Here is a 92,677-nt window from a genome sequence, read left to right as displayed (position 1 = left end):
GCTGGTGCGGAGCCGTCGCCGATGCGGACGATGATTTCGCCGACATCGACGGTGTCGTCTTCCTGGAAAAGGATCTCTACGATGGTGCCGGCTACTGGGGAAGGCACCTCGGTGTCGACCTTGTCGGTGGAGACCTCGAGGAGTGGCTCGTCGACAGCGACGGTGTCGCCGACGGACTTGAGCCAGCGGGTAATGGTGCCTTCAGTGACGGATTCGCCTAGTTCAGGCATCTTCACGTCGGTGGTGTCACCGGAACCTGCAGCAGGAGCAGCCTCCGCAACGGTGGCATTTTCTTCCTTGGTTTCAGCTTCCTTGGTTTCGGCCTCGGAAGGGGTCTCCTGCTTCTCGGCTGGCTTGGCTGCTGGTGCGGAGCCGTCGCCGATGCGGACGATGATTTCGCCGACATCGACGGTGTCGTCTTCCTGGAAAAGGATCTCTACGATGGTGCCGGCTACTGGGGAAGGCACCTCGGTGTCGACCTTGTCGGTGGAGACCTCGAGGAGTGGCTCGTCGACAGCGACGGTGTCGCCGACGGACTTGAGCCAGCGGGTAATGGTGCCTTCAGTGACGGATTCGCCTAGTTCAGGCATCTTCACGTCGGTGGTGTCACCGGAACCTGCAGCAGGAGCAGCTTCCTCGGCTGGGGCTGCTTCCTGTGCTGGCGCAGCTTCTTCGGCGGGCGCGGCATCGGAAGGTCCGGCGGCTTCGCCTTCCTCGCCGATTTCAGCGATGACTTCGCCGACATCGACGGTGTCATCCTCTTCAAACAGGACCTTCGTCAGTACACCGGACGCAGGTGCTGGGATCTCGGTGTCGACCTTGTCCGTGGACACCTCCAACAAAGGCTCATCAGCGGTGACGGTGTCGCCAACCTGCTTCAGCCAGCGGGTAATCGTACCCTCGGTTACTGACTCACCGAGCTCGGGCATCTCGACAGAAAACGCCATTGTGTAGGACTCCTCAAACAATTGGGTCTATAGAACGATGTTGATACCTAGTAGAGTACCGGTTCCCGTTGTGGAGTGTGGCGTATAGGTGGTGGTCTTTGGCAATTAGCTGCACGGAGACTGGCGGATCGTGGCTGTTTCGGGGGATAGCTAGGAAAAACCATCCTCGACTACTGCTTCCCACGGGGCTGTCGTGGCAGTCGAGGATGGCGATTCAGCGCGATCCACACTCTTAGGAGGCAAGCTCCTGGAGCACAGCAACAATGGTTCGCACAGGCGCGCCCGTGCCTCGAGTTGGGATGTAGCCGTAGGCGCCTGCCGTATTGTAAGCCGGTCCGGCGATGTCCAGGTGAACCCACTGCACATCTTCAGGTACGAACTGGGATAGGAAGTAGCCAGCTTGCATCATTCCGCCGAAGCGGGTTTTGCCGATGTTACGTAAGTCGGCAACATCGGATTTCATTTCATCTGCGAGCTCCTCAATCAGAGGCATCGCCCAAGCTGGTTCACCGACCTCTCGGCCCAGTTCAGCGACGCGATCGCGGAATTGCTCTGTTCCCATCACACCGGTGGTGCGGGCACCGAGGGCGACGAGTTGAGCGCCAGTGAGCGTGGCCATGTCCATGAGGTAGTCTGGTTTGTCCTCAGCGGCGCGCGCCATCGCGTCGGCAAGCACGAGGCGACCTTCCGCATCGGTGTTGAGGATTTCGGAGGTCTTTCCGCCGTAATGGGTGACTACATCGCCGGGGCGGTAGGATTCGCCGTCGGGCATGTTTTCCGCCATCGGAATGGTGGCAGTGACATTGACCTTAATACCCAGCCGGGCAGCGGCGATCGTCGCTGCGATTGCGGCCGCAGAACCGCCCATGTCTGAGATCATGTCGTCCATCTTCGCGCCTGGTTTCAGGGAGATTCCGCCGGTGTCAAAGGTGATTCCCTTACCCACGAGCGCGACGGTTGGAGCAGACTTTTTAGCCTCGTAGCGCAGTCGTAGCAGCCTAGGTTTACGTGCCGAGCCATTGCCGACGGCCAGAATTCCGCCAAACTTGTTCTTGGCCAGGTCCTTTTCGTTGAGAATCTCGGCTGCAATCCCCAAATCAGCGGCCATGCCCGCAATGATGTCTGCGTAGGCCTGTGGGTAAAGATGCGAGGAAGCGGTGTTGACCAAGTCCCGGGCCAGTGCCACAGATTCAACAAGGATTACCGCGTCCTTGAACTCGGCCTTCTTGTCGGAGATGAAAACAAGCTCGCCAACCGGTGCGGCGCTTTTATCCTGTTTGCTGGTTTTCTGGCCACGGAAAGAATAAGCGCCGAGGGCGGAGCCAATAACGGCGTCGGCAAGCCCAAACGTGCCGAGCGTCGAGGCAACCTTGCCGAAGCCCTTGAGCGCCCGGCTTGCCACGCCCGCGCATCGACGCAGCTGTTCCGCATCGAAGTCCTCCGAGTCCCCAAGTCCCACGGTGACGATCACTGGAACCGAATCATCCAGGCCGGTGAGCTTGGTGATCTCCTGCGATTTGCCGCTCGCCCCGAGAGCCGTTAGTGCCTCGAGGATTGCTACCTCGGTCTTTTCCTTGAACACGCCAGTGGCTGCGATCTCAGCTCCTGACTCACCACTAAAAATCGGGATCAGAACCGCCTCGGTCTTCTTTGGCAGTTTGGCGGAAATGCTCAGCTTAGGCATGGCGCCCGTGGCGGGTAATGAGAGCTGCTTTGGCATGTGAGGTGTCTCCTTCATTCGCGCGAATTAAACCATTCCTCCACACAGTACGTGATGCCCCAAAAGTGGTGACTGGGAGCGCAACAGATTAAAAAATGCGATGTACGTCTCAAAGTTGCGTTAAGTTGGTTCCATGAGCCCTTTGAACTTTGAGATCACAAAGAATCCGAACCCAACCCCGCAGGAAAAAATCGACGAAGTTCTGGCGAACCCAGGCTTCGGTAAGACCTTCACCGACCACATGGTGACGATCGACTGGAACGAATCTGAAGGCTGGCACAATGCTGCCGTGCTCCCTTATGGTTCGCTGCCGATGGACCCGGCGACCACAGTGTTCCACTACGGCCAGGCCATCTTCGAGGGCCTGAAGGCGTACCGCCAGCCAAACGGCGAAATTGCGACCTTCCGGCCCGAAGCTAACGCCAAGCGTATGCAGGACTCGGCACGCAGACTGGCGATGCCAGAACTGCCCGTCGCGGACTTCCTCGAGGCGATCCGACTGCTCGTGGACGCAGACCAAGCGTGGGTGCCAGCAGCAGGCGGTGAAGAAGCCCTCTACTTGCGCCCGTTTATGATCTCCACCGAAGTCAGCCTGGGTGTCCACCCAGCAGGCGCATACAAGTTCATCGTTATCGCGTCCCCAGCGGGTGCTTACTTCTCCGGCGGAATCAAGCCCGTCAGTGTGTGGCTCTGTGAGGACTACGTCCGTGCTGCCCCAGGCGGCACCGGTGCCGCCAAGTTTGCCGGCAACTATGCAGCCTCTCTGCTGGCGCAGGCACAAGCCCAAGAAAAGGGGTGTGACCAGGTGGTGTGGCTGGATGCTATCGAGCACTCCTACATTGAAGAAATGGGAGGCATGAACTTGGGGTTCATTTATCGCGATGGCGAAGAGGTCACCCTAGTGACTCCGCAGTTGAGCGGCTCGTTGTTGCCCGGCATCACCCGTGATTCCCTGCTGCAGGTGGCGCAGGATCTTGGTATGCGAACTGAAGAGAAGCTGATCTCCACCGAGGAATGGCGAGCAGATGCCACCTCGGGTGCTATGTCTGAGGCTTTTGCATGTGGCACTGCAGCGGTGATCACTCCGGTGGGCACCGTGCGTTCTACCTCGGGTGACTTCACCGTGAACAATGCGGAGACTGGCGAGCTGACTATGAAGCTGCGCGAGACTTTGACCGGCATTCAGCGCGGCACTGTCGAGGACCGGCACGGCTGGTTGCACACTTTGGTCACTGCCTAAAAGGTCAAGGCCAGCGTTACGACGGCGATTGCGACGGCTACCTCGATAGCGGCTCCAATGCAATCGCCGTTGAGGCCTTGAAACCGGCGGTTACAGTGGCGCAGCAGTATATGCGCTCCTAGCGCTGCAGTGAGCACAGCTAATGTTGGCCCCAGCAGAATGTGGCGACTAATCAGCCACATCGCGAGGGTGCCGAGCGTAGCTAGGCCGAAGAGCCATCCTGCGATCCAGCCCGTGCGTACAGTGCCGATGATGAGACTGCCGAAACCTGTGCTGGAAAACGGCTGATAGGCGCAATGGCAGCCAATCAGGCTCGCGGCCCGTCCGATTGCTGGCACTATGGCACTCAGCAGTGCGCCGCGCGTGCCATATATGGAGAAGATTGCGGAAAGTCCCGCGAGCTGCGTTAGCAGCGTGAGCAGCACTGCCCCCATCCCCAGGGCCCCGGTGTAGCGGTCGCCGAGGATTTCCTGTGCGCGTTCTGGCGGAGCATAGGAACCCAGCGCATCTCCGACATCAGCAAGCCCGTCGATATGCATCATGCGGGAGCCGAGCTCCCAACCAACTATTGTGAGCGCGGCTATGAGCAGTGCAGGAGCGGAAAAACTCAAGGCAATGGCAGTTGGAACTGCCACGGCACTGCCGAGGGCGAGGCCAGCTACAGGAATCGCAGCCATGGCGCGGGCGCCGGTGGTGCGATCAAAGGTCTGCGCGCCCCGGGCAGGGAAGATCGTCAACCAGCTCAGCGCCGTGCCAATGCCCTCCACTAGCGCATTGCCATGGTTGCCGTCGCCGGAGTGCCCCGCCTTGCCTGACATGGCTAGTGCGCTTCAGATACGCCGGCAGCAGCAAAGGTGGCCATATTTGCCATGATGTCAGCGGCGGCTTTGACTAGCGGCAGCGCCGTCATCGCGCCCGAACCTTCACCCAAACGCATGTTGTATTCCAGCAGCGGCTCTAGCTCAAGGTTCTGCAAGGCAAACTTGTGGGCCGGTTCGGCAGACTGGTGACCCGCCAGCCACCAGTTGCGGGCTCCAGGTGCGAGCCTCGTGGCCCAGAGTGCCGCTGAAGTAACCACCACACCATCTAGGATCACCGGTGTACGCCGAATCGAGGCTTGGGCGAGGAACCCAGCCATCGCGGCAAGATCGGGGGAGGAGATAGCTTGCAACACCCGGATCGGATCGTTGCGGAAGTTTCGCACCCGGAACATAGCGTCACGAACAACGGATACCTTCCGCTTCCACCCCTCGTCATCGATACCGGTACCGCGGCCGACAACAGCCACAGGTTCGCTGCGAGTGGCCACACCGATCAGCGCAGCTGCCGGGGTGGTGTTGCCGATGCCGAGATCGCCTGCCATGAGCAGGTCAGCGCCACCATCGACCTCCTGGTCGGCGATCTGCTTGCCGATCTGCAATGCTCGAATCACCTGCTCCGCGGTCATCGCATCTTCTAAGTGGATTGCGCCGCAAGAACGGGAAACGCGTTCTTCACCCCAGGCCTCGTGATCCAAGGAAATATCGGCGACGCGGACGCTTGCCCCGGCAGATTCCGCCAGCACAGAAATCGCCGCGCCCCCAGCGCGGATGTTTGCGGCCATTTGCAGAGAAACTTCCGAAGGGAAGGCAGAGACACCATGCTGCGCCACCCCGTGGTCGCCGGCGAACACAACAATGCGAGCCCGATTGATCGGGCGGGGTGGTACCTGCCCCTGGCAAGCGGAGAGGAACACCCCGATCTCCTCAAGTCGCCCCAAGGAACCAACTGGTTTGGTCAGCTGCGTCTGAAACTCCGTGGCTTCCTCCCGGGCCTGTGCGCTCGGCGTTTGCACGCGGTCAAAGATTTCAGCAGGTACCATGAGGTCTCCTTCAGAGGGATTCGTTAAGAGTCAGATTTCAAGGTTAGCGGGATACCAGCTACCACGAGCACTACTTTGTCAGCCAATTCGGCAACACGGGCGTTCAGTCGCCCCAACTCATCCCGGAAGAGTCGGCCAGCTGCGGTTTCCGGGATCACACCGAGACCAACCTCCGGGGTAACGACCACGACGTTGTTTTGTGTTTCCGTGAGTACGCCAAGGAGCTTGTCGACGTCCGGAGTCACTGTCCCTCGTGGCAATTCCCATGCCGTGGCCGCATCAATTCGGTGTGTGAGCCAGGTGCCGAGGTCGTCGATAAGCACATGCTCATGCCCAGCCTGGAGCGCCTGGCAAAGCTCCAGCTCATCCTCGGTGACCCAGTGCGCCGGACGGCGATCCTGGTGTTCCTTGATCCGCGCCGCGAAGTCAGTATCGCCAGGATAGGGGCGCGCGGTTGCGATATAACACACCTGCGCGTCGGTGGGGAAGAGCGCCTCTGCCCATGCGGACTTGCCGCTGCGTGCCCCACCGAGAACTAGCGTCAACATGGGCTAAACGCTTTGTCCGACGTCCACTCGCGGCTTTGGAGTACGCAGTTTGCGGAGCTGGGAGGCTCGAGAACAGGCATAAAAGCCGAGGCCGAGGCCGTGCTCGGAAGAATCGGGGAACTTTTGGCGGACGGCCTTGTTTACACGGATGCCGGTGATGATGCCTTCGATGAAGAAGATGGTTATTATGACCATTGACACCATTGAGGCGCCCGCCGCGATTTCCGGGTAGGACTGGCCAATGAACAGGATCACCAACAAAACCAGGGCGACAGGCATCACGAGTTGCATGAAGAAGCGCCGCGAATCGACCCAATCGCGTACAAAACCGCGCACTGCTCCCTGATCTCGAGGCTGCAGGTACTTCTCATCGCCGCGATCCATGGCTGCTTGGATCCGCCTGGACTCAGCTGAACGCTCTTCGCGTTGCTTGCGCTTGTAGTCTTTCCACTCTGCCTTGGTCATTGACTCCTTGAGCGCCTTTTCATGGGCTTTGCGCTCTTGGGGTGTCTGAATCTTGGTAGAGCCACCACGACGGACACCGCGCGCCCGCTCGACCTCGTCGCGCTTTGGGGTCGGTCGCCCCTTCTTCGGGGTGTAGCCCTTAGGTAGGTTGTTTTCCGCAGAATCATTCGGTGTAGTCACGCCATAAGAGTACCGCGAGAGCACTGGCAACAAGGAAACTGGGTGAAATGGAAACAAAGTAGCACCGGCCGACGTTGAATACACTAAGAGCCACAGCGCCAGCTCTACCTCAGCATTACCTCAATGATGCCCAAAACAGAGTACGGTAGTGGCACAGAGTACGAGATCTTCAAGGAGAAGCAATATGACTGCCCCAGAAACCAGCACCGGTGTCATCCTCACCGACGCAGCTGCAGTTAAGGCAAAAGCCCTACTTGAGCAGGAAGGGCGCGAGGACCTAGCTCTGCGCATCGCTGTTCAGCCCGGCGGCTGCGCTGGCCTGCGCTACCAGCTCTACTTCGATGACCGTGAGCTCGACGGTGACAAAACCGATGTCATCGGTGGCGTCCGACTCGTGGTGGACAAGATGAGCGCACCGTACCTTTCTGGCGCTCGCATTGACTTCGCCGACACGATCGAAGCTCAGGGCTTCACCATCGACAACCCGAATGCGTCGGGCTCCTGCGCTTGTGGTGATTCCTTCAACTAATAGGAATCGCTAAATCCCCCTAGCCAGCTGAGCGGTTATCTTCAACTCCGCGCGGCTGGCTAGGGGGATTCGCCGTTTCTAGAGATGGATCGGGTAGTCCTTTTCTTCGATCTGTGGATCGATGCGGCGCTCCATGAAAATACCGTGCCAGATCATGAAGGCAAGGACAGTCCAAAGGCGACGGGAATGGTCGGATACGCCTGCGCGATGCTCATTCAGCATCTCGAGCACAGCCTTCTTGTTAAAGATGTGCTCCGTTTGGGACTCATTGATGGTGTCCTGGGCCCACCCGAAGAGTTCATCACCAGCGAGCCAGTGACGCATGGGCACCGGGAAGCCGAGCTTCTTGCGGTGCAGCACATGATCCGGCACGATACCCTCCATCGCACGGCGTAGGGCGTACTTGGTGGTGCCGTGGGAGATCTTCATGTCATAAGGAATAGACTCCGCGACGTCAAAGACCACCTTGTCTAGGAAAGGCACGCGCAACTCGAGGGAGTTCGCCATGGTGATCTTGTCCGCCTTGACCAGAATGTCACCGCGCATCCAGGTGAACAGATCCAAGTGCTGCATGCGGGCCACCGGGTCCATGTCTCGAGATTTGGCGTAGATCGGGGCAGTAACGTCCTTGTGGTCCCACTCTTCGCGAGCCCAGGGGAGAACCCGCTGCAGCTGCTCAAAGTTGAAGGAGCGGGCATTGCCGTAGTAGCGCTCTTCCATGGTCATGGAGCCACGCTGCAACAGGGATTTGCCCTTGATGCCGTCGGGAAGCGAGTTGCCCAACATACCAAGGCCACGACGTAGCGGTGCCGGGACCTTTTCGAAAGGAGCTAAGGACAGCGGCTCTTTGTAAATCGTGTAGCCGCCGAAGAGCTCATCGGCCCCCTCGCCAGAGAGAACCACCTTCACATGCTTGCGGGCCTCGGCGGCAACGAAGTACAGCGGAACTAAGGAAGGATCGGCCACAGGGTCATCGAGGTACCACATGATCTTGGGAACTGCGGCGGCGTATTCCTCAGGGGAGACCACCTTGACGATGTGCTCGGCGTCGATAGCCGCGGCGGACTCGGCTGCAACATCGACCTCGGAGTAGCCCTCGCGTTCAAAACCAGTGGTGAAGGTTAACAGGTTCGGATTGTGACGCTTGGCGAGCGCGGCGATGGCCGTGGAATCGATGCCGCCGGAGAGGAAAGAGCCGACGGTAACATCAGCACGCATATGCTTCTCGACGGAATCCTCGAGCGCCTTAGCGATCCGGTCGAACAAATCTTGCTCATTGCTTACAGGGCGTGTTTCAAACTTCGGCTCAAAATAGCGTTGTGCCTCAACCTCGCCACCAGGCTTAACGACGGCGAAACAACCGGATTCGAGGCGTCGAATGTCTGCATGTAGCGATTCAGGTTCTGGCACGTACTGCAAATCCACGTAGTGCTCAATCGCGCGCTTGTCTAGATCGTTGCTTAAACCGATAGCTTGTGCCATGTCTAGAATGCACTTCTTTTCGGAAGCGAATACGGTACCGGCAGCGGTCGAAGTAAAGTACAGCGGCTTGATGCCAAACTGGTCACGCGCTAGGAAGAGTCGCTTTTCCTGACTGTCCCAAATTGCAATCCCGAACATGCCACGCAGGTGTTTAACTACGTCGGTGCCCCAGTGATGGAAGCCTACGACGATTGGTTCGCCGTCACCCTCAGTGTTGAAGGTATAACCCAACTCTTGCAGCTCGGCGCGGAGCTCAACATAGTTGTAGATCTCACCGTTAAAGGTCATTGCGTAGCGATCCGGCTGGTTTTCCGGACCCCATTGCAGTGGCTGGTGAGAGTGCGCGATGTCAATGATCGAAAGTCGGTTGAAGCCGAAGACTGCGTCATTGTCATGCCACGTGCCAGCGTCGTCGGGTCCACGGTGTCGCATGCATGGGAGAGCATGGCGGATCGCGCCGTCGAATTCCTGCGCGTTGCTGTGAGCGGTCAGCATGCCGAGAAGGCCACACATACGTCTACTTAACCCTTTCGATTCTGAATCTATGTGCTGTCTAAAGTGAAAGGACAGCTATCAACACTGCAACTGTACGGGCTTGCGCCAGAAAACGGGCAGCAGCGCTGCGGTGGAATGCGTCAGTTTTACACTAACGTCTTGATATCAACCATAAGTAAGCCCCCGTTGAGGGCGGGAAAGTCTGTGAGTTAGGTTACAAATGTGATGAGTTGTACCTGCAAAATGGCCCGAAATTGCAGCACTCCTCTCTCTTGAAAGCCTGGTAGTAGCTAATGCGGTTAACCCCACGGCGCCTATCGGCATGGAATTCCCTGCAAAGTGCGATATTCTGCACAGTTAGGAATGGGAACTTAGTGTCCTTTGGTTTGTGTGGAACAGGAAGGTAGACACACGTGAAACAGCGAAACAAGCGCGGCTTTCACCGTAAAGCGCTGCTCACCGGCGTAATTGGCGCGGGAAGCCTCGCACTTGCTGGTTGTGATGTAGCGCCGCCAGAAAACGGTCTCTTTGATGCCCTGCGCATGGGTTGGCCGAAAGGTATTACCCCGGAAGCAACTGCAATGGGTAACTTCTGGGTCTGGACTTGGGTGACTGCCTGGATCATCGGCATCATTATGTGGGCTCTGATGCTCTACTCGATCCCAGCATTCTCCGCGAAGCGGGCTAAGAAGGCTGGTAAGGATGAATTCCCTAAGCAGTTGCAGTACAACGTGCCGTTGGAACTGGTCCTGACCATCATGCCGATCCTCATCGTCATGGCCCTGTTCTTCTTCACTGTTCAGACTCAGGACAAGGTCACAGCCCTGGACAAGGAGCCAGAGGTCACCGTGGATGTGACGGCTTACCAGTGGAACTGGAAGTTCGGTTACTCCAAGGTTTCCCCAGCCTTCTCTCCAACCGGAGCTGAATATGTGGGCACAGATCAGGCCCGTCAAGACCAGGCTGAAGCCTCTGAGATCGACGAGGCTTACATGGAGGAGCACGGCATTGGCGGCCCGATTCACGGCAAGTCCAAGTCGGATGTGTCCTACTTGCACTTCAACCAGATCGAAACTCTGGGTACTACCGATGAAGTTCCAGTATTGGTTCTCCCATCCCAGACCCCAATCGAGTTCAACTTGGCATCCGCTGACGTTGCGCACTCCTTCTGGGTTCCTGAGTTCTTGTTTAAGCGCGATGCTTACCCACACCCAGAGATGAACAAGTCCCAGCGTTCCTTCCAGGTTGAAAAGATTGAAGAAGAAGGCGCCTTTGTCGGTCGTTGTGCCGAGATGTGTGGTACCTACCATGCAATGATGAACTTTGAGATCCGCGTCGTTTCGGCCGACAAGTTCAAGCAGTACATGGAATTCCGTAACCAGAACCCTAAGGCGCCTAACTCTGAAGCGCTGAAGGCTATCGGCGAGGCTCCATATGCGACCTCCACCGCTCCATTCGTCTCCGGTCGTCTGGACAGTCGTAATGCAGACAACGCTGTCGAACTCAATGAAACAGCAAAGTAAGGGAGCTGACTAAAAATGAAGTCTTCCGCAAAGATCATGTACGGTCTGGCCGCATTTCTGGTTGTGGTCACCATTGTTTACATCGTTTCAACCATGCACGTTTCGGATGCCGGTAACTTGCAGGGCATGGAGTGGGCTGGCGGCACGGGCCTAGTGCTGGCTACTGGGCTATGCCTCATGCTGGGTGGTTACTTCCACTTCACCGAGCGTCGTCTCGACGTGCTTCCTGAGGACTGGGAGCAAGCAGAAGTTGAGGATGGCACCGGTATGCTCGGCTTCTTCAGCCCTGGCTCCGTCTGGCCAGCTGTGATGTCCGGCGCGATCGCTGTGCTTGGCTTCGGCATCGTGTATATGCACTACTGGCTGATCGCCTTCGGCGCCGTACTGCTGATCTGGTCCGGCACCATGCTGAACCTCCAGTACGGCATCCCAAAGGAAAAGCACTAAGCTAGTCATTCCTATAGCAGCAGGCTCGCCATTTCGGTGAGCCTGCTGCTGTTTTGTATGGCGTTAGGGCTTGCTTGTCGACGTCCATGGCCTGCGCAGACCCTCAGGGATTACATGATGGCCCGGACCCAGGCTGTGGGGTGGGGGTCAACCCAAAGTTGTAATTTTCGGATAAAGTTCCCGCAGTAAATGTGACATGAATCTCCGCAATACATTGGTGAATCCTGTGAAAGTTGCCGATGGTTCGGATAAAATTAATAGACGGCCTGCCGCTTGGGGGAGTGGTGCGGATAATACTTCAACTGACCTGCACAAACGCTTGAGTCGGAAAAATTCTGGGATAGTTCCCATGGGGGTAGAAAAAATTCCCCCGAAAAATGATGATGATACGGCCTGCGACTTTCGGTGGATTTCCCCTGTGTAGCGGGGGGTTCAAAGTGACTTAGGCGACGATTACCGGCATACTAGAACGCGTGACGAGCGCAGTAGGAAATACAGGTATGGCAGCACCACAGCGTGTTGTGGCATTGAACCGACCAAACATGGTCAGTGTCGGCACGGTTGTGTTCCTGTCTCAGGAATTAATGTTCTTTGCTGGTCTTTTCGCGATGTACTTTGTATCTCGCGCTAACGGCCAGGGAGAAGCGTGGGACTGGGGTACTGGACACCTCAATGTTCCTTACGCATTGACTATCACCGTCATTCTGGTGTCGTCTTCTTTTACGGCACAGGCTGGCGTCTTCGCAGCGGAGCGAGGTGACGTCTTTAAGCTTCGCCTTTGGTACGCAGTAACCATTCTCTTGGGTTCCGTGTTCCTTCTCGGCCAGGCTTATGAGTACTACCACCTCGTGGAGCATGGTTTGACCATCCAGAGTTCTGTGTATGGTTCAGCCTTCTTCATTACGACTGGCTTCCACGCCGCACACGTGCTTGCAGGTGTGCTGGCATTCGTCGTCGTGATGCTTCGTATCGCGAAGTCTAAATTCACCCCGGCTCAGGCGACCGCGGCAATGGCAGTGTCCTATTACTGGCACTTCGTTGACGTTGTCTGGATCGGCCTCTTTATCACCATTTACTTCATTCAGTAGGCCGTAGCGGCCGAAGCGTTTGGACTCACCTAAAGTGCTTCATTCGGCCTACAGCCCTTCACTTTCCGAATACGAGTTTTAAGGGAAATGATGGAAACCAACCCACAGCAGCAGGAGATCGTTGCAGACGCAACGAGCACTGCTAAGAAGGCCAAGAGCCGTCGAAAGGTACGTCGGACTGTTGCCGGCGCCGCGGCGCTCACATTCGGCCTTACCAGCGCAGGCCTCCTCGCCTCCGCATTCACCCCGGACGCACAGGTTGTCACGGCCGATGTCGATGAGAAGGCTCTCGTTGCCGAGGGCAAGGATCTCTACGACGTCGCTTGTGTCACCTGCCACGGTGTCAACCTTCAGGGCGTTGAAGGCCGCGGCCCATCGCTCATCGGCGTCGGTGAAGGCGCAGTGTACTTCCAGGTGCACTCGGGCCGTATGCCTATGCTTCGTAACGAAGCACAAGCAGCCCGTAAGAACCCTCGCTACAACGAGCACCAGACTCTCGCTATCGCTGCCTATGTCAACGCCAATGGCGGTGGCCCAGAGATCGTGAAGAATGAAGACGGCTCAGTAGCTATGGAGTCTCTTCGTGGCAAGAACTTCGACGGTCAGATCGACCCGGCAGACGTTGCTCGTGGTTCCGAACTGTTCCGTTTGAACTGCGCCTCATGCCACAACTTCACTGGCAAGGGCGGTGCCCTCTCCTCCGGTAAGTACGCTCCTTACCTCGACCCTGCCAACGAGCAGGAGATCTACCAGGCAATGCTCACCGGTCCACAGAACATGCCTAAGTTCTCCGACCGTCAGCTGACTGAGGACGAGAAGAAGGACATCATCGCCTACATCAAGAATGCTAAAGAAACCCCAAGCCCGGGTGGCTACGCCCTCGGCGGCATTGGTCCAGTTGCTGAAGGCATGCTGATGTGGCTCGTCGGTATCGCGACTCTGATCGCGGCTGCACTGTGGATTGGATCTCGCTCATGAGTAATAACGAAGCAAAGAAGTACACCGCCAAGGAATTGAGCGGCATGAGCAATGAAGAACTTGCTCGTCTTGGTACCGAGTTGGACGATGTCACGGTTGCGTTCCGTAAGGAGCGTTTCCCAGATGCCAACGATCCCGCTGAGAAGCGCGCAGAGCGCGCGGTCACCATTTGGTTTGCTCTCGGGGCTGTGTTTGCACTGGCCTTCATGGCCGTCTACATTTTCTGGCCTTGGGAGTACAAGGGTCACGGTGAAGAAGGTCTGGGTTGGTACAGCCTCTACACACCACTGCTCGGCGCTACGATGGGCCTGTCCATCCTGAGCCTGGCCTTTGGCTTGACCCTGTACCAGAAGAAGTTCGTTCCGGAAGAGATCTCCGTGCAACGTCGCCACGACGGCCCTTCTGCGGAAGTGGATCGTCAAACCCTGGTTGCGCTGCTCAACGATTCTTGGGATACATCCACTCTTGGTCGCCGCAAGGTGCTGAAGGGAATCGCTGGTACGGCAGCCGCTCTGGCTGGCCTGACTATCATCTTCCCGCTCGGTGGAATGATCAAGAACCCATGGAAGCCAAAGGAAGGCCCACTGGACTACAACGGTGACGGCACCCTGTGGACTTCCGGGTGGACTAAGGCTAATGAAGGCGCCAAGGTCTACCTCGGCCGAGACACCTCCGCAATTGCAGAAAAGCATGGTGAGCACTACAGCACCACTGGTGTTACCCGCCTGGTACGCATGCGCCCAGAGGATCTATCTGCTGCCGCAATGGAGACCGTCTTCCCGCTCTACGAAGAAGATGTCAACGACGGCGATAACTACGACCCAATGCTGGACGTGTACGAGATGCACATGCACTCCATTCACGGCCCACGCAACGCAGTTATGCTGATCCGTCTACGCAGCGCCGATGCTGAGCGTGTGATCGAGCGCGAAAACCAGGAAGATTTCCACTACGGCGATTACTACGCGTACTCCAAGATATGTACGCACATTGGTTGCCCGACTTCCCTTTATGAAGCACAGACCAACCGTATTCTTTGCCCTTGCCACCAGTCGCAGTTCGACGCGCTGCGTCATGGCAAGCCACTGTTCGGTCCGGCGGCTCGTGCACTGCCACAGCTGCCAATCACCGTGGACGAAGAGGGCTACCTCGTCGCTGCAGGCAACTTTGTTGAGCCTGTCGGCCCTGCATTCTGGGAGCGTAAGTCATGAGCAACAAGCTAGCTGAAATCGGTAATAACGTTGATTCTCGGTACACCATCTCCGGGATGGTTCGTACCCAGATCAACAAGGTATTCCCAACCCACTGGTCCTTCATGCTGGGTGAGGTAGCGCTATACAGCTTCATCATTCTGCTGTTGACCGGTGTCTACCTGACCCTGTTCTTCGATCCATCGATCACCAAGGTGATCTACGACGGCGCATACGCTCCGCTCAACGGCGTCGAAATGTCTCGTGCCTACGAGACCGCCCTGAACCTCTCCTTCGAGGTCCGTGGCGGCCTCTTCATCCGCCAGATGCACCACTGGGCTGCACTGATGTTCGCAGTGTCCATCATGGTTCACATGATGCGTATCTTCTTCACCGGTGCTTTCCGACGCCCACGTGAAGCGAACTGGATCATCGGCTGCATCCTGCTTATTCTCTCGGTCGCTGAAGGCTTCATGGGTTACTCCCTGCCTGATGACCTGCTTTCTGGTGTCGGCCTGCGAATCATGTCTGCCATCGTGGTATCCCTGCCTATTATCGGTACCTGGATGCACTGGGCAGTCTTCGGCGGTGACTTCCCATCGGAAATCATGCTTGACCGTTTCTACATCATGCACGTGCTGTTGATCCCGGGCATTATCCTGGCGCTGATCGCGGCTCACCTCGCAATCGTGTGGTACCAAAAGCACACCCAGTTCCCTGGACCTGGCCGTGCGGAGAACAACGTCGTCGGTGTTCGAATCCTGCCAGTGTTCGCAGTGAAGTCTGTAGCCTACGGTCTGTTTACTTTCGGTGTTCTTGCACTGATGGCCGGTGTCACCACCATTAACGCCATTTGGAACCTCGGCCCTTACAACCCGGCACAGGTCTCCGCTGGTTCCCAGCCTGATATCTACATGCTGTGGACTGACGGCGCGGCCCGTGTCATGCCAGCGTGGGAGCTCTACCTCGGTAACTACACCATCCCTGCAGTGTTCTGGGTAGCTATCATGCTCGGCATTCTGGTGGTGCTGCTGTTCGCCTACCCATGGATCGAGAAGAAGATCACCGGCGACGATGCTCACCACAACCTGTTGCAGCGTCCGCGCGACGTTCCTGTGCGTACGGCTATCGGCGCGATGGCTCTCATGTTCTACTTCCTGCTGACTCTGTCTGGCGGTAACGACCTGTTCGCCTACCACTTCCAGATTTCGCTGAATGCGATGACGTGGGTCGGTCGTATCGGCTTGATCATCCTGCCTCCGATCACCTACTTCCTGACCTACCGCATCTGCTTGGGTCTGCAGCGTTCTGACCGCGAAGTCCTGGAGCACGGTATCGAAACCGGCGTCATCCACCAGCTGTCCAACGGTGCCTTCATTGAGGTGCACCAGCCACTGGGCCCAGTGGACGAACATGGTCATCCAGTGCCATTGCCTTACGCTGGCGCGAAGGTGCCTAAGCAGATGAATGAACTCGGATTCGCTGATTCCTTGAGCCATGGCTCTGCATTCAAGTCTGATGACGCGGATCTCGTAGCACTTAAGAACAAGCGTGCTCACGAGAACCATGAAGAAGAAGCTCGTATGTTTGAGGAGCTTCAGAAGCGCACCCGCGCTGAAGACGAGGAGAATGGCCGCTAACGGCCACCCTGACTGCGCAACTTAGAGTGCTGGCGTCTTTACCCCGAAAGTTGGGGTAGAGGCGCCAGTTCTTTTTTGCCCTATTTTTAGACCCACCAATGGCAGCAACTTGGGGTCGATGATGTGACCCAAATTCGCATGGATTAAGATCGGTTGCGGTTGTGACTGCTGGTGTGGCTGTGACTCACAGGATTGCAGTGTGACTAAGGCCACAGTGTTAATTTTTAAGGCTACGGAACTGGTGGTTTCGTGGCCCTAAGTGCTCTAATTTCAGGTTTGCAACTTTAGTATTTGCCCAGCGCATGCCTATTGTTCGACAGGTTTACTTAAAGTGGTAGCTTTCTGCTGATGGCGAGTCTGTAGTAGTTCCACTGTTTGTAACAAGCTTGTAACGGCCTGTGAGGCCGGTGCGTCGTTGGACATCCGTCGTTGCAATTTCGTAATCTTGTCGAGACATTACGGGACGCGCCAAATGTCATTTGGGCGATACCTGGAATACAACCGAAATAATGCCTAATCGGGCGTTGTGGAACTGGAATAATTTTCAGTCCGCTACATCCGAGTCGGGGAACCACCTTTTATCTGGGGTGTACTCGCCGCGAGAGTCCTTAATGGGGGATCGAGTGGGGAGGGGAAGCTTCCGTTTCCTAATCCGTCAGCTAACCCGGCCGGCTCACTGGAAGATTTGGAGAATATTCATGGGTAAGCACACCCGTTCGAACGTGACCATCGCTAAGCGCACCGCAGCATCCGCGGTAGCTGTTGGCGCCGCTGTATCCCTCGCGCAGCCTGCAAACGCTGTTCCGGTAGCAGTACCAAACACCGGAATGACCGTCGAGGTTCCTGGCCTTGAAAACGTTCCAAACCTGGCCAATGTGCCAGGTGCTGATCAGTGGGTTCCTGCGCTGCAGAACCAGGGGCAGACCGTGAGCTACGCTTCCGTGAACGAAGCAGCCGCAGCCGTCGCTGCACCGCAGTCAAACAATGGCCAGGCTATTGTTGACGCCGCTCGCTCCAAGATCGGCTCCCCATACGTTTACGGCGCCGCTGGCCCAAGCGCTTTTGACTGCTCTGGTCTTACCTCCTGGGCTTACAGCCAGGTCGGTAAGTCCATCCCTCGTACCTCCTACGCACAGGCCGCAGAAGGTACCCCAGTTTCTCGTGACCAGCTGCAGGCAGGCGACATCGTTGCGTTCTACGATGGTGCTTCCCACGTTGGCATCTACTCCGGAAATGGCACCGTTATTCACGCTCTCAACGAAGGCACCCCTTTGTCTGAGTCTCCATTGGACTACATGCCGTACCACTCCGCAGTGCGCTTCTAGTTTTTGCATTGACTCCTTTGCCCAGCCCGGCTATTCGGGCTGGGCAATCGTCGTTTTGGGACAAATCGCGCAACGGATGTGCTATTGGTTATTGCGCCGTTAATGACGTATTCTGAGAAGCAATTCGCACGCGCAAGACTCTCTGGTTCTCCCGTGCCTCCTTGTTACTGAAAAGGTCATTTCACCTGTGAAAACTTCGTCGATTCGCGGAGTGGTACTTGCTTCGCTAATTGCAGGATCCTCTGCACTACTTCCATTGGCGGCCCCAGTAGCATTTGCTGATCCAGCCGTCTCCACCGCACCGAGCGTTCCCGAAGCTAATGACATGGATAGCTTGGTGAAGGCGCTAGACGCTGCCTCTGAGCAAGTCTCCACAAAGAGCGAGGAATTCAAGCAGCTGCAGGCCGATGTTGATGCCAAAGAACACCGTCTTGGTGAACTGCGGGCACAATCAAAGACTGCGACGGCAGCTGCGGAACAAGCGCGGCAGGAAGAATTGCTGGCAAAGGGAGTAGTGGACGAGCTGGCGGCCACTAAATACCGTGGCGCTTTGATTGATCCAATCACCACCGTCATCAATTCGGATGGCCCGCAGAATGCTATTGACCGTTCCGCTTACATCTCCTCTTATCTTCGGCGTGCACAAGCCGCGTTGGATGAACAGCGTGCAAAATCGGCAGAAGCCGGAAGGCTTCATGGCGAAGCCGCACGGCTAGAGGCAGAAGCCGAGTTCCAAGTGAGCGATTTGAACCATAAGAAGTCCGAACTGGAGGCGCAGGACAAGGAGCTCCGGGGTCGCATTGCGGAGATTGAGAAGCGGATCAACGAGCTCAATCCGGCAGAGCGTGCCGCGTGGGAGCGTAAGAATGGCCCCGTCAAGCACAGTCTCGCTGGGATCACCTCGACTAACGCTGAGGGGATGAAAGCCCTCGAGGTAGCAATGACGAAGATCGGCGCTCCCTATGGTTGGGGTGCAGCTGGCCCGGATACCTTCGATTGCTCGGGCCTAGTGGTCTGGTCCTACGCACAACAGGGCAAGTCTTTGCCGCGTACTTCTCAAGCTCAAATGGCTGGCGGCGCGCCTGTTGACCGGGCTGCGCTGCAGCCTGGCGACGTCGTTGGTTTCTATCCCGGTGCCACACATGTGGGCATCTACGCGGGAGATGGAAAGATTGTCCACGCATCTGATTACGGCATCCCGCTGCAGGTTGTGAACATGGATTCCATGCCGTTTTATGGAGCGCGTCGCTATTAGGACTTACATCCGATGAAGGTTCTCCTGGTGACTAATGATTTCCCGCCCACCATAGGCGGGATTCAGTCTTATGTCCGCGATTTCCTCGCCACGCTCGATCCCCGAGATGTGATTGTTTTCGCCTCTACTCAGGACGCACTTGCCGCTGCGGCATGGGATGCGGAGAGTCCCTATACGGTGGTGCGGTGGCCACATCGAGTGATGCTGCCGACTCCTGCCACTGCACGGGAAATGGCACGACTCATTCGCGAACATGAAGTGGATACTATCTGGTTTGGCGCTGCTGCCCCCTTGGCTCTCATGGCTGGGCAGGCACGTGCCGCGGGAGCACGAAAGATCGTCGCTTCCACTCATGGACATGAAGTCGGTTGGTCGATGCTCCCGGTGGCGCGCCAGTGCCTAGGTGTGATCGGCCAACGCTGTGATGTGGTGACATACATTTCGGAATACACCCGGCGTCGATTAGCGCGGCCCTTTGGACGCGGCACCCGGTTTGCGCACCTGCCTTCGGGGGTCGCAGCGGACGCGTTTCTCAGTCCCGCCCCAGAGGCCTTAGCTGCTTTCCGGCAGCGCTGGGGCCTTGAATCCGGGCCAGTGGTCAGCTGCATCTCGCGGCTCGTCCCGCGCAAAGGACAAGACGCCTTGATTAAAGTGTGGCCCAAGATTCGTGAACGTTTTCCCGCAGCGCAACTATTGATCGTTGGGGACGGCAGCTATTGCACCCGGCTGAAGAAAATGGCTGGGAATGGCGTGGTGTTTACCGGACGAGTCTCGGATGAGGAACGCTTGTGCGCTCTAGCTATTAGTGACGTATTCGCGATGCCAGCCCGGACGCGAGGCTGGGGGTTGGACGTTGAGGGCCTTGGCATCGTTTATCTTGAGGCACAGGCCGCACGATGCGCAGTTATCGCCGGGAATTCCGGTGGCGCCCCGGAGACCGTCACCCCTGAGAGCGGCCGAGTCATTGACGGCCGAAACCTAGCAAGCCTAGAGCACGAACTGCTGACACTGCTTTCAGATGGGACCTTGAGGGCAGCCATGGGGGAGGCCGGTCTGCGAAACGTTCGGGAGAATTGGACGTGGGAGCAGCTGGGCGCGCGTTTCCAGGAAGTGTTACGTCCTTAACACCCACGCTATACTTAACGGGTTTGCTTGGTATGGCAAGGGAAGAGGGAGGTGGCTGCAGTGTCTGAGCAACTCGATCACGTCACGTTAGGGTTTGACATCGGCGGTACCAACCTGCGGGCCGCCGCCGTTACTGCGGATGGCACGATCGTCGAACGTATGCAGCTGAAGTCTTACGGGACTGAGCGCAGCATGGAAGACTCGATCGTTCATATGAGCATGGATTTCATCGAGCGGTACCACGTGCTTGGAATAGGAATCGCAGTAGCTGGTTTCCTCACCGCAGGGCGCGAAAGGGTGCGCTTCGCCCCCCATCTGCCGTGGCGCGATGCGCCATTGCAAGAACGACTAGCTGCCCGGCTTCCTGTGCCCGTTGCGTTGGAACATGACGCAAACTCCGCAGCGATAGCGGAGGCGGCCTACGGCGCAGCGCGCGATGCTGAGACCTGGGTGCTGGTCAGCGTTGGCACCGGCATTGGGGCTGCGCTGGTTCACCGCGGTGAAATATATCGCGGGGCATTTGGCACCGCTCCGGAGCTTGGGCATCTTCCGGTGGTTCCCGACGGCCGAGAATGCCCATGTGGCAAGCGTGGCTGCCTGGAGCGATACTGCTCGGGGACAGCGCTCGCTGCTACGGCCATCGAGCTAAGCGCACAGCACGGCTCCTCAGACCAAGCGTGGACCGGGGAATCTGTGATTGCGGCAGCGCGCACTGAAGACCCCATAGCGCTGGCCGCAATGGCTGATTTCACCCACTGGCTCGGGGTTACTCTCGCCATGACTAGCGATATCTTCGATCCCGAACTGATTGTCCTCGGGGGTGGTGTGTCTGCGGATGGTGATGTATTCCTGCCCACGGCCGTCGAGAAGGCGCAGCGGGAGATCGTCGGAGCCGGTCACCGGCCTTTTCCTGAGGTGAAGCTGGCGCAGTTGGGTAACGATGCCGGCATCATCGGTGCGGCCCGAATGGCAAGGATTGCAGCAGACACAGGGCGCACAATGGGCAAAGCTGGCACAGCCCAAGGTAAGGTTGGAAAAGTTCAGTAATTCAAGGCCGAGGTGGAGAGTCGAGATGCGCAACAAGTGGTACTGGCTGTTTAAGAACGTCTTTGTTGGCCCGTTCTTGCGCGTCTACAACCGTCCGACCATTATTGGTGCGGAAAACATCCCAGCAACGGGCGGGGCATTACTGGTGTCGAACCACCAGGCAGTGATGGATTCTTTCTACCTGCCGCTACTGTGCCCAAGGCAAATTACGTTTCCGGCTAAGAAGGAATACTTCACCGGAACCGGTGTGAAGGGGAAACTGCAGCGTTGGTTCTTTACCAGCGTCGGCCAGATTCCTATCGACCGCAGCTCGGGTGACGCCGCGCAGTCAGCTATGGATGCAGGTGAGGCCGTTATCAAGCGTGGCGACGTCCTTTGCATCTACCCGGAAGGAACTCGCTCCCCAGATGGACGCCTATACCGTGGCAAGACGGGAATGGCGCGTATTGCCATGGCCACCAAGGCCCCGATCATTCCAGTGGCGATGCTCGGAACCCGAAAGGCAAACCCCATCGGCTCGTGGATACCGCGACCAACGCGGGTAGGCATTGTCATTGGTGCCCCGATAGATCCAATGCAGTTCGCCGCGGAACGCGGATTGGATGCGAACGAATACAGCACGCAGCGCGAACTCACCGATCATGTGATGCACGTCTTGGCGGAGCTTTCGGGCCAGACCTATGTCGACGTTTATGCAGCTGACGTGAAGAAATCCTTGGAAGCTGGCAGGGGATATCCGCCAGCAGCCATGCCCGGAGCGTAGTTTCTAAGTTTGGCCCCGCACTTTACTTTGGGTTAACCTAGGAAAACCCTGGAGAATCCTATGGGATTCCAGTTTTCTAGTAGTTAATCGCAACAAGTAAGGCAATATGGCGGCGCAGGTTGAGAAAGAATACCTGGATTGGCCCGACGCAGCTCGGGGACTTTCAATCCTCGGTGTGTTGTTTCTGCACGCGACCCTAGTAGTGCCCAATGGGCTTGAAAGCTGGCCCGCCAAAGTAAATGCCTTTCTGGACCCGATGCGGATGCCACTGTTCTTTGTAGTCAGTGGCTTCTTGGCTGCCAAGGTTTTGCACTTCACGCTGGCGGAACTGCTGTTTAAACGCGTGTGGTTCATCCTCATCCCTTACGCAATTTGGGCGCCCGTCGAGCTGTGGCTGAAGTACGTGGAATGGCACAAGTTTCTTGCCGATCCCGAGCCCACCTGGGACATTGTCTTTAAGACTGTCCTGGAAGGATCCACCTTGATGTGGTTCTTGTATTGCCTGGTGGTGGTGACCATAATTGCCTGGGCTACACGCGCGCTAGCTACCCCGTGGGTGTTTGTCCTCAGTGTGCTTCCGCTTTGCGCCTTGTTGATAGAGGAACGCCCAGTAATCGTCAATCATGTGGCGTTGTACCTACCGATCTTCCTGATTGGTGTCCGCTGCAAACCGGCCATTTCATATTTCACGAAGAACGCGTTCCACCCGCTAGCCCTCGCGCTTACGGCGCTCACCTACGCGGGCTCACGCAAACTCGACCTACTGTGGATCCACCAGTGGTCCGTAGACTTTGTCGGTTGGCCACTGTGGTCTGACCACGTGCTGGGATTCTATGAGGCGGAACTGCTGGTGAAACTGCCCGTGCGAGTTCTGACGCTGCCAGCGGCGCTGCTGCTCGCCGTGGCTATTGCAAAGTTGCCTGCAGTATTTCCTGTGTTGCGGTTTTTCGGGCGTAACACTCTGGTGCTGTACATCGGGCACGGCTTCGGGCTGACCCTGTTGTTCTGCTTCCCGTTCCTGTTCCGGGGCCTACCCTTCGAAATCGGTGCCCAAAACCCCTTGCACAACGCCACAGTGTGGGTATGGATGTGCGTAGTCTTCAGCTTGGTCGGTGGGGCAGCCTTCCACCTCATTTCCAAGATCCCCGTTCTGGGGTGGTCAGTAAAGCCGCCGGCGGTCTACGAGCAGCTGCTAGCAATACTGGGGCAACAGTCCGAGCCTGCACACCGCCGACTATTGTTGAGGTAGAACCGACGCTCAACTAGAAAGCCTCTGCGTGCGCTATTTTTATGACACCGAATTCATCGAGGACGGCCAGACTATCGAGCTGGTCTCCATCGCAATAGTGGCTGAGGATGGCCGCGAGTACTACGCCGTCTCCACGGAATTCGACGCATCCAAGGCCAATGCCTGGGTAGCGGCGAATGTCCTTGCGCAACTACCCAATCCGAGCGATCCGGCGTGGAAGTCCGAGGAACGCATTCGGCAAGAGGTATATGAGTTCTTGACGTCGACAGGCACCCAGCCCCAATTGTGGGCGTGGGTCGGCGCCTATGACCACGTGTTGCTTGCCCAACTATGGGGCGACATGGCGGGTTTGCCACGGGCCATTCCGCGCTACACCCGGGAGCTCAAGCAGTATTGGGAAATGGCCGGTTATCCAAAGCTGCCGCCGATTCCGCAGGGCAATCACGATGCGCTGGTAGATGCACGCCACAACCTAGCTAAGTTCCAGGTGTGTATGCAGGCGCTGCCTATCGACGCCAAGAACTGCGTCAACTAGTTCGCTCCGCCCATCTAGCGTGGTAGTTTGTGGAGTGTGAGTTGGACTGTTGATATCCCTGTAAACGAGCTACCAAGCCTCCCACCATTGCCGCCCGGAATGGAGGAGCGCTTCCGTGACGTTATCGCGCGTGACGCGCATCAGCAGCCGACCTGGGATGAAGGGCAATCAGCCGCGGTGCGCCGCATCCTAGAGACTGTGCCGCCGATCGTGGTGCCACAGGAAATCCGCAACCTGAAGAAGCAGCTGGCTGACGTCGCCTTGGGCAAGGCTTTCCTGCTGCAGGGTGGAGACTGCGCCGAGACCTTCGAGAGCAACACTGAGCAGCACATCCGAGCTAACGTTAAGACTCTGCTGCAGATGGCAGTAGTGCTGACTTACGGTGCCTCGACTCCGGTAGTCAAAATGGCCCGTATTGCAGGTCAGTACGCCAAGCCGCGCTCTTCTGACCTCGACGCTACGGGCTTGCCGAATTATCGCGGTGACATCGTCAACGGGGTGGAGGCTACCCCGGAGGCGCGTCGCCACGACCCGGCCCGCATGATCCGTGCATACGCTAACTCTTCGGCCGCGATGAACTTGGTGCGTGCGCTCACCAGCTCTGGTACCGCTGATTTGCGCAGTCTCCACGAGTGGAACCGCGAGTTCGTGCAGAATTCTCCTGCCGGTGCGCGTTATGAAGCGCTGGCCCGGGAGATCGAGGCTGGTCTGCGATTCATGGATGCCTGTGGAGTGGATGACCCTGGTCTGCGCGCCGCCGATATCTTTGCCTCCCATGAGGCTCTCCTGGTGGACTACGAGCGCGCGATGCTGCGCCTGGATGAGAACCAGGAAGAACTCTGGGACGTGTCCGCACACCAGCTTTGGATCGGGGAGCGTACCCGTGGCATTGATGATTTCCACGTCAATTTCGCTGCGCTGATCGCGAACCCCGTAGGCATCAAGATCGGCCCTTCCATCACACCGGAGGAAGCTGTGGCATACGTGGCAAAGCTCGATCCGAATAATGAACCTGGCCGGGTAACCATCGTGGCACGCATGGGTCATGACAAGATTCGTGAGGTTCTTCCCGGCATCGTCCAGGCTGTAGAGAATGCTGGGCACAAGGTCATTTGGCAGTCGGACCCGATGCACGGCAATACCTACACCTCCTCCAATGGCTACAAAACGCGGCACTTTGACAAGGTCATCGATGAGGTGCAGGGCTTCTTTGAAGTGCACCGCGCGTTGGGCACCCACCCCGGTGGTATTCATATCGAATTGACCGGTGAGAACGTCACCGAGTGCTTGGGTGGTGCAGAGGACATCACTGATGTTGATCTGCCGGGGCGGTATGAGTCGGCGTGTGATCCGCGTTTGAACACTCAGCAATCCCTGGAGCTGGCGTTCCTGGTGGCGGAGATGCTGCGTAACCAGCGTCGTTAGCCCAAAATTAGCTGTTTCGGCGCCTCTGGAAGGATTGATCCCAGAGGCGCCTTTTGCTTGGGTACTAAACCGGCGCGACCTTCGGGAAAAGTCGCAGCGTGACCACAAAATACGCCAGGCAAAGCACCGCGAAGCTGGCCACCACAATGGACTCCAGCCACGGTAGTGGTGCCGCAAGCGGGAACACAAAGATCAGCAGGAAGAACGTCAAGGCAGCAAGCACCTTAAACACGTCCTGCCGTACGCCGACTGCAGCTGCAGATTTGATCGCGAGCAGTGCGAGTACCGGCAACCACGTCCAGTGATGCGTCCAGCTAATTGGGCTGACCAGCAGACCAATCGCCGCAATGAATACCAGGCTCAGCACAGGCTGGCCACAGCGGTGTGCCCGGTAGGCGGCCCATACCCCCAAGGCGAGGCTGACTACTAGGGCGAGGTACCACACTGCATCCGGCGCCCCCAGGCGGAGCAGATCACCCTTGAGAGCGGCGTTGTAGATGTAGGCGGGATTGCCGACGCGGTTCGGGTCGACGAGAGCTTCGGTGAAATAGGTCCAGGTATCCCGTGGTTTCCATACCGCCATCCCGAGCGTTGCCGCAGCGCCGCCAGCCAGCATTCCCAGCAAACCACGGAAGTCGCGGCGTACTAAGAACCACAACAGGAAAATTCCTGGGGTGACCTTGATCGCTGCGGCGATGCCAATCAGCACTCCGCGCGGGAGCCATGCTGGGCGTTTATCAAAAGCGTCCGCCAGGATCAGCGTCATCAGGAAGATGTTGATCTGGCCGAAGCTGAGGGTGTTGAAGGTGGGGTGTGCGCACAGGAAGAGCGCAGTGACAACAGCAGTGGGCACCGGTAATGCGAGCCAGCGCGCAATCGCCCACAGGCAGGCCAGGCAGGCGCACAGATAAAGCGTGACGACGACCGGAAATGGGAGCCAGGCGAAAGTACTGAAGAGGAATGCCGCGAAAGGGGGATAGGTGAAGGGGAGCCCGTTACCAGACTCGCCAAAGGACGCAGCGTAGAGCGGCAACCCGCGGAGAAAAGTCATTCCGCCATGGGCATACACCTGCAGGTCAATTGCGCCGCGTAGGCGCACGCCGCTGGGACTGACAACGATTCGGCTGAACAGGGCAATGACGATGATTGTTGCCCACGCAATGGGTGCGGCGTACTTGGTTTTCATTCTTTAGATAGTTGTCAGTTCTATACTCGTGCGCGGCTCGACTTTGCTTCCAGCTCGAGGGCTCTGCCGGATTACTCTGTCGCCCGAGCGGTTAACAGAAACACCCAGACCCTGGGCGCCGAGGATGGCGGTTGCTTCTTGCACCGTCTTTCCTGTCACAGATGCTACCTTGATTTTTGATGCGACTGTAACTTTTAGCTCCGCAGAAGCAGGATCTACCAGATCGCCTGCCTTTCGCGATACCCCCACGATCTCATTGGGGACGTCGCCAGCCGCATTAGAGCGCTCCACGGTGACGATGAATCCGGCCGCTGCTAGCTCTGACTGCACCTTATCCAGCGAGGTTCCTTCTAAGTCCGGAACCTGCAGCGCATTGGAGACCTTCAGATCCACAGCGGAGCCTTTGGCAAGCTTCGAGGACGCGCCCGGACTACTGGAAATCACGTGCCCCTGGGCATGCTGTGGGGAGTAGTCCTCGGAAATAGACCCAACGTGTAAACCCGCTTGTTCCAGCATCGCACGCGCAGTGTCGAGTTCACGCCCAGCGACGTCTGGGACCGGGATTGGGGCGGCCCCTTTGCTCAGGGAAGCGGTGATCGTGGAACCGGTTCGCACGCTCACCCCAGCCGCAGGAGAAACCTGGGCGATTGCGCCGACCGGAACCGACTCAGAATAAACATCGTCGCCGATCTCCAACTTCAGAGTGCGTTCCTCTACGCTGCGCCGATATTCGGCGATATCACCGCCGATTGGCAACGCTGGCACCGTGGGCTGACCTTGTGAGATGAGTACCGTTACCTGATCAGATCGCGGCACTCGTTGCCCAAAAGGGGGTTCAGTGCCCACCGCCTTTCCTACCGGAACATCATCCGAATAGGAATCCGCTATGACGGGATCAAAACCGGCCTCGGATACTGCTGCGACTGCTGCGGCCTGCTCCATGCCGAGGATCTGCGGAATCTCGCCATAGCGACCCGAGCCGAACCACCATCCGCCTACGGCCACAGCTGAAATCAGCAGCGCAACCACCAGTAGCCACGCAATGAGCTTGATCGGGGAACGGTTACTTACCGGCTGAGATTCTTCAAAAGCGATATCTGGCGGCTGCTGGTCCCTCATCTCCAGGCCACGGGGCGGTAGTGGTGTTGGCAGGGGAGCGCGTTCCATTGGGGTGGCCGCGACGGGAAATGCCGCGGTTTCCGGGGCAACTGGTTCCGGCTCCTGATACGGCGGCAAGATGCTGGTTGAGTGGGCAGTGTCCGGAGCCAGGGGCTGCGCAGCGGGCAGCGGGGAGACAATCTCTGTGGCGCGCGAGGCCGCCGTATCGGTGGGAACTGGCACCTTGAAAGAAGGTAACTCCAGTTCAGTCGCAACGTCTTCGAGCGCTGCGAGGAAGTCGGCGGCCGTCGCGAAGCGCTCGGCAGGGCTGCGGTGAGTGGCGGCGACGACTAACTCGTCGAATAGCGATGGCACGCCGTCGATGCGCGAGCTCGGGAGTGGGACGTCCTGGTTCAGGCGTCGCATCGCGTGGGCGAGCTGGGTATCGCCATCAAATGGGGTGGTGCCGGTGAGCAACTCGAACAGGAGCACCCCGGCCGAATAGACATCTGAGGCGGGCCCAATCTGCGCTCCGCTGACCTGTTCAGGGGAAAGATAGGAGACTGTGCCAACGATGCTGTCGGAGGTGCGATCCGAAGAAGAAACCGCCCGGACTAGGCCGAAATCGGCAAGCTTAACGCGGTGATCGGAATTGATCAGGACGTTGTCCGGCTTAATATCTCGGTGGACGAGTCCCTTTTGGTGCGCCGCAGTCAGACCCGTCAACACGCCCCGCATCACTTGGGTTGCGGCATGAGGAGGCATCGGACCCCGCTCGGCCAGCAGCTCGCGCAACGTGCCGCCAGTGATGAGCTCCATGACGAGGAAAGCGTGGTCACCGGTGGAGTTGAAGTCATAGACATTCACCAGATTCGGGTGGTTGAGCTGCGCCATTGACTTTGCTTCACGTTCGAAACGGCTCCGGAAGACAGGATCGTCCAAGTAGCGCTCGTCCATCACCTTCGCGGCGACGGGCCGGCTCAGCCTCATATCAACGCAGCGATAGACCGTAGACATGCCGCCTTTGGCAATCTGCGTTTCTACCCGATAGCGCCCATCGAGGATGTCACCGACCATTACATTGCTCATGGGGAATAGTATGGCCCACCGAACTGCGAGAACGCTAGGCGACCCGGGTAGACTGTGTGCTTGTGAGTTCTATTCCTTCTGCACACGACGTACTTTCCGCCGATGAACCCTTGTTGACGATTCCCGAATTTGCGGATCGTATGGGTGTGGTGGTGACCCGAGTTTTCCACCTGTTGCGTGAGCGCCAGCTCATCGCAGTTAACCGTGATGGCGTCAAATACTTGCCGGAGCGCTTCCTTGCCGAGGACGGCCACCTGGTGAAATTTGTCCCCGGTGTAATCGCGCTCCTCAGCGATGGCGGCTACACCGACGAAGAAATCATCGGCTACTTGTTTACTGACGATGATTCGCTACCCGGACGCCCGGTGGATGCGCTGCACGGTCACCTCGCTCGGGAAGTGATGCGGCGCGCGCAGTCGATGGCCATTTAGGCCGACCGCTGGGCTGCTTCCTCACCGAAAACAAATTGGGTTAGCAGCCAAGCGCCAACAACGACTCCCGCCATCCAGGTGATGTTATACAACATGTGATTGCCGCTGCCTGTGAAGGATGCGGCAATCACCACGGAGAGCATTGTGGTGAGCCGACGCACCTTAACCGGCTGTGGAAACGTCCCGACTAGGTTGAGCAAGCTGGTGTAGTACCAGGGCAGGGTTACCGCGTTGAAAACCACGGCCACAGCATAGGCAGCGACGATGCCCATGACAGCCCGCACGCGGTTCTTGCGGAATATCCACCAGACAGTTACCAAACCAACCAGCATCAGCACCTGGCTGATCGGGCGGGTAAATACGAGGAAGTTGTTGTAATCAATGTCCTCGTTGATTAGCTGTCCGATGGGCGTGAGCACGCCGGCGACGAAAGACGGCAGCGCCAGCGGATTGATCACCTTAGAGTTGCCGGAGATCTGCGAAATCCAGCCCCAAGAAGCGCCGGAGGCCCAGGTAACTGCGCCGACCACCGCTACTGTCAGGGCGGTCATCCACACGCCACTGAGGACGAATGCCAGACAACGTTGCGCGATGCTCGGCTCGGCGCTCGTGCGATGCGCGAACTTGCGCATGGCCATCCACACCATAAACGGCAATGCGAACACCGCGGTTGCTTTCAGTGACACCGAAATGGCCACCAGTACTACCGCGGGAACGAAGCGGTCTCGGATCGCACACAGCACGCCGACGCTCACCAACCCCACCATGAGGGACTCATTGTGCATGCCGCCGATGAGATGGAAAATCATCACCGGGTTAGCCACACCGAGCCACAACGCCCAGCGCGGATCGGCCCCCAGCTCGGTAGCGATGCGTGGTACGGACCAGGCGATCATCAGGAAGCCACAGATCGAGACCACCTTGTAAAGAACTACGCCCAGGGTGACGTTGTCGCCCACTATCGAGGTGATAATCTCGCCGATCCACAAGTGCAGCGGGCCATAAGGGGTGGTGGTATTGCGCCAGTCATGGCTAACTTCCAGCAGCATGGGGCCGGGATTGATGGCTGCGCCTTGGGTATAGGGGTCGAAGCCGTCGCGAAGCATTGCGCCCTGCATCAGATACGAGTACACGTCGCGGGACAAAATCGGGGCTGCAAAGGTCAGCGGCGCGATCCACCAGATCAAGACCCGTCGCAGTGAGCCTGCGGTGATGGCGGCCGGCTCCAGGCGGAGGCGTCGTCCCAGGACCACCCAAGCGGCGATCATCCCCAGCATGCCGACCCACAGTAGGGCGTTGCTCAGGGCAGCGCCGTGCCCATACGCAAACAGTGAAAGCCCGAGGTGTTCGAGCACTCCACCACGATTGCGGATCGCGCCCGCCCCAAACGAGGCGATAGTGATCAAGCAGGCGGAAAGAAGCCCCAACCAGGGGGTACGCAAAAAGGAAGTCACGCTAGACCTGTCGCTTCGTGGCTCGGATCGCCAATTCGCGCAGCTTCAGGCGCACTTCTTCAGACAGCTCGGTGCCTTCGAGGTGCTGCAACCCAGTCTCCGTCAGTTCTGCGATTCGCTTTTCGACGACATCGTCCGCGCCCAACTCAGCAATGATTCTTGCCAATGCAGCGAGTTGCTGCGGGTCATCGGTGGCCCCAATGCCGGTGCGCAGCGCAGTGGCATGGGCCGGCGCATCGGCATCCGCGCGACGCAGCGCCTCCGCTAGCAGCACTGTGCGCTTTCCTTCCCGAAGGTCATCGCCAGCAGGCTTGCCGGTGATGTTGGGATCTCCAAAGACTCCTAGGAGGTCATCGCGAAGTTGGAACGCGATGCCGATGTCATGGCCGAAGGCGCGGTAGGCGTCGACAAGCGGGGCAGGAGCATCTGCGAGTGCAGCGCCGATATGGAGCGGGCGCTCGATGGTGTACGCGGCGGTTTTGAAGCGGTTGACCTTTTCCGCGATGTCCGCGCGCTCATTGGCGGAACTCTCGGCGGTGATATCGAGGATCTGGCCCGCGATGACCTCGGTTTTCATAGCGCTCCACGGGGCGCGGACCCGGCGCAATGCGGCATCGGACAGTCCCGAACGCTGCAGCATTTCCTCGGCCCAGGACAGTGCAAGGTCTCCGATGAGGATCGCGACCCCGGTGCCGAAGTCTGCGGCATCTCCGACCCACCCGCTGATGTTGTGATTGGCCTCCACCCTGCGGTGCACGGTGGGGGAGCCACGACGCGTATCTGAGGCATCAATGATGTCATCGTGAATGAGCGCGCAGGCCTGAATGAACTCTAGCGCCGACACCGCCCGCAGCACTGCCATCGGGTCTTCCTCGACATGTCCGCCTGCGCCCTGATAACCCGCCCAGGCGAACATCGGACGCATGCGTTTGCCGCCACCCATCACCATGTCTTCCAGCAGCGACACTGCATCGAGGACCACCGCGTCGATCTCCGCGACAACGGCCCGCTGCGAATTGAAAAACTCCGCGAGGCACTCATTGACCGCCGCCGGAATGTTCTCCAGCGTCAGGTCTTGGGAATCGAAAGTAGTCACAGCACTTCCCTCACTTGTAGTTGGCCGAGCACCCTACTTTTGCGGAAACCCCGCAAACAGCACTTCTATAACAATAAGATACCTAGCCATGGCAGAACCACGACATACCCCTATTTCCACGCTGCTAGCCGAGCCAAACGATGCGCGCGTCAAATTCTCCGTGGAATTCATGCCGCCGAGAGACGACGCCGCGGAAATGCGCCTGTGGAACGCAGCCACTGCTTTTCAGCGACTTGGGGTTAGCTTTGCCTCAGTCACCTACGGAGCAGGTGGTTCCACCCGTGACCGCACCTTCAGAGTAGCCAAGCGCCTCGCGGCGATGCCATTGCCGACACTCGTGCACCTCACCCTCGTCGAGCACTCTGTTGCCGAGCTAACCGAAATCCTCTCCGCCTACGCTCAAGCAGGACTGACGAATCTGCTCGCGCTCCGCGGCGACCCCCCAGGCGACCCCCTCGGCGAATGGCGCAAGGATCCGGCCGGACTCGAATACACCAGGGAGCTCATCGAGCACGTGCGCAAGACCCCGGCATCCGCCGACTTCGACATCGGCATCGCAGCATTTCCCGAGGGACATCACCGGGCTGCGAACCTCGAGGCCGATACTTCCTACACGCTGGAAAAGCTGCGCGCCGGGGCGAATTATGCGATCACCCAAGTATTCTTCGACGCAGAGCACTTCTTAAGCCTGCGGGATCGCCTGATTGCTGCCGATCCCGAACAAGGCACAAAGCCACTCGTACCGGGAATCATGCCCATCACCAGTCTGCGTTCAGTTGAGAAACAGATCGAGCTTTCTGGAGCCACGTTGCCGTCTGCGGTGGCAGTCCGCCTCAACAAAGCTGCAGCTAGCGGCCCAGCGGCAGTTCGCGAAGAGGGGATTGCGCTGTCTACCGAGATGGCGGAAAAACTCATTGCTGAAGGCGTCCCTGACCTGCACTTCATGACAATGAACTTTGCAAAAGCAACGCACGAGGTACTACACAACCTTGGGATGGCCCCAGCGTGGCAGCCGGCTGGCTAGTTGGGATGTTGGGTTGCCGGTGCTTTTGGATCGGGTGGTTTTTCCGAATTCCGACTTTCATGATCCGACTTTCGCTTGTCGGCATTGGGAAATCTGCAGGTCGCCGATGGGTGGTTTAGTTCCGCGTCGAAACATGGAAGTCGGATTTCGGCGGCTGGTGCTATGTGGGTTGGTTCTCGCGGAGTGGTAGTGGTGCCGCGAGTATCTCAAATCCGCGGGCTTCGGGTTCTGGTGGTTTTTCCGAATTCCGGCTTTCATGATCCGACTTTTGCTTGTCGGCGTTGGGAAATCTGCAGGTCGCCGATGGGTGGTTTAGTTCCGGGTCGAAACATGGAAGTCGGATTTCGGCGGCTGGTGCTATGTGGGTTGGTTTTCGCGGAGTGGTAGTGGTGCCGCGAGTATCGCAAACTCGCGGGCATCGCCGCTGAAGATGAAGTTTCGCAGGATGTCCTCAAAGCCAAATTTTCGGTAGAGACCGAAGGCGCCGTTGCGTTCCTCGGCCACTTCCGGCGTTGACAGCATCACACACGGATGCCGGTTTTCTGCGAGCAGCTCTCGCAGTAGACCGGTACCGATTCCTCTTCCTTGTTCGCCGGGGCGGACGTGGATCTCGGAGAGTTCGAAGTAGTTGATGAGTTTCCGGCGATGGAGGTCATGTTTGCCGGTGGTGATGAGGCCGTTTTGTACCTGTAGGTGCCACCAGTTCATGGGATTACCGGAATGCCCATGGGCGATACCGAGTAACTGTTCTTCGTCGTATGCGACCACGGCTACGAAACCGGCATTGGAGGCGTGTTGCCGCCATGACTGAATCCACGTAGCTCGCAAGTTGTCGTCGTAGTTCATGGCGTCCATGTACAGGTCGACGAGTTGCGGAACATGGTGGGCAAACTCGATGCGGTCGAGTCGGCGGATTTTTACAGGCACATGACTATCGAAGCATGATTGTTGGCTCAGAGTTGGAAAACCGTTGTTTTTGTTGATGGCTCGGGCGTAGAATATGGGGTGTAAGCAGGTGTTTTATCTGCCGATTAGAAAGTATGTTCTAAATTGGAGATGGTGGTGTCCGGCTTGACTTTTAAGGTGTGGGTAATAGCAGCGTAGAACAAGTATTAGGACGTGGTTCGCATGGCAACGGTGGTATCGGCGACAACGAGGTCAATCTCTAAGTATTACGGTAAGCAGGCTGGATTTATTAGCCGTGCTTCGGTGTTAATTAGAGATGCTCTTGAGGCATATCAAGCCGGAGACTATGCGAGCGCTCTGGAATTTGCGTACCAGGCTGCGTTGCGCACTGCTGGGGCGTGTGTCGCTGGATCTGCTGTTGCTAATCGACGCCGTCGACCTTCTAGCGCCTGGGCGCAGCTAGAGCTGGTTGATTCGCGGGGTGGAGAATGGGCGGCGATTTTTAAGCCTTATTCCCGGATGCGGTCGCGGGCAATTAATGGGCTTGAGACAGAGGTGGAGCCTCAAATGGTGGCGGGGCTTCTTGAACTAGTTGAGCAGTTTCTGGATGAAGTTGAGGGAGGCGTGTTTGCTGGGGCAATCGCGGCTTAAGGAACTGTGCAGTTTTTTCTAGCGCAGGGAACTTTCCCGATAGGGTGGACGTTAAGGGGAGTATAAGGGCGTAGGTGTGGAATCGTTGCCCGTGGTCGATTGGAGGAAACAGTGTCGCTATCTGAACAAGAGTTGCGTGCACTTCGGGAAATCGAACAGTCTCTCTTGGCTGAAGATCCCAAATTTGGTGCCACGGTATCTAGTGTTGCTGGGGAATCGCGTTTCGAGTTCTCCCTGAAGGGCGTAGCCATTTTCGTGCTCGGTCTCGTGTTTCTCATCGGCGGAATCGCCCTGAGTCAAGAAACCTTGTGGTTCGTAGGGCTTAGTACGGTCGGCTTCTTAACTATGCTTGGCTCTGGAATTTGGATGCTGCGAAGTAATGATAGGGTCGTGCCTCTATCGCGCCCCCAGAGTGTCCGCCAACGTAAACCGAGTAACGGCTCTGGGTTTACCGGCCGCATGGACGAGCGTTTCCGTAGTCGCTTTGAAGAAGGTCAGTAAGAGCTAGAACGAAAACTCCCTGAGGATCAATGTGTTGGATGATCCCAGGGAGTTTTTCTATGCCCAAACGGGGCGTCTATAGCCATCTTGACTCCTTCTTTCCGCCTTGGAAGTGGCCGGCTTTCTCAAAATAGGGAAACTTCCCCCACTTTGCCCCACTCTGCATTCCTGTTGGTGGGAAAATGCTAATGATGTGGGGAAATGTCATGGGATCGCCGCGTAGCCCGCAGCGCCATTTTGTTGCCAATGTTACTGATGTGGCCAATGTGATTTTTGCATCAAAAAGTTACCAAATTTCTTCAAGTGCATTAAAGTGCTTTCACCTGCATTTATATTTGTGAAGGCATTGGTGGTGGGGTGTTAGGGGTTGTGAGTGGGGGAAAGTGGGGTATTGTGGGTTTCGGTGGTTGGGGTAGGTGACTCTTGAATCGGTACCCAACGAGGATGGAATCAACTCGCCAGCAGCCAAAGAAGTTCAACTCCCGAACTTGTTCAAAGCTTGAAGGAAGGTGGGTCCGGGAATGTTCCTAGGTACCTACACCCCAAAGCTCGATGACAAGGGGCGACTGACACTGCCCGCAAAGTTCCGCGAGGAGCTCGCAGGTGGATTGATGGTCACCAAAGGGCAAGATCACAGCCTTGCGATCTACCCGAAGGCGGAATTCGAGGAACGTGCCCGCAAAGCGGCCATGGTCTCTCGTACGAACCCAGAAGCACGCGCATTCATTCGAAACCTCGCTGCGAGTGCTGACGAGCAACGGCCGGACTCCCAGGGGCGAATCACCTTGGCGGCCACGCATCGGCAGTACGCAGGGTTGACCAAAGAATGTGTCGTGATCGGTTCGGTGGACTTCTTGGAAATCTGGGATGCCGAAAGCTGGTCCAACTACCAGGCAGAAACTGAAGACTCCTTCTCCTCCGCGGAGGGCGAGATCTTGGGTGGCTTGCTATAGGGCAGAAAGCTCGCGCCATGCGGTGCGTGTATGGACTCTGCTTGGAGGTCGAAGCTCTGGTGTACTTCCCCGACATCAGATCGATCCCTCCGAGTAGGGCCCTATACGTATCGGGGCTGTGAACAACGAAGCGTAACCCAAGCAACTACGGCAAAAGGGAGGTGGCCACAGGATGGAAAATTTCGATATTGAGGCTCATCACGGCCACGTCCCAGTGATGCGCGATCGCATGGCAGATTTGTTGCGGCCGGGCGTCGAGAAGCTTGGTGCGAACGCGGTGATTGTTGATGGCACGCTTGGTGCCGGCGGGCATACGGAGCATTTCCTGCGTACATTCCCGCAGGCCAAGGTGATCGGCATTGATCGTGACCCCCTCGCGCTGGACGGTGCGCGTGAACGGTTAGCACCCTTCGAGGGCCGCTTCGTGGGAGTGCAGACGCGTTTCGACGGCCTCGAGGACGCCATCTCGAACGAAGCCGGAGCAATTTTCGATACCGCTCGCACACACGGCATCGCCGGGGCCTTGTTTGATCTCGGGGTGTCTTCCATGCAGCTCGATCAACCGGAGCGTGGCTTTGCCTACAAAGTGGACGCGCCGCTGGATATGCGAATGGACCCGACCAAGGGCATCACGGCTGCCGACGTCCTGAACACCTACTCCCATGGCGAGCTGGCGCATGTGCTTAAGGCATATGGCGACGAGCGCTTCGCAGGAAAAATTGCTTCCGCGGTGCTCCGGGAACGCGAGAAGGAGCCGTTTAGTACGTCGGCCCGACTTGTGGAGTTGCTCTATGCGACGATTCCTGCGGCAACCCGGCGCACAGGTGGACATCCCGCCAAGCGCACCTTCCAGGCGCTGCGGGTAGAGGTCAACGCTGAGCTGGATGCTCTGGCGAATGTCATCCCCATGATCTGCGAACGCCTGGCATTGGGTGGGCGAGTGGTGTTCATGAGCTACCAGTCGTTGGAAGACAAAATCGTGAAGAAGCAGCTGGCTGAGCTGAGTAAGTCGAAAACCCCGCCGGGGTTGCCGATGGATTTGCCGGGCACTGCGCCCCAGTTCGCACTCGTTACGCGAGGTGCGGAGACGGCTACCGAAGCAGAAATCAACGAAAACCCACGTTCCGCACCGGTCCGCGTGCGGGCGGTCGAACGCATTGCGCACACTGACGGAGGAGAATTCTAATGAGTGTCATCACCCCGCCACGTACCCCGAAGCGCGGACAGCAGCACCGCAATCCGCAGGCCCCAGTGCGTAGTCAGCGCGCGGCAACTGCGCTCCTTGATCGCCCACAAACTCCGTCCCGGTTGCAGCCAACCCCAACGCGTCGTTTCCAGCGTCGACTTGGTTCACAGCAGGTGGTATCGGTTCGCGGGCGCCGTGTTGTGGTCGAAAAGGCCAATCCGCATCGCACGAACCTTGCCATCGGAATCGTAGTACTGATCATGTTTGCGATTGCAGCGGCGATGCTGCTCTCGGGCAAGTCCACCGAGCAGGCCTTTCACCTCCAGGAACTCAACGCGCAGGAACAGCAGTTGGACAACCAGCTGGAAACCCTCAACCGCGATGTGGAGGCCACTCGTGCTGCCGCAGAAGTTGCACGTGTAGCAGCTGACCACGAGATGGTCGTGGCCGAGCAACCGGGAATCCTTGCCGTGGAAAAAGATGGCGCAATTACGGAGCAGCGTCCCAGTGATCCAGCAGCTGTTCGTCCTATTATTGATGTCAACGGTGCGCAGAGTCGCCCACAGCAGGCGTCCAGCAATCCGAATGAAATCAAGGCCGTAACGGAGAACATTCAACCGATTCCGCAAAACGGTGCCACGGTGCCAGGTGTAGCACCATATGCACCACGTGCTCGCGGCGCTGGAACCAGCGGGATGGAGTAAGGAGCTAGATGACCCCGCCCCGCAAAGGCCGGTCACATTCGCGTCCCTCCTCCCCATCGGGGAGGGGATATTCGTCTCGCGACTTGTCTTCAGACCGATTTGACGCTGATGCCCGCCGCGACAGCGCAGCTCCAACATGGGATGACGATTATGGGCGTCGAGAAGCGCCGGGCCCTTCCATGCGGCTGGGCGCCGCCGATGGCACCAACAAGCGTGACCCTAACCGCAGGCTCAAGTTTGCCCGCGGCGTTGCCGTCGTCGTAGCAGGCCTGCTCGTGGCGCGCCTCGGCTGGGTACAGATCGTGTGGGGCCCAGAGTTTCAGGCCAAAGCGGAGGAACAGCGCACCCGCGTGTACGTTGACCCTGCTCGTCGCGGCGCAATCACCGATCATGAGGGCAATCTGCTGGCGTACACCATGCAGGCACGGTCCCTGACGGTCTCACCAGATCGACTCCGCGATGAGATCAAAGAACGCGCTCGACAGCGGCTTGCTACCGAAGGGCAATTGTCCGCGATTCCCGAGGAGCAACTCGACGGCGTACTGGAACAAAAGCTCGATGAGGAAATTGAGCGGATGGCTACCGAGATCCCGAAGATCATTTCGGAATCCGGAGGCTCCACAAACAAAGTTAACGGCGATGACATTAAGCGGAAGATCCGCGCGGACAGCCACTACGAGGTTTTGGTTCGCAACGTGGATCCCGATGTTGCCGCAGACATCGCCCAGAAGTTCAAAGGCGTGGCTGCGGACCACCAAGACATCCGGCAGTACCCGAATGGGGCAGTCGGAGAAAACGTGGTCGGCAAGATCTCCATGGACGGCGAAGGCCAGTTCGGGCTCGAAGCAAGCTCAGATGCGATGCTTGCTGGGCTCGATGGACGGTTGACGCAGGATGTGTCCGCGGATGGCCAATCCATCCCAGGTACCTCCCGCGATCACATTCCGGCTACGGACGGCGCGGAAGTCGAGCTTACCCTCGACCTGGACTTGCAGACTTATGTGCAGCAGCAGGTGGAACAAGCCAAGGTGAATTCCAAGGCTAAGGAAGCTTCAGCCGTGGTGCTGGATGTGAAAACCGGCCAAGTTCTGGCGATGGCTAACTCGGACACCATAGACCCGAACGGGGACATCGAAAAGCAGGTTGAAAAGGGCCGGAGTTTTGACAACCCGGCTGTCACGCACCCATTCGAGCCGGGCTCCGTGGCTAAGATCATCACGGCTGCCGCAGCGATTGAGGGCGGCGTGACCACACCGGACGAGGTACTCACCGTTCCCGGCTCCATCCACATGTCTGGTGTGACGGTCCGCGATGCCTGGGAGCACGGCGACGCACAGTACACCACCACAGGAATCTTTGGTAAGTCCTCCAACGTTGGCACCCTGATGCTGGCCGAACGGGTTGGTGAGGATCGCTATGCGGAGTATCTGGAGAAGTTTGGGCTCGGACGTGTCACTGGCGTCGAGCTGCCTAGCGAATCTGAGGGACTAGTTCCGGACCGCTCCCAATGGTCCGGCGGTACTTTCGCTAACTTGCCGATCGGCCAGGGCATGTCCATGACCCTGTTGCAAATGACTAGCATCTACCAAACGATGGCTAACGGTGGCGAGCGTATCGAGCCACGCATCGTTAAGAAGATCACCAATCCAGATGGCACGGTGCAGCAACAGCCAGAGCCGGCGCGCACTCGCGTAGTCAGTGAAAACACCGCCAAGGTGGTCACAGACATGTTCCGTTCTGTCACCCAGAAGGATCCCACCGGAGTGCAAATGGGCACCGGCCCAGGTGCAGCTATCGACGGCTACCAGGTCTCCGGCAAAACTGGTACCGCCCAGAAGGTAGATCCCGTCACCCAGTCCTATTCCAATAGCAAGTATTGGATCACTTTCGCTGGCATTGCCCCGGCTGATGACCCGCGCTTCGTGGTTGGCATCATGCTGGATGAGCCGGAACGTGGCGTGCATAGCGACGGCGGACAAAGCGCAGCTCCGTTGTTCCACGACATCGGATCCTGGCTACTCAACCGCGACAACGTGCCGCTTTCCCGGCCAGCCGAGGGCCAGCTCATTCTGCAGGCGCACTGACAGACTCAATAATTAGATACAGAACAAAAACAATAAGGAGAATGAGGAACGTGACTGTCACAATTAATGAAGTGCTCGCACTGAGCGGCGGGCGCCTCAACGGCGGCGACGTGGCTGATCTCGTCTTCGACCACATCACGCTGAACTCCAGTGAGCTTAAAGCCGGCTCCCTGTTCGCAGCGCTGCCGGGACTGCACGCCCATGGAGCTAAGTATGCTGCCGGCACTCCGGCTGCTGCGATCCTCACCGACGAAGACGGTCTAAAAATTCTGCAAGATAGTGGAGAGACCCGGCCCGTCATTAGCGTGGCAGATGTGCGGTCGATACTCGGTCCGGTGAGCGCGGCGGTCTACGGGCACCCCTCGGAGGACATGACTGTTCTCGGCGTGACGGGAACTTCCGGAAAGACCACCACTACTTATCTCTTGGAAGCCGGGCTGATGGCGCTGGGACATAAGGTCGGCATTATCGGTACTACGGGAACCCGAATTAACGGTGTCGCAGTGCCCTCGAAGCTGACTACTCCCGAGGCTCCCAAGCTGCAGGAACTCTTCGCCATGATGCTTTCCGAAGGGTGCACGCATGTGGTGATGGAAGTGTCCAGCCATGCGATCTCCCTGGGCCGAATCACCGGCACTAAGTTCGCCGTAGGTGGTTTTACAAATCTTTCTCAAGACCACCTAGACTTCCACAACACAATGGAAGAATATTTCGAGGCGAAAGCTGGCTTTTTCCGCGCTGGTTCTCCTGCGCGCGCTGAGCGAGCGGTCATCATGGTCGATGATGAGTGGGGTGCCCGGATGGTCGAGGTCGCCGGTGAAGCCGTCACCGTGAGCTCCCAGGGGGGAGCGGCAGATGTGTGTGCTGGCGACGTAGTTACTAGCCCAGCTGGAATCCAGGAATTCACCGTCTCCTGCGCAGGTCGCGATCATCAGGTACAGCTTGCGCTGCCGGGGCAGTTCAACGTGGCCAATGCAACGCTCGCGATTGCTATTGCCCATCAGGTCGAGTCTGACATTGCAGCTTTCATCGCTGGTATTGCCGAGGTCGGTGTGCCGGGTCGCATGGAGCGGATAGATGAGGGCCAGAACTTCCTCGCAGTCGTGGACTACGCCCATAAGCCAGCTGCTGTCAGTGCTGTGCTCGAGAGCGTTAAGACGCAAGTGCAGGGACGAGTTGCAGTGGTACTCGGTGCCGGCGGCGACAGAGACGCCACCAAGCGGCCCATTATGGGTTCTGCTGCGGTAGGCATTGCAGACTATGTGGTGGTCACGGATGACAATCCACGCTCGGAAGATCCCGCCACTATTCGCGCCGCTGTCCTGGAGGGCGCACATAACGCACTGGCCACGGCAGCACATAACCCGAGCGTCATCGAAATCGGCGATCGGGGAGAGGCTATTATTGCCGCTGTCGAGTGGGCACAAGAAGGCGATGCGATTATCGTTGCCGGTAAAGGGCATGAAAATGGTCAGTTGGTGGGAGAGGTTAACCATCCATTCGATGACCGAGAGCATGTGCGTGAGGCGCTTCGAGCTCGCGCGGAACGAAACGGGAGCTAAGAAATGATCAACCTCACCCTCGCACAGATCGCTGATGCGGTCGGAGGGACCCTCAGCGGCGGCGCCGACCAAGCTACCCAAGTGACTTCAAGCGTGGAATTCGATTCGCGCAAACTGCAGCCCGGCTCCTTGTTCGTAGCGCTGCCAGGCCAGCGGGTAGATGGTCATGACTTTGCTGAACAGGCAATCCAGGCAGGCGCAGTAGCCGTATTAGCCGCCCGGGATGTTGGAGTGCCGGCAATCGTCGTTCCTAGCACTGAGGTTCCCACCTCGAATGCGGATGCCTTTGCCATGGCTGGGGAAAAAGCCGAAGCTATGGCAGCCGTACTGGCCGCTCTCGGCCGGCTGGCCCGGTTCGTGATCGAGCGCTGCGCAGCGGACAGTGGCTTGACGGTTGTCGGTGTGACAGGATCTGCTGGCAAGACGTCTACGAAAGACCTGATGGCTACTGTGCTCGGCAACGCTGGCGCAACGGTGGCGCCCCCTGGATCTTTCAATAATGAAATCGGGCACCCCTACACTGCACTGCGCTGCGATGAAGAAACGCGATTCTTGGTAGCGGAAATGTCTGCCCGCGGTATCGGCCACATTGCTCGCTTGGCGGAGATCGCTCCGCCTCGCATCGGCGTGGTTTTGAATGTAGGAACCGCCCACTTGGGTGAGTTCGGCAGTCGGGAAAACATCGCCCAGGCTAAGGGAGAGCTCATCGAGTCTTTGCCGGCTGATGGCCTGGCTGTGTTGAATGCGGACGATAGCTTTGTCAAAGCGATGGCACGGCGGACGTCGGCACGCGTGGTGTACACCTCGGTCCGCGAGCCTGCGGACTATTACGCTACCGACATCCGCCTGGATGAAGTCGCACGAGCGAGCTTCAACCTCCACGTCGCAGGAACAACGCAAGCGTATCCGGTAAGCCTGCAAGTCTTTGGTGAGCACCAGGTGTCTAACGCACTAGCGGCTGCGGCCGTTGGTATCGCAGCCGGGCTGAGCGCTCAGCAGGTGGCCGCGGCGCTGTCATCGCACCACACTGCTTCTGCGAACCGCATGGATGTACAGACCCGCGCGGATGGCGTGACCATCATCAACGATTCCTACAACGCCAACCCAGACTCGATGCGGGCTGGGATCGCGGCGCTTTCCTACACCGCGCATGGGCGTAACGACGTCCACAGCTGGGCAATCTTAGGGCAAATGGGTGAGCTCGGGGACAACGCCATCACCGAACACGAAGCGTTGGCTGAGGTCTTGGTGAAGATGCAGGTAGACCGGCTTGTTGTTGTTGGCGGTGACGTCAACAGCCATGCCTTAGCCACTTCGGCAGAGCAACGGGGTATAACTACCATGACCGTCGATTCTGCCGACGCCGCAATCAACGTTGTGGACCGCGAGCTGAGACCAGGGGATGTTGTCCTGGTTAAGGCCTCAAATTCCGCCAGATTGTGGCGCGTTGCAGAGGGATTGTTGGGACAAAGTGCAGCCGATCAGCTTGCTAAGAATAGCGGCGCAGCGAACTAGTCGCTCGCGCAAAGATGAGGATAAGTAGACTATTGTGACTCAGATCATTATTAGCGGAGCAGTGAGCTTTCTCGTTGCCATTTTCATGACTCCGTTGTTGATCCGCTATTTCAGCGCCGAGGGCTTGGGGCAAGAAATCCGGGAAGACGGGCCACGTTCGCATATGCGCAAGCGCGGCACCCCAACCATGGGTGGCATCGCCATCCTGAGCGGCATCGTCTTGGCATATCTGGCTGCGAACTTTTATGCGTTAGCTACCGGCATGCAAGCATTCACCGCCACCGGTTTGTTGGTGCTCTCCCTGATGCTGGCATTGGGAGGATTGGGTTTTGCTGATGACTACATCAAACTCGCGATGGGGCGAAACCTGGGCCTGAACAAGAAAGCGAAGCTCATCGGCCAGTTGGCCGTATCCCTGCTTTTTGGCTATGCCATCTTGCAATTCCCAGACGACCATGGGCTTACCCCGGGGTCCAGCCACCTGTCTTTCCTGCGTGATATTGACACCTTCGATATCGCTTTGGGTGGCGGAATCTTGGGCACCATCGTGTTCCTGCTTTTCATCTATGTGCTGATTTCCGCTTGGTCCAACGCAGTGAACCTCACTGATGGCCTTGATGGTTTGGCCGCTGGAACCACCGCGATGGTGATGGGGTCTTACACCATCATCACGTTCTGGCAGTTCCGGAACTCTTGTGATGTCACCGTGGAGCCAGGGTGCTTCGCAGTGCGGGATCCGCTCGACTTGGCCGTACTGTCCGCTGCTGGACTTGGCGCGTGTGCCGGTTTCCTGTGGTGGAATGCCGCACCAGCCAAGATCTTCATGGGTGATACCGGTTCCTTGGCACTGGGCGGTCTGGTAGCAGGCCTGTCTGTGGCCTCCCGCACGGAGTTGCTCATGGTGATCATCGGTGCACTCTTCGTCATTGAGGCAGCCTCGGTGGTTATCCAGGTAGCGGTGTTCCGTACGCGCGGTACGCGCTTCTTCCGAATGGCGCCGTTCCACCATCACTTTGAAAACGGCGGCTGGGCCGAAACGACCGTCGTTATCCGTTTCTGGTTGCTGACCGCGATGGCTTGCATGGCAGGCCTGGCGATCTTCTACAGCGACTGGCTGTCTGCGGCAGGAGTCTAACCCATGACCACTTTCCAGCTTCCTCCAGATCTCAGCGGTGAAGTCTTGGTTGCCGGCGCCGGTGTTTCCGGCGTGGGCTGTGCCCGGATGCTGGTTCAGCTGGGTGTGAACGTTAGCGTCGCCGATGACAATGAAACCGCCCGGCTGCGCATTGCAGAGGCGCTGGGGGTGTCCCACCTCAGCGTTGCTGATGTGAGGACGCGGCTGCATGATTTTTCCATGATCGTCACTTCGCCAGGGTGGAACCCGCGGACCCCGCTGCTGGTAGCTGCTGGCGAGGCGAACATCCCGGTGATCGGCGATGTTGAGCTAGCGTGGCGCTTAGATCAAGCAGGGGCATTCGGGGAGCCACATACCTGGGTTGCTATTACCGGGACCAACGGGAAAACCACTACGACTGCGATGACCACTGCGATGCTGCAGGCAGGTGGTATCAAAGCTGCGTCCGTCGGCAATATTGGCGTCGCCATCGGAGATGCTCTACAAGCCACCGATCGTATCGACGTCTTGGTTGCGGAACTTTCCAGTTTTCAACTCCACTGGTCTGACACGCTGCGTCCGGCCGTCGGGTGCCTGTTGAATATTGCCGACGACCATATTGATTGGCATGGATCTTTCCTCGAGTACGCGGCCGCGAAAGCTAAAGTCTTGCTCTCTGAAGTTGCCATTTTTGGCGCGGATGATGCGGCGGTCCTGGAACAGGTCGCGCTTCTGAGGGCTTCGCGGCAGCTTGCCGACGTCCGCACTGTCGGATTCACCTTGGCCGAGCCCGAGACAGAACAGCTCGGTGTTGCAGCAGACAAGCTGGTGGATTGTGCTTTCAGCTCCCGTGAGGTTTTGGCCCCTGCCACAGAGATCTCTCCTGCAGGTCCTGCCGGGCAACTCGACGCCTTGGCAGCAGCCGGTATCGCTCGGGCGCTCGGCGTGTCCGGAGAGGCTATCGCACAGGCACTGGCCGGTTTTGAGGTATCTGGGCATCGTGGTCAAGTGGTCCATGAGATGGCGGGAGTTACCTTCATCGACAACTCGAAGGCGACCAATCCGCACGCCGCGGACACCGCGATGCGTGGGCTGGAGAGCATTGTGTGGGTAGCTGGCGGACAACTCAAAGACGCTGATGTCAGCGAATTGGTGACCAAGCATGCGGCTCGCATCAAGCATGCGGTGCTGCTGGGCGTCGATAGGCGAGTGCTTGCCGACGCCCTCACTGCCGTCCGCCCAGACTTATCGATCACGCTGATCGATACCGCGGAGCCCGCAGCAGCGATGGAGCAAGCAGTAGCAGCCGCGGCCACGGTGATGGCTGCCGGCGATGCTGTGTTACTAGCGCCAGCGGCTGCCTCACTGGACATGTACAGCGGAATGGGGCAACGCGGAGACATGTTCGCCGCCGCAGCCCAAGCCTTGAGCAAGCCAAGCGAGAAGGAGTGAGCCCATGACCGCGACGAACGTGAACCCCCGCCAGGGCCTATGGCAGAAGATCACAGGCATCGTGGCGGACTTGAATGCCCGGCCCTTGGCCAACTACACCATGATCATGATCTCCGTAGCTTTCCTTACGGGGCTGGGAGTGATCATGGTGTTCAGCTCTTCTATGACCTGGTCGGTTGTCGATGGTAGCTCGGTGTGGGATACCGCGATCCGCCAGGTTCTCATGGTCATTATTGGTTTGTTCGTCATGTGGGCGGCTATGCGTATCAAGCCTGCTTCCGTGCGTCGGATAGCGCCGTGGTTGATGCTCATCGCAGTCATTTTGTTGGTCGCAGTGCTCATTCCAGGCATCGGTACCGGTCGCGAGGAAGTGGGATCGCAGTCCTGGATCGTGCTGGGGCCGTTGCGCTTGCAGCCCTCCGAGTTCGCCAAGGTAGCGATCGCGATTTGGGGTGCGGCGTTCCTCGGAGTTCCGGATGAACAAGTCTCTGCGAACCGGCGATTCATGCTGTTTACCGGTGTAGCTGCACTCATGGTGTTGCTCATCGCCGCTGAGGGCGATGCTGGTATGGCGTTGACCTTCTTCATGATGGTGGGCATCGTAGTGTTTTTCGCTGGCATCGACTGGCGTTACCTAGTTGCCGCAGGCGGATTGGCAGCGCTCGGCGCCGTCGCCCTGATGATGGGAGGCGGTTTCCGTTCCCAGCGTTTCACCGTGTACTTCGATGCCTTGTTCGGGCGTTTTGAAGATACCCATTCCAATTCTTTCCAGTCTTACCAAGGCTTTCTCTCCCTAGCGGACGGGTCAGCGTTTGGTGTTGGTCTGGGGCAGTCGCGCGCAAAATGGTTCTACTTGCCGGAAGCGAAGAACGACTTCATTTTCGCGATTATCGGTGAGGAAATCGGGCTGTGGGGCGGCGCGCTGGTCATCCTGGCGTTTCTGCTGCTCGGTTTCTATGGCATCCGTTGCGCGATGAACTCCCACAACAAATTCATGAGCCTGCTGGCAGCCTCGCTGACGGCCAGCGTGGTGGCGCAGGCATTCATTAACATTTCTTATGTAATTGGGCTCGTCCCGGTCACCGGCATTCAGCTGCCGATGCTTTCTGCCGGAGGTACTTCGGCGATCATCACCCTCGGTTCCATGGGGTTGCTAGCGAGCTGTGCACGCCACGAGCCGGAAGCGATTTCGGCGATGCAAAACTATGGTCGGCCGTTGGTGGATCAGCTGTTGCGTCTGAAGGAGCCGAAAATCCGGGATGTGGAAATCGGTGCGGGAGATAGTTCCACTCGGGCTAAGAGCAAAGAAGCTCCGCGCCGGGAACCGGTGACGCGTCGAGTCAGTGATCGTGACCTCGAGCCACGTGGAGTGCGCGGTGGTAGCGTCGACTCCAGAAGCGAACAACGCAGGCAAAGTCGGCGTCAGGAGACCCGCACTCAGCGTGGCGATGGGGTGCGGCAGGCACCGCTCCGACAGGAGGGTTCGCGAGTGGCACAGCCTAAGAATCAGCAGCGCCCTGTTCGGAAGAGGAAAGGATAGCTATGGCCAAGTCAGGATTGTCAGTAGTTGTTGCCGGCGGTGGCACCGCCGGTCATATTGAGCCTGCGCTTGCCGTCGCAGACGCACTCGTCACCGAGCATGATGCCAGGGTGGTCACCCTGGGTACTGCTAAAGGCCTCGAGCGTGAGCTTGTCCCTGCGCGTGGCTTCCAGCTGGAGCTTATTGACCCAGTGCCCGTGCCACGTAAACCTGGTATCGCCCTGGTCAAACTGCCGTTCCGCGTGCTGCGTGCGGTAAAGCAAACCCGGGAGATCCTGCGCCAAGCCGAAGCCGACGTAGTGGTGGGATTCGGCGGCTATGTTTCCGCACCTGCCTACCTGGCGGCCAAGCTAAACAAGATTCCTTTTGTCATCCACGAGGCCAATGCTCGTGCAGGTCTGGCTAACAAGCTCGGTGTCTGGCTGGGAGGTACCGGCCTGAATGCGGTAGCTAACTCTGGCATGAAGGGCAAGGTAGTCGGTGTGCCGATCCAAGCCTCCCTCACAGAGAAAGCCTCCTGGGAAAAGCGCGCAGCCGGATTCGCGAAGTGGGGGCTTGACTCCAGCAAGAAGACTTTGCTTGTCACTGGCGGTTCGCAGGGTGCACGTTCAATCAACCAGGCGCTGCTGACGGCTGCTCCAGAAATCGTTGCGGCCGGATTCCAGATCCTCCATGCTTATGGCAAAAAGAACAGTGCCCCGGAGAGCTTCCCGGGTTACGTCCCGGTGCCATATATCGACACGATGGATTTGGCCTACGCTGTGGCTGACCTCGTGGTCAGTCGTGCTGGTGCGATGACCGTGGCTGAGGTTACCGCGGCGGAAATCCCGGCTTTGTATGTGCCTCTGCCACACGGCAACGGTGAGCAGGCGCTCAACGCGATGCCGGTGGTGGAGGCTGGGGGAGCGCAGCTTATCGACGACGCTGAGCTCACCGGCGAGAAGCTGGCGGAAAGCGTCATCGCGTTGCTTCGCGACGACGATCTTCGCTCTCACATGATCCGCGCTGCGCAATCCACCGGATTTGGGCAGGCAGCAACAGAAGTGGCAGGCATCGTTGCTGATGTTGCTGCTAACAAAAAGTAGTTATCACTCTTAGTTAGATTGGATTCTCAAGCACCGTGAACGCCCCCATTGACCTTTCTCGAGTCCACCTCATCGGCATCGGTGGCGCTGGCATGTCCGGTTTGGCCCGTATCCTATTGGATCGCGGGATGACGGTTACCGGATCCGATGCCAAGGATTCCCGAATCATTTTGGCTCTTACTTCGGCGGGGGCCAAGGTTGCGATTGGCCACGCTGCCGAGAACCTTGAGCTTTCGGGTGAGCTGCCGACGGTGGTGGTGACGTCCTTTGCGGCGATTCCGCAGGATAACCCTGAGTTAGCAGGTGCGCGGGAGGCCGGAATTCCGGTAATTCGGCGTTCTGATCTGCTGGCAGAGCTCATGACTGGGTACAAGCAAGTATTGCTGGCCGGCACGCACGGCAAAACCTCCACTACCTCGATGACCGTCGTCGCAATGCAGGCGGCAGGCCTGGATCCTAGCTTTGCTATCGGTGGCCAGCTCAGCAAGGCGGGCACCAACGCGCATCATGGCACCGGAGATGCCTTTGTGGCAGAAGCCGACGAGTCGGATGCGTCGCTGCTGCGCTATGAGCCCTATGTTGCCGTAGTGACCAACATCGAGCCAGATCACTTGGACTTCTTTAAGACCCACGAGGCCTACTTCCAGGTATTTGATGACTTTGCAGATCGCATTCCCGCTGGCGGAACCTTAGTTGCCTGTCTCAATGATCCCCACGCCGCCGCGCTGGCTGTGCGGACGATGCAGCGGGGCATCGCAGTGCTCGGCTATGGCACGAGCGAGGCTGTCGCGAACTATCCCGAGGTGCCGGTGGGGGTGGAGATCACCAACCTAGCGGCCACTGACTTTGGATCCGCAGTGCGAATGCGTGTGGCGGGCCAGGATCTGGACGTTGATCTGCATATTCCGGGTGCGCATATGGCACTTAATGCGGCGGCCGCTTTGATATCTGGGATCCTGGTCGGGGGCGATGCCGAAAAGCTCGCCGCTGGGCTGACGGAATTTACCGGAGTGCGTCGTCGCTTCGAGCACCGCGGCACCATTACTGCGGGTGAGTTTGCCGGAGTCCGCGTGTTTGATGATTATGCTCATCACCCCACTGAGGTTGCTGCAGTGTTGGAGGCTTCCCAGCAGAAGGTAGCTGCGGAGGGCGCTGGGCGCGTGCTGGTGGCGTTCCAGCCACACCTCTACTCGCGCACCATCGAGTTCGCGGAAGAATTTGCCGCCGCACTTTCCTTGGCGGATGAGGTTGTGGTGCTGGACATTTATGGTGCTCGAGAGCAGCCAGTAGCAGGTGTGAGCGGTCAGCTCATCGCAGAAAAGGTGACCAAGCCGGTGCATTATGTGCCGGAGTTTGATCGGGTTGCCACGGTAGTACGTGAGATTGCGCGCCCGGATGATTTGATCTTGACTATGGGGGCCGGGAGCGTGACTATGGCGGCGCAAGCGATCCTGAATGAGCTGGCCTAGATGAAGAAGTCCCGCAAGTTGGGCCTGGGAATTGGCCTTGGAGTGATCTTGGTGGCGGCGCTTGCCGTCGTCGCAGCGCTGTTTCTGCCTTTGTTTCAAGTGGCAAAGATTGAGGTGAGCGGCAACAGTCACACCGCAGTAGAGGAAATCGACGCCGCGAGCAGCGTTGCCCTTGGCACGCCATTGATTCGGGTAAACACCACTACTGCGGCTCACAATGTGGCGCAGCTGCCCTGGATTGCCAAGGTGTCCGTCGATCGGGCGATGCCGGACACCGTCAAGGTGACAGTGGAGGAGCGTCAGGCGCTGATGTTTGCGCGTCGCAGTGACGGGGAGCATCTTTTCGACGCAACGGGTCGGCCTTTCGTTATTGAGACGCCGCCACTGGGCTGTACGGAAGTAACCGGCACCAAAGAGGATGACCCGGTGTTGTTTGCTGACGTCGCCACGGCGATCACCGCCTTGGACCCGGGGGCGCGCGAGAAACTAGAACGCGTGGACGCTCCGAACCGCTTCGAACTTCGCCTGCATTTTGCAGGTGGCAAGGAAGTCTACTGGGGCTCCACCGAGCAGGCGCATGACAAAGCTAAGGCAACCTCTACGGTGATTCAGCGGGAGGGCGCGCGCTGGAATGTCAGCGCGCCAGGGATGGTCACCGTCCTTCCCTGATCGGGAAGAAAGAGCACGTCAAAACCCTAAACCTCTAGTTGAGGGTACCGACACGCCAAGAGAAATGTCCCCACATTTTTGGCGAGTTTCTTAGAAGATGGAAAGCACAAACGCTTAAGGTCGGCTTAGCCCGGCGCGAAAGCATTTAAACCACACAACTCTGGCGCGAGCATCCGGAAACTTCGAAAGGCGAGACGAGAAGCACATGACCTCTCCGAACAATTACTTGGCCGTTATAAAGGTCGTCGGTGTCGGCGGCGGTGGCGTTAACGCTGTCAATCGCATGATTGAAGAAGGTCTGAAGGGTGTCGAGTTCATCGCCATCAATACTGACTCTCAGGCGCTGATGTTCTCCGACGCAGACGTGAAGCTAGACATTGGGCGCGAAGCCACTCGTGGCCTGGGCGCTGGCGCAAACCCTGAGGTCGGTCGGGCATCTGCCGAGGACCACAAGTCTGAAATTGAAGAGACCCTCAAGGGTGCTGACATGGTGTTCGTCACCGCAGGTGAAGGCGGCGGCACTGGTACTGGCGCTGCCCCGGTAGTGGCGAACATTGCTAAGAAGCAGGGCGCGCTGACTGTTGGTGTGGTTACCCGGCCGTTCAAGTTCGAGGGACAGCGTCGCACCAAGCAGGCTGTCGAGGGCATCGATGCGCTCCGCGAGGTGTGTGACACTCTCATCGTGATCCCGAATGATCGCTTGCTGCAGCTCGGCGATTCCTCGCTGTCCATGATGGATGCGTTCCGCTCTGCCGATGAGGTGCTCTACAACGGCGTTCAGGGTATTACCTCCCTGATCACCACCCCGGGCATGATCAACGTCGACTTTGCGGACGTACGCTCCGTGATGGCTGATGCTGGCTCCGCTCTCATGGGCATCGGCTCTGCACGCGGCGAGAACCGCGCGCTTACCGCTGCCGAGCAGGCAATCAACTCGCCACTGCTCGAATCCACGATGCAAGGTGCCAAGGGTGTGCTGTTGTCCTTCGCTGGTGGCTCCGATTTGGGTCTCCTCGAAGTTAACCAGGCCGCTGAAATGGTCCAGCAGCAGGCCGACCCTGAGGTCAACCTGATCTTCGGCACCATCATCGACGATAACCTCGGCGACGAAGTTCGAGTGACTGTTGTCGCAGCCGGATTTGACGGCACCGCTAACAACACCGCGAACGTCAACGCTGCGGCAGGCGCACAGCAGCCACAGGCAGCCGCTACTCCGGCACCTGCAGCAGGTTCTACCTTGTTCAATGAGGCTCCTGCCGAGCAGCAGTCCGCGGCCGAGTCTTCCCGGGAAGAGTCCGATTACGACCGTCGTGCAGATGCCGCCCGGCATCGTCTCGAAGGGGAGCGCGGTGGCATGTTCACCGATTCCCGCGATCGCGACTACCGCCGGGATGAGCGTCGGGATTCCCGCGACTACCGCAGGGATGACCGCCGGGATGAGCGTCGGGATGACTTCGGCGATGATGACCTAGGAGTCCCAAGCTTCTTGCGCTAGTACCATAGGGCGCATGGCCCTTTCTGAAGATTTCCGCCCCGTCCGCAAGGTTTTCACCAACCGTGCGGGCGGGGTTTCTGCGTCCCCTTATGAGTCCTTTAACCTTGGCGATCATGTTGGTGATAACCCAGCTGATGTCGCCGCCAACCGCGCGCGGCTGGCCCGTGTGTTGGAGCTGCCGCAGGAACGACTGGTGTGGATGGAGCAGATTCACTCCAACAACGTCACGGTAGTAACAGGACCATCCGCGGATCCGGTCGAGGCGAGCGATGCCGTGGTGACGATGCAGCGCGAATTGGCCCTGGTGGTTCTAACTGCTGACTGTGTGCCGCTGTTGCTTTCCGACGACCATGCCGGCGTCATCGCAGCAGTGCATGCGGGTCGCATGGGGGCGCGCAACGGGATCGTGTTGAAAACGCTGGCTGCGATGCATGACCTTGGAGCGCAGCCACAGCGCATCCATGCGTTGATGGGCGCAGCTGCCTCCGGGAAGAACTACGAGGTTCCCAAAGCTATGGCGGATGACGTTGAGACCAAGTTGCCGGGGAGTCGGGTTCGCACGGCTAAGGGAACTTGGGGCATTGATGTGCGTGCCGGCCTGGTGCGCCAATTGCTGTCCCAAGGGGTGACGGCTATCGACGCCGATCCGCGCTGCACCATCGCGGACGAGAGCTTCTTTTCTTATCGAAGGGAAGGCACTACGGGGCGGCAAGCGGGTGTCATCTGGTTGCCTGCGTTATGAGTCGCGCGGCGGAGTTAGCGGCCAATCTGGCTGCAGTGCGGGAAAGAATTGCCATTGCGGAGGCTGCAGTTGGGCGAACCTCCGGGGAAGTGCAACTATTGCCGGTGACTAAGTTTCATCCGGCGAGTGATCTAGCTGAATTGATCCGCCTTGGAGTCAGCGATGTTGCGGAGAACCGGGAGCAAGAAGCCCGGGAAAAGGCAGCTAGTTGTCCTGCGGCTCGGATTCACATGGTGGGCCAAATCCAGACGAAGAAGGCCAATTCTGTTGCCAGGTGGGCTGCGTGTGTGCATTCAGTGGATTCCCTGAAATTGGTACAGGCTTTGGACCGTGCGATGGGGCTTGCAATCGAGCGCGGGGATCGTCAAAGCGAACCGTTGCCCTGTTTTATTCAGCTCAGTTTGGATGGGGATGTTACGCGTGGGGGAATTGAGGTTGAGGGCGTCGAAAAGCTGGCTGCGGCGATGGAAGAATCGTCCCATTTGAGGCTGTCGGGAGTGATGTGTGTGCCACCGAAAGGCTGGGACCCTGCCGAGGCGTTTTTGCAGGCAGCGGCGGTGCGGTCGCGGCTGGAAGGTGCTTTCGGAAGGTCGATGGAATTCTCCGCTGGAATGTCTGGGGATTTGGAAACAGCAATTTCTTGTGGATCGACAATCGTGCGTGTCGGAACGGCGATTTTAGGCACGCGCCAGTTACGGTAAAAACCACAAACGCTGCACATCACGAAACCATCACCGCAAAGGAAAAACACATGTCGAGTGTTCGCAAGTTCAAGGAATTTTTCGGTCTGGCACCTTTCGAGGGCGAGGACGAGGCGTACTACGCCGATGAGCATCAGTTCGCTACCCCTGCCTACAGTGCAGAAGCAACCGCGCGTGCCTACGAGCCAGCTCCGCGCGCCTACGCCGCTAGCATCGTGCGCGTTGTTCTGGAATCCTTCGATGATGCTGCCGAGATCGGCGAACCATTCCGCGACGGCGACGCTGTTGTTTTTGACATGGTGGGAATCCCACAAGCCGATGCGCGGCGCATCGTTGATTTTGCGGCTGGTCTGTGCTTCGCACTGCGTGGCCGGATGGAGCAGCTGGACAAGCGCATCTTCGCTATCGTTCCTGAGAACGCTTCCGTGACCAACTACGAGCTCGATCGGGCAGCGCGTCTGCGCTAGGCGCTTTTCGACGCCTTTGATGACGTCGCTGTGCAGCGACCTATCTTCACCTAACCCCAGTCTGAAAAGGCTGGGGTTTTGCCATTGGTGGTTGTGTTAATCTAATGCGATTGAACAGTGTTTAATTCTGCAAAGGAACCCCTATGCCACAACCTCTCGATGTGTTGATAATCGGCGCCGGCATTTCAGGAATCGCACTCGGTTGTGAGTTAGCGAAGCTTCCCGGTTTGGATTTTAAAATCCTGGACAAGAGAGAACGAGTCGGAGGGACCTGGGATATTTTCACCTACCCAGGCGTACGCAGCGACAGTGAAATGGACTCCTATTGCTTCTCCTTCGAGCCATGGCGGGGGAGCCGGCCCTTGGGTAAGGGGGCGGAGATCCGCAACTACCTCGAGCAGACAGCGCGAAAGCATGGCTTGCTCGAACGAATCGATTTCGGGGTCCGTGCCACCCGCGCGACTTGGTCCTCCGCAAGCAGCACGTGGACGGTCCATAGTGACCGAGGGGCCTACGAGGCCCGCTTTCTGCACGTGGCAGCAGGCTATTTCAACCAGGAACACGGCTATATTCCGGACTTTCCCGGCCGGGAAACATTCCGCGGACGCATCGTTGAGCCACAGCGATGGCCAGCGGATCTGGCCTGGCAAGGCAAAGACATCGTGGTCATCGGTTCTGGAGCTACCGCCGCCACACTAGTACCCGAGTTGGCGCAGGCGGCTAACGTGACCATGCTGCAGCGCACGCCAAGTCACATGGCGCCACTGCCGAACCACCAGCCTTTTGATGCGCTGAACACTAGCGCGCGGGTGCGGCGGGCCCGCGCGATACTGGGCAACCAACTGATCATTCGCGCAGCTCAGCATTTTCCCGCCCTGACAGCTAAGGCTCTGAGCTTGCTCCGCGCCCGACTCCTCCCGGAACCGCTGCGTCACCACTTCGAGCCGGACTATCCGGTGTGGGAGCAGCGAGTGTGCCGCATCCCAGATGGTGACCTCTTCCGTATGTTGGCCGCGGGAAACGCACAGATTCTCACTGACACCGTGGCACAGTTCACCCCGAGTGGAATTCTTACGGGATCCGGGGTGGATGTGCCCGCTGACATCATCGTGCTAGCTACTGGCCTGCAGCTCCAGGCGCTCGGCGGCTTGACATTGGAGGTGGATGGGACGGCGGTGGACGTCGGCACGCGGGCAGCCTACCGTGGCACCCTGCTTGCGGACGTACCTAACCTCACCTTCACCCTGGGATACGTCAATGAATCCTTCACCCTCCGTGCTGAACTCGTGGCGGCCTATGTACGCCGCCTCGTGGCGCATATGCGGGCAGGCCGTCTTCCGGTAGTCCGGGCTAGTGGCCAGCCGCGGGGTAAGCGCAAGCGGATCATTGACCTGAATGCAGGTTATGTCCAGCGCGGCATCGCTGCCTTTCCCTATGTCACCGACCAAGAACCTTGGGCGCTGCACAATGACCATTTCCAGGAAATGCGCGCTTTTGGTAGCGATGAATTCTCTGGTCTGGACTTCGGCTTTCAGCGACTCGGCACCCAGCAGCTGCGGGCCCGGATCTACGGTCCGGCAGACGGGCATCCCATCGTATTAATTCACGGAATCGGACGCAGCCTAGAGGACTTTGATCAGCTGGATGTTCCAGGCGCGCGACTCATTGCGCTCGACCTGCCCGGGTTCGGGGACACTGCGGCACTAGCCAATCCCACGATGTCGGGGGTAACCGCGGCGGTGTGGGATGCCATCGATAGCCTCCAACTGCCAGGGAAAATCACCCTAGTGGGGAACTCTTTAGGCGGCGCGATCGCCATGCGGATGAGTATCCAACGTCCGGATAGTGTGGAAAGGGTAGTGCTGATCGCGCCCAGCGGCTTCAGTGAAGAAATCACCTCCTCCGTGGCACTGGCGGCGGGCAAAGCTGGGCCCGCGCTGCTGGAGATCATGGGTGGGCCGATGCTCCGGAAAGTGGAAGAGACAGTAGTGGCGGATAGCTCGCTAGTAGGCGAGTATCGCCTGCGCATTGGGCGTCATAACGCGCGACGACCTGACCACGTCCGCACCTTCATCGCCCTGTCCCGCGAGCTGGTTGCCGTCCCAGCACAGCAGCGGACGGGCGTGGCAGCATCATTTGCAGCACTCAACCTGCCCGTGGACCTAGTGTGGGGCAGTGCGGATGCTGTGCTTGAAATCGGACAGCTCGCACAAGCCCGGGCACTTTTGCCGCAGGCCAGCGTGCATGAATTCCCAGGAGTGGGGCACATTGTCCAGCTGGAGCGCGCGTCCGAAGTATCTCAGCTCCTGCAAATGCGCTAGTGTCGTGCACGTGAATAGCATTACCGCGATCTTGGCGATGATCCTGCAGATCTACTTGTATCTGCTGATCATCCGAATCATCATCGAAATGATCCAGTCATTTTCCCGGCAGTTCCGTCCGCCGCGCTGGTTTGCACTCATCGCCGAGCCAGTGTTCATTGTGACGGATCCGCCGGTAAAGGCTTTGCGACGTCTCATTCCGCCAATTCGCACGGGTGGTGTGGCGCTTGACGTGTCGATCCTGGTGCTATTCATCGGACTGCAGTTGCTGATCGCAGTGTTGCACATGATCTAAAACTCGCATTAGATTGCCGGGCACGGGCGATTTAAAGTGAGTTTCTGCGATGAAAATGATAAATTCAAACTGCGTTTTGCTGTTGCGGTAGATTAAGTACTTTCCGGCATTAGTCGGGGAATCGCTACCGTGGCTTAAGAAAAGTAACTAAACTGTAAAGAAATTTGCTGTGGGGACTTCCTGCAGCGTGCCTCCAATTCCAGTTGGGGGCTGCAAATTATCGCGAAGGGAACGGTCAATGCCGCTGACTCCAGCTGACGTGCACAATGTCGCTTTTAGCAAGCCTCCAATTGGCAAGCGTGGCTACAACGAGGACGAAGTTGATCAGTTCCTCGATCTCGTCGAAGACACTCTTGCACAGCTGCAGGAAGAAAACGACGATCTCCGAACCAAGGTAGAAGGGTTCGAGAAGGATGGCGGCAAGGCCCCATCCGTCGCACCTGCTACCAAGGATGTCGACGTAGCTGCCATCGAGAAGAAGGCAGCGGCTGAGGCCGAGGCCAAGATTCGTGCGGAATACGAAAAGAAGCTCAACGAAGCACAAGCAGCTACCAAGTCCGCACAGGATCAGGTCAAGAAGGCACAAGACGAGGCTAAGAAGGCGCAGAGCGAAGCACAGGCAGCCCGCGCTGAAGCTGAGAACGCCAAGAAGTCTTCCGCTAACAAGTCTGCTGCTCCAGCCGCTGCTGCTGCAGTTGCCGGTGCAGGCGTTGGCGCAGCTGCAGGCGGCGCCGCAGCTGGTGCTGATACCCACATGCAGGCAGCCCGCATCCTCGGCCTGGCACAGGAGATGTCTGATCGTCTCACCAGCGAAGCCCGCGAAGAGTCCAAGTCCATGCTGGACGAGGCACGCGCCGCCGCTGAGAAGACCATCAACGATGCGAACTCCGCTTCCGCTGCGACCCTGGCCGAGTCCCGTTCACAGGCTGACAAGATCATCGCCGATGCAACTCAGCGTTCCAACGCAATGCTCGCCGACGCTACCGCTAAGTCCCAGGCCCAGATCAAGCAGGCTGAGGACAAGGCTAATGCGCTGCAGGCCGACGCAGAGCGCAAGCACACTGAGACCATGGCAACGGTCAAGCAGCAGCAGAACGCCCTGGAAGGCCGTATCTCCGAGCTGCGCACCTTCGAACGCGAGTACCGCACTCGCATGAAGACGCTGCTTGAGACTCAGCTGGAAGAGCTGGTCTCCCGTGGCCCAGCCGCACCGAATGGTGGCGCTGAGAACCAGTAATTGCAGCCTCATCTCCCTCTTGCTCTAGACTTAGCTCTTGGCGCAAGAGGGGGATCTTGCGTTTTACTACCGTGTTTCTTGGAAGGCACCATGACTCTGACCACTTTGATTCTCGCCCTCGCTGCATTTGCTGCTTTTGTTGCTGGCGTTGTCACCGGGGACGTGCTGTGGTACATGCTCGTGATTATCCTGACCATCACTGGGTTGATCCTGTGGGTGATGGACTTGCGTTCTAGGAAGCGCTAACTTTCAGCGATCAGTTATACTGAGCCAAACAAGCAAAGATCCGGCCATCACCGGGGAGCTTTCCGGAAGAACGGCCTCACAGGGGCCCAGTAGAACCGGACGGGTGGGACCGTGAGATACCTTTTCGGCCAATAAAGTGGGTCCGTTGCAAATGTGTAGCTGGCCAAGCAGGGTGGTACCGCGTCCACATCGGGCGTCCCCGCGGCAGAAGATGAACTTAGCTGCTAGGAGCCACTTTATGAACAACACGGGCCGCGTTTACCCCCGCGAAGACCTATCAGGCGGAACCAATCAGTTCCCACAGATGGAACAGCAGGTTCTTGATTTCTGGGCCAAGGATAAGACTTTCCAGGCCTCGCTAGACAATCGCGATGGGGCTGGGGAGTACGTCTTCTACGACGGCCCACCGTTCGCTAACGGACTGCCACACTATGGGCACTTGCTCACCGGCTACGTAAAAGACATCATCCCGCGTTACCAAACCATGCGCGGCAAGAAGGTCGCACGCGTCTTCGGCTGGGATTGCCACGGCCTACCAGCGGAGCTGGAAGCTGAAAAGCAGCTCGGCATCAAGACCGGTGAGATCGAAGGCATGGGTCTGGCCAAGTTCAATGACTACTGTGCTACCTCGGTGCTGAAGTACACGGAGGAGTGGAAAGAGTACGTCACCCGTCAGGCACGCTGGGTGGACTTTGAAAACGGCTACAAGACCATGGATACGGACTTCATGGAGTCCGTCATGTGGGCGTTCAAGGAGCTTTATGACAAGGGCCTGATTTACCAAGGCTTCCGGGTCCTGCCTTATTCCTGGGCGGAGCAGACCCCACTGTCGAACCAGGAGACCCGCCTGGATGACTCTTACAAGATGCGCCAGGATCCAACTCTCACGGTCACCTTCCCAATCACCGCTAAGGTTGCCGGTTCCGCGGCTCCGGATGCGCTGATCGGTACGAGTGTCCTGGCTTGGACCACCACGCCGTGGACCTTGCCTTCTAACCTTGCGTTGGCAGTTCACCCAGAGGTGACTTATGCGGTCGTTGAGGTAGGGGAGGACGGTCTCGCAGAGTTCCGCGGTCAGCGACTGCTGCTTGCCGAGGCTCTCATCGGTGCACACGAGAAGGAACTGGGCACCGAACACACCGTGGTTGCTACCTACCAGGGCGCCGAATTGGAAGGCCTGAGTTACCAGCCACTCTTCGAATTCTTCCTGGACCAGCCGAACGCTTTCCAGATCATCGTCGCTGACTATGTCACTACCGAGGACGGCACCGGCATCGTCCACCAGGCCCCCGCCTTTGGTGAGGACGATATGTTTGCCTGCGCCGAATACGGCATCGAGCCGGTCATCCCGGTCGGCATGGATGGAAAATTCACCTCCCTGGCGGCTCCTTACCAAGGCCAGCTCATCTTCGATGCGAACAAGCAGATCATCAAGGACCTCAAGGCCGCTGGGCGCGTGCTGCGTCAGGCAACCATCGAACACTCCTACCCGCATTCCTGGCGTTCTGGCGAGCCACTGATCTACATGGCGCTGCCGTCCTGGTTCGTCGCCGTCACCAAGTTCCGTGATCGCATGGTGGAGCTGAACAAGGAGGGCATCGAGTGGATGCCGGAGCATATCCGCGAGGGCCAATTTGGTAAGTGGCTGGAAGGTGCCCGCGACTGGAACATCTCCCGTAACCGCTACTGGGGCTCACCGATCCCAGTGTGGATGTCCGATGATGAGAACTACCCACGCGTAGATGTCTATGGATCCCTGGACGAGCTGGAGCGCGATTTTGGCGTGCGCCCGCAGTCCCTGCACCGCCCATACATCGACGAACTGACCCGCCCGAACCCAGACGATCCGACAGGCAAGTCCATGATGCGCCGCGTCCCAGAGGTTCTGGACTGCTGGTTCGAATCTGGCTCCATGCCGTTCGCCCAGAAGCACTACCCGTTTGAGAACAAGGACTGGTTTGATACCCACGCGCCAGCTGACTTCATCGTGGAGTACTCCGGCCAGACCCGTGGCTGGTTCTACACCATGCACGTGCTCTCCACCGCGCTGTTCGACCGTCCTGCCTACTCCAAGGTGGTTGCCCACGGCATCGTGCTTGGCGACGACGGATTGAAGATGTCCAAGTCCAAGGGCAACTATCCGAACGTCAACGAGGTGTTCGATCGGGACGGCTCCGACGCAATGCGTTGGTTCCTGATGGCCTCGCCAATCCTGCGCGGCGGCAATCTAATTGTCACGGAGCAGGGCATCCGTGAGGGCGTGCGCCAGGCCCTGCTACCGATGTGGAATGCGTACAGCTTCCTGCAGCTCTACGCCTCCAAGCCGGCAACGTGGCGGGTGGATTCCGACGACGTGCTGGATCGCTACATTCTGGCCAAGACATACGACCTTGTCGCTGGAGTCCAGGCTTGCTTGGACGGCACTGATATCGCGAGCGCCTGCGACCAGGTACGTGTGTTCTGTGATGTGCTGACCAACTGGTACGTGCGCCGCTCCCGCGACCGTTTCTGGGCTGGCGATGAAGCCTACCCGGCTGCCTTCGATACCCTCTACACGGTGCTGGAGACGCTGACTCGGGTAGCTGCTCCGCTGCTGCCGATGGCTACGGAAGTCATCTACAAGGGGCTGACCGGGGATCGTTCTGTACATCTCACGGACTTCCCGAATCCGGCGGACTACCCAGCTGATGCCGATCTCGTCGAAGCGATGGACGGCGTTCGTAGCGTGTGTTCCGCAGCGTCTTCTGTGCGTAAGGCCAACAAGCTGCGTAACCGCTTGCCGTTGCCGGCGTTGACCGTGGCTATGCCGGGCTCGGATCGACTCGCGGATTTTGCTGCCATCATTCGCGATGAAGTTAACGTGAAGGATGTCCAGCTGTCCGATGACGTTGACTCCGTGGGCCGCTTTGAGGTCGTCGTTAATGCCAAGGCCGCCGGGCCCCGCCTGGGCAAAGACGTGCAGCGTGTGATCAAGGCCGTTAAGGCCGGTGACTACACCCGCTCCGGCAACGTCGTGCTTGCCGACGGTATCGAGTTGCATGAGGGGGAGTTCACCGAGCGTCTTGTCGCCGCGAACCCGGAGTCCACCGCGCAGGTCGACGGTTTCGGCGGTTTGGTTTCCCTAGACATGACTGTCACAGAGGAACTGGAAGCTGAGGGCTGGGCTGCTGACCTCATCCGTGGTTTGCAGGATGCCCGCAAGGCGGCGGACTTTGACGTCACCGACCGGATTTCCGTAGTTCTCAGTGTGCCGGCAGAGAAGCTGGAATGGGCGCAGCGTCATGCTGAGCACATTGCTGCCGAGGTGTTGGCGACTTCCTTCGAAGTCGGTACCGACGCTGTCGAGGGCACTGAGGTGCTCAAGGGTGTGACCGCCAGCGTGGCAAAGGCTTAACGCTCTATCCAATAAAGCAGTGACGGGGCCCGCGAGCCCCGTCACTGCTTTATTATGCTGCTGGTTCTGACATTCTTCGCAGCTTGAGGCCAACTCGTGCGAAGTAGATGCCGAATAGGACTTCGATCGTCAGGGATGGCCCCCACGCCAAGATTTCGAAGAACGTATACCAGCGACGGCTGAGGTTGGCGCAGGAGTAACAAAGCCAGAACGCGCCATCGAGTGCGATTCCGTAGGCAAGCCAGCGCGGAAACAGCGGGTGATGGTAGAGGCAATATGCGCACGGAAGTAACGCAATGGCGAAAACAAATTGAGCTATGAGGAAGGCGGTCTCGAAACCATCGAAGTTTGGGACACGCTGAATGAGCTCCGACACACCGTAGAGCTGAATCATGCCCGAGACGCAGGCGATTCCGAAAGTCATGAGCTTCGGGGTGCGAAGGTATGTCGGCATGGTGCCTAGATAGGCGATGAGGACACCGAAAAAGCACAAAATGCCGCCGAAACGAGTAAGCGCCAGCGCTATAGAAGTGGACCAATTCGCATCCGCGATAGCAACCAAAGTTAGATAGCCCGCCCATCCAGCAGCTGTGATGAGCATGGCTAGGCCTTGATCGCGTAGGTCGAAAATGGTCCCTAGATCTCGATCTGCCACACCTTCTCCGTACTGCCGAACTGGTCTGTTGTCAGACAAACAAGTTTATCAAATCATTACAATGGTCGAATGATTTTGTATGTAAATCCTTAAAAAGGTGTGGTTTGTGATCGATCTGCAATAAATATCGAGCCTTTCATGAAAAAGCACTACCCGCTCGCTAAATTGCGAACCGGGTAGTGCATAGCGCCTTAAGCGTTAAGCGAAGGCTTCGTCGATAAGCGCAGCCTGCTCAAGCTGGTGCACCTTATTGATGCCCGTCGAGGTGGAGGACTGTGCTCGGCGGGAGACCCGCTTCAGCTTCGGCATATCAGGAAGCAGTTCTGGCAGGTTGAGTGCATAGAACGGCCATGGGCCCTGGTTAGCAGGCTCATCCTGGCAGAAGCGGACTTCCTCCAGGTTCGGGAACATCGCGAAGATTTCACGCAGTCGGTTATGCGGTATCGGATGCAGCTGCTCGAGGCGAACAACGGCAACGTCCTCGCGGCCGTCCTTCTTCTTGCGCTTCTCGAGGTCGTAGTACAGCTTGCCGGAAACCAGCAGCACCTTCTTGATCTTCGCGGCATCGCCGATCACGTTGCCGAGGGCATCCTGGATCGCCGGATCGTTGATCACGGAGCGGAACTTCTTGACCTCGGTGAACTCCTCAACGGAGGAAGCTGCAGCCTTCATGCGCAGCATGGACTTCGGAGTGAAGACCACCAGTGGGCGCTTCAGCTCACCCAGCGCGTGGCGACGCAGCAGGTGGAAGTAGTTAGCTGGGGACGTCGGCTGAGCCACCGTCATGGAGCCCTCAGCACACAGCTGCAGGTAGCGCTCGATGCGGGCAGAAGAGTGGTCCGGCCCCTGGCCCTCGTAGCCGTGCGGCAGGAGCAGGATGACGCTGGACTCTTGGCCCCACTTGGCTTCACCAGAAGAGATGTACTCATCGATGATGGTTTGTGCACCGTTGGCGAAGTCACCGAACTGTGCCTCCCAAGCTACAACGGCATCCGGGTTACCCACGGAGTAGCCATATTCGAAGCCCATGGCGGCGTACTCGGTCAGTGCCGAGTTGTAGATCATGAATTTGCCACCGTTGCCCTTAGCCTGTGCCAGCTCATGAATCGGGCTGTACTCGGCTGCGGTCTCCGGATCAATCATGACGGCGTGACGCTGGGTGAAGGTACCGCGGCGCACGTCTTCGCCTGCCAAGCGCACAACCTTGCCGGAGTTCGCGAGAGAGGAAAAGGCGATGAGCTCGGCCCAGCCCCAGTCGATGCCGCCTTCGAGGGCAGACTTGGCGCGCTTTTCTGCGATCGGTGCGACGCGAGAGTGCGCCTTGAAGCCGGCTGGGATGTTGTGCCAAGCGCCACCGATTTCGGCGAGGTCGGCTGCGGAGATAGCCGTCTCCAGGCCGTGCGGCAGCTTCTGGGATCCAGTGATCCCTTCCTGCTGGCCTAGCGGATCCTTTTCGGCGCCCTTGACCTCGTTGAAGACGGATTCCATCTGATCGTGGAAATCGCGTGCTACAGCCTCGGCCTCTGCATCGGAGAGGTCACCACGGCCAAGGAGCGAGTCGGCGTACTGTGCGCGCACGCCGGGCTTCTCGTCGATGACGTCGTACATCTTTGGCTGGGTCATCGATGGGTCGTCGGCCTCGTTGTGGCCACGGCGACGGTAGCAGATGAGGTCGATGAAGACGTCCTTGCCAAAGCGGCGGCGGTATTCGGTAGCCAGCTGGCCTACCCATACGACGGCCTCAGGGTCGTCACCGTTGACGTGGAAGACCGGGCAGCCATAAGCCTTAGCCAGGTCAGTGGCGTAGTGGCTGGAGCGTCCGGAGTCTGGGGTAGTGGTGAAGCCGATTTGGTTGTTCACCACGATGTGGATGGTGCCGCCCACGGTGTAGCCGCGCAGCTGGGAAAGGTTGATGGTCTCGGGAACGATGCCGAGTCCGGCGAATGCTGCGTCGCCGTGGAGCAAGATTGGCACGACGGTGTAGCCGTCTGGGCCCTTGTCCAAAATGTCCTGCTTGGCGCGGGCGATGCCCTCCATGACCGGGTTAACGGCCTCGAGGTGGGATGGATTCGCGGTTAGAGTGACCTTGATTTCGCCATCGCCGAACATCTGGATGTGCTTGCCCTCGGCGCCGAGGTGGTACTTCACGTCGCCGGAAGCGCCAGCGGTATCGATGGACATATTGCCCTCGAACTCGTTGAAGATCTGGCCGAATGGCTTGCCGACGATGTTGGCGAGCACATTCAGACGACCACGGTGTGGCATGCCGATGACAACTTCGTCGAGGCCCTGGCCGGCAGCGGTATCGATGGAAGCATCCATCAGCGGGATCAGGGACTCGGCACCCTCGAGGGAGAAGCGCTTCTGGCCGACGAACTTGGTCTGCAGGAAGTTCTCAAATGCTTCAGCGGCATTGAGCTTCTGCAGGATGTACTTCTGCTCAGCGCGGGTCGGCTTAGGCATACCGGCTTCGAGACGATCCTGCAGCCAAAGGCGCTCATCGCGGTCAAAGATGTGGGTGTACTCGGAGCCGACCTTCAGCGTGTAGGCAGCGCGCAGGGTCTTCAAAACCTCGCGCAGCGTCATGGTCTCGCGGCCCGCAAAACCGCCGACATGGAAGGTACGATCCAGATCCCACAGCGTCAGGCCGTGGTTCTCAATGTCGAGGTCGCGCAGGTCTGGGATCGGCAAGCCGTCCTGGACATACTGCAGCGGGTTGGTGTCTGCGATGAGGTGGCCACGAGAGCGGTATGCCTCAATGAGCTGCATGACGCGGGTGTTCTTGTCCACGCCGGTGTTCGGTACATCCTGTGCCCAGCGCATTGGGGTGTAAGGCACGTGCATGGTCTGGAAGATGTGATCCCAGAACAGGTCGTCGATAAGCAGCTGCGACATGGTGCGCAGGAACTCGCCGGACTCGGCACCCTGGATGACGCGGTGGTCATAGGTGGAGGTGATGGTGACGAGCTTACCGACGCCCAGTTCCGCCAGCCGATCCTCAGAGGCGCCCTGGAACTCAGCTGGGTAATCCATCGAGCCCACACCGATGATGGTGCCCTGGCCCTTGGTCAGGCGTGGCACGGAGTGGCGGGTGCCGATGCCGCCTGGGTTAGTCAGGGAGATGGTGATACCGGAGTAATCATCCATCGTGAGCTTGTTCTCACGGCCACGCTTGACTACGTCTTCGTATGCTGCGAGGAACTCGGAGAAGCTCATCTTCTCGCATTCCTTGATGGCTGCGACAACGAGGGCGCGGGAGCCGTCCTTCTGTGGCAGGTCAATGGCTAGGCCAAGATTGATGTGCTCCGGCACGATCAGGGTTGGCTTGCCGTCAACAACATCGTAGGAGTTGTTCATGTCTGGGTGGGCCATGATGGCCTTGACCAGGGCGTAGCCGATGATGTGCGTGAAGGAAATCTTGCCGCCAATGGTGCGCTTCAGATGGTCATTGACCATGGAGCGGTTTTCGAACATGAGGCGGGCTGGCATATCGCGAACCGACGTTGCGGTTGGAATCTCCAGAGAGATGTCCATGTTCTTGGCGATGGCCTTGTAAATGCCCTTCAGGGCAGTCTGGGAACCGCCAGGCAGTTCACCAGCGCGATTCAGCGGGGAAGCAGCCTTCTTCTGCTCAGCAGCCTTCTTGAGTGCTGCCGCAGAAGAACTAGAGGCGGGGCCTGCGCTCCGCGGCGTCTTAGCTGGAGCCTTCTTAGCAGATTCAGCGGCCGCCTTAGCAGGTGGCTCAGCTGCTGCCGGCGCGGACACCTCAGGGGCGGAAGAGGTTGCTGTGGCGGCCGGTTGTGCTGGGGTAGTAGGAGCGGATGCGGGCGCAGCCTTGGGAGCGCCCTGCTTCTCAAAAAGTTCCCGCCATTCGGCGTCCACGGACTGTGGATCCTTGCTGAATTGCTGGAACATCTCGTCAACCAGCCACTGGTTCTGGCCGAAGTTACTAGCGCTGCTCACGGCAGGGTCTCGCCTCATTTCCGTTGTAAATATTTACGTCAGTAGTCAACTGTAGTAGTTCCATACAGGCTAACGTGTTTCAGCCCATAAAGTCACACAGATTTCCGGGGAGTCGCTGCGCATCTCGCAGTTACCCCAATTTTGGTGGTGCTAGTGCGCCCGCCACATGTCCGCGTAGCGACCATTGCGCGCTAAGAGTTCATCGTGGGAACCATCCTCAATGATACGCCCGCCGTCGATCAGCACAATGCGATCAGCACGAGCCGCGGTGGCTAACCGGTGCGCCACGATGACAGAGGTGCGGGTGGAAGTCACCCGGTCGGAAGCGCTCAGAATAGTGGCCTCGGTTGCGGGATCAAGTGTTGCAGTCGCCTCATCGAGCAGCATGATGTCTGGCTCGCACATTTCGGCGCGTGCCAGCGCAATGAGCTGGCGTTGACCGGAGGAAAGGCCACGGCCGCGCTCGCCGACGGGATGATTGAAGCCACCGGGGATCGCCGAGATCGCGGTGAGTGCGCCCACACGGCGGGCGGCCGCTGTGATGTCCTCCGGAGTTGCTGTGGGCCGTCCGTAGGCGATGTTCTCGGCGACGGTGCCGCTGAAAAGATGCGCCTCCTGCGGAACCAAGCCGATCGTCCGACGCCAGTCGCGGAGCGGGAACGTGCGGATGTCGGTGCCTGCTGCGCTGACTACACCCGCCTGGGGGTCATAAAACCTAGCGAGGAGCTTGATCGTGGTTGATTTCCCGGCACCCGTGGCGCCGACGAGAGCGACGGTACTGCCCGGTTGAATCGCTAGGTCGAAATGCGAGGTGACTGCCGGGAGTTCGGGGCCGTAGGCGAAGGCAACATCGGACAGCGCGAGCTCGCCGGTGGCGGCCACAGCGGCGCCAGGTGCGGTGCCACTATCGACGACCGAAGCCGAGGTTCCCAGCAGCTCCGAGATTCTTCGCAGGCCGACTGCGGCCTGTTGGTAGCCGTCGAAAAGCTGCGAAAGCTGCTGAATCGGCCCGAAAAGCAGTCCCATGTACATCACGAACGCCACCAATACGCCAGGGGAGAGCTCACCGCGCTGGACTTGGAGGGCCCCGAATCCGAGGACCGCAGCTGAGGTGAGCTCGCTGAGAGCATTGATACCGGGGAAGTACAGTGCCACTGCGGTCTGGGAGGAGACGCGGATGCGACGGTAGCGTTCTGCTTCCTGCTCGAATGCGAGTAAGGAGGCTTCTTCCATGCCGTGCATCTGCGCGATGCGCAACCCCGAGATGCTCTCCTGGAACATGGCGTTGACTGTGCTGATTTGTTCGCGCGCTGCCGTGTACAGCCGGGAGGAAATACGGCGGAATATGGCGGTGGCCACGACCAAGATCGGGATCGCTGCGAGCGCTAGCAGCGCAAGCGATAAATCGGTGGCCAGCAGCATCGCGGAAATTCCGAGCAGCGTTGCCAGCGAGACAATTGCTTGCGCCACGCCGGTCTGCAAGAAGGAAGAGAGGGCATCAACGTCTGTGGTCATGCGGGTCATGATCTTCCCGGACATGGTGCGTTCGAAGTAGTCCAGGCTCAGCCGGTTCAAATGCGCGTAGGTGCGCAGTCGGAGTCCGAAGAGTAGCCGTTCGCCGGTGCGGGCGGTGAGGACAGTGTGCACCATCGCTGTGATCCAGCTGATGAGAACGACGGCGGTACCCAGGATCGCGATGATCCATAACGTGTCGCGGTCTTGCTGCAGCACGCCATTATCGATGGCGAAGCGAACCAGCGAAGGGAACGCTAGGTCGGTGGCCACTCCGATGAGCAGACACAGCATTACCGCGAGGATCAGCCAGCGCACCTGCCGAAACAGCGGCAACAGCCGGAAAGGGGCGGTAGTGGATCGGGCGAAATGGGCGTCCACCTTGGGTTGCTCAGTGGCCGGTGGCAGCGCGGCCACTTGAGCCATGAGCTCCGGGGTGGCAGGCATTGCTGCTGCCATGCCCATGCCGCCGCCGCGGCCTCCACCCCGGCCACCAGGTCCAGCGACGGCGGAGGCCGCAGCGCGAACTGTCGCGGAGTTCATCCCGGCCGGGCCATGCGCTGAATACTCTGGCCAAAGCTCTTCCCAGGTGGGATCGTGGGTGCCGTCGTCGAAAGGCAAGCCGGTAGCGTCCTCCGGTTGGAAGTCCAGGTCCATGAGGTGGGCAAAGCGCTGCTGCGTCCGCATCTGCGCTAGCGTGCCGACGGCCGTAGCGTGGCCATTCTCAATCAGCGCCACACGATCAGCAAGGTCCAGGGTGGATTGGCGGTGTGCCACGGCAAGGATTGTGACATCGGAGAACTCTGTGCGAAGTGCCTCGTAGATGCGGGCTTCGGTGGTGGCGTCGATAGCGGAGGTGGCATCGTCAAGAACCAGGATGCGGGGGCGGGCCAGCAAGGCACGGGCCAACGCGATGCGTTGACGCTGGCCACCAGAAAGCGTCAGGCCGCGTTCGCCGACCACTTCTTCATAACCATTGCTCAAGTTGCTGATGAAGTCATGCGCTTGGGCAGCTGTAGCCGCCGCGTGGACCTGCGCATCGGTGTAGTTCCCACCCATGGTGATGTTGCTGCGGATGGAGGCACTAAACAGGAAGGCTTCATCAAAGACGCAGATGAGGCAGCGGCGCAGCTCATGGTCGCTGACATCGCGGGTATTGATGCGCGTGCCGCTCGGGGTGAGCAACTCGATTGTTCCGGCGGCAGGCTGGTAGAACTTGCCCAGTAGCTGCACCGCCATGGTCTTTCCGGCACCGGGTGGGCCGACTAAAGCCAAGGTCTCACCTGGCTGGACGCTAAGACTGAGGTCGCTGAGGATAGTGCGGTCCTGGTCGTGAAAATCAACGCCGGTCAGTGCGATGCCTAAGGGGCCATCCGGGATCGGCGTGGGCACGGCGGGATCGCTATGCTCCGGTGCCAGGTCAAGCACCTCAAAGACACGAGTCACCGAAGAACGCGCCATGTTGATACGCAGCACCATGCCAGAGAGCATTCGGGCCACGCCCGTCAATGAGGACAGGTACGCGGAGAAAGCCACAAAGGTGCCAATGGTGATGTGGCCGGACATGGCGAGCCAGCCACCAAGCGCAATGTTTGCGACCAAGGCCAATTGCGGCAACTGGTCTACCAGCGGCTGGAATTTTGCGTTCAGCCGGGCCGAACGCATCCGGGTTGCGTAGACCTTGCGGCTGCTTTCTTCGATGGCGTCGATCTCACGCTGTTCCTGTGCGAAGGCCTTCACCACTCGGATGCCGGTCACCGTTTCCTCAACGTGGGTCGCGAGGTCGGCCGCGGCCTGCTGGGCAGCCCAGGTAGCAGCGAACATTGGCTTACGAGAGTACAGCGCGCCGAAGAAAACCAGGGGAAGGGAGGCGAGGGCGACCAAGGCCAGCAGCGGTGACATCGCCAGCATGACGACGACGGTAAAGACCAACTTGAGTAGGTGCCCCACCGCGAGGGGAAACATCGCGACCAAGCCCTGGACCATGTTGATATCGGAGATCGAACGGCTGACAATCTGCCCCACTCGGATCCGGTCCTGCCCCGGGCCGTCCAGCTTATGCAGCGTCTCAAGCAGGCGGACTCGGATGCGGTGCTGGGTATTGATGGAGAGCAGGCCGGCGGTATAGCGGCGGCCAAACTGGGCGAAAAAGCGCGCCAGGGCGACGGCGATGAGCACCACGATGATGGCGGTCAGTTCAGAGTATTGGGGTAATAAGGAAGCGGCAGGGCCACCATGGGCCTGGCCGGTGGCGACGTCGACTGCGTCGCGGGTAAGCAGTGGTATCGACAGCTCCATGGTGACCACGGCGATGGTGGCGAAGGTCGCCACAGTGGTGGTCTTCGGATACGAGGCGATGATGCGCCACAGATCCCACATGCGCTGGTTGTTTTTCGCACTGCTGGGTGAGTTCACTATCGTGGATGAGTCCTTTGCATTGATGTTCAGTTGTGAGAAAGAGATTGACTCCGGCCGTGCAGTCACGCAGGGCCGGAGGTTAGCTAGGTGCCCCAAATCGTTGGGGCGGCTTCAGAGGTGGAGCCCTAAGCTCGTACTGGTTGTTTGCTTACTTGCCGAACTTGGGCAGGCTCCACTTACGGGGATTAATCTTGGCGAGAATGCCTTGTTCCGGAGCCGGCTGCATCGGCAGTGGCTCGGTGAACTGCGCCGGGATCGGCCCCATGGATTCGCGGGTGTTTTGGATAACCTGATCTGCCAGCTTACGGTTGGCGATGGTACCCACCACGAGTCCAATACCCAGTGGCATGATCTTGCCGATCCACATGGTGCGCAGCCTCTTGGCAAAGCGATTGCGCACCATCTTCATCAGCTGGGTGTTAATGGTGTTCAGGCCCGGCATGCTGATGCGGTTGATCTTGTTCGCGACGGAGGCGTTCTGGAGCTCCTTGTTCTTGACGTCGCCCAGCAGGGCATCAACTACCGCGGTGCCCGGCGCGCCCAGGACCACAGCCAAGATCAACGCGCGACGACGCTCAGCATCGCGCACTTCCACGCCCCGCAGCAACGCAGAGGCTGTAGAGTACAGCGCCGCAGCATTGAGGAAGACGAGGGACTCTGCGCCCACAGCAGCAGCGCCGGTGATGAAGCCAACGCCGGGGAAGGCTGCAGCAAGACCAGCAGCGCCACCAGAGCCGGTAGCCAAACGCTTGAAGTGTTTATCCATGTCCGCCTGGATCTGCGCTGGGGTGGCATTCGGATTGTTACTGCGGAGCCACTTGACGTAGTTTTCCACGACGGAGGTCTGGAGACGCACAGCGTTATCCAGGCCGCCGATCAGCATACGTCCGGTAACGCCGGCGTTGTCTTCGAGTGCTGCGGAGTCAGAGCCAAGAGCGTCGGTGATGGTGTTTTTAGCCATTGTGTTGCAACCTTTCTTTTGTCATCCTGACGCTAAAGGTGGCCAGGATTGGTTCAACATCAATTCTGCTGCGAATATTCCTCCGCCGCCATCACTTGCTCGATTGTTGGGGTTACACCGGTGTAAAGAGCGAACTGTTCCGCTGCTTGGAGAGCCACCACTTCGCCACCGGTGATCTTCGGGACGCCGAGGCGCTCGGCAGCCTGGATGAGCGGTGTTTGTACTGGATACGCCACTACATCGAACACCATCTTGGCCCGGGAAATCTCCTCGTCGGAGAAGGCCTGCAGGTCCTGGGCATCCCCATACATTCCGATCGGGGTGACGTTTACTAACAATTCCGCATCGGCGGGCACCTCGCCGGAGAAATCCCACCCATAGCGGCTCGCGAGTGCGCTGCCAGTGACGTGGTTTCGGGCCACCACAGTGCCCGTCATGCCGTGGTCAGCAAGCGCTGCGACGACGGCGTTGGCCATGCCGCCCGAGCCCTTGATCGCCACTCTGAGGGTGCTTGGCACTTGGTGGGCCTGCAGGAGCTGCGCAACGGCGATGTAGTCCGTGTTGTAGCCCTTCAGATGCCCGTCGGTGTTCACGATGGTGTTCACAGACTCGATGCGCTCCGCGGAGGGATCCAGCTCGTCGATGAGCGCGATGACGTCGCTCTTGTAGGGCATGGAGACGCCTGCGCCGCGGATGCCGAGGCCGCGCATGCCCGCGATGGCGGCCACGATGTCAGTGGGGGCCACCGCCTTGTAGAGGTAGTTGAGTCCGAGCTCGGCGTACAGCCAATTGTGAAAGCGCACCCCATGATTTGAGGGGCGGGCGGCGAGAGAAATACACAAAGTGGTGTCGCGATCGACGATATTAACCATAATGACAAGGGTAGTAGTGATCGAGGTTTCGGAGGAAGTTGTGTCCCTGTCATGGTCCGCACTCGTGGCGGAGTACCCGCGTTTCGAGCAGTTCGTGTTCGGCGAGGGGCAGCCCGTGACCGGCACCGAATGGGTCGCCGAGTCGGTGCGCGCCGGGGCGGATCAATTTCGGATGCCTAGCGAGAAATCCCTCGCCCAGCTGTGGCTGTACAGCTTCTGCAACGCCGTGGTGACGCCCGCAGTCTTCCTGATGGTGGAGTTTGAAGAGCTGCCATCCTTGGACTTCGCCTCTGGATCCCTGTCTGCCAATGGCTTTTGGGGCAGCTTTTCTACCGCTAGCTTGGCGTCCTCCCAGGAGGAGTCGGGCGCGTCTTTGGCGCGCTCCATCGCCCCGCTTATCGACGCCCTGAGTGCCGAATTCGGGGTGCGGCCAGCCCCGCTCTGGGCGATCGTTGCCGATGGGTTACGCCAGTCCGCGTTGGAGGCGGGTAATGCTTCCTTTGATCCGGCGGCTGGGGTTCGGGTGGCCGCGGCGCTGAGCACTGGGTTTGCTGCGGCTGCGCCGGGGGAGGTGCCGGCGGTGGAGTATCAGGCAATTGTGGACGGGGCCTTTCTTCCTGTGGAATCGGCTGAGGATGTCACTGATGAGATGTATGTGCTGGCGCGCCGGACCTCCTGCTGCATGGTCTACCGATCGCCGGGGTCGGGGTTGTGTACCTCCTGCCCGAAGCAGGATGCCACCACCCGAGATCGTGCTTTGATGACGCTGGCTGAGTACTCCTAGCTGCGTGTGGAAGCGAGAGGCCGGGATTGCGACTAGGCTGATGCGAGTTGGATCCTTTGTATGCCAGCGACCGGCCCAGATGATGTTTCGGAAGGAACGTGTCACGTTATGAGCTTTTTTGAAGATATTGCTGCTGCGCTAGATGCGGAGGGCATTGAGTCTCGAGTCAACGACGACACCATGTTCGTCCCGATCACCGCGGAACTAGAAATCCAATTCGTTGAGATTGACCCCATCTTGCCGGCCGCAAATGTCTATGTGGCCGCCGCCGACGTGGACGAAGACGATGAAGATTTTGAAGCCGTCTTGGTCTCTGTGGTGTTCTCCGTTGAGGATGCCCTGACCACGGTGAATCGACATGTAGCCACGGATCAAGTGGTGACGCTACTTAGCGATCTACTGCTCGGCACCGACGAGCGCATCACTGATCTGGAGTTCTACCAGAGCACAGATGACCCGAACCTGGTGATCGCAGACGTGGCCGAAAACTCTGAGGTCCGGGTGCTAGTGGATGTGCACGAAGACGTGCCGACCGCTTTCGTTGCATTCGTCTCGGTGGATGCCACCTACGAGGACATGATCGATGAAGCCATCAGCGAAGTCTGGGAGGCCGACGATGACATCGACATTTCCGATGAAGACCGCGCCCGACTCTTCGAAGACATTCAAGAGGACGTAGCAACCCAGGTCAGCGAGATCCTCGACCTCGGCAGCTTCACCGACTTCGATCGCCTCTTTGATGTGCTCTCCTTGGCTGCTGACCAGGCCGATGACTGGGAAGCACAGCTGACCGCCTTCGACGAAGACGAGTTTGAACCCGAGGTGTATGACATCTTCGCCGATGAGCTTGCTGAGGAAGATGACCTAGAAGACCTCGACGATGAGGACGAAGACGAGGATGGCTTCGAAGACCTGGATGAGGACGAGCCTGAGGTGAAGTCCTAGTTATTCTTCCAAACTGCGGCCGAGCACGTCGTAGACGGCTTCTCGAGAGGAGATCGTGGCGCTGCTGTTCGCTGTTGGGATGACTTCCGCTAAGGTCTCCAGCACCAGTTGATAGGGCACACGTGAAGTGTGTTCGAGTTCTTTCTGAAAGGTGCCGTCCATAGACGGGATGAGGACGCTGAGATCGGCAAGGTTCTCGAGTGGCGAGGACACAAATGAGGTCACTCCGATGACAGTTGCGCCGGACTTCTGCGCAGCGCGCGCAGATTCCAATGATAGGTGGTTAGCTCCTGAGCCTGATATCACCACGCAGGCGTTCTGTGCACCGAGCAGACTAGCGGCGATTTGTTCTGTGAGGGAGTCTGCGATGAACTCAGCGGGGCGTGCTCTTCCGCTGAGTCGGCCGGCAAAGTCCTGGGCAAGCGAAGCGGATAAGCCGTTGCCGACGACGAGCACACGGGGAGACTGCGCTAGCGTTGCTGCCACGCGGTCGAGGGCGTCCGATTCAATGAGATCTGTGAGTCGCGAAAGGTGCCGCGTGAATTCTGTTATCCGGTTTTGGAGGCTTCCCAATACGCCACCAAGGGCGGCCGTACTTTGCGGCGCTGGGCGAGTGGCAACCTCTAGGGTCATTGCCACCCGCAGTTGTTGGTAGCCATCGTATCCGAGTTTTTGAGCTGTTCGAATAACTGTTGTTCTACCAACTTGCGCTCGAGCGGCTAGTTCGTTTGCAGTGGCTTCCACGGCCCAAACCATGTCTTGGCTGAGTAACTCGGCCACGCGCTGCTCTGTGGGCTGCATTTGCTTCAGCATTGAGGCAATTCGAGTGGAGGGTGCGGCGTTTTTAGTGTCCATTGTTACCTAAAGGATTGGGAAACGAGCTTGCCTCTAATGTAGCCAGATGCTGCGTCGATGAGCATCGTTATGACGATGACCACGATGAGGAGGACTCCAACCACATCCCACTGCCGGTATTGGGTGTAGCCCGTGAGCATGTCACCAATACCACCGACTCCGATGAGTCCTAGTACTGCGGAGGTACGCACGTTGATTTCAAAGCGATACAGCGCCAGAGAATAAAGCTCGGGGGAGATAGTAGGCCATAGTCCCCAACGGATAGTTTCTAACAGACCACCGCCAGCAGCTTGGACGGCCTCGGCCGCACCAAAAGGAGCATTCTCTACTGCCTCATAAGTCCACTTAGCGTGGGTTCCAATACCGCCAATCGCTAAAGCGAGTGCTCCGGTAAAGGGCGTGAGACCGGTGACGGTGAGGATGATGATGGCGATGATCACCTCCGGGATAGCGCGTATCACCGCGAAAGTCGCGCGGAGAGGCATTCGAACCCAAGCGGGGGAGACTGTATTTGCTGCTGGGATGCCTAACAGTGTGGACAAGATTACGCCTAAGACTGCTCCGGCCCATGCCATCGATACAGAGCGCCACGTCTGATGGAGCGCTTCACTGAGTTTCGACCAGTCTGGGTTTTGGAACATCAGGCGCATGTAGTGCACGAAGTTGATGGGCAGGTCTTTCAGGTCGCCTGGGTTAATGTTCACACTTTTGATTGCGGCAAAGATGATACACAAGACTGCGCCCCAGGTGAAGTAGTACAAAATACTGCGGATGCGGATGGGGAGCGCGGACATCATCGAAGCCTCTTTCGCAGATTGACCGACACGACTTCAAGCACCAGGACGATGAGCAGTAGCTCAAGGATGATGGCTGCCAATGCGTCGTACCGGTAATAGCCGCGAACTTCATCGATTACTAACCCGATGCCGCCAGCCCCTACCAAGCCGAGAATGGCGGAAATGCGGACATTGAGTTCCAATGCGTAGATCATCTGGCTGGTGAATGAGGCGAGCATTTGTGGGAGTACGGTTACTCGGTTGATTTGAGTCTGGGTAGCACCGGCTGCGTGTCCTGCTTCGATGTAACTGTTGTCGGCGGATTCGATTGATTCGGACACCAGCTTGACCACGATCCCGACGTCGAAAAGCACGAGGCTGATCACACCCGGTAGGGTGCCGACGCCGACCATCGCCACCAAAATGGTTGCATATACGAGGTTGGGAATGGAACGGATGATGTTGAGCAGCGACCGTACTACGGTGCGTGTGATGGCGTGTGGATTAGTGGGTTTTGCGGCCCACAGCGTCAGGGGCAGCGCGCACAGGGCTGACAGCGCGGCGCCAGTCACCGCCATCGCTAGCGTTTCGACGAGTGGTTGTCCGGTTCGGGGCAGAATGGACCAATCAGGGCGCAGCATTTTGCCGAGGCGTTCTGCACCGTTTGACCAGTTGCGGAGGATGGAATCGATGTCTATTTCCACGCCGCCGAGGGCTGGGGTGCAGGAGAGGATAGTTATGGTCACTACCGCGCAGGTAGCCAGTGCTGGGCGTAACCATACCGTTGTGCGCGGCGGCAGCTGAACTGGAGAGGTCATTCAATGCTCCCTAAACTCTCGTCAGGCTGAATCTTTCGCCCGTAGATCTCTTCAAAGTTGGCGAGAGTTGAGCCAGCTGCTGGTCCGTCGAAAACGACTTTTCCTTTCCGCAGACCAATAATCCGAGTGGTGTACTGCTGGGCAAGGTCTATGAGGTGCAAGTTCACCAGGATCGTTATGCCCTGCTGTTGATTGATTCTTTGCAAGTCAGCCATGACAGCATGAGCGGTGGGCGGGTCAAGTGAGGCTACCGGCTCGTCCGCGAGGATAAGGGATGGCTGTTGCGCTAGGGTACGGGCGATAGCAACTCGCTGCTTTTGGCCTCCGGAAAGTGCGCCGGCCTTCTTCCAAGTCTGATCAAGGATGCCGACCTTGTTCAATGCATCAGCGATGATCGCTTTGTCTTCCCGTGAAGATATGCCGAGTATTGACTTCCACGTGGGCGTGTGCGCAAGCCGGCCGACGCGAACATTCTGGAACACCGTTGCACGATCTGCCAGGTTGAATCCTTGGAAGATCATTCCGATGTGTCCACGGATTTTGCGCAGCTGGCGGCCTTTGGCTGCGGTGATGTCGTAGGGGCCGACCTGGATCACACCGGATGTGGGCGTGACCAGACCGTTGATGGTCCGGATTAGGGTTGATTTTCCAGATCCGGACAGTCCAATGACTGCGACCATTTCTCCCGGGTTGATCGTGAGAGAGACGTCGTCAAGCCCAAGCGTGCCATTGGGATACCGTACGGAAAGGTTACTCAGAGTGATCGGCCAGGCTTCCGTGGGACGAGTCGCAGTCATTGGGGCCTTCTTCGTAATTGCTAGGGATGGTTATTTTTTGAAGCGGTCGTTGACCTTGCGTGCCATGTCGATCGCGGCGGGGTCGGCAGGAACCCAGTCATTGATATCGAAGATGGATTTCATGGTGTCTGGGTCGACTGTGGAGTATCCATCCATGATCTCGGTGATTTCTGTGCGCATATCTTCTGGAAGTTCGTCAGAGACAACGACACCGCCGTTGGGGTACATATCGGTGTATCCAAACACCACCAGCTTTTCCCCAAGATCTGGTACTTCATCCTTTTTCACTGTGCTGCGGGCATCCCAGAAGGAGAAGCCGACTTCGGCGTCGCCGTTGTACACCGCCATTACGGAGGCATCATTGGAAGTAACGGGGACCTTCTTGAGTTCGTCGGCTTTTACTCCCTGAGACTCCAACGCCATTACTGGCAATTGGTAGCCTGCAGGGGAGGTAGCGCCGAGGAAAGCTACGGGGGTGTCTTTGTCGATTTTCTTCAGCGCTTCAAGTCCCTTAGGGCCTTGTCCTTTGTTGTCTTCCGGAGTGGCTGTGCCATTGCAGTAGAGGTATTCTTCCCCGTTGGAGTATTTTGCCTTAACCGGCTTGTCAGCACAGTATTTGTCCGGATTGTTGGTGATAAATTGGCCTGCGTAGGTGGAAGCTCCAAACCGGACATCTTGAAGTATCGCGTGAGCGTCATACATGTCTTCTGCGGCAGCAAGCTGCGCCGCAGAGGCGATGGCGATGTGAGCTTGGCCGGAACCGATGGCTTCGACTGCGGCCTGGTAGTCCTTGGTCACCACACCGTTTACCTTGACTCCCAGTTTCTCGCTGAGGTGATCAGTCAGTGGTTTGGCGGTGGTTACTAAGTCATTGACCTTCTCGTTTGGAATGAGCGCCAAGGTGATTTCTTCCGGACGCTCGTTGCCTCCCGGTTGATCAGAGGAGCTGCAGGCGGTGATAGCGAAAGCAGAAATAGCTGCGATGGTGGCTGCGGTGACAATTCGACGCATGGTTGTTTTACCTTTCAGGATGGTGCTTCAGTGATGGTGCGCAGGAGCGGGACGAGTTCTGCGGGGTGTGAAACGGTCCACGTTGGTTGGCAGTCTGGTGTTTGGATGAAACGGTTCTTTATCAGGATCGTGCGTCCGCCGTGCTTGGCGACGGGGGCTAGATCGAACTCCCAAATGTCTCCGATGCTGATGATGTCTTTTCCTGCGAGATCACCGTTGAGTAAATCCTCAAGGCCTTGAGGTTTGCCAAGGTTGTTGATGACACGATCAAAGGCATCACCAAGTTTGAGGACATCCAAAGCTGCCGCAATTCCGGTGACAGGCGAGTTCGTGGCGAGGATCTTCTGTGCTCGAGTTTCTTGCAAGAAGTTGGCAAGGCCAGGTACTGGTTTGATGCCCGTGGAGGAAAGTGTGGATCTGGAAGCGAGATAAGCAGACTGACAGACTGGTTCGGGGATATGCAATTGCGTGGCAATGCTTTTGACAAGGGCATAACCATCCCGAGGTGCAGCAGTGTCTGGGTAATCAGATTGAACTTCTGCTTGCTCGAGGGTGGCGGTTGTTTCCGTTAGTACTGCAGACATGCCCGTGGCGTTGGCGAGAGCGGTCGCATACTCAATGACTGGGCCATCACCTTGGGAGACGGTGCCATCGAAGTCAAAGAGGAGAACTAGGTTCTGCGAGGAGTCAACGCTGCTGGACATGATGTCCAAGCTATTCCATTAATATGGACTAAAGATCCACTTGTTTCAAACAGTTGGTTAACTGTTGGGAAAAAGTCGGTGCCTGCTGGGGGTTTGGGTGTTTGGCTATGCCGATCGCCCGAGTGTGGTTTTGCCTCTTTGATCGCACTTTGTGCGGCTTGCCTCCAGAACTTCTTGGCATTATTTGTGTGGTGTTTTGGCAGGGTGGCTGGCTGTAAATAGCGAACCGACATCTCGGGCCGTTGTGGACGGTCGGGATATCGGGTGTAAAACGTGGGGCCGTTGTTACTGGCCGTCGTGGATGGTGATGGCGTAGCCGTCGGGATCGCGGAAAGTGAAATGAAGGCCGAAGGGGCTTTCGCTTGGACTGGTCAAAACTTGGACCCCGGCTTTTGTTAGACGATCGTGGAGTTCGCGTGTGTTGCTGACTCGAATCCACACTGCGATGCCTAGGCCGACAGGGCCCGCGCTTAGGTCGGTGTGTGGCAGCGGGGTGCGAAGTGTCATGGGGATTGGCTCGGTGAAATAGACAATGGCATCTGGTCGGGTTTGGCCACGGGTGAGGCCAAGGTGCCTTTCATAGAAGGTGGCGGAGCGTTCAAGATCGCTAACTTGGAGACCGATAAAGTCTGGGCCGAAAGTACTCAAAATTCCTCCTCAGGAATAGATGTCAATATCTTGACAGTGAGCATATGTCATTATGTTGACATGGGTCAATTGGAGCAATTGGAAGGGCGCATCGGCTACGTCCTTAAACAAGTGGATGTGTTGCTGCGAGCTGAAATGGAGAATGTGCTGCGACCTTTAGACTTAACCGTCGCTCAGTACGCTTGCTTGGAGGTGCTGGATGAGAGAGGGGCACAGTCAAGTGCTGAACTGGCCCGAGCATCCTTCGTCTCGCGACAATCGATGAATGTGATGCTCAAGACCATGGAAAAGCATGGTTGGGTGCAAGCGGTGGATGTGACAGGTGGGGGTCGGGTCCGCCCCTTTCAAATCACCCCTCAAGGAGAGGTTGGCCTTGCACCTGCGCGGGAAGCCGTGTTGGAGGTAGAGGAGAGGATGGTTGCGGGTCTAAGTGGGAAGGAACAATCGGTCCTCCTGCGATTGCTTTCTGTATGCATGAAAAGATTGGACGTTTAAGCCTTGCGCTGGTTTGTGTGGTGCGCTTGATTGCTAGGGATTAGATGAAGCGCATTTTTTGCGCACAAAATTTTGGCAAGAAAGTATCCGTGTTCAGCTTCTTTCCCGGTCAAAACCCTTTTTTGGAGCATCGCGTGGGTGTAAGTGCGGGGGGGATTAGCTTTATATTTTGAGTCGAGAAATGCTCTCTGCATTAATCTAAAGGAGCACTATTCAGTGCGTTGTCATGCGACTGGCAGGGAGCCTCAATGTCTATGCAATTCCCAGTAGAAAATGGTGAATCATCCACTGGCGCCAAAGGTGCAGGATGTGTGAAATGGGGAGCTGTACTGGGTTCTTCCTTTATGCTGATGATCGGCATGGTGGCTGCGTGTGGCCCCGACACCGTGGAAAAAGAAGTGCCAGGAGCAACTGAGACGGTCACTGTTACGGTCACTGAAACACGGCAAGCTACTCCTATGCCTTCCTCTAGCCAAGCGACACCTGCGTCTACTTCCGGTGCGAAGAAGTCGAGTTCGGTTCCCGCAGGTGCTGAAGCGTCAAATTCGGCTGTAGACAGGCCTGCTCCGGAGCCTCAAAACCAACCACAAGGTTTTATGGCGCCAATGCCTGAGAGAGAGGCCCCGGCTGTGCCTGCACCTGCCCCAGCAGCAGTAGCGCCTGCTGCACCAGCACCTGCACCGGCGCCTCCCGCGCCAGCGGAATCGCCGAGTGGAAATACAGTACATCCAGGTTCATTTTGTTCGGGAGGTAGTGGAGTGTCCAAGACTGGAAAACCAATGGTTTGTGCTCCGGCTTCGGATGGAAAAATGCGTTGGCAATCGGCTTAGCTTTGTGATTCAAAAGTGGGGCAGCTCCTAGCTGTGGTATCAGGGACTGGTGCACATTGAAGTGCCAGTCCCTGTCCTGTGTCATGTTCGAGATCGGGATGGCTGCAGGCGGTAGCAGCCTGCGTTTGGCTGAGGTTTGGTTTGGTACCTTAGGTTGTCGCGCCATCGAGTATGGCGGTGCAACAAGGTTCGTATTAGGGGCTATGAAAATGCGAAAGGTTTACCAACGGCTATGGATGCTGTGGTTTTCGATGTTGATGGCACGATCTGCTTTAATGGCACGTCCGTGTCTCCTGAGATTGTCACAGCATTGCGAAGTCTAAGAGAGCAAGTCAGGGTAGTGTTTGCGTCTGCTCGCCCTATCCGCGATTTGCTCCCGGTGCTGCCCGAGGATCTTCACGACTGTGCTTTGATCGGAGGCAATGGCGCTTTTCTGCGAGACGGTGGGCAGTTGACGGTGCTTGGTATTGCGCGGGAAGAACGGCAGGCTCTGGACGCAATCATCGAGGAACATGGCTTGAGGGTGCTTGTCGACGGCGATTGGGACTATTCCTTTAGTGGCGACAGCTCCCACCGCATCTTCCGGCAATTGGATGCCGGAAGGCTAGCTAAGAATGTAGCGCGCGATCAGATTGCGACCTACTCCAAAGTAGTTTTGTTTACTGAGGACTCCGCCGTTATTGAAGAGTTGGGGAGAACCTCGCTGAGTTTCACGGTTCACCCTGACGAGAGCATTATTGACATCGCTCCCGCTGGGATTACGAAGCATGACGCGATCGGCAGACTTGGTATTGCTGATCGAAGGTATGTCGCATTTGGCAATGACGCAAACGATGTGCTCATGCTTGAACGGGCGGGAGTGAGCTATTGCGTGGGCAACCATGACGCACTTGATTTCGCTGATCATCATCTTGCTGTGGAGGATGTTGCGCACGCAATTCAGCGCCTTGCGATATCGCTGGCTGGGTAATGTTCAGTGCGAGCATCCCCAACCTTTGTATTCGACAATCCTTAAGCAGCTGACTTCTCCGTCTTAAATAGTGATGATGGGGAAGCGATGGGCGTGAAATGTTGGTCTACGATCCAGTAATAGGTTGGGGCACCCAGCCCAGAGAGTTCGTGGATGGAATACGTGCCGGCATCGGGAAGGATTGCACGCAGCCAGGCTTCTGCTTCGCCGTGTTCTAGTACCCGTCCATCGGTGGCAGTGAGGCGCAGCATCAGCATGTAGGCGGGAGTCCGTGATTCGCCGTAGCCGCGGATTCGGGCGCGGGCTAGGTGTCCGACGCGGCGCCGGGTGATGGTGACATTGATAGGGGAGAGTCCGAACTGGGGAGGCATGCGAAGTGTTGGGGGGCGCCAAGCAGCGGTCTCGCGGGCGAGCGAACGGGGATGTTTGATAGTCATCTCGATGAGGTCAAGGCTATCTGCGCACCGGGACCGAATGGTGCTGGTAGCTGCGGCGATGTCGATGGGCAAGTGGGTTGTGTTGTTTAGGCTTTTCATGGCTCTGACTCTAGAGGTGGAGGCGGACATGTTATCCACCAGTATAGAACAGGCGTTCGAAATGTGCTCAGTCGGAGGGGAAGGGCTAGCCTATAGGGTGCAATGTCAACAAAAAGCACAGATAAAATCCCCTATGAGATCTGGGTCCTGGTCAGCGGTGCCTTCGTCATCGCTCTTGGCTTCGGCATAATTGCGCCGATCTTGCCCCAATTTGCCCGTAGCTTTGATGTTTCCGTCGCTGCCGCCAGCGCAGTCGTTTCGGTGTTCGCGCTTTCGCGGCTGCTCTTTGCGCCGTCCTCAGGCAGGGCCGTCGATAAGCTCGGTAGCCGGCGGGTCTACATGCTGGGGCTAGTGATTGTGGCGGTGACCAGCGGCAGCATCGCTTTTGCTCAGGAGTTTTGGCACATCATTGTGCTGCGGCTGCTCGGCGGGGTTGGTTCTACGATGTTCACCGTGTCCGCGATGGGCTTTATTGTGCAGCATTCTCCGCCAAACATTCGCGGCAAGGCGTCTTCGGCTTATGCTTCGGCGTTCCTGATCGGTAATGTGCTCGGTCCGGTGCTAGGAGCGCTGGTGGAACCACTGGGTATGCGCGTCCCATTTCTGATTTACGGAGTGGCGCTGCTGGTGGTCACAGGATTCGTCGGCACGATGCTGCGCCCGCAGCCAGATGCTGTGGAAACCGTCAAGGTGACGATCCCTGCGATGCAGGTCAACGAGGTGATCGGCAATCCGTCCTACCAGGCAGTGTTGCTATCGGGCTTTGCTAACGGCTGGGTCAACTTTGGCGTCCGCGTGGCGATCCTCCCACTCTTTGCCGCCTCGATCTTCCACAAAGGCGGCGCGATCGCGGGTCTCGCGATGGCCGCGTTCGCCCTCGGCAGCGCAATCTCCATCCAATTCTCCGGACGCCTAGCCGACAGCAACGGCCGCAAACCGTTGATCGTCGCCGGGCTGTTGGTGAACCTGGTGTTCACCGGCGTACTGGGCTTTGCGACGACCTCAGCCATGGTCATCGGTTTCAGTTTCCTCGCCGGCATCGGAGGTGGACTACTCAACCCGGCGCAGCAGGCAACCCTCGCCGACCTGATCGGCAACGAACGCTCCGGTGGCAAAGTCCTTGCAAACTTCCAGATGGCGCAAGACTTCGGCGCCATCACCGGCCCGATCCTGGTGGGCATGCTTGCCGACGTCTATGGCTACTCTACGGCGTTCCTGGCTTGCTCCGGGGTCGCATTGATCTCCGCTCTGGTGTGGATCTTCCATGGGAAAGAGACGTTGGGGCTGGTAGGGAAGCGAATAGAGAAGGTCTAGATCTTCGAGTCGAGGTAGTCGAAAAGACTGCGTTCCACTTCGCTTGCCAAATTGAGATCCATGCTGACGACATCCAGTTCCGCACCATCATTACCTGGCATCTTTTGCTGGACCTCATTGGATGCACGCGCAGTACCCAGATAGAAGAAGTCGGTGCCTTCTGCGTCGTCCTTCTTGACAAAGACGTGGAGGTCTACCTCGTTAGAAACAATCGAGGCGACTTCGGCGCTGGCCAATGTCCTGCGGCTTCGTGTGAACCAGTGCAGGACGTTTGGGCTCTCGAAGGCATCTTCGTAGCTGACACTGGCTTCAACATCTGCGTCCTTGTGGTAGGTCACAAAGATCGGACACGTAGACGTGACTTTGTCTACTTTGTATCCGTAGATGGTGCTTTCGTTGTTGTTTTGCCAATTGAGCAGCCGGCACACATCCCTCCGCGAGTAGCGCTGACCGACGACCATTTCGCCTCGCCAAGAGTGCTGTTCGCGTGCCATAAAAAGCCCGGTCTCGATGATATCGAGCACTGCGTTTCGAAAGCTCTCATCTGCAAGTTCAGCGGAAAACTCGCTGCTGAGAGTTATCTCTCCCTTTTCAACTTGAATGATCGGATTTCCTCCGTACTTGGACCTTTGCGGGTCGGTGAGAAATTCAAAACCCAAGATTCTCAGAGCCGAAGTAACAATTTGCTCAGTTGCTGAAGTTTGCTCGGATTCGAAAAGCCGAGAAATGTCGCAGAGAGTTGCTTTCGGAGTGTCCAGCAGATGCTTGATAAGTAGCAACTCATGTGGACGCTTGCCGTTAAGAATTTCTGTGGAGAGAAACACCAAGAACTTTTCTTGCGGCTCAGTGGGGGCGGATTCACTGAGTTTTAAGGAATTGAGGAGTCTCCAATAGCTACCGTATTTGGTTGAAATTAGAACCGGGTCGACAGTGTTGAATCGAGCGAAATCGAAGAGCCGAGGCAGCTTGTTTAAGCGATCTTTGAGCAGCAAAATGTCCTGCTTAAGCTCGAACTTTCCACCGATGCGTGCCTTTGCCAAAGAGGCCAAGATTCGTTGCTGGGCAATTGCATCGAAATTGACGCTCGAAACACCGGCGATAGTTTTGTTCTTATTCTCGATCAGATCCTGACGGATTTTGTCCTTTTGGCGTGATCGATTGCCATAAAGTGCAATCGGGATCAGGTAGTTGTTGGAGTAGTTTCCAATGAAGTCAATGACTCGCAGGTGGTCTTTGCCTGCGCACTTGCGTAAGCCGCGCCCCAATTGCTGAGTGAAAATGATGCTTGACTGAGTCGCCCGTAACATGACGATCTGGTTGATCGAGGGGACATCAATACCTTCGTTGAAGATGTCGACAGTCAGAATGTAGTCCAATTGACCGGACTCCAGTTCGGCCACGGCTTGTTCTCGCTCAGACATAGAATTTTCACCGGTAAGCGATTTCGTGCGCAAAGGTCTTCCAAACAAGGAATGGCGGTTTAATAGTGCTGAAAGCTCTTTTGCTTCGTCTTTACGACTACAGAATATGAGGCCACGTGCGTTACCTGGATGACCGTAGTCTGCGATCTTTTCTAGTACATAGTTCACGCGTTCTTCGGCGACCAGGTACCGCAAATCCGAGGTATCAGTGACGGTTTCGTTGCGCTCATTGACAAAGTCCGTAACGCCGAAGTAGTGAAAAGGCACGAGCATGTCTTCTTCAAGTGCCGCTTGCAAACGGATTTCATAGGGCACGTTGTAATCGAAGAGCTCGAAAACATTGAAACCATCGGTTCTTTCTGGAGTCGCCGTTAGTCCCAGCAGGAAATCTGGTGTGAAATGATCAATTAACCGCTGATAGGACTCAGCGCCTGAGCGATGGACCTCGTCGATCACGATGTAATCAAACTCAGCTGGCGGGATTTGAGATAGATTTTCTGGTCGAGACAGCGATTGAATAGAAGCGAAGACGAAGCGACAGTCTATTTCACGCCTGGCCCCAACGAATTTGCCAAAGTACTCGCGCGGAAGTTCCAACACCTTTTGAAACTCAGAAATAGCCTTGTCTAGGATTTGTTCGCGGTGGACCACGAATAACATCTTTTTCGGGTTTGCGTTTCTTACCGCGAGCGCTGCCAGTATCGTTTTGCCGGTGCCCGTTGCAGAAACGACGACCGCTCGACGCTCTCCAGCTGCTCTAAGTTCGTCGATTGCCTCCAATGCTTGCTCCTGCATTGCATTGGGTTCGATCCTGGTTTCGGGAGACCACTTCGAGTCATCGACGATTGTTTGAACTTGGACCCGGGGACGGCGAGTACGTTCATACTCATCGACCCAATCGGTGGAAAGCGGCACGGAGCTAGCCAGCTGTCGGTTGATGGCGTCAGCAATTTGATATGAAATATCGCCATCTTGATGCGCGGAAAACTTTAGGTTCCACTCCTGGTTCACCACTAAGGCTGTATCGGTGAGGTTGGAACTGCCGACGATTGCGGTGACAAAGGGAGAGCGTTCAAATACGTAGCCTTTGGCATGGAAACCGCTACCAGGCTCATCGTAAATATGAACTTCAACATTATCGAGCAACAAGAGCTCACGAAACACATTCGGATGATTGAAATCCAAATATCGAGAGGTCACAATAGTGCCGCGCCCGGGAAAATCAAGCAATGCTTGTTTTAGCAGAGCAAGCCCTGACGAGGAAATGAACGCGATAGAGAACCTAAAATTTTGTGCGGTTCTTAGTTCCTCCCGGATAGCTGCCAACATCGTTTTTGAATTCTCATTAGCAATGAGGTGAGGTTCGAAGTGTTGTGGGGAGGTCAAATCGGCGTTGATAAAGCCGAATTTGGTATCGAGTTCAAGGGCGGACAGCCGCGAGTCCATTTCTTAGCTTTCGGACATAATGATGTCGACGGCCGGAATGTCAGCAGGGGCCCAAGTTAGCTCTTTCATTTCGGACCTATTGACCCACCGAATTTCTTCATGTTCGGTCAACGATGGCTCATCTCCAACGAGGGTGCAATAGAAAGTAGTCAACACGATGACTGCGAAATCATACTCATGCTCAGTAGTGGTCACTTTGTCGCCGACCGTGATGTTGCAATTGAGTTCTTCTCGGAGCTCGCGGGCAAGCGACTGTTCCGGGGTTTCCCCGACTTCAATCTTGCCGCCCGGGAATTCCCAGAAGCCGCCTAGGCTCATTTGTGGTCCGCGCTTAGCCGCCAATATCGTGTCGTCGCGGACGATGACTGCCCCGGTGACTTCAATACGCTTCTTCACTAAATGCTCCTTATCCTGCAACTTTTACTGCTAAAGGTTAGCACGCGTGTGAGGCCGGCCTCGGTCTAAAAACACGGCTTTTGCTCGTCGCCGAGCGGAGCGGCATTTGAGAGTAGTGAAGAATTTGCGCACTTGGTTCGATCTGGCCGAGCTCACTGTGGGACTGCTGGCTCAGCGTCTGAATGGGCGGGGAATGAACCCTAAAGGGGTAATTGCGAGTGCCCCCATTAGCAGGATTAGCATTTGCATTGATGATTGAAGGTAAATGCCACATACCCCCAGGGTAGGGGGGATTCTTGACACTTTTTGGGTTGTTGAGCGCCGCTTGGACCGTAGGTAAAACGTTCCCTAGTCAAAAGTGTCATGTTATAAACAATCGCATGTGATTTGAGACACATGAAAGTGTGGGGCTGGTCACGAGGAAAGCCCTGATTTGGCGAACTACCACCCAAGGAGAAGTCTTTGTCCACTGCAATCAAAGCGCCTGAGCGCCCGAAGATGACTGCCAGCGACTGGCAGTCACCCAAACACCGTCGTTCCGTACTAGGCGTCGTGACCATCATGTTCCTGGCAATGATCTTCGACGGTTATGACATCGTCGTCTACGGAGCAGTATTGCCCACCTTGATGGCGGAACCGCACCACCTCGGCCAGATGAGTGCTGCTGTCGGTGGCAGTCTAGGCTCCTACACCATGATCGGCATCATGTTCGGCGCACTTGGTGCCGGCGCGATTGGTGACCGCATTGGACGACGTCGCATGATGCTGGTCGCTACAGTGTGGTTTTCTATCGGGATGGCGGCAGGATCATTCGCCCAGACCATCGCATTCTTTGGAGCGACACGATTCTTCACGGGCTTGGCGCTTGGTGTGATCACCGCAGGAGGCGGCGCAGTCATTGCCGAGTTTGCACCGCCAGCCCGCAAGAACATGTACAACGCTATCGGTTATGTGGGCATTCCTATCGGCGGCGTTGTAGCCTCTCTGTCTGCCATCTGGTTCCAAGACCTTATTGGCTGGCGTGGCCTGTTCCTTATTGGCGCAAGCCCGATCCTGTTTTTGTTCCCGATGGCTCTAGTAATGCTTCCGGAATCTCCGCGTTGGCTGACGGCCATGGGGCGCCGCGATGAAGCCAACGCGATCTGCGAAAAGTTCGACTTTCCTAAATCCCAATTCGTTGCGGAAAAGGTGGTCCTTGAGGAAACTCACTCAGGTGAAGTGGTGAAGAAGGAAAAGATTGGCTTCGGGGCGATCTTCTCTGGCAAGTATTTACTTCCCACTGTCTTGATCGGCATCATGAGTTTCATGGCCATCATGGCTACATACGGCCTCAATACTTGGCTGCCGCAAATCATGAAGGCCAATGGTATGTCCGCTAGCGGTTCCCTCTATACCTTGGTTGCGCTGAATTTTGGTGCTGCTGTTGGTGCACTCGCAACCTCTAAAGTCGCTGACATGATTGGGCCGAAGCCGGTCATCGTCTTCACCTTCGCCACCGCCGCGCTCTGTATGTTTGCCATGCCATATCTGACGGTGCCGGCTGTAATGTATTCCGCAGTCGCGCTCACCGGAATGGGCTGTACCGGCACCCAAATTTTGATCTACGGCATGACCTCGAATTATTACCCCACCCAGGCTCGCCAAGCTTCCATGTCTTGGTCCTCTGGATTTGGTCGACTTGGTGGCATCGCAGGCCCAGCTCTGGGCGGGATTCTCATCACGATGGGGCTCGGCGCGTCAGATGCCTTCATGGTGTTTGCAGTGGCAACCGTCATCGGCGCAATCTGTACCCTGATGTTCCCAGCACGGCGCAAGACTTAGCCGGCGTCGAAAAGCTCCCGCTTAGAGGAATTTTCAAGCGGTGGCTTCAAGTGAAAAATTAGCACCCACGACCAGGAGGAGTTGTTCCTGCGGTCGTGGGTGTTTGTTCAAGCTAGGGGAGGGCTGGCTATTCAGCCGGGGCGCTCTGGCTCTTGGAAGCCCCGGTGACAAAGTACAGCACCGTCATAACCAGAGTGAATGCCACGCCCACGATGAGTGCGGAATGGAAATCTGGCTGCCAGGCCATGATGCCGAAGGTGAAGATAATGAACGCGATGGCGAAGTACTGGCCGTATGGCCACAGTGGAACTGGGAACTTCAGCGCAGCTTGCTCGGTGGCAGACATGTGGCGTCGAGAAGCAACCTGCGCCAGCAGGATCATCAGCCATACAAAGACGGTGGCAAAGGTGGCCAGGGCGGCGACCGTCTCGAAGACCGATTCCGGCAAGAAGTAGTTCAGCGCCACACCGATGACGAGGACGATGAGCAGGGCAATGGTGGTCATGACGGGCACGCCACGCTTGGTCGTCGCCATGAACTTCGGGGCGTGGTTGGTGCGTGCCATGCCGGTGATCACGCGGCCGGCACCGAAGAGATCCGAGTTGATGGCGGAAAGCGCGGCAGAGATGACCACCACGTTGAGCAGTGCAGCGGCCCAGTTAACGCCCAATGCGGTGAAGATCTGGACGAAGGGGGACTCGTCGCCAGTGATGGTGCGCCACGGGTTGATCGCCACGATCACGAAGATCGCCAAAACGTAGAACAGCAGGATGCGGACCGGGACGGTGTTGACGGCCTCTGGGATGGACTTCTCCGGCTTCTCCGCCTCAGAAGCGGTCACACCGATAATCTCTGTGCCGCCGAACGCAAAGAGGACCAGGATGAAGGCCGAAATCATGCCACCGAAACCATGTGGCATAAAGCCGCCGTCATTCCACAGATTGTCCACCCCCACATGCTGGGAACCGCTGCCCAGGCCGAAGATGAGGATTGCGGCGCCACCGATGATCATGGCCACTACGGCGGTTACCTTGATGATCGTCATGCCGAATTCAAGCTCGCCAAACCAGCGAGCGCTAGCAAGGTTCGCGGCACCCACGATCAGCAAAGTCACCGCCACCCAAATCCACTGCGGTGAATCCGGGAACCAGAACTTCATATACACCGCGATGGCGGTAAGGTCCGCTAGACAGACGATGACCATCTCGAAGGCGTACATCCAGCCAGTAATATAGCCAGACCAACCACCAAGGTAGCGGCGTGCATAATCAGCAAAGGAGCCGGTAACCGGGAGGTGGACTGCCATCTCGCCCAAGGCACGCAGCATGAAATAGACCACCGCGCCGCCGAGGAGATATACCAACAACACTGACGGACCGGCGGCCTGAATAGCGCCAGCCGAGCCGTAGAACAGGCCAGTGCCGATGGCCGAGCCCAACGCAATGAAATGAATGTGTCGCGCTTTGAGTCCAGCTCCGCGTGGGAGTGGTGCAGGGGCTGTGGCCTGTGTAGACATATCTGCCTTCTAGGTATTTGAGAGGGGTGAGATCAGCCCAAATCCTACATGTTATTCAGTGGATTGAAAAAATACATTCAGGGTGCGGGGGCGTAGGTGGCGTAGTTTTCATCCTGCTTGGTCACCACAATGACTCGGTGTGGGCGAGCGCTAGGCATGTGGGCGTCGGCAAGCGCACTGCACTCGGCGTAGAGTCGCGGCGCCTCAGAAGCGGGGGAGGGATGCGTGCATCGAACGACCACGCGGTAGTGATGGTCATTATCGATATAGGCGTAGGAGCCATCGGGGAGTGCGTCGTCGATCGCTTGCGTCGCCGCTGCCACCTCCCGGGCCGGGTCCAACGCGGGGTCCTCCATCTCGTAAGGGATGAGAGAAAACAACAGTATCGGCGCGAAAAACAAGACCGGTGCCAGCCACTTACGCATGCGAGCACGCCTTTGGGTTGAGCTGAATCGCAATGTCATGCTGCTCCGCCAGCCCAGCCAGGTGCGAGCGGAACGCCGGATCAACCTCTGCAGGTGGGCAGACGAAAACTTCCTCGTAATACATCGGGATGTAGATCGACTCCGCCGGAGGAATTTCAGCAAGCACAGGGGCAAGCTGCTCCCAGCGCTGCCGGTCAATGCCCACGATGGTCATGCGCTGCGAATCCACTATTGAGGTGGTGTGAACCACGGTGTTCGGGCCAATCTTCGGGAGCACTGACTCCAGCTCGTCCCAGTGCGCTGGCAGCGCTGCCGCGGTGGTAGGGGATAGCGACATATCAAAAGTGGTGGTGCCGCCGAAATGCCAGGCATCCTCTAGCACCCACGGTTCCGGGGTGTTGTGCACAAACTCTTTAGCAAACTCGACGACCTCGTGTTGCTCGGCAAGATCGCTATAAGCCCTGTCAATACTCGATTGGTAGGAGCGGTAAAAATTAATCACTAAGCCGATTGCCGTGCCTGCCAAGAGAGATACAAACAGCACCACGACAGTTAGCGTAGTGCTGGCGGTGCCGCGTGCAGGCATCCTGACCTCCTCATTGAGCAGTGCTTGCGCAGTATTCTAGCGGGGGTTGGGATGCTGCGCAGCCCACTTTTAGCCACCACTTTTTCAGGCGCAAGAAGCGAGATTGCACTGCGACGGAGCATGCGCTGCAGCGTTGGCTTCGCAAAAATGCTGCAGATAGCGTACCGTGGGGAGACAATGAGTAACATCGAGAACGTTGCCAGCGGCGAACAAGAGCTGGAAAATATTACAACGTCGGAATCTCAGGATAATTCGCAGGATGTCGTAGCCGATCAGGCTGCAGAAGACATCAGGGATGCGAACACTTCTGAGGACGACTCCACGCAAGGGTTTGAAAACCTAGGACTGCCTGCAGAAGTGCTGAAGGCAATCGCCAAGGTCGGATACGAAACCCCGTCCCCAATTCAGTCAGAGACAATCCCTGTCCTCATGGAAGGCCGCGACGTCGTCGGACTGGCCCAGACAGGTACCGGTAAAACCGCAGCCTTCGCGCTGCCTGTGCTTTCCCGTATTGATAAGTCTGTCCGTGCGCCACAAGCGCTGGTACTGGCGCCAACTCGCGAGCTGGCACTGCAGGTTGCAGATGCCTTCCAGGAGTTTGCTGATCACCTCGGTGGCATCAACGTGCTGCCAATTTACGGTGGCCAGGCTTATGGCATCCAGCTATCCGGTCTGCGCCGCGGTGCACAGATCATCGTGGGCACCCCAGGTCGCGTCATCGACCACCTGAAGAAGGGCACGCTGGACATCTCCGGCCTGCGCTTCCTGGTGCTCGACGAAGCAGACGAGATGCTCAACATGGGCTTCCAAGAAGATGTGGAACGCATCCTCGAAGACACCCCAGAAGAGAAGCAAGTAGCCCTCTTCTCTGCAACGATGCCAAACGGCATCCGCCGCCTGTCCAAGCAGTACCTGAACAACCCTGCAGAGATCACGGTTAAGTCCGAGACTCGCACCAACACGAACATCACGCAGCGATTCCTCAACGTCTCGCACCGCAACAAGCTCGACGCGCTGACCCGCATCCTCGAGGTCACCGAGTTTGAAGCCATGATCATGTTCGTGCGCACCAAGCATGAAACCGAAGAAGTAGCCGAAAAGCTGCGCGCCCGTGGCTTCTCCGCTGCCGCCATCAACGGCGACATCGCCCAGGCACAGCGCGAGCGCACCGTGGATCAGCTCAAGGACGGTCGCCTGGACATCCTCGTGGCTACCGACGTCGCTGCCCGTGGCCTCGACGTTGAACGCATCACGCACGTGTTCAACTTCGACATCCCGCACGACACCGAGTCCTACGTGCACCGCATCGGCCGCACCGGCCGTGCAGGCCGCTCCGGCGAGGCGATCCTGTTTGTGACCCCTCGTGAGCGCCGTATGCTGCGTTCCATCGAGCGGGCCACCAACGCGACCCTCATCGAGATGGAACTGCCGACTGTCGACGAAGTCAATGAATCTCGCAAGGCGAAGTTCGCTGACTCGATCACGGAGTCTTTGGAAGATTCCCAGATCTCGCTGTTCCGCAACCTGGTCAAGGAATACTCCGAGGAACACGACGTGCCTCTCGAGGACATCGCCGCAGCGCTGGCTACTCAAGCACAAGCTGGCGACGACTTCCTGCTCAAAGAACTCCCACCAGAGCGTCGCCGTGAGCGCAACGATCGCCCCGAGCGGGATGACCGCCGTGGACGTGACCGCTTTGATCGTGAAGACCGTGGCCCACGTGGCGGCGGGGATCGTTTCGAGCGTTCCAGCGAGGACATGGAAGTGTACAAGCTGGCCGTCGGTAAGCGCCAGAACGTGCGCCCGGGTGCCATCGTTGGCGCGCTGGCGAACGAGGGCGGCCTGAATTCCAAGGACTTCGGTCGCATCACCATCGCCGTTGACCACACGCTAGTCGAGCTGCCTAAGAACATGCCGACCTCCGTGCTGGAGCGCCTAGCAGACACCCGCATCTCCGGTCAGCTGATCCACATTGAGGCTGCTCCAGGCGCCGATATGGGACCACGCGGTGGCTTCCGTAATCGGGACTCTGACGGTCGTCGCAGCCGCGATGATCGCCGTGGTTACCGTGGTGGCCGGGAAAATCGGGAAGAAAGTGGTGGCCGTGGTGGCTACCGTGGCGGCCGAGATCGTGATGATCGCGGACACCGAGGCAACCGAGATGACCGTAATGATCGCGGTGGCTTCCGCGGTGGACGCGGCGGATTTCGTGGCGATCGCTAAGTAGTTTCGTAGTTTTCTCTAGCGCCGGCTCCCTTTATCGGGGGTCGGTGCTTTTGCGTTGGGGTTGTTGGCGAACCCTTGTTGCCGAACTTTGCAGGTGGTTGGTTTTGGGGGTTGGGGGCATCCTGGGCGGTGTCAAGCTGTGAATGCACCACAAACCAGAAAGGTGGTTCGTGGTGGTTCAACGATCAACACAGAAGATAAGGGACCATGCGGTGGCTTCGGTGCTTGCCGGCCGACGGGTAACTGTGGTCG

At 57.9% G+C, this 92,677-nt stretch carries 79 protein-coding genes and 1 riboswitch; of the genes, 48 read left to right on the top strand and 31 right to left on the bottom strand.

Annotated elements, in window-relative coordinates:
- Together WG936_RS10585 and WG936_RS10580 are read right to left on the bottom strand one after the other, a co-directional pair.
- The coding region (locus tag WG936_RS10585; RefSeq protein ID WP_339572889.1) for a biotin/lipoyl-containing protein at positions 1-947 on the bottom strand (947 nt) is incomplete at its 3' end.
- Positions 948-1,179: 232 nt separating this feature from the next.
- The gene (locus WG936_RS10580; RefSeq protein ID WP_339565210.1) at positions 1,180-2,667 is read right to left on the bottom strand and encodes a leucyl aminopeptidase; all 1,488 of its coding nucleotides are present in this window, start codon (positions 2,665-2,667) and stop codon (positions 1,180-1,182) included.
- Positions 2,668-2,800: 133 nt separating this feature from the next.
- Between WG936_RS10580 and WG936_RS10575 the strand changes: the two genes are divergently transcribed.
- The gene (locus WG936_RS10575) at positions 2,801-3,907 is read left to right on the top strand and encodes a branched-chain amino acid aminotransferase (RefSeq protein WP_339565209.1); all 1,107 of its coding nucleotides are present in this window, start codon (positions 2,801-2,803) and stop codon (positions 3,905-3,907) included.
- Here WG936_RS10575 and WG936_RS10570 read toward each other — a convergent pair.
- From WG936_RS10570 to WG936_RS10555, 4 genes are read right to left on the bottom strand one after another with little or no spacing between them, the layout of a single operon-like run.
- Entirely contained in the window at positions 3,904-4,725 is an 822-nt protein-coding gene (locus WG936_RS10570; RefSeq protein WP_339565208.1) for an adenosylcobinamide-GDP ribazoletransferase, read from the bottom strand. The genes WG936_RS10575 and WG936_RS10570 overlap by 4 nt on opposite strands.
- A gap of 2 nt (positions 4,726-4,727) precedes the next feature.
- Positions 4,728-5,768 carry a nicotinate-nucleotide--dimethylbenzimidazole phosphoribosyltransferase gene (cobT, locus tag WG936_RS10565; RefSeq protein ID WP_339565207.1) on the bottom strand — a complete coding sequence of 347 codons (1,041 nt, stop codon included), beginning with the start codon at positions 5,766-5,768 and terminating at the stop codon, positions 4,728-4,730.
- 23 nt (positions 5,769-5,791) lie between these two features.
- Entirely contained in the window at positions 5,792-6,316 is a 525-nt protein-coding gene (gene cobU / locus WG936_RS10560) for a bifunctional adenosylcobinamide kinase/adenosylcobinamide-phosphate guanylyltransferase (RefSeq protein ID WP_339565206.1), read from the bottom strand.
- Positions 6,317-6,319: 3 nt separating this feature from the next.
- Positions 6,320-6,961 (bottom strand): DUF3043 domain-containing protein, encoded by a 642-nt coding sequence (locus WG936_RS10555; protein ID WP_339565205.1) that lies wholly within the window; start codon positions 6,959-6,961, stop codon positions 6,320-6,322.
- A 184-nt stretch (positions 6,962-7,145) separates the two neighbouring features.
- Here WG936_RS10555 and WG936_RS10550 point away from each other — a divergent pair, with 184 nt between their 5' ends.
- Positions 7,146-7,490 (top strand): HesB/IscA family protein, encoded by a 345-nt coding sequence (locus WG936_RS10550; protein ID WP_339565204.1) that lies wholly within the window; start codon positions 7,146-7,148, stop codon positions 7,488-7,490.
- 78 nt (positions 7,491-7,568) lie between these two features.
- Here WG936_RS10550 and asnB read toward each other — a convergent pair whose 3' ends face one another.
- Positions 7,569-9,485, bottom strand: coding sequence for an asparagine synthase (glutamine-hydrolyzing) (gene asnB / locus WG936_RS10545; RefSeq protein ID WP_339572888.1), 1,917 nt, complete (start codon positions 9,483-9,485; stop codon positions 7,569-7,571).
- Between the two features lie 395 nt (positions 9,486-9,880).
- On the opposite strand from asnB, the gene ctaC reads away from it, so the two are divergent.
- The 14 genes from ctaC (at position 9,881) to WG936_RS10475 (ending at position 25,057) form a co-directional block, all read left to right on the top strand.
- Positions 9,881-10,990 (top strand): aa3-type cytochrome oxidase subunit II, encoded by a 1,110-nt coding sequence (ctaC, locus tag WG936_RS10540; RefSeq protein ID WP_339565202.1) that lies wholly within the window; start codon positions 9,881-9,883, stop codon positions 10,988-10,990.
- 15 nt (positions 10,991-11,005) lie between these two features.
- On the top strand, positions 11,006-11,437 hold the full coding sequence (ctaF, locus tag WG936_RS10535; protein WP_339565201.1) for an aa3-type cytochrome oxidase subunit IV: 432 nt from the start codon (positions 11,006-11,008) through the stop codon (positions 11,435-11,437).
- Positions 11,438-11,910: 473 nt separating this feature from the next.
- Positions 11,911-12,525 (top strand): aa3-type cytochrome oxidase subunit III, encoded by a 615-nt coding sequence (gene ctaE / locus WG936_RS10530; RefSeq protein ID WP_339565200.1) that lies wholly within the window; start codon positions 11,911-11,913, stop codon positions 12,523-12,525.
- Between the two features lie 87 nt (positions 12,526-12,612).
- Positions 12,613-13,503, top strand: coding sequence for a cytochrome bc1 complex diheme cytochrome c subunit (gene qcrC, locus WG936_RS10525; protein WP_339565199.1), 891 nt, complete (start codon positions 12,613-12,615; stop codon positions 13,501-13,503).
- The gene (gene qcrA / locus WG936_RS10520) at positions 13,500-14,714 is read left to right on the top strand and encodes a cytochrome bc1 complex Rieske iron-sulfur subunit (RefSeq protein WP_339572887.1); all 1,215 of its coding nucleotides are present in this window, start codon (positions 13,500-13,502) and stop codon (positions 14,712-14,714) included. The genes qcrC and qcrA overlap by 4 nt, the downstream gene beginning before the upstream one ends.
- A complete protein-coding gene (gene qcrB / locus WG936_RS10515; protein ID WP_339572886.1) occupies positions 14,711-16,333 on the top strand; it encodes a cytochrome bc1 complex cytochrome b subunit in 1,623 nt (540 codons plus the stop codon). The genes qcrA and qcrB overlap by 4 nt, the downstream gene beginning before the upstream one ends.
- A gap of 540 nt (positions 16,334-16,873) precedes the next feature.
- A riboswitch (cyclic di-AMP (ydaO/yuaA leader) is annotated at positions 16,874-17,021 on the top strand.
- Between the two features lie 10 nt (positions 17,022-17,031).
- On the top strand, positions 17,032-17,658 hold the full coding sequence (locus WG936_RS10510) for a C40 family peptidase (protein WP_339565196.1): 627 nt from the start codon (positions 17,032-17,034) through the stop codon (positions 17,656-17,658).
- A 187-nt stretch (positions 17,659-17,845) separates the two neighbouring features.
- On the top strand, positions 17,846-18,913 hold the full coding sequence (locus tag WG936_RS10505; protein WP_339565195.1) for a C40 family peptidase: 1,068 nt from the start codon (positions 17,846-17,848) through the stop codon (positions 18,911-18,913).
- Between the two features lie 12 nt (positions 18,914-18,925).
- On the top strand, positions 18,926-20,038 hold the full coding sequence (locus WG936_RS10500) for a glycosyltransferase family 4 protein (protein ID WP_339565194.1): 1,113 nt from the start codon (positions 18,926-18,928) through the stop codon (positions 20,036-20,038).
- A 60-nt stretch (positions 20,039-20,098) separates the two neighbouring features.
- Positions 20,099-21,085 carry an ROK family protein gene (locus tag WG936_RS10495; protein ID WP_339565193.1) on the top strand — a complete coding sequence of 329 codons (987 nt, stop codon included), beginning with the start codon at positions 20,099-20,101 and terminating at the stop codon, positions 21,083-21,085.
- Between the two features lie 25 nt (positions 21,086-21,110).
- Entirely contained in the window at positions 21,111-21,848 is a 738-nt protein-coding gene (locus WG936_RS10490) for a lysophospholipid acyltransferase family protein (protein ID WP_339572885.1), read from the top strand.
- A 106-nt stretch (positions 21,849-21,954) separates the two neighbouring features.
- Positions 21,955-23,097, top strand: a complete 1,143-nt coding sequence (locus tag WG936_RS10485; protein ID WP_339572884.1) for an acyltransferase family protein — start codon at positions 21,955-21,957, stop codon at positions 23,095-23,097.
- A gap of 28 nt (positions 23,098-23,125) precedes the next feature.
- Positions 23,126-23,632: a polyadenylate-specific 3'-exoribonuclease AS gene (locus WG936_RS10480; RefSeq protein WP_339565190.1), complete on the top strand. Its 507-nt coding sequence runs from the start codon at positions 23,126-23,128 to the stop codon at positions 23,630-23,632.
- A gap of 36 nt (positions 23,633-23,668) precedes the next feature.
- Positions 23,669-25,057: a class II 3-deoxy-7-phosphoheptulonate synthase gene (locus WG936_RS10475; RefSeq protein WP_339565189.1), complete on the top strand. Its 1,389-nt coding sequence runs from the start codon at positions 23,669-23,671 to the stop codon at positions 25,055-25,057.
- A 64-nt stretch (positions 25,058-25,121) separates the two neighbouring features.
- Here WG936_RS10475 and WG936_RS10470 read toward each other — a convergent pair whose 3' ends face one another.
- Together WG936_RS10470 and pknB are read right to left on the bottom strand one after the other, a co-directional pair.
- Positions 25,122-26,243: a glycosyltransferase 87 family protein gene (locus WG936_RS10470; RefSeq protein WP_339565188.1), complete on the bottom strand. Its 1,122-nt coding sequence runs from the start codon at positions 26,241-26,243 to the stop codon at positions 25,122-25,124.
- Positions 26,244-26,246: 3 nt separating this feature from the next.
- Entirely contained in the window at positions 26,247-28,430 is a 2,184-nt protein-coding gene (pknB, locus tag WG936_RS10465; protein WP_339572883.1) for a Stk1 family PASTA domain-containing Ser/Thr kinase, read from the bottom strand.
- A gap of 62 nt (positions 28,431-28,492) precedes the next feature.
- Here pknB and WG936_RS10460 point away from each other — a divergent pair, with 62 nt between their 5' ends.
- Positions 28,493-28,861, top strand: coding sequence for an Rv2175c family DNA-binding protein (locus WG936_RS10460; RefSeq protein WP_445227820.1), 369 nt, complete (start codon positions 28,493-28,495; stop codon positions 28,859-28,861).
- On the opposite strand, the gene WG936_RS10455 is transcribed toward WG936_RS10460, so the two are convergent.
- On the bottom strand, positions 28,858-30,315 hold the full coding sequence (locus tag WG936_RS10455) for an alpha-(1->6)-mannopyranosyltransferase A (RefSeq protein WP_339565185.1): 1,458 nt from the start codon (positions 30,313-30,315) through the stop codon (positions 28,858-28,860). The genes WG936_RS10460 and WG936_RS10455 overlap by 4 nt on opposite strands.
- Position 30,316: 1 nt before the next feature.
- Positions 30,317-31,411, bottom strand: a complete 1,095-nt coding sequence (locus tag WG936_RS10450; RefSeq protein ID WP_339572882.1) for a polyprenyl synthetase family protein — start codon at positions 31,409-31,411, stop codon at positions 30,317-30,319.
- An 88-nt stretch (positions 31,412-31,499) separates the two neighbouring features.
- On the opposite strand from WG936_RS10450, the gene WG936_RS10445 reads away from it, so the two are divergent.
- On the top strand, positions 31,500-32,435 hold the full coding sequence (locus WG936_RS10445; protein ID WP_339572881.1) for a methylenetetrahydrofolate reductase: 936 nt from the start codon (positions 31,500-31,502) through the stop codon (positions 32,433-32,435).
- Between the two features lie 357 nt (positions 32,436-32,792).
- Here WG936_RS10445 and WG936_RS10440 read toward each other — a convergent pair whose 3' ends face one another.
- Positions 32,793-33,362 (bottom strand): GNAT family N-acetyltransferase, encoded by a 570-nt coding sequence (locus tag WG936_RS10440; RefSeq protein ID WP_339565182.1) that lies wholly within the window; start codon positions 33,360-33,362, stop codon positions 32,793-32,795.
- Positions 33,363-33,563: 201 nt separating this feature from the next.
- On the opposite strand from WG936_RS10440, the gene WG936_RS10435 reads away from it, so the two are divergent.
- The 23 genes from WG936_RS10435 to ileS all read left to right on the top strand — a co-directional run bounded on the left by WG936_RS10435 (position 33,564) and on the right by ileS (position 60,724).
- The gene (locus tag WG936_RS10435) at positions 33,564-33,992 is read left to right on the top strand and encodes an SAV_6107 family HEPN domain-containing protein (protein WP_339565181.1); all 429 of its coding nucleotides are present in this window, start codon (positions 33,564-33,566) and stop codon (positions 33,990-33,992) included.
- A 111-nt stretch (positions 33,993-34,103) separates the two neighbouring features.
- Entirely contained in the window at positions 34,104-34,493 is a 390-nt protein-coding gene (locus tag WG936_RS10430; RefSeq protein WP_339572880.1) for a DUF3040 domain-containing protein, read from the top strand.
- Between the two features lie 521 nt (positions 34,494-35,014).
- A complete protein-coding gene (gene mraZ, locus WG936_RS10425; protein WP_339565179.1) occupies positions 35,015-35,446 on the top strand; it encodes a division/cell wall cluster transcriptional repressor MraZ in 432 nt (143 codons plus the stop codon).
- A gap of 172 nt (positions 35,447-35,618) precedes the next feature.
- Positions 35,619-36,632, top strand: a complete 1,014-nt coding sequence (rsmH, locus tag WG936_RS10420) for a 16S rRNA (cytosine(1402)-N(4))-methyltransferase RsmH (RefSeq protein WP_339572879.1) — start codon at positions 35,619-35,621, stop codon at positions 36,630-36,632.
- Positions 36,632-37,336 carry a hypothetical protein gene (locus WG936_RS10415; protein ID WP_339572878.1) on the top strand — a complete coding sequence of 235 codons (705 nt, stop codon included), beginning with the start codon at positions 36,632-36,634 and terminating at the stop codon, positions 37,334-37,336. Before rsmH ends, WG936_RS10415 begins: the two co-directional genes overlap by 1 nt.
- A 179-nt stretch (positions 37,337-37,515) precedes the next feature.
- Positions 37,516-39,420 (top strand): peptidoglycan D,D-transpeptidase FtsI family protein, encoded by a 1,905-nt coding sequence (locus WG936_RS10410; RefSeq protein ID WP_339572892.1) that lies wholly within the window; start codon positions 37,516-37,518, stop codon positions 39,418-39,420.
- A gap of 41 nt (positions 39,421-39,461) precedes the next feature.
- Entirely contained in the window at positions 39,462-40,982 is a 1,521-nt protein-coding gene (locus WG936_RS10405; RefSeq protein WP_445227958.1) for a UDP-N-acetylmuramoyl-L-alanyl-D-glutamate--2,6-diaminopimelate ligase, read from the top strand.
- Positions 40,983-40,985: 3 nt separating this feature from the next.
- On the top strand, positions 40,986-42,497 hold the full coding sequence (locus WG936_RS10400) for a UDP-N-acetylmuramoyl-tripeptide--D-alanyl-D-alanine ligase (protein ID WP_339565175.1): 1,512 nt from the start codon (positions 40,986-40,988) through the stop codon (positions 42,495-42,497).
- Between the two features lie 34 nt (positions 42,498-42,531).
- Positions 42,532-43,632, top strand: a complete 1,101-nt coding sequence (mraY, locus tag WG936_RS10395; RefSeq protein WP_339565174.1) for a phospho-N-acetylmuramoyl-pentapeptide-transferase — start codon at positions 42,532-42,534, stop codon at positions 43,630-43,632.
- Positions 43,633-43,635: 3 nt separating this feature from the next.
- Positions 43,636-45,063 (top strand): UDP-N-acetylmuramoyl-L-alanine--D-glutamate ligase, encoded by a 1,428-nt coding sequence (gene murD / locus WG936_RS10390; protein ID WP_339572877.1) that lies wholly within the window; start codon positions 43,636-43,638, stop codon positions 45,061-45,063.
- 4 nt (positions 45,064-45,067) lie between these two features.
- Positions 45,068-46,603 carry an FtsW/RodA/SpoVE family cell cycle protein gene (locus WG936_RS10385; RefSeq protein WP_339572876.1) on the top strand — a complete coding sequence of 512 codons (1,536 nt, stop codon included), beginning with the start codon at positions 45,068-45,070 and terminating at the stop codon, positions 46,601-46,603.
- Positions 46,600-47,688, top strand: a complete 1,089-nt coding sequence (murG, locus tag WG936_RS10380; protein WP_445227959.1) for an undecaprenyldiphospho-muramoylpentapeptide beta-N-acetylglucosaminyltransferase — start codon at positions 46,600-46,602, stop codon at positions 47,686-47,688. Before WG936_RS10385 ends, murG begins: the two co-directional genes overlap by 4 nt.
- A gap of 92 nt (positions 47,689-47,780) precedes the next feature.
- Positions 47,781-49,157, top strand: a complete 1,377-nt coding sequence (murC, locus tag WG936_RS10375; RefSeq protein ID WP_445227821.1) for a UDP-N-acetylmuramate--L-alanine ligase — start codon at positions 47,781-47,783, stop codon at positions 49,155-49,157.
- Positions 49,158-49,826, top strand: coding sequence for a cell division protein FtsQ/DivIB (locus WG936_RS10370; RefSeq protein ID WP_339572874.1), 669 nt, complete (start codon positions 49,158-49,160; stop codon positions 49,824-49,826).
- 205 nt (positions 49,827-50,031) lie between these two features.
- Entirely contained in the window at positions 50,032-51,321 is a 1,290-nt protein-coding gene (ftsZ, locus tag WG936_RS10365; protein WP_339565169.1) for a cell division protein FtsZ, read from the top strand.
- Positions 51,322-51,334: 13 nt separating this feature from the next.
- Complete coding sequence (gene pgeF / locus WG936_RS10360; protein WP_339572873.1) at positions 51,335-52,063, top strand: peptidoglycan editing factor PgeF; 729 nt, start codon at positions 51,335-51,337, stop codon at positions 52,061-52,063.
- Positions 52,060-52,764 carry a YggS family pyridoxal phosphate-dependent enzyme gene (locus tag WG936_RS10355; protein WP_339572872.1) on the top strand — a complete coding sequence of 235 codons (705 nt, stop codon included), beginning with the start codon at positions 52,060-52,062 and terminating at the stop codon, positions 52,762-52,764. Before pgeF ends, WG936_RS10355 begins: the two co-directional genes overlap by 4 nt.
- A 50-nt stretch (positions 52,765-52,814) precedes the next feature.
- Positions 52,815-53,231, top strand: a complete 417-nt coding sequence (locus WG936_RS10350) for a cell division protein SepF (protein WP_339565166.1) — start codon at positions 52,815-52,817, stop codon at positions 53,229-53,231.
- A 143-nt stretch (positions 53,232-53,374) separates the two neighbouring features.
- Positions 53,375-55,552, top strand: a complete 2,178-nt coding sequence (locus tag WG936_RS10345; protein WP_339572871.1) for an alpha/beta fold hydrolase — start codon at positions 53,375-53,377, stop codon at positions 55,550-55,552.
- Between the two features lie 10 nt (positions 55,553-55,562).
- Positions 55,563-55,847, top strand: a complete 285-nt coding sequence (locus tag WG936_RS10340) for a YggT family protein (protein ID WP_339565164.1) — start codon at positions 55,563-55,565, stop codon at positions 55,845-55,847.
- Positions 55,848-56,085: 238 nt separating this feature from the next.
- A complete protein-coding gene (locus WG936_RS10335; RefSeq protein ID WP_339572870.1) occupies positions 56,086-57,084 on the top strand; it encodes a DivIVA domain-containing protein in 999 nt (332 codons plus the stop codon).
- Positions 57,085-57,174: 90 nt separating this feature from the next.
- A complete protein-coding gene (locus WG936_RS10330; RefSeq protein ID WP_339572869.1) occupies positions 57,175-57,330 on the top strand; it encodes a hypothetical protein in 156 nt (51 codons plus the stop codon).
- 238 nt (positions 57,331-57,568) lie between these two features.
- Positions 57,569-60,724, top strand: coding sequence for an isoleucine--tRNA ligase (ileS, locus tag WG936_RS10325; protein ID WP_339572868.1), 3,156 nt, complete (start codon positions 57,569-57,571; stop codon positions 60,722-60,724).
- A gap of 52 nt (positions 60,725-60,776) precedes the next feature.
- On the opposite strand, the gene WG936_RS10320 is transcribed toward ileS, so the two are convergent.
- The 5 genes from WG936_RS10320 to WG936_RS10300 form a co-directional block, all read right to left on the bottom strand.
- Complete coding sequence (locus WG936_RS10320; protein ID WP_339565160.1) at positions 60,777-61,379, bottom strand: hypothetical protein; 603 nt, start codon at positions 61,377-61,379, stop codon at positions 60,777-60,779.
- Positions 61,380-61,577: 198 nt separating this feature from the next.
- Positions 61,578-65,342 (bottom strand): multifunctional oxoglutarate decarboxylase/oxoglutarate dehydrogenase thiamine pyrophosphate-binding subunit/dihydrolipoyllysine-residue succinyltransferase subunit, encoded by a 3,765-nt coding sequence (locus WG936_RS10315; RefSeq protein WP_339572867.1) that lies wholly within the window; start codon positions 65,340-65,342, stop codon positions 61,578-61,580.
- Positions 65,343-65,492: 150 nt separating this feature from the next.
- Complete coding sequence (locus tag WG936_RS10310; protein ID WP_339572890.1) at positions 65,493-69,233, bottom strand: ABC transporter ATP-binding protein; 3,741 nt, start codon at positions 69,231-69,233, stop codon at positions 65,493-65,495.
- Between the two features lie 187 nt (positions 69,234-69,420).
- On the bottom strand, positions 69,421-70,233 hold the full coding sequence (locus WG936_RS10305) for a hypothetical protein (protein ID WP_339565158.1): 813 nt from the start codon (positions 70,231-70,233) through the stop codon (positions 69,421-69,423).
- Positions 70,234-70,292: 59 nt separating this feature from the next.
- Complete coding sequence (locus WG936_RS10300) at positions 70,293-71,105, bottom strand: shikimate 5-dehydrogenase (protein ID WP_339572866.1); 813 nt, start codon at positions 71,103-71,105, stop codon at positions 70,293-70,295.
- A gap of 1 nt (position 71,106) precedes the next feature.
- Between WG936_RS10300 and WG936_RS10295 the strand changes: the two genes are divergently transcribed.
- Both WG936_RS10295 and WG936_RS10290 read left to right on the top strand, forming a co-directional pair.
- A complete protein-coding gene (locus WG936_RS10295) occupies positions 71,107-71,889 on the top strand; it encodes a (2Fe-2S)-binding protein (protein WP_339572865.1) in 783 nt (260 codons plus the stop codon).
- A 108-nt stretch (positions 71,890-71,997) separates the two neighbouring features.
- On the top strand, positions 71,998-72,834 hold the full coding sequence (locus tag WG936_RS10290; RefSeq protein WP_339565155.1) for a hypothetical protein: 837 nt from the start codon (positions 71,998-72,000) through the stop codon (positions 72,832-72,834).
- On the opposite strand, the gene WG936_RS10285 is transcribed toward WG936_RS10290, so the two are convergent.
- From WG936_RS10285 to WG936_RS10255, 7 genes are all read right to left on the bottom strand, one after another.
- A complete protein-coding gene (locus tag WG936_RS10285) occupies positions 72,835-73,689 on the bottom strand; it encodes a MurR/RpiR family transcriptional regulator (RefSeq protein WP_339572864.1) in 855 nt (284 codons plus the stop codon).
- A 2-nt stretch (positions 73,690-73,691) separates the two neighbouring features.
- Complete coding sequence (gene phnE, locus WG936_RS10280; protein WP_339572863.1) at positions 73,692-74,486, bottom strand: phosphonate ABC transporter, permease protein PhnE; 795 nt, start codon at positions 74,484-74,486, stop codon at positions 73,692-73,694.
- Complete coding sequence (phnE, locus tag WG936_RS10275) at positions 74,483-75,283, bottom strand: phosphonate ABC transporter, permease protein PhnE (protein WP_339572862.1); 801 nt, start codon at positions 75,281-75,283, stop codon at positions 74,483-74,485. The genes phnE (WG936_RS10280) and phnE (WG936_RS10275) overlap by 4 nt, the downstream gene beginning before the upstream one ends.
- Positions 75,280-76,080, bottom strand: coding sequence for a phosphonate ABC transporter ATP-binding protein (gene phnC / locus WG936_RS10270; RefSeq protein ID WP_339572861.1), 801 nt, complete (start codon positions 76,078-76,080; stop codon positions 75,280-75,282). The genes phnE (WG936_RS10275) and phnC overlap by 4 nt, the downstream gene beginning before the upstream one ends.
- Positions 76,081-76,110: 30 nt before the next feature.
- Complete coding sequence (locus WG936_RS10265) at positions 76,111-77,091, bottom strand: phosphate/phosphite/phosphonate ABC transporter substrate-binding protein (RefSeq protein ID WP_339572860.1); 981 nt, start codon at positions 77,089-77,091, stop codon at positions 76,111-76,113.
- Positions 77,092-77,105: 14 nt separating this feature from the next.
- On the bottom strand, positions 77,106-77,795 hold the full coding sequence (locus tag WG936_RS10260; protein WP_339572859.1) for an HAD family hydrolase: 690 nt from the start codon (positions 77,793-77,795) through the stop codon (positions 77,106-77,108).
- A gap of 285 nt (positions 77,796-78,080) precedes the next feature.
- Entirely contained in the window at positions 78,081-78,443 is a 363-nt protein-coding gene (locus tag WG936_RS10255) for a VOC family protein (RefSeq protein ID WP_339572858.1), read from the bottom strand.
- Between the two features lie 60 nt (positions 78,444-78,503).
- On the opposite strand from WG936_RS10255, the gene WG936_RS10250 reads away from it, so the two are divergent.
- Positions 78,504-78,938, top strand: a complete 435-nt coding sequence (locus tag WG936_RS10250) for a MarR family winged helix-turn-helix transcriptional regulator (protein WP_339572857.1) — start codon at positions 78,504-78,506, stop codon at positions 78,936-78,938.
- 594 nt (positions 78,939-79,532) lie between these two features.
- Here the strand turns inward: WG936_RS10250 and WG936_RS10245 are convergent.
- Positions 79,533-79,781, bottom strand: a complete 249-nt coding sequence (locus WG936_RS10245) for a hypothetical protein (RefSeq protein WP_339572856.1) — start codon at positions 79,779-79,781, stop codon at positions 79,533-79,535.
- A gap of 219 nt (positions 79,782-80,000) precedes the next feature.
- Here WG936_RS10245 and WG936_RS10240 point away from each other — a divergent pair, with 219 nt between their 5' ends.
- Entirely contained in the window at positions 80,001-80,738 is a 738-nt protein-coding gene (locus WG936_RS10240) for an HAD-IIB family hydrolase (RefSeq protein ID WP_339572855.1), read from the top strand.
- Positions 80,739-80,779: 41 nt separating this feature from the next.
- On the opposite strand, the gene WG936_RS10235 is transcribed toward WG936_RS10240, so the two are convergent.
- Positions 80,780-81,274, bottom strand: coding sequence for a hypothetical protein (locus WG936_RS10235; protein ID WP_339572854.1), 495 nt, complete (start codon positions 81,272-81,274; stop codon positions 80,780-80,782).
- A gap of 102 nt (positions 81,275-81,376) precedes the next feature.
- Between WG936_RS10235 and WG936_RS10230 the strand changes: the two genes are divergently transcribed.
- Positions 81,377-82,588: an MFS transporter gene (locus WG936_RS10230; protein WP_339572853.1), complete on the top strand. Its 1,212-nt coding sequence runs from the start codon at positions 81,377-81,379 to the stop codon at positions 82,586-82,588.
- On the opposite strand, the gene WG936_RS10225 is transcribed toward WG936_RS10230, so the two are convergent.
- Positions 82,585-85,455, bottom strand: coding sequence for a DEAD/DEAH box helicase (locus WG936_RS10225; RefSeq protein ID WP_339572852.1), 2,871 nt, complete (start codon positions 85,453-85,455; stop codon positions 82,585-82,587). The genes WG936_RS10230 and WG936_RS10225 overlap by 4 nt on opposite strands.
- A 3-nt stretch (positions 85,456-85,458) precedes the next feature.
- Positions 85,459-85,851: a (deoxy)nucleoside triphosphate pyrophosphohydrolase gene (locus WG936_RS10220; protein ID WP_339572851.1), complete on the bottom strand. Its 393-nt coding sequence runs from the start codon at positions 85,849-85,851 to the stop codon at positions 85,459-85,461.
- 462 nt (positions 85,852-86,313) lie between these two features.
- Between WG936_RS10220 and WG936_RS10215 the strand changes: the two genes are divergently transcribed.
- Positions 86,314-87,672, top strand: coding sequence for an MFS transporter (locus WG936_RS10215; RefSeq protein ID WP_339572850.1), 1,359 nt, complete (start codon positions 86,314-86,316; stop codon positions 87,670-87,672).
- A gap of 127 nt (positions 87,673-87,799) precedes the next feature.
- Here WG936_RS10215 and WG936_RS10210 read toward each other — a convergent pair whose 3' ends face one another.
- From WG936_RS10210 to WG936_RS10200, 3 genes are all read right to left on the bottom strand, one after another.
- On the bottom strand, positions 87,800-89,188 hold the full coding sequence (locus WG936_RS10210) for an amino acid permease (protein ID WP_339572849.1): 1,389 nt from the start codon (positions 89,186-89,188) through the stop codon (positions 87,800-87,802).
- Positions 89,189-89,265: 77 nt separating this feature from the next.
- Entirely contained in the window at positions 89,266-89,613 is a 348-nt protein-coding gene (locus WG936_RS10205) for a hypothetical protein (RefSeq protein ID WP_339572848.1), read from the bottom strand.
- Positions 89,606-90,199: a hypothetical protein gene (locus tag WG936_RS10200; protein WP_339572847.1), complete on the bottom strand. Its 594-nt coding sequence runs from the start codon at positions 90,197-90,199 to the stop codon at positions 89,606-89,608. The genes WG936_RS10205 and WG936_RS10200 overlap by 8 nt, the downstream gene beginning before the upstream one ends.
- 177 nt (positions 90,200-90,376) lie before the next feature.
- Between WG936_RS10200 and WG936_RS10195 the strand changes: the two genes are divergently transcribed.
- Positions 90,377-92,422 carry a DEAD/DEAH box helicase gene (locus WG936_RS10195; RefSeq protein WP_339565130.1) on the top strand — a complete coding sequence of 682 codons (2,046 nt, stop codon included), beginning with the start codon at positions 90,377-90,379 and terminating at the stop codon, positions 92,420-92,422.
- Positions 92,423-92,677: the final 255 nt, after the last annotated feature.

The sequence above is a fragment of the Corynebacterium sp. H127 genome, assembly GCF_037482665.1.
Lineage (GTDB): Bacteria > Actinomycetota > Actinomycetes > Mycobacteriales > Mycobacteriaceae > Corynebacterium.
Note: the sequence above shows the minus strand (reverse complement) of the source record. Positions and strands in the feature narration are given on the sequence as shown.

Bases quoted from the DNA above. Each gene is read 5' to 3' on its own strand.
- WG936_RS10580 (WP_339565210.1), bottom strand. From the start codon at position 2,667: ATGCCAAAGCAGCTCTCATTACCCGCCACGGGCGCCATGCCTAAGCTG.
- WG936_RS10575 (WP_339565209.1), top strand. From the start codon at position 2,801: ATGAGCCCTTTGAACTTTGAGATCACAAAGAATCCGAACCCAACCCCG.
- WG936_RS10570 (WP_339565208.1), bottom strand. From the start codon at position 4,725: ATGTCAGGCAAGGCGGGGCACTCCGGCGACGGCAACCATGGCAATGCG.
- cobT (WP_339565207.1), bottom strand. From the start codon at position 5,768: ATGGTACCTGCTGAAATCTTTGACCGCGTGCAAACGCCGAGCGCACAG.
- cobU (WP_339565206.1), bottom strand. From the start codon at position 6,316: ATGTTGACGCTAGTTCTCGGTGGGGCACGCAGCGGCAAGTCCGCATGG.
- WG936_RS10550 (WP_339565204.1), top strand. From the start codon at position 7,146: ATGACTGCCCCAGAAACCAGCACCGGTGTCATCCTCACCGACGCAGCT.
- asnB (WP_339572888.1), bottom strand. From the start codon at position 9,485: ATGTGTGGCCTTCTCGGCATGCTGACCGCTCACAGCAACGCGCAGGAA.
- ctaF (WP_339565201.1), top strand. From the start codon at position 11,006: ATGAAGTCTTCCGCAAAGATCATGTACGGTCTGGCCGCATTTCTGGTT.
- qcrC (WP_339565199.1), top strand. From the start codon at position 12,613: ATGATGGAAACCAACCCACAGCAGCAGGAGATCGTTGCAGACGCAACG.
- qcrA (WP_339572887.1), top strand. From the start codon at position 13,500: ATGAGTAATAACGAAGCAAAGAAGTACACCGCCAAGGAATTGAGCGGC.
- qcrB (WP_339572886.1), top strand. From the start codon at position 14,711: ATGAGCAACAAGCTAGCTGAAATCGGTAATAACGTTGATTCTCGGTAC.
- WG936_RS10510 (WP_339565196.1), top strand. From the start codon at position 17,032: ATGGGTAAGCACACCCGTTCGAACGTGACCATCGCTAAGCGCACCGCA.
- WG936_RS10500 (WP_339565194.1), top strand. From the start codon at position 18,926: ATGAAGGTTCTCCTGGTGACTAATGATTTCCCGCCCACCATAGGCGGG.
- WG936_RS10490 (WP_339572885.1), top strand. From the start codon at position 21,111: ATGCGCAACAAGTGGTACTGGCTGTTTAAGAACGTCTTTGTTGGCCCG.
- WG936_RS10485 (WP_339572884.1), top strand. From the start codon at position 21,955: ATGGCGGCGCAGGTTGAGAAAGAATACCTGGATTGGCCCGACGCAGCT.
- WG936_RS10470 (WP_339565188.1), bottom strand. From the start codon at position 26,243: ATGAAAACCAAGTACGCCGCACCCATTGCGTGGGCAACAATCATCGTC.
- pknB (WP_339572883.1), bottom strand. From the start codon at position 28,430: ATGAGCAATGTAATGGTCGGTGACATCCTCGATGGGCGCTATCGGGTA.
- WG936_RS10445 (WP_339572881.1), top strand. From the start codon at position 31,500: ATGGCAGAACCACGACATACCCCTATTTCCACGCTGCTAGCCGAGCCA.
- WG936_RS10435 (WP_339565181.1), top strand. From the start codon at position 33,564: ATGGCAACGGTGGTATCGGCGACAACGAGGTCAATCTCTAAGTATTAC.
- mraZ (WP_339565179.1), top strand. From the start codon at position 35,015: ATGTTCCTAGGTACCTACACCCCAAAGCTCGATGACAAGGGGCGACTG.
- rsmH (WP_339572879.1), top strand. From the start codon at position 35,619: ATGGAAAATTTCGATATTGAGGCTCATCACGGCCACGTCCCAGTGATG.
- WG936_RS10415 (WP_339572878.1), top strand. From the start codon at position 36,632: ATGAGTGTCATCACCCCGCCACGTACCCCGAAGCGCGGACAGCAGCAC.
- WG936_RS10410 (WP_339572892.1), top strand. From the start codon at position 37,516: ATGCGGCTGGGCGCCGCCGATGGCACCAACAAGCGTGACCCTAACCGC.
- WG936_RS10405 (WP_445227958.1), top strand. From the start codon at position 39,462: ATGAGGAACGTGACTGTCACAATTAATGAAGTGCTCGCACTGAGCGGC.
- WG936_RS10400 (WP_339565175.1), top strand. From the start codon at position 40,986: ATGATCAACCTCACCCTCGCACAGATCGCTGATGCGGTCGGAGGGACC.
- murD (WP_339572877.1), top strand. From the start codon at position 43,636: ATGACCACTTTCCAGCTTCCTCCAGATCTCAGCGGTGAAGTCTTGGTT.
- WG936_RS10385 (WP_339572876.1), top strand. From the start codon at position 45,068: ATGACCGCGACGAACGTGAACCCCCGCCAGGGCCTATGGCAGAAGATC.
- murC (WP_445227821.1), top strand. From the start codon at position 47,781: ATGTCCGGTTTGGCCCGTATCCTATTGGATCGCGGGATGACGGTTACC.
- WG936_RS10370 (WP_339572874.1), top strand. From the start codon at position 49,158: ATGAAGAAGTCCCGCAAGTTGGGCCTGGGAATTGGCCTTGGAGTGATC.
- ftsZ (WP_339565169.1), top strand. From the start codon at position 50,032: ATGACCTCTCCGAACAATTACTTGGCCGTTATAAAGGTCGTCGGTGTC.
- pgeF (WP_339572873.1), top strand. From the start codon at position 51,335: ATGGCCCTTTCTGAAGATTTCCGCCCCGTCCGCAAGGTTTTCACCAAC.
- WG936_RS10355 (WP_339572872.1), top strand. From the start codon at position 52,060: ATGAGTCGCGCGGCGGAGTTAGCGGCCAATCTGGCTGCAGTGCGGGAA.
- WG936_RS10350 (WP_339565166.1), top strand. From the start codon at position 52,815: ATGTCGAGTGTTCGCAAGTTCAAGGAATTTTTCGGTCTGGCACCTTTC.
- WG936_RS10345 (WP_339572871.1), top strand. From the start codon at position 53,375: ATGCCACAACCTCTCGATGTGTTGATAATCGGCGCCGGCATTTCAGGA.
- WG936_RS10335 (WP_339572870.1), top strand. From the start codon at position 56,086: ATGCCGCTGACTCCAGCTGACGTGCACAATGTCGCTTTTAGCAAGCCT.
- WG936_RS10330 (WP_339572869.1), top strand. From the start codon at position 57,175: ATGACTCTGACCACTTTGATTCTCGCCCTCGCTGCATTTGCTGCTTTT.
- ileS (WP_339572868.1), top strand. From the start codon at position 57,569: ATGAACAACACGGGCCGCGTTTACCCCCGCGAAGACCTATCAGGCGGA.
- WG936_RS10310 (WP_339572890.1), bottom strand. From the start codon at position 69,233: ATGTGGGATCTGTGGCGCATCATCGCCTCGTATCCGAAGACCACCACT.
- WG936_RS10305 (WP_339565158.1), bottom strand. From the start codon at position 70,233: ATGGCTAAAAACACCATCACCGACGCTCTTGGCTCTGACTCCGCAGCA.
- WG936_RS10300 (WP_339572866.1), bottom strand. From the start codon at position 71,105: ATGGTTAATATCGTCGATCGCGACACCACTTTGTGTATTTCTCTCGCC.
- WG936_RS10295 (WP_339572865.1), top strand. From the start codon at position 71,107: ATGACAAGGGTAGTAGTGATCGAGGTTTCGGAGGAAGTTGTGTCCCTG.
- WG936_RS10290 (WP_339565155.1), top strand. From the start codon at position 71,998: ATGAGCTTTTTTGAAGATATTGCTGCTGCGCTAGATGCGGAGGGCATT.
- WG936_RS10285 (WP_339572864.1), bottom strand. From the start codon at position 73,689: ATGGACACTAAAAACGCCGCACCCTCCACTCGAATTGCCTCAATGCTG.
- phnE (WP_339572863.1), bottom strand. From the start codon at position 74,486: ATGATGTCCGCGCTCCCCATCCGCATCCGCAGTATTTTGTACTACTTC.
- phnE (WP_339572862.1), bottom strand. From the start codon at position 75,283: ATGACCTCTCCAGTTCAGCTGCCGCCGCGCACAACGGTATGGTTACGC.
- phnC (WP_339572861.1), bottom strand. From the start codon at position 76,080: ATGACTGCGACTCGTCCCACGGAAGCCTGGCCGATCACTCTGAGTAAC.
- WG936_RS10265 (WP_339572860.1), bottom strand. From the start codon at position 77,091: ATGCGTCGAATTGTCACCGCAGCCACCATCGCAGCTATTTCTGCTTTC.
- WG936_RS10260 (WP_339572859.1), bottom strand. From the start codon at position 77,795: ATGTCCAGCAGCGTTGACTCCTCGCAGAACCTAGTTCTCCTCTTTGAC.
- WG936_RS10250 (WP_339572857.1), top strand. From the start codon at position 78,504: ATGGGTCAATTGGAGCAATTGGAAGGGCGCATCGGCTACGTCCTTAAA.
- WG936_RS10240 (WP_339572855.1), top strand. From the start codon at position 80,001: ATGGATGCTGTGGTTTTCGATGTTGATGGCACGATCTGCTTTAATGGC.
- WG936_RS10235 (WP_339572854.1), bottom strand. From the start codon at position 81,274: ATGAAAAGCCTAAACAACACAACCCACTTGCCCATCGACATCGCCGCA.
- WG936_RS10230 (WP_339572853.1), top strand. From the start codon at position 81,377: ATGTCAACAAAAAGCACAGATAAAATCCCCTATGAGATCTGGGTCCTG.
- WG936_RS10225 (WP_339572852.1), bottom strand. From the start codon at position 85,455: ATGGACTCGCGGCTGTCCGCCCTTGAACTCGATACCAAATTCGGCTTT.
- WG936_RS10210 (WP_339572849.1), bottom strand. From the start codon at position 89,188: ATGTCTACACAGGCCACAGCCCCTGCACCACTCCCACGCGGAGCTGGA.
- WG936_RS10205 (WP_339572848.1), bottom strand. From the start codon at position 89,613: ATGCGTAAGTGGCTGGCACCGGTCTTGTTTTTCGCGCCGATACTGTTG.
- WG936_RS10200 (WP_339572847.1), bottom strand. From the start codon at position 90,199: ATGCCTGCACGCGGCACCGCCAGCACTACGCTAACTGTCGTGGTGCTG.
- WG936_RS10195 (WP_339565130.1), top strand. From the start codon at position 90,377: ATGAGTAACATCGAGAACGTTGCCAGCGGCGAACAAGAGCTGGAAAAT.